At 66.7% G+C, this 111,182-nt stretch carries 117 protein-coding genes and 1 riboswitch (2 of these 118 only partly in view); of the genes, 64 read left to right on the top strand and 53 right to left on the bottom strand.

Features of this window, described 5'->3' with window-relative positions; translation table 11 throughout:
- Positions 1–381, bottom strand: partial view of a translational GTPase TypA gene (gene typA / locus ACIBK2_RS35570; protein ID WP_396973934.1) — the beginning only. It extends 1,518 nt beyond the left edge of the window; 381 of the gene's 1,899 nt are visible here — the first part of the coding sequence; its start codon is at positions 379–381; its stop codon lies beyond the left edge, outside the window.
- A gap of 153 nt (positions 382–534) precedes the next feature.
- Between typA and ACIBK2_RS35565 the strand changes: the two genes are divergently transcribed.
- Both ACIBK2_RS35565 and ACIBK2_RS35560 read left to right on the top strand, forming a co-directional pair.
- Positions 535–711 carry a hypothetical protein gene (locus tag ACIBK2_RS35565; RefSeq protein WP_191093947.1) on the top strand — a complete coding sequence of 59 codons (177 nt, stop codon included), beginning with the start codon at positions 535–537 and terminating at the stop codon, positions 709–711.
- A 96-nt stretch (positions 712–807) separates the two neighbouring features.
- Positions 808–1,104 carry a 4a-hydroxytetrahydrobiopterin dehydratase gene (locus ACIBK2_RS35560; RefSeq protein WP_396973932.1) on the top strand — a complete coding sequence of 99 codons (297 nt, stop codon included), beginning with the start codon at positions 808–810 and terminating at the stop codon, positions 1,102–1,104.
- A 4-nt stretch (positions 1,105–1,108) separates the two neighbouring features.
- On the opposite strand, the gene ACIBK2_RS35555 is transcribed toward ACIBK2_RS35560, so the two are convergent.
- Positions 1,109–2,377 (bottom strand): mannosyltransferase, encoded by a 1,269-nt coding sequence (locus ACIBK2_RS35555; RefSeq protein WP_396973931.1) that lies wholly within the window; start codon positions 2,375–2,377, stop codon positions 1,109–1,111.
- Positions 2,378–2,668: 291 nt separating this feature from the next.
- Here ACIBK2_RS35555 and ACIBK2_RS35550 point away from each other — a divergent pair, with 291 nt between their 5' ends.
- Positions 2,669–3,451: a hypothetical protein gene (locus ACIBK2_RS35550; RefSeq protein WP_396973930.1), complete on the top strand. Its 783-nt coding sequence runs from the start codon at positions 2,669–2,671 to the stop codon at positions 3,449–3,451.
- 198 nt (positions 3,452–3,649) lie between these two features.
- Positions 3,650–4,009 (top strand): hypothetical protein, encoded by a 360-nt coding sequence (locus ACIBK2_RS35545; RefSeq protein ID WP_396973929.1) that lies wholly within the window; start codon positions 3,650–3,652, stop codon positions 4,007–4,009.
- 7 nt (positions 4,010–4,016) lie between these two features.
- On the opposite strand, the gene ACIBK2_RS35540 is transcribed toward ACIBK2_RS35545, so the two are convergent.
- The 3 genes from ACIBK2_RS35540 to ACIBK2_RS35530 all read right to left on the bottom strand — a co-directional run bounded on the left by ACIBK2_RS35540 (position 4,017) and on the right by ACIBK2_RS35530 (position 6,962).
- Positions 4,017–4,724 carry a DUF1906 domain-containing protein gene (locus ACIBK2_RS35540; RefSeq protein WP_396973927.1) on the bottom strand — a complete coding sequence of 236 codons (708 nt, stop codon included), beginning with the start codon at positions 4,722–4,724 and terminating at the stop codon, positions 4,017–4,019.
- Positions 4,725–4,920: 196 nt separating this feature from the next.
- Positions 4,921–6,072 carry a hypothetical protein gene (locus ACIBK2_RS35535; RefSeq protein WP_396973925.1) on the bottom strand — a complete coding sequence of 384 codons (1,152 nt, stop codon included), beginning with the start codon at positions 6,070–6,072 and terminating at the stop codon, positions 4,921–4,923.
- 233 nt (positions 6,073–6,305) lie between these two features.
- On the bottom strand, positions 6,306–6,962 hold the full coding sequence (locus tag ACIBK2_RS35530) for a CHAP domain-containing protein (protein ID WP_396973923.1): 657 nt from the start codon (positions 6,960–6,962) through the stop codon (positions 6,306–6,308).
- A gap of 152 nt (positions 6,963–7,114) precedes the next feature.
- On the opposite strand from ACIBK2_RS35530, the gene ACIBK2_RS35525 reads away from it, so the two are divergent.
- From ACIBK2_RS35525 to ACIBK2_RS35500, 6 genes are all read left to right on the top strand, one after another.
- The gene (locus ACIBK2_RS35525) at positions 7,115–7,366 is read left to right on the top strand and encodes a type II toxin-antitoxin system VapB family antitoxin (protein ID WP_396973921.1); all 252 of its coding nucleotides are present in this window, start codon (positions 7,115–7,117) and stop codon (positions 7,364–7,366) included.
- The gene (locus ACIBK2_RS35520) at positions 7,363–7,755 is read left to right on the top strand and encodes a type II toxin-antitoxin system VapC family toxin (protein WP_396973919.1); all 393 of its coding nucleotides are present in this window, start codon (positions 7,363–7,365) and stop codon (positions 7,753–7,755) included. Before ACIBK2_RS35525 ends, ACIBK2_RS35520 begins: the two co-directional genes overlap by 4 nt.
- Positions 7,756–7,860: 105 nt before the next feature.
- Positions 7,861–8,511, top strand: coding sequence for an ABC transporter permease (locus ACIBK2_RS35515; protein ID WP_396974141.1), 651 nt, complete (start codon positions 7,861–7,863; stop codon positions 8,509–8,511).
- Positions 8,504–9,703 carry an ABC transporter ATP-binding protein gene (locus ACIBK2_RS35510; RefSeq protein ID WP_396973917.1) on the top strand — a complete coding sequence of 400 codons (1,200 nt, stop codon included), beginning with the start codon at positions 8,504–8,506 and terminating at the stop codon, positions 9,701–9,703. Before ACIBK2_RS35515 ends, ACIBK2_RS35510 begins: the two co-directional genes overlap by 8 nt.
- Positions 9,700–10,482 carry an ABC transporter permease gene (locus tag ACIBK2_RS35505; RefSeq protein WP_396973915.1) on the top strand — a complete coding sequence of 261 codons (783 nt, stop codon included), beginning with the start codon at positions 9,700–9,702 and terminating at the stop codon, positions 10,480–10,482. Before ACIBK2_RS35510 ends, ACIBK2_RS35505 begins: the two co-directional genes overlap by 4 nt.
- Complete coding sequence (locus ACIBK2_RS35500) at positions 10,479–11,453, top strand: glycine betaine ABC transporter substrate-binding protein (RefSeq protein ID WP_396973913.1); 975 nt, start codon at positions 10,479–10,481, stop codon at positions 11,451–11,453. The genes ACIBK2_RS35505 and ACIBK2_RS35500 overlap by 4 nt, the downstream gene beginning before the upstream one ends.
- Before the next feature lie 164 nt (positions 11,454–11,617).
- Here the strand turns inward: ACIBK2_RS35500 and ACIBK2_RS35495 are convergent, their stop codons facing one another.
- Positions 11,618–12,265: a TIGR03086 family metal-binding protein gene (locus ACIBK2_RS35495; RefSeq protein WP_396973911.1), complete on the bottom strand. Its 648-nt coding sequence runs from the start codon at positions 12,263–12,265 to the stop codon at positions 11,618–11,620.
- A 92-nt stretch (positions 12,266–12,357) separates the two neighbouring features.
- Here ACIBK2_RS35495 and ACIBK2_RS35490 point away from each other — a divergent pair, with 92 nt between their 5' ends.
- Both ACIBK2_RS35490 and ACIBK2_RS35485 read left to right on the top strand, forming a co-directional pair.
- Positions 12,358–13,380: a helix-turn-helix transcriptional regulator gene (locus tag ACIBK2_RS35490; RefSeq protein WP_396973909.1), complete on the top strand. Its 1,023-nt coding sequence runs from the start codon at positions 12,358–12,360 to the stop codon at positions 13,378–13,380.
- 211 nt (positions 13,381–13,591) lie between these two features.
- Positions 13,592–14,239, top strand: coding sequence for an HD domain-containing protein (locus tag ACIBK2_RS35485; RefSeq protein ID WP_396973908.1), 648 nt, complete (start codon positions 13,592–13,594; stop codon positions 14,237–14,239).
- Between the two features lie 60 nt (positions 14,240–14,299).
- On the opposite strand, the gene ACIBK2_RS35480 is transcribed toward ACIBK2_RS35485, so the two are convergent.
- Complete coding sequence (locus ACIBK2_RS35480) at positions 14,300–15,757, bottom strand: MFS transporter (RefSeq protein WP_396973906.1); 1,458 nt, start codon at positions 15,755–15,757, stop codon at positions 14,300–14,302.
- A 74-nt stretch (positions 15,758–15,831) separates the two neighbouring features.
- On the opposite strand from ACIBK2_RS35480, the gene ACIBK2_RS35475 reads away from it, so the two are divergent.
- On the top strand, positions 15,832–16,314 hold the full coding sequence (locus ACIBK2_RS35475) for a MarR family winged helix-turn-helix transcriptional regulator (protein WP_396973905.1): 483 nt from the start codon (positions 15,832–15,834) through the stop codon (positions 16,312–16,314).
- Here ACIBK2_RS35475 and ACIBK2_RS35470 read toward each other — a convergent pair.
- A complete protein-coding gene (locus tag ACIBK2_RS35470; RefSeq protein WP_396973903.1) occupies positions 16,311–17,303 on the bottom strand; it encodes an Lrp/AsnC family transcriptional regulator in 993 nt (330 codons plus the stop codon). The two genes, ACIBK2_RS35475 and ACIBK2_RS35470, sit on opposite strands and share 4 nt — an antisense overlap.
- Positions 17,304–17,437: 134 nt before the next feature.
- On the opposite strand from ACIBK2_RS35470, the gene ACIBK2_RS35465 reads away from it, so the two are divergent.
- Both ACIBK2_RS35465 and ACIBK2_RS35460 read left to right on the top strand, forming a co-directional pair.
- Positions 17,438–18,298 (top strand): NAD(P)H-binding protein, encoded by an 861-nt coding sequence (locus ACIBK2_RS35465; RefSeq protein ID WP_396973901.1) that lies wholly within the window; start codon positions 17,438–17,440, stop codon positions 18,296–18,298.
- A 46-nt stretch (positions 18,299–18,344) separates the two neighbouring features.
- Complete coding sequence (locus ACIBK2_RS35460) at positions 18,345–18,965, top strand: hypothetical protein (protein ID WP_396973899.1); 621 nt, start codon at positions 18,345–18,347, stop codon at positions 18,963–18,965.
- Between the two features lie 83 nt (positions 18,966–19,048).
- On the opposite strand, the gene ACIBK2_RS35455 is transcribed toward ACIBK2_RS35460, so the two are convergent.
- A complete protein-coding gene (locus ACIBK2_RS35455) occupies positions 19,049–19,471 on the bottom strand; it encodes a PIN domain nuclease (protein WP_396973898.1) in 423 nt (140 codons plus the stop codon).
- Entirely contained in the window at positions 19,468–19,689 is a 222-nt protein-coding gene (locus tag ACIBK2_RS35450; RefSeq protein WP_379280802.1) for a ribbon-helix-helix protein, CopG family, read from the bottom strand. The genes ACIBK2_RS35455 and ACIBK2_RS35450 overlap by 4 nt, the downstream gene beginning before the upstream one ends.
- Before the next feature lie 245 nt (positions 19,690–19,934).
- Here ACIBK2_RS35450 and ACIBK2_RS35445 point away from each other — a divergent pair, with 245 nt between their 5' ends.
- The 4 genes from ACIBK2_RS35445 to ACIBK2_RS35430 all read left to right on the top strand — a co-directional run bounded on the left by ACIBK2_RS35445 (position 19,935) and on the right by ACIBK2_RS35430 (position 23,312).
- A complete protein-coding gene (locus ACIBK2_RS35445) occupies positions 19,935–20,252 on the top strand; it encodes a hypothetical protein (protein WP_396973895.1) in 318 nt (105 codons plus the stop codon).
- 96 nt (positions 20,253–20,348) lie between these two features.
- Positions 20,349–22,208, top strand: coding sequence for a lipase family protein (locus ACIBK2_RS35440; protein ID WP_396973893.1), 1,860 nt, complete (start codon positions 20,349–20,351; stop codon positions 22,206–22,208).
- Positions 22,209–22,260: 52 nt separating this feature from the next.
- Positions 22,261–22,569, top strand: a complete 309-nt coding sequence (locus tag ACIBK2_RS35435; RefSeq protein WP_396973891.1) for a hypothetical protein — start codon at positions 22,261–22,263, stop codon at positions 22,567–22,569.
- Entirely contained in the window at positions 22,566–23,312 is a 747-nt protein-coding gene (locus ACIBK2_RS35430; RefSeq protein WP_396973889.1) for a type II toxin-antitoxin system RelE/ParE family toxin, read from the top strand. The genes ACIBK2_RS35435 and ACIBK2_RS35430 overlap by 4 nt, the downstream gene beginning before the upstream one ends.
- A 38-nt stretch (positions 23,313–23,350) precedes the next feature.
- On the opposite strand, the gene ACIBK2_RS35425 is transcribed toward ACIBK2_RS35430, so the two are convergent.
- The 4 genes from ACIBK2_RS35425 to ACIBK2_RS35410 form a co-directional block, all read right to left on the bottom strand.
- A complete protein-coding gene (locus ACIBK2_RS35425; RefSeq protein WP_396973888.1) occupies positions 23,351–23,935 on the bottom strand; it encodes an NADPH-dependent FMN reductase in 585 nt (194 codons plus the stop codon).
- Positions 23,936–24,014: 79 nt separating this feature from the next.
- Entirely contained in the window at positions 24,015–25,130 is a 1,116-nt protein-coding gene (locus ACIBK2_RS35420) for a hypothetical protein (protein ID WP_396973886.1), read from the bottom strand.
- Between the two features lie 9 nt (positions 25,131–25,139).
- A complete protein-coding gene (locus ACIBK2_RS35415; protein WP_396973884.1) occupies positions 25,140–25,433 on the bottom strand; it encodes a hypothetical protein in 294 nt (97 codons plus the stop codon).
- A gap of 85 nt (positions 25,434–25,518) precedes the next feature.
- Positions 25,519–26,145, bottom strand: a complete 627-nt coding sequence (locus ACIBK2_RS35410) for a hypothetical protein (protein WP_396973882.1) — start codon at positions 26,143–26,145, stop codon at positions 25,519–25,521.
- 156 nt (positions 26,146–26,301) lie between these two features.
- Between ACIBK2_RS35410 and ACIBK2_RS35405 the strand changes: the two genes are divergently transcribed.
- Complete coding sequence (locus ACIBK2_RS35405) at positions 26,302–26,685, top strand: nuclear transport factor 2 family protein (RefSeq protein WP_396973880.1); 384 nt, start codon at positions 26,302–26,304, stop codon at positions 26,683–26,685.
- Here ACIBK2_RS35405 and ACIBK2_RS35400 read toward each other — a convergent pair.
- On the bottom strand, positions 26,682–27,605 hold the full coding sequence (locus ACIBK2_RS35400; RefSeq protein WP_396973878.1) for a MerR family transcriptional regulator: 924 nt from the start codon (positions 27,603–27,605) through the stop codon (positions 26,682–26,684). The genes ACIBK2_RS35405 and ACIBK2_RS35400 overlap by 4 nt on opposite strands.
- Positions 27,606–27,727: 122 nt before the next feature.
- Between ACIBK2_RS35400 and acpM the strand changes: the two genes are divergently transcribed.
- The 5 genes from acpM to ACIBK2_RS35375 all read left to right on the top strand — a co-directional run bounded on the left by acpM (position 27,728) and on the right by ACIBK2_RS35375 (position 31,801).
- Entirely contained in the window at positions 27,728–28,033 is a 306-nt protein-coding gene (gene acpM / locus ACIBK2_RS35395; protein ID WP_396973876.1) for a meromycolate extension acyl carrier protein AcpM, read from the top strand.
- On the top strand, positions 28,030–28,473 hold the full coding sequence (locus tag ACIBK2_RS35390) for an SRPBCC domain-containing protein (protein WP_396973874.1): 444 nt from the start codon (positions 28,030–28,032) through the stop codon (positions 28,471–28,473). Before acpM ends, ACIBK2_RS35390 begins: the two co-directional genes overlap by 4 nt.
- 207 nt (positions 28,474–28,680) lie before the next feature.
- Entirely contained in the window at positions 28,681–29,394 is a 714-nt protein-coding gene (locus ACIBK2_RS35385; RefSeq protein WP_396973872.1) for a TVP38/TMEM64 family protein, read from the top strand.
- A gap of 470 nt (positions 29,395–29,864) precedes the next feature.
- The gene (locus tag ACIBK2_RS35380; RefSeq protein WP_396973870.1) at positions 29,865–31,202 is read left to right on the top strand and encodes an ATP/GTP-binding protein; all 1,338 of its coding nucleotides are present in this window, start codon (positions 29,865–29,867) and stop codon (positions 31,200–31,202) included.
- A gap of 2 nt (positions 31,203–31,204) precedes the next feature.
- A complete protein-coding gene (locus tag ACIBK2_RS35375) occupies positions 31,205–31,801 on the top strand; it encodes an RloB family protein (RefSeq protein ID WP_396973868.1) in 597 nt (198 codons plus the stop codon).
- Positions 31,802–31,821: 20 nt separating this feature from the next.
- On the opposite strand, the gene ychF is transcribed toward ACIBK2_RS35375, so the two are convergent.
- Positions 31,822–32,901, bottom strand: coding sequence for a redox-regulated ATPase YchF (gene ychF / locus ACIBK2_RS35370; protein WP_396973866.1), 1,080 nt, complete (start codon positions 32,899–32,901; stop codon positions 31,822–31,824).
- A 59-nt stretch (positions 32,902–32,960) separates the two neighbouring features.
- Complete coding sequence (locus tag ACIBK2_RS35365; protein ID WP_396973864.1) at positions 32,961–33,884, bottom strand: zinc-binding alcohol dehydrogenase family protein; 924 nt, start codon at positions 33,882–33,884, stop codon at positions 32,961–32,963.
- A gap of 129 nt (positions 33,885–34,013) precedes the next feature.
- Here ACIBK2_RS35365 and ACIBK2_RS35360 point away from each other — a divergent pair, with 129 nt between their 5' ends.
- Both ACIBK2_RS35360 and ACIBK2_RS35355 read left to right on the top strand, forming a co-directional pair.
- Positions 34,014–34,856 carry a helix-turn-helix domain-containing protein gene (locus tag ACIBK2_RS35360; protein WP_396973862.1) on the top strand — a complete coding sequence of 281 codons (843 nt, stop codon included), beginning with the start codon at positions 34,014–34,016 and terminating at the stop codon, positions 34,854–34,856.
- 4 nt (positions 34,857–34,860) lie between these two features.
- On the top strand, positions 34,861–35,283 hold the full coding sequence (locus ACIBK2_RS35355; RefSeq protein WP_396973860.1) for a VOC family protein: 423 nt from the start codon (positions 34,861–34,863) through the stop codon (positions 35,281–35,283).
- A 75-nt stretch (positions 35,284–35,358) separates the two neighbouring features.
- On the opposite strand, the gene ACIBK2_RS35350 is transcribed toward ACIBK2_RS35355, so the two are convergent.
- The 3 genes from ACIBK2_RS35350 to ACIBK2_RS35340 are packed head-to-tail and all read right to left on the bottom strand — an operon-like array spanning position 35,359 to position 38,374.
- Positions 35,359–36,171, bottom strand: a complete 813-nt coding sequence (locus ACIBK2_RS35350; RefSeq protein ID WP_396974139.1) for a carbohydrate ABC transporter permease — start codon at positions 36,169–36,171, stop codon at positions 35,359–35,361.
- A gap of 26 nt (positions 36,172–36,197) precedes the next feature.
- Positions 36,198–37,073, bottom strand: a complete 876-nt coding sequence (locus tag ACIBK2_RS35345; protein ID WP_396974138.1) for a carbohydrate ABC transporter permease — start codon at positions 37,071–37,073, stop codon at positions 36,198–36,200.
- A gap of 17 nt (positions 37,074–37,090) precedes the next feature.
- The gene (locus ACIBK2_RS35340) at positions 37,091–38,374 is read right to left on the bottom strand and encodes an ABC transporter substrate-binding protein (RefSeq protein WP_396973858.1); all 1,284 of its coding nucleotides are present in this window, start codon (positions 38,372–38,374) and stop codon (positions 37,091–37,093) included.
- Positions 38,375–38,762: 388 nt separating this feature from the next.
- Between ACIBK2_RS35340 and ACIBK2_RS35335 the strand changes: the two genes are divergently transcribed.
- The 4 genes from ACIBK2_RS35335 to ACIBK2_RS35320 all read left to right on the top strand — a co-directional run bounded on the left by ACIBK2_RS35335 (position 38,763) and on the right by ACIBK2_RS35320 (position 43,586).
- Positions 38,763–41,057, top strand: coding sequence for a carbon starvation CstA family protein (locus ACIBK2_RS35335; RefSeq protein ID WP_396973856.1), 2,295 nt, complete (start codon positions 38,763–38,765; stop codon positions 41,055–41,057).
- 47 nt (positions 41,058–41,104) lie between these two features.
- Positions 41,105–41,296 carry a YbdD/YjiX family protein gene (locus ACIBK2_RS35330; RefSeq protein ID WP_396974136.1) on the top strand — a complete coding sequence of 64 codons (192 nt, stop codon included), beginning with the start codon at positions 41,105–41,107 and terminating at the stop codon, positions 41,294–41,296.
- 146 nt (positions 41,297–41,442) lie between these two features.
- A complete protein-coding gene (locus tag ACIBK2_RS35325) occupies positions 41,443–43,047 on the top strand; it encodes a DNA-3-methyladenine glycosylase 2 family protein (RefSeq protein ID WP_396973854.1) in 1,605 nt (534 codons plus the stop codon).
- Positions 43,044–43,586, top strand: coding sequence for a methylated-DNA--[protein]-cysteine S-methyltransferase (locus ACIBK2_RS35320; RefSeq protein ID WP_396973852.1), 543 nt, complete (start codon positions 43,044–43,046; stop codon positions 43,584–43,586). The genes ACIBK2_RS35325 and ACIBK2_RS35320 overlap by 4 nt, the downstream gene beginning before the upstream one ends.
- A 107-nt stretch (positions 43,587–43,693) precedes the next feature.
- Here ACIBK2_RS35320 and ACIBK2_RS35315 read toward each other — a convergent pair whose 3' ends face one another.
- Together ACIBK2_RS35315 and ACIBK2_RS35310 are read right to left on the bottom strand one after the other, a co-directional pair.
- Positions 43,694–47,176: an AAA family ATPase gene (locus ACIBK2_RS35315; RefSeq protein WP_396973850.1), complete on the bottom strand. Its 3,483-nt coding sequence runs from the start codon at positions 47,174–47,176 to the stop codon at positions 43,694–43,696.
- Positions 47,177–47,246: 70 nt separating this feature from the next.
- Positions 47,247–48,422, bottom strand: a complete 1,176-nt coding sequence (locus ACIBK2_RS35310; protein WP_396973848.1) for an exonuclease SbcCD subunit D — start codon at positions 48,420–48,422, stop codon at positions 47,247–47,249.
- 415 nt (positions 48,423–48,837) lie between these two features.
- Here ACIBK2_RS35310 and ACIBK2_RS35305 point away from each other — a divergent pair, with 415 nt between their 5' ends.
- Both ACIBK2_RS35305 and ACIBK2_RS35300 read left to right on the top strand, forming a co-directional pair.
- On the top strand, positions 48,838–49,995 hold the full coding sequence (locus ACIBK2_RS35305; protein ID WP_379280833.1) for a DNA recombination protein RmuC: 1,158 nt from the start codon (positions 48,838–48,840) through the stop codon (positions 49,993–49,995).
- Between the two features lie 58 nt (positions 49,996–50,053).
- On the top strand, positions 50,054–50,926 hold the full coding sequence (locus tag ACIBK2_RS35300; RefSeq protein ID WP_396973846.1) for a DUF6542 domain-containing protein: 873 nt from the start codon (positions 50,054–50,056) through the stop codon (positions 50,924–50,926).
- Positions 50,927–52,179: 1,253 nt separating this feature from the next.
- On the opposite strand, the gene ACIBK2_RS35295 is transcribed toward ACIBK2_RS35300, so the two are convergent.
- A complete protein-coding gene (locus tag ACIBK2_RS35295) occupies positions 52,180–53,193 on the bottom strand; it encodes a 4-hydroxy-3-methylbut-2-enyl diphosphate reductase (RefSeq protein ID WP_379280835.1) in 1,014 nt (337 codons plus the stop codon).
- Positions 53,194–53,359: 166 nt separating this feature from the next.
- On the opposite strand from ACIBK2_RS35295, the gene ACIBK2_RS35290 reads away from it, so the two are divergent.
- From ACIBK2_RS35290 to ACIBK2_RS35275, 4 genes are read left to right on the top strand one after another with little or no spacing between them, the layout of a single operon-like run.
- Complete coding sequence (locus ACIBK2_RS35290; protein ID WP_396973844.1) at positions 53,360–54,004, top strand: lipid droplet-associated protein; 645 nt, start codon at positions 53,360–53,362, stop codon at positions 54,002–54,004.
- Positions 54,001–55,356 (top strand): exodeoxyribonuclease VII large subunit, encoded by a 1,356-nt coding sequence (gene xseA / locus ACIBK2_RS35285; RefSeq protein ID WP_396973842.1) that lies wholly within the window; start codon positions 54,001–54,003, stop codon positions 55,354–55,356. Before ACIBK2_RS35290 ends, xseA begins: the two co-directional genes overlap by 4 nt.
- Before the next feature lie 2 nt (positions 55,357–55,358).
- Positions 55,359–55,601: an exodeoxyribonuclease VII small subunit gene (locus ACIBK2_RS35280; protein WP_396973840.1), complete on the top strand. Its 243-nt coding sequence runs from the start codon at positions 55,359–55,361 to the stop codon at positions 55,599–55,601.
- Positions 55,598–55,942 carry a VOC family protein gene (locus ACIBK2_RS35275; RefSeq protein ID WP_396973838.1) on the top strand — a complete coding sequence of 115 codons (345 nt, stop codon included), beginning with the start codon at positions 55,598–55,600 and terminating at the stop codon, positions 55,940–55,942. Before ACIBK2_RS35280 ends, ACIBK2_RS35275 begins: the two co-directional genes overlap by 4 nt.
- Before the next feature lie 4 nt (positions 55,943–55,946).
- Here ACIBK2_RS35275 and ACIBK2_RS35270 read toward each other — a convergent pair whose 3' ends face one another.
- Positions 55,947–56,516: a DUF4245 domain-containing protein gene (locus ACIBK2_RS35270; protein ID WP_396973836.1), complete on the bottom strand. Its 570-nt coding sequence runs from the start codon at positions 56,514–56,516 to the stop codon at positions 55,947–55,949.
- A gap of 129 nt (positions 56,517–56,645) precedes the next feature.
- Here ACIBK2_RS35270 and glpX point away from each other — a divergent pair, with 129 nt between their 5' ends.
- Positions 56,646–57,689: a class II fructose-bisphosphatase gene (gene glpX / locus ACIBK2_RS35265; protein WP_396973834.1), complete on the top strand. Its 1,044-nt coding sequence runs from the start codon at positions 56,646–56,648 to the stop codon at positions 57,687–57,689.
- Between the two features lie 248 nt (positions 57,690–57,937).
- Positions 57,938–59,341: a class II fumarate hydratase gene (locus ACIBK2_RS35260; RefSeq protein WP_396973832.1), complete on the top strand. Its 1,404-nt coding sequence runs from the start codon at positions 57,938–57,940 to the stop codon at positions 59,339–59,341.
- 346 nt (positions 59,342–59,687) lie between these two features.
- Here the strand turns inward: ACIBK2_RS35260 and ACIBK2_RS35255 are convergent, their stop codons facing one another.
- The 4 genes from ACIBK2_RS35255 to ACIBK2_RS35240 form a co-directional block, all read right to left on the bottom strand.
- On the bottom strand, positions 59,688–60,542 hold the full coding sequence (locus ACIBK2_RS35255; protein WP_396973830.1) for an acyl-ACP desaturase: 855 nt from the start codon (positions 60,540–60,542) through the stop codon (positions 59,688–59,690).
- Between the two features lie 98 nt (positions 60,543–60,640).
- Positions 60,641–61,180 (bottom strand): LGFP repeat-containing protein, encoded by a 540-nt coding sequence (locus ACIBK2_RS35250; protein WP_396973828.1) that lies wholly within the window; start codon positions 61,178–61,180, stop codon positions 60,641–60,643.
- Positions 61,181–61,356: 176 nt separating this feature from the next.
- Entirely contained in the window at positions 61,357–62,742 is a 1,386-nt protein-coding gene (locus ACIBK2_RS35245) for a PhoH family protein (protein ID WP_379280845.1), read from the bottom strand.
- A 408-nt stretch (positions 62,743–63,150) separates the two neighbouring features.
- Positions 63,151–64,335 carry a serine hydrolase domain-containing protein gene (locus tag ACIBK2_RS35240; RefSeq protein ID WP_396973826.1) on the bottom strand — a complete coding sequence of 395 codons (1,185 nt, stop codon included), beginning with the start codon at positions 64,333–64,335 and terminating at the stop codon, positions 63,151–63,153.
- 216 nt (positions 64,336–64,551) lie between these two features.
- On the opposite strand from ACIBK2_RS35240, the gene ACIBK2_RS35235 reads away from it, so the two are divergent.
- On the top strand, positions 64,552–64,824 hold the full coding sequence (locus tag ACIBK2_RS35235; protein WP_396973824.1) for a hypothetical protein: 273 nt from the start codon (positions 64,552–64,554) through the stop codon (positions 64,822–64,824).
- Between the two features lie 48 nt (positions 64,825–64,872).
- Here the strand turns inward: ACIBK2_RS35235 and ACIBK2_RS35230 are convergent, their stop codons facing one another.
- Both ACIBK2_RS35230 and ACIBK2_RS35225 read right to left on the bottom strand, forming a co-directional pair.
- Positions 64,873–65,292, bottom strand: coding sequence for a limonene-1,2-epoxide hydrolase family protein (locus ACIBK2_RS35230; RefSeq protein WP_396973822.1), 420 nt, complete (start codon positions 65,290–65,292; stop codon positions 64,873–64,875).
- A gap of 60 nt (positions 65,293–65,352) precedes the next feature.
- Positions 65,353–66,084 carry a TetR/AcrR family transcriptional regulator gene (locus tag ACIBK2_RS35225; protein WP_396973821.1) on the bottom strand — a complete coding sequence of 244 codons (732 nt, stop codon included), beginning with the start codon at positions 66,082–66,084 and terminating at the stop codon, positions 65,353–65,355.
- A gap of 112 nt (positions 66,085–66,196) precedes the next feature.
- On the opposite strand from ACIBK2_RS35225, the gene ACIBK2_RS35220 reads away from it, so the two are divergent.
- The 5 genes from ACIBK2_RS35220 to ACIBK2_RS35200 all read left to right on the top strand — a co-directional run bounded on the left by ACIBK2_RS35220 (position 66,197) and on the right by ACIBK2_RS35200 (position 70,535).
- On the top strand, positions 66,197–67,393 hold the full coding sequence (locus tag ACIBK2_RS35220) for an FAD-dependent monooxygenase (RefSeq protein ID WP_396973819.1): 1,197 nt from the start codon (positions 66,197–66,199) through the stop codon (positions 67,391–67,393).
- Between the two features lie 170 nt (positions 67,394–67,563).
- Positions 67,564–67,953, top strand: coding sequence for a hypothetical protein (locus ACIBK2_RS35215; protein WP_396973817.1), 390 nt, complete (start codon positions 67,564–67,566; stop codon positions 67,951–67,953).
- A 41-nt stretch (positions 67,954–67,994) separates the two neighbouring features.
- Positions 67,995–68,537, top strand: a complete 543-nt coding sequence (locus ACIBK2_RS35210; RefSeq protein ID WP_396973815.1) for a DUF3558 domain-containing protein — start codon at positions 67,995–67,997, stop codon at positions 68,535–68,537.
- 22 nt (positions 68,538–68,559) lie between these two features.
- Positions 68,560–69,795 (top strand): hypothetical protein, encoded by a 1,236-nt coding sequence (locus ACIBK2_RS35205; RefSeq protein WP_396973813.1) that lies wholly within the window; start codon positions 68,560–68,562, stop codon positions 69,793–69,795.
- A complete protein-coding gene (locus ACIBK2_RS35200; protein ID WP_396973811.1) occupies positions 69,792–70,535 on the top strand; it encodes an ESX secretion-associated protein EspG in 744 nt (247 codons plus the stop codon). Before ACIBK2_RS35205 ends, ACIBK2_RS35200 begins: the two co-directional genes overlap by 4 nt.
- Before the next feature lie 8 nt (positions 70,536–70,543).
- Here ACIBK2_RS35200 and ACIBK2_RS35195 read toward each other — a convergent pair whose 3' ends face one another.
- From ACIBK2_RS35195 to ACIBK2_RS35185, 3 genes are all read right to left on the bottom strand, one after another.
- Positions 70,544–71,341 carry an SGNH/GDSL hydrolase family protein gene (locus ACIBK2_RS35195; RefSeq protein ID WP_396973809.1) on the bottom strand — a complete coding sequence of 266 codons (798 nt, stop codon included), beginning with the start codon at positions 71,339–71,341 and terminating at the stop codon, positions 70,544–70,546.
- Between the two features lie 224 nt (positions 71,342–71,565).
- Positions 71,566–72,861: a serine hydroxymethyltransferase gene (glyA, locus tag ACIBK2_RS35190; RefSeq protein ID WP_396973807.1), complete on the bottom strand. Its 1,296-nt coding sequence runs from the start codon at positions 72,859–72,861 to the stop codon at positions 71,566–71,568.
- A gap of 90 nt (positions 72,862–72,951) precedes the next feature.
- A complete protein-coding gene (locus ACIBK2_RS35185) occupies positions 72,952–73,530 on the bottom strand; it encodes a TetR/AcrR family transcriptional regulator (RefSeq protein WP_396973805.1) in 579 nt (192 codons plus the stop codon).
- Positions 73,531–73,769: 239 nt separating this feature from the next.
- Here ACIBK2_RS35185 and ACIBK2_RS35180 point away from each other — a divergent pair, with 239 nt between their 5' ends.
- Positions 73,770–74,228 (top strand): PaaI family thioesterase, encoded by a 459-nt coding sequence (locus tag ACIBK2_RS35180; protein WP_396973803.1) that lies wholly within the window; start codon positions 73,770–73,772, stop codon positions 74,226–74,228.
- 17 nt (positions 74,229–74,245) lie between these two features.
- The gene (locus ACIBK2_RS35175) at positions 74,246–74,695 is read left to right on the top strand and encodes a nitroreductase family deazaflavin-dependent oxidoreductase (RefSeq protein ID WP_396973801.1); all 450 of its coding nucleotides are present in this window, start codon (positions 74,246–74,248) and stop codon (positions 74,693–74,695) included.
- Positions 74,696–74,887: 192 nt separating this feature from the next.
- On the opposite strand, the gene ACIBK2_RS35170 is transcribed toward ACIBK2_RS35175, so the two are convergent.
- Positions 74,888–76,084, bottom strand: coding sequence for a DUF885 domain-containing protein (locus ACIBK2_RS35170; protein ID WP_396973799.1), 1,197 nt, complete (start codon positions 76,082–76,084; stop codon positions 74,888–74,890).
- Between the two features lie 235 nt (positions 76,085–76,319).
- On the opposite strand from ACIBK2_RS35170, the gene coaA reads away from it, so the two are divergent.
- A complete protein-coding gene (gene coaA, locus ACIBK2_RS35165) occupies positions 76,320–77,252 on the top strand; it encodes a type I pantothenate kinase (protein ID WP_379280860.1) in 933 nt (310 codons plus the stop codon).
- A gap of 6 nt (positions 77,253–77,258) precedes the next feature.
- Here the strand turns inward: coaA and ACIBK2_RS35160 are convergent, their stop codons facing one another.
- Both ACIBK2_RS35160 and ACIBK2_RS35155 read right to left on the bottom strand, forming a co-directional pair.
- A complete protein-coding gene (locus ACIBK2_RS35160; protein WP_396973796.1) occupies positions 77,259–77,861 on the bottom strand; it encodes a hypothetical protein in 603 nt (200 codons plus the stop codon).
- A 16-nt stretch (positions 77,862–77,877) separates the two neighbouring features.
- Entirely contained in the window at positions 77,878–78,657 is a 780-nt protein-coding gene (locus ACIBK2_RS35155) for an isoprenyl transferase (protein WP_396973794.1), read from the bottom strand.
- Positions 78,658–78,864: 207 nt separating this feature from the next.
- Between ACIBK2_RS35155 and ACIBK2_RS35150 the strand changes: the two genes are divergently transcribed.
- Together ACIBK2_RS35150 and ACIBK2_RS35145 are read left to right on the top strand one after the other, a co-directional pair.
- Positions 78,865–79,488, top strand: coding sequence for a hemolysin III family protein (locus tag ACIBK2_RS35150; RefSeq protein WP_396974134.1), 624 nt, complete (start codon positions 78,865–78,867; stop codon positions 79,486–79,488).
- A gap of 60 nt (positions 79,489–79,548) precedes the next feature.
- Entirely contained in the window at positions 79,549–81,141 is a 1,593-nt protein-coding gene (locus ACIBK2_RS35145; protein ID WP_396973792.1) for an adenylate/guanylate cyclase domain-containing protein, read from the top strand.
- A 179-nt stretch (positions 81,142–81,320) separates the two neighbouring features.
- Here the strand turns inward: ACIBK2_RS35145 and ACIBK2_RS35140 are convergent, their stop codons facing one another.
- Both ACIBK2_RS35140 and ACIBK2_RS35135 read right to left on the bottom strand, forming a co-directional pair.
- Positions 81,321–83,357, bottom strand: a complete 2,037-nt coding sequence (locus ACIBK2_RS35140; protein WP_396973790.1) for a thioredoxin domain-containing protein — start codon at positions 83,355–83,357, stop codon at positions 81,321–81,323.
- A gap of 335 nt (positions 83,358–83,692) precedes the next feature.
- A complete protein-coding gene (locus tag ACIBK2_RS35135) occupies positions 83,693–84,334 on the bottom strand; it encodes an MBL fold metallo-hydrolase (RefSeq protein ID WP_396973788.1) in 642 nt (213 codons plus the stop codon).
- A gap of 86 nt (positions 84,335–84,420) precedes the next feature.
- On the opposite strand from ACIBK2_RS35135, the gene ACIBK2_RS35130 reads away from it, so the two are divergent.
- Positions 84,421–84,843: a MarR family winged helix-turn-helix transcriptional regulator gene (locus ACIBK2_RS35130; protein WP_396973786.1), complete on the top strand. Its 423-nt coding sequence runs from the start codon at positions 84,421–84,423 to the stop codon at positions 84,841–84,843.
- A gap of 281 nt (positions 84,844–85,124) precedes the next feature.
- On the opposite strand, the gene ACIBK2_RS35125 is transcribed toward ACIBK2_RS35130, so the two are convergent.
- On the bottom strand, positions 85,125–85,610 hold the full coding sequence (locus tag ACIBK2_RS35125; protein ID WP_396973784.1) for a cupin domain-containing protein: 486 nt from the start codon (positions 85,608–85,610) through the stop codon (positions 85,125–85,127).
- Between the two features lie 112 nt (positions 85,611–85,722).
- Positions 85,723–86,661: an MBL fold metallo-hydrolase gene (locus ACIBK2_RS35120; protein WP_396973782.1), complete on the bottom strand. Its 939-nt coding sequence runs from the start codon at positions 86,659–86,661 to the stop codon at positions 85,723–85,725.
- A 122-nt stretch (positions 86,662–86,783) separates the two neighbouring features.
- Between ACIBK2_RS35120 and ACIBK2_RS35115 the strand changes: the two genes are divergently transcribed.
- On the top strand, positions 86,784–87,728 hold the full coding sequence (locus ACIBK2_RS35115) for a LysR substrate-binding domain-containing protein (RefSeq protein ID WP_396974133.1): 945 nt from the start codon (positions 86,784–86,786) through the stop codon (positions 87,726–87,728).
- Between the two features lie 7 nt (positions 87,729–87,735).
- Here ACIBK2_RS35115 and ACIBK2_RS35110 read toward each other — a convergent pair whose 3' ends face one another.
- From ACIBK2_RS35110 to ACIBK2_RS35100, 3 genes are all read right to left on the bottom strand, one after another.
- Complete coding sequence (locus ACIBK2_RS35110; RefSeq protein WP_396973780.1) at positions 87,736–88,647, bottom strand: serine hydrolase; 912 nt, start codon at positions 88,645–88,647, stop codon at positions 87,736–87,738.
- Between the two features lie 156 nt (positions 88,648–88,803).
- Positions 88,804–89,325: an RloB family protein gene (locus ACIBK2_RS35105; protein ID WP_396973778.1), complete on the bottom strand. Its 522-nt coding sequence runs from the start codon at positions 89,323–89,325 to the stop codon at positions 88,804–88,806.
- 94 nt (positions 89,326–89,419) lie between these two features.
- Entirely contained in the window at positions 89,420–90,772 is a 1,353-nt protein-coding gene (locus ACIBK2_RS35100; protein ID WP_396973776.1) for an ATP/GTP-binding protein, read from the bottom strand.
- Between the two features lie 246 nt (positions 90,773–91,018).
- Here ACIBK2_RS35100 and ACIBK2_RS35095 point away from each other — a divergent pair, with 246 nt between their 5' ends.
- Both ACIBK2_RS35095 and ACIBK2_RS35090 read left to right on the top strand, forming a co-directional pair.
- The gene (locus tag ACIBK2_RS35095; RefSeq protein WP_396973774.1) at positions 91,019–91,582 is read left to right on the top strand and encodes a GyrI-like domain-containing protein; all 564 of its coding nucleotides are present in this window, start codon (positions 91,019–91,021) and stop codon (positions 91,580–91,582) included.
- 278 nt (positions 91,583–91,860) lie between these two features.
- Positions 91,861–92,046 (top strand): hypothetical protein, encoded by a 186-nt coding sequence (locus ACIBK2_RS35090; protein ID WP_396973772.1) that lies wholly within the window; start codon positions 91,861–91,863, stop codon positions 92,044–92,046.
- A 6-nt stretch (positions 92,047–92,052) separates the two neighbouring features.
- Here ACIBK2_RS35090 and ACIBK2_RS35085 read toward each other — a convergent pair whose 3' ends face one another.
- The 3 genes from ACIBK2_RS35085 to mca form a co-directional block, all read right to left on the bottom strand.
- The gene (locus tag ACIBK2_RS35085; RefSeq protein ID WP_396973770.1) at positions 92,053–92,631 is read right to left on the bottom strand and encodes a TIGR03086 family metal-binding protein; all 579 of its coding nucleotides are present in this window, start codon (positions 92,629–92,631) and stop codon (positions 92,053–92,055) included.
- 480 nt (positions 92,632–93,111) lie between these two features.
- Complete coding sequence (locus ACIBK2_RS35080) at positions 93,112–93,381, bottom strand: hypothetical protein (RefSeq protein WP_396973768.1); 270 nt, start codon at positions 93,379–93,381, stop codon at positions 93,112–93,114.
- Positions 93,381–94,247: a mycothiol conjugate amidase Mca gene (gene mca / locus ACIBK2_RS35075; RefSeq protein ID WP_396974131.1), complete on the bottom strand. Its 867-nt coding sequence runs from the start codon at positions 94,245–94,247 to the stop codon at positions 93,381–93,383. The genes ACIBK2_RS35080 and mca overlap by 1 nt, the downstream gene beginning before the upstream one ends.
- 119 nt (positions 94,248–94,366) lie before the next feature.
- Between mca and ACIBK2_RS35070 the strand changes: the two genes are divergently transcribed.
- Together ACIBK2_RS35070 and greA are read left to right on the top strand one after the other, a co-directional pair.
- Positions 94,367–94,816, top strand: a complete 450-nt coding sequence (locus ACIBK2_RS35070; RefSeq protein ID WP_379280879.1) for a DUF4307 domain-containing protein — start codon at positions 94,367–94,369, stop codon at positions 94,814–94,816.
- 300 nt (positions 94,817–95,116) lie between these two features.
- Positions 95,117–95,611: a transcription elongation factor GreA gene (greA, locus tag ACIBK2_RS35065; RefSeq protein WP_040738717.1), complete on the top strand. Its 495-nt coding sequence runs from the start codon at positions 95,117–95,119 to the stop codon at positions 95,609–95,611.
- A gap of 104 nt (positions 95,612–95,715) precedes the next feature.
- Here greA and ACIBK2_RS35060 read toward each other — a convergent pair whose 3' ends face one another.
- Positions 95,716–96,858: a cystathionine gamma-synthase gene (locus ACIBK2_RS35060; protein WP_396973765.1), complete on the bottom strand. Its 1,143-nt coding sequence runs from the start codon at positions 96,856–96,858 to the stop codon at positions 95,716–95,718.
- A 184-nt stretch (positions 96,859–97,042) separates the two neighbouring features.
- Between ACIBK2_RS35060 and ACIBK2_RS35055 the strand changes: the two genes are divergently transcribed.
- Together ACIBK2_RS35055 and ACIBK2_RS35050 are read left to right on the top strand one after the other, a co-directional pair.
- Positions 97,043–98,218 carry an acyl-CoA dehydrogenase family protein gene (locus ACIBK2_RS35055; RefSeq protein WP_379280881.1) on the top strand — a complete coding sequence of 392 codons (1,176 nt, stop codon included), beginning with the start codon at positions 97,043–97,045 and terminating at the stop codon, positions 98,216–98,218.
- 216 nt (positions 98,219–98,434) lie between these two features.
- Positions 98,435–98,803: a DUF6401 family natural product biosynthesis protein gene (locus ACIBK2_RS35050; protein ID WP_396973763.1), complete on the top strand. Its 369-nt coding sequence runs from the start codon at positions 98,435–98,437 to the stop codon at positions 98,801–98,803.
- Positions 98,804–98,869: 66 nt separating this feature from the next.
- Here ACIBK2_RS35050 and ACIBK2_RS35045 read toward each other — a convergent pair whose 3' ends face one another.
- Positions 98,870–99,736 carry a hypothetical protein gene (locus ACIBK2_RS35045; protein ID WP_396973761.1) on the bottom strand — a complete coding sequence of 289 codons (867 nt, stop codon included), beginning with the start codon at positions 99,734–99,736 and terminating at the stop codon, positions 98,870–98,872.
- Between the two features lie 406 nt (positions 99,737–100,142).
- Between ACIBK2_RS35045 and ACIBK2_RS35040 the strand changes: the two genes are divergently transcribed.
- On the top strand, positions 100,143–100,601 hold the full coding sequence (locus ACIBK2_RS35040; protein ID WP_396973759.1) for a DUF4254 domain-containing protein: 459 nt from the start codon (positions 100,143–100,145) through the stop codon (positions 100,599–100,601).
- Between the two features lie 92 nt (positions 100,602–100,693).
- On the opposite strand, the gene ACIBK2_RS35035 is transcribed toward ACIBK2_RS35040, so the two are convergent.
- On the bottom strand, positions 100,694–101,827 hold the full coding sequence (locus tag ACIBK2_RS35035) for an AbrB family transcriptional regulator (RefSeq protein WP_396973757.1): 1,134 nt from the start codon (positions 101,825–101,827) through the stop codon (positions 100,694–100,696).
- Positions 101,828–102,083: 256 nt separating this feature from the next.
- A riboswitch (TPP riboswitch) is annotated at positions 102,084–102,199 on the top strand.
- Here ACIBK2_RS35035 and ACIBK2_RS35030 point away from each other — a divergent pair.
- Positions 102,196–103,584 (top strand): purine-cytosine permease family protein, encoded by a 1,389-nt coding sequence (locus ACIBK2_RS35030; RefSeq protein WP_396973755.1) that lies wholly within the window; start codon positions 102,196–102,198, stop codon positions 103,582–103,584. Its footprint overlaps the riboswitch before it by 4 nt.
- 181 nt (positions 103,585–103,765) lie before the next feature.
- On the opposite strand, the gene ACIBK2_RS35025 is transcribed toward ACIBK2_RS35030, so the two are convergent.
- Positions 103,766–105,157, bottom strand: coding sequence for a cystathionine beta-synthase (locus ACIBK2_RS35025; RefSeq protein WP_396973753.1), 1,392 nt, complete (start codon positions 105,155–105,157; stop codon positions 103,766–103,768).
- Between the two features lie 109 nt (positions 105,158–105,266).
- On the opposite strand from ACIBK2_RS35025, the gene ACIBK2_RS35020 reads away from it, so the two are divergent.
- The 4 genes from ACIBK2_RS35020 (at position 105,267) to ACIBK2_RS35005 (ending at position 108,381) form a co-directional block, all read left to right on the top strand.
- Positions 105,267–105,746: a hypothetical protein gene (locus tag ACIBK2_RS35020; protein WP_396973751.1), complete on the top strand. Its 480-nt coding sequence runs from the start codon at positions 105,267–105,269 to the stop codon at positions 105,744–105,746.
- Positions 105,747–105,765: 19 nt separating this feature from the next.
- The gene (locus ACIBK2_RS35015; protein ID WP_396973749.1) at positions 105,766–106,656 is read left to right on the top strand and encodes an SGNH/GDSL hydrolase family protein; all 891 of its coding nucleotides are present in this window, start codon (positions 105,766–105,768) and stop codon (positions 106,654–106,656) included.
- Between the two features lie 40 nt (positions 106,657–106,696).
- Positions 106,697–107,917 carry an acetyl-CoA C-acetyltransferase gene (locus tag ACIBK2_RS35010; protein WP_396973747.1) on the top strand — a complete coding sequence of 407 codons (1,221 nt, stop codon included), beginning with the start codon at positions 106,697–106,699 and terminating at the stop codon, positions 107,915–107,917.
- Positions 107,918–108,060: 143 nt separating this feature from the next.
- Positions 108,061–108,381, top strand: a complete 321-nt coding sequence (locus ACIBK2_RS35005; protein WP_396973745.1) for a DUF1330 domain-containing protein — start codon at positions 108,061–108,063, stop codon at positions 108,379–108,381.
- A gap of 82 nt (positions 108,382–108,463) precedes the next feature.
- On the opposite strand, the gene ACIBK2_RS35000 is transcribed toward ACIBK2_RS35005, so the two are convergent.
- From ACIBK2_RS35000 to ACIBK2_RS34990, 3 genes are all read right to left on the bottom strand, one after another.
- On the bottom strand, positions 108,464–109,318 hold the full coding sequence (locus tag ACIBK2_RS35000) for a Bax inhibitor-1/YccA family protein (RefSeq protein ID WP_396973743.1): 855 nt from the start codon (positions 109,316–109,318) through the stop codon (positions 108,464–108,466).
- 124 nt (positions 109,319–109,442) lie between these two features.
- A complete protein-coding gene (locus ACIBK2_RS34995; protein WP_396973741.1) occupies positions 109,443–110,594 on the bottom strand; it encodes a class I SAM-dependent methyltransferase in 1,152 nt (383 codons plus the stop codon).
- Between the two features lie 118 nt (positions 110,595–110,712).
- A protein-coding gene (locus ACIBK2_RS34990; protein WP_396973739.1) for a hypothetical protein crosses the window boundary here: on the bottom strand, positions 110,713–111,182 show its 3' portion. 136 nt of this gene lie beyond the right edge of the window; the window shows 470 of its 606 coding nt (coding positions 137–606); its start codon lies beyond the right edge, outside the window — the gene reads right to left on this strand; it ends in the stop codon at positions 110,713–110,715.

Below are 111,182 nucleotides of genomic sequence, written 5' to 3'. Positions count from 1 at the left end.
CGACGCGGCGAGTGCCTTACGCAGCACGAACCGGGTCTGCGGCAGCGGGCCCTCGGAGGCGTCCACCAGCAGCACGACGCCGTCGACCATGGAGAGGCCGCGTTCGACCTCACCACCGAAGTCGGCGTGGCCTGGGGTGTCGATCACGTTGATGACGGTGACGGAACCGTCCGCGTGGTGCTTATGCACCGCGGTGTTCTTGGCGAGAATGGTGATGCCCTTCTCGCGCTCCAGGTCACCGGAGTCCATCACCCGATCGACGAGCTCGGCTCGCTCGGCGAAGGCGCCGGACTGGCGGAGCATGGCGTCGACCAGCGTCGTCTTACCGTGGTCGACGTGGGCCACGATGGCAACGTTGCGAAAATCGCGCGCAGACGACACGCTGAATCCTCCTGCTGTTAGGTGTAGGTACCGGCCGACCCCTGCAAACAGGTGGAGAATCGAAACTCACCGGGCATTGCGGCCATATACACCCTACCTGTGTTCGGGTCACCCCTACGCGCCAGGCACGCAACTAAGGGTATGCTAACCGACATGGGCAAGGTCAAGGCTAAGCAGGTTTCGCGTCTGAAACCGAAGAAGAAGTGCTGTCGCAAAAAGACGCGCTGCGTGAAATGCCCTGTGGTCATTATGCGTATGAAGAAGTGTGAAGCCGCAGGCATCTGCGGCAAGGACCTGAAAAAAGCGCTCAAGCAGGCGCGTGCCGCCTGACCTTTTCGACCCGTCGGGCAGCCCGCGAACCGCGCTGCGCCCGACTGATCCGGCAATGACGGACATCACTCTCCGCGGAGGAGTAGAACCGGGGTTATGAGTGCCCCGTTGCTGACCGAAACCGAACTCACCGAGTCACTGACCGACCTGCCGGACTGGACCAGGGACGGCGATGTGCTGTCCCGCACCGTCCAAGCGCCCACCTTCCTCGCGGGCATCGAGCTCGTCCGGCAGGTGGCCGAGGCGGCCGAGGCCGCGAATCATCATCCCGATATCGATATCCGCTGGCGCAAGGTCAGCTTCGCGCTGTCCACCCACGATTCCGGCGGTCTCACCGCGCTCGACATCGAGCTGGCCCGCAAGATCGACCAGCTGGCGGCTCAGCTCGGCTGACCGACTAGGCGGTGCGCGCCTGGCCCTCGGTGGCCACGCGTGCCGTCTGCGTCGGGTCCGATTTCCGGCGCCGACCGAATTTGATCACCCAGACGAAGAACACCAGCGAGCCGATCACGTCCACCGTGCCGAGCCAGGCCAGCACCGCCGGTCGCGGAATGGTCCAGATCGAATCCTGGGCGAACGACAGCACCCACGGGATGCCGATCAACGTATTCACCAGCCAATAGCCCGCGATGATCTTGGCCCCCGGCGCCCGCCGCAGCGGCCCGTAGAGCAACCACAGCACCGTCGGTAGCAGCCAGACCCAGTGGTGCGACCAAGAGATGGGCGAGACGAGCAGCCCGAACAGCTGCACCATGATCAGCGTGCCCATCCGGTCGTCCGGCTCGAGCGCGCGCCAGGCGAAGAAGGCCAGCACCGCCACCACCAGCACCCCGGCCAGCCACCACGGCCCGGATTGCACGTCGTAGCCGAGGATTCGGCTCAGCGCACCGCGCAGCGACTGGTTCCACACCGAGCCGACCGGACCGATCCGGTCGGCGTCGCCGAGCAGGGTGCCGAAGTACCGCCGCGCCTCGTGCGGGGCGATCAGGAAGCTGATCCCGACCGTCGCGCCGAACACCACCGCCGACCACACCGCCACCAGCCAGCGCCGCTGGGCGACGAAGTACAGGCCGCTGATCGCCGGGGTCAGCTTGATCCCGGCGATGACGCCGATCAGCCCGCCGGACAGCCACCAGCGCGAGCTGCGCACCGCGACCATCGCGCCGAGCACCAGGAAGACATTGACCTGGCCGTAGTCGATCGTGGTCCGCACCGGCTCCATCCACATGCCCAGCGCGGTCCAGCCGACGGCCGCGGCCTGCCAACCCGGCTCCCGCACCCGCTCCTCGCCGAGGATCAACTCCAGGGCGATGCGCACCACCACATAGAGCGCGGCGACGGTGGCCAGCAACCAGCCGACGGCGACGGCCGTGAACGGCAGATAGTGCAGCGGGAAGAAAACCAGCGCGGCGAAGGGTGGATAGGTGAACGGCAACGGGAAGTCCGGCGTCTTCTCCGCGTAGGTGAAGTCGTAGAGCTTGTCGGTGAGCAGCGACGCCGATCCGTCCACGTACACGTGGAGGTCGACGACGTTGATCCCGTTCTTGTTCAAGAACATCCAGAGCAGCCTGGCCAGAATGGACAGACCGAGTGCCGAGACAGCCCATCGGAGTTGGCGGTTCAAATCGCAGGCTTTCGACTCGGGTGCGGTGCGTCGGCCCGACACCCGGCGATGCGAGTGTTCGGCGACAAGAACGGACGGCTCCGACTACATTAACCGCAGCGCCGATCCCGGTCGTCGCGCCCTCGTATCCCCAGCTGAATCACTGATAACATTTGCATCACCTTTCACACCAGCAACACCCGTTACGCGATACCGTCTGATAACACTGATCGTCCGCACGACCTGTAGGGCGACGCAGCTGTACACATAGCCGCGATATCCCTAGAGTGACCCCCGAAACGATGGCTTTTCAGCATCGGCCCAGATGTACCCGAGGTAAGGACGGCTAGACCAGTGCTTCGCACCCGAGGATCGCGGATTGCATTGTCGGCACTCGCCATCGCGGCGACTGCCACGCTTGCCGCGCCGACGACAGCAGTCGCGGCGCCCGCGCCCGCGCCTGCGGCGACCCCGAACACCGTGCCGATGGTTCCGGAGGGTGTCCCGATCGACGCCCTGGCCGCCCTGGCCCCCGCCATCGTCGGCTCGATCGCCGGCCCCGCCGATATCGCGGCAGGCCCGCAGTCGGCCATCCTCGACCAGGCCCGCAAACTGCTTGCGACGCTGAACCTGCCGCCGCAGATCAAGTCCACGCTGGAGCGGATCATCACCTTCCTGGACGGCAGCGGTGGCGGTGGCCCCGAGCTGCCGCAGGAGGGCCCGGTCATCGCGCAGTTCCTCTACCCGACCATCGGCAAGGGCTGCATCGGCCCGACCGCCGACTCGATCGGCACCGCGCTCGCGGTCGCGGGCCCGGCCCAGCTGCCGCCGCCCGGACCGAAGGCCGGACAGGCCGGGTTCGTGTTCACCGCGCTCGGCACCAAAGCGCCGACCGAGGTACAGAATCCGCCGATGACGGTGCAGTGGATGAACCTGGACACCCGTCAGGGCGGCCTGCTGCCGCTGACCGACGAGGCCAAGATCAACCCGGGTGGCCCGGCCACCCTGTCCGCGATCGCCGACACCGGTTCCGGCCGGGTCGTCGCGGTCATCTCCGGCTCGCTGACCACCAAGGCCGACGACGCCGACCCGCGCACCTGCTCGTTCCTGCCGACGCTTGGATTCTTCACCGTCTAGCCCGCCTCTCCGAGTATTAAGGCCAGACTGAGGCGGTGGGTACTAGCGTTGGCGGCCGACGGTGAGGTTGTCGGCAGGTTAGCCAGTACCCGGCGAGTTACCCATGTGCTTCTGAAATCTGTTGCTGCGGAATCATCGACATGGGCGCAGCCATGGAATGAAGCATGATGCGGCACTAACTGTGGTAGACCCGTAACCATGGCGACGATCGAACATTCGATACGGCCCGGCCGCTCCATCCGGAGCAGGCACTCGCACCGATCGATACTGTCCTTCCGATCCGAGGGCTCGATCCTGTCCATCGGGTCGGCCTACTCGATCCTCTCGATCGGCAGCGTCGGCTCGGTGTTGTCGATCGGCTCGGTCGGCTCGTTCGGGTCGGCCATCTCGTCGTTCTCGTTCACCAGCCTTGGCTCGGCGTTCTCCGGGCTGTCCCGTTGGTCGCTGTTCTCCTGGCTCGGGGATCACGAAGCACCCGACAGCCGCCCGACCTTACGGGTGGTGCCGGACGAAGAGCCCGACCTGCGCGAAGCGCCGCTGAGCCACTCGCAGACCTAGATTCGGTTCACCACTGCCCGTACTGGGCGGCAAGCGCGTGATTGAGATCAATGCCGATGCCGTCGAGCGAACGCTTGTCGATCTCGAACTGGTGCAGGTGCGCGGCCGGGTGGATGACGCCGTTGGAACCCCAATTGTGTTGCCAGTACCAGGAACCCAGGCCTGCGGCGCTGGCCAACCCGATGGTGGGGGCATTCGCGTACATGCCGGTGTTCTCCTTGCCGAGCACCGACTGCCAGCCGAGCAGGTAGGGCGCGATCATGCTGGCGAACTCGACCGCGGTCGGATTGTCATCGATGGCGGCATAGATCGGCACGTTGTCGGGACCGCCTGCGGCCAGGTGGAGGTCGAGTCCGCGTTGCGCGTGTTTCTTGCCCGCTTCCAGTCCGCCACGCCAGTCCGCGGTCGGTCCCTTGCCGAACTGGTAGCAGGACACGATCTGCAGGTTCGCCTCGTGTAGCTGGTCGACCTCGTTGGCGTGCAGCGGCTTGCCCGCCATCCATTCCGCGCCGGGCCGCCGGTCGGAGACGTACCGGATCACGCCGAGATGCCCGGCGTCCCTGATCGACTCGGCCGAGGGCACGCCGCCCGCGTAATCGATCAAGGTGCCGAAGGCGTCGGCGGCGGCGGGTTTCGCGGACACTGTCAGGCCGATCGCGGCTGCGGCGGCGGCATAGCCGAATAGCTCACGCCGGGACACAGAATTGGAACGCATCGTAGGACTCCTTCGCGCAACCCCGACTATGGATGGCAGCGTGCCCGGCGCACCTTCCCCATACATTCAGCGCGCGCCGGGAGCCTCGAACGTGTACTCATTTCACCATATTCACATGGGAACCGCTAGACCCACGGGACACACCCTTTCACATTGGTCACACGCGTTGACGTGCCAATGCGACTGCGGACCCTGACTAGGCCTTGTCGGAAGTACCCGGAGAGGTGGACGAACCGATGCGGGCGGCCACGTCGATGGTCCGACCGGAACTGTCGGCGAGTTCCTTGCTCACGACACCCGCGACCTGGGCGATTACCTGCTTTTTGATGCCTGCGAGCGCGCCGAGCGTCGCCGCACGCACGCCGTGCGCCTTGAATTCCAGCCGGATGTCGTCCGGGTCGGGCGGGGGAACATCGATGACCACGAGCAACGGGTCGGCGGCGCGCGCGGTCAACACCAGCGGGACCTCGACGTCGGCGCGGTAGCGGTTGGCCTTCAGCACGTCCACGGTGATGTCGAGGCTGACCGGCAGCGTCAGGTCGAAAGATCGTGGCGTGTCGGTCTTGTCGTCCAGTTGCGGTACCCGGACGCTGCCCCGCACGGTGACGGTCGCCGATTTACCCGGCCCGGTCTTCAGCGGGCCGATCTCGATCGGCCGTCCGGCCATCCGCTCGACCACATCGAAAACGCGCTCGCGCGTCACGATCCGCGAGAAGAACCGGTGCCCGAATTCGTCGTAGCCGATCCAGTCGAACTCCGCCTGCTCCCGATGCATGGACTTGGTGCCGTTCACGATGGCCTCGACATCGAAGACGCGGCTGCGACGGGCCTGCGGATCGGCGAGCATGGCGTTCACCCTGGACGCGACCTCGCGTTGCACCAGACCGGCGATCGGGTCGAGCAACATCTCCCCCGCCGCGTCCATCGCCTGGGCACGCAGCACGAAGCTGACGTCACGCTGGGTGATCGGCGGGATATCGATGACGATCAGCAACGGGTCTGCGGTGCGCGCGTGCAGGGTCAGGTCGATTTCGACGCGAGCCTCCAGCCGCAATTTCTTGCCGCCGAGCATCACCTTCAGCGCCAACGACACCGGAACGGTGACCTCGAACGTCACGTGCGGTCCGCTGTGCAGCACCTTGGGCGTGCCGACCTTGCCCTCCGCGACAAAGCCCGCGAGGCCGGCCGGGCCGAGCGAGAACGGGCCGATCGTCATGCCACGTCCGGCCATCCCGGACACCGCGGCCTCGATCCGGTCCTTCGTCACCGCGTGCGTGACGAATCGCTCCCCGAAATCGGCGTAGTCGATCCAGGCGGGATCGCTATTCGGTGCGTCGGTCGACTGCATCAGATGTTCCGGAACCCTCACCGCTCGATGGACACCCGACACGGTACGCGACCAACATTGCCCGGAACTTGCTCGAGTCTGAACCCGAGATCCCCGTCCTGCCGATGAGGGGGAGGCAGGGCGGGGATCGGCGACGGCGCTGCCGGGCGCCGTCACTAACCATCGTAGGGCTAACGCGCGCACCCAACGGACGTGCGCACCCACCAACCACCACCGTTAGCCGTCAATACATCTCACAGTCGGCCGAATCCGACGATTCCCGGCACCTCGGCCAGCGCGAACGTGTGAATGCTCACCTCGCCGAACTCGTTGCCGCCGATGGTCGTCACCACGCCCGCGCCGGACTTCAGCACGATGTTCGTGTGCTGGCCGAACGGGCTGGTGTTGTCGTACATCAGCACGTCACCGGTGCGCGGCTGGTAGCTGCCGACGGGGGCGAAGCGGCCAGCGCCCGCGTAGTACTCCTGCAGCGTGTACACGCCGGGGATCCGCCACGAGCCCGAATTCGGGTTCGCCAGCGGCGCACCCGATTCGCGCAGCACCCAACTCACGAAGTCCGCGCACCACGGTTCGCTCGCTCCCTCGGCGTATTTGGCGCCTGAACCCGGATTGCGGAATTCCCGTGCCGTCACCGCCACCACCTTGGCCTGCGTCGGGTCGAGCGTCGAACTGTCGACCGCGGGAAAGTCGGTGCTGCGCTGCCCGACGATCGCCGCCGGGCTCGAATGGTCTTGCCACCAGCGAACTCCCACCACCCCGGCGGCCGCGAGCGCGAGCACCACCAGTCCCACCGCGAGCCACGGGCCCACGCGCCTGCCCGACCGGCCGTGCCGAGCGCCGTCCGTGCGGTGCCGCGCCTGATGCGACGTTCTGACCTGCGGCTCCGACATCTCTCCCCCGATTTGTTCGTGATCGCGACCGTGTTGGTCCTTGCTGAATTGGACGAACGAACCGCCCGAACGGTTCCCCTCGAAAAACTACTTCCGCCCCCAGATATTCTCGAGGTAGAGTTCCACCATCCCGGTCCAGGAGGGTAGAAACCATGGGCTTGAATATAAAAAATGAGAAGGTGCACGCCTTAGTGCGTGAGGCAGCGGAGCGGACGGGGATGTCCCAAACCAGCGTTGTCGAGGAGGCACTGAAACGCATGTTGAAAGAACTGGACGCCGAGCAGCACACTCGGCTCGAAGATCTCCGGCTGATCGTGGCCGATATTCACACGATCATGAGGGAGTCCGGGCAACCACCGTTGACCACTGACGATCTCTACGATGACGAGGGGCTGCCCGCATGATCGTCGACGCGTCTGCCCTGCTCGCCATCCTCAACGAGGAACCCGAATCCGACTCGTTCACCGAGATTTTGGGATCGACCCACAGCATCGCGATGTCGGTCGTCAACCATTTCGAGGTGTCGATCAAAGTCGACCGGCATCCGAACCCGGTACTCGCCCGGCGCACAGACCAATTGATGGAAAGCGCGCAGATCGAGCTCGTTCCGGTTTCGCTCGAGCAGGCTGCCATCGCCCGAGCCGCGTATCGCGATTTCGGCAAGGGCAGCGGGCACCAGGCCAAGCTCAATCTCGGCGACTGCTTCGCCTACGCACTCGCCACCGTTAGGAAAAAGCCGCTGCTCTACAAGGGCAACGACTTCGTACACACCGATATCAGATCCGCGGTCTGACCTCGGAGCTCGATTCCGGGCGGCGGCGCGCCGCCCGGAATACCGTCCGGGCGAAGCGAATCCGCGCTACCCTCCCAGGACACCGGGCGACGGGGAGGTACGACCCTGGACACGCTGTGGACTTTCGTAGTGCACCGGCGACATCAGCTGCTCATCGACTCTTATCTGCACGTGTCGGCGGTGTTGCAATCGGTGCTGATCGCGACGATCGTCGCGGTGCTGATCGGCATACTGGTGCACCGCAGCCCGCTCGGCTCGTCGATCTCGACGGCCGTCGCCAGTGCCATTCTCACGGTGCCGTCGTTCGCGCTGCTCGGCCTGCTGATTCCGATCCTCGGCCTCGGCGTCGCACCGACGATCACCGCGCTGGTGCTGTATGCGCTGCTGCCGATCCTGCGTAACACGATCATCGGGCTGTCCTCGGTGGATCCCGCGGTGACCGACGCGGCCCGCGGTGTCGGCATGAATCGGCTGCGGGTACTCACCGCCATCGAACTCCCGCTCGCCTGGCCCGCCATCCTGGCCGGCATCCGCGTCAGTACGCAGCTGATCATGGGCATTCTCGCCATCGCCGCGTACGCCAAGGGACCCGGGCTCGGCAACCTCATCTTCTCCGGGCTGGCCCGGCTCGGCAGCCCGAACGCGGTGCCGCAGGCCCTGGTCGGCACGGTGCTGATCGTCGTACTAGCGCTCGTACTGGACGGGATCTACGTCCTCGTCGGACGCTTCACCACCTCGAGGGGAATCCGTGACTGACACCGAAACCCGTTCCGGCGGCATCGAATCGGCGGTGTCCGGCGAGGAGATCGTGCTCGACGCGGTCACCAAACGCTATCCGGGCCAGCGCGATCCGGCTGTCGACGAGGTGTCGATGACCATCCCCGCCGGCGAAATCGTGGTACTCGTCGGGCCTTCCGGCTGCGGCAAGACCACCACCATGCGGATGATCAACCGGCTGATCGAGCCGACCTCGGGCACCATCACCATCGGCGGGCGCGACGCCGCGTCGATGAATCCCGACCAATTGCGGCGCGGGATCGGCTACTCGATCCAGCAGGCCGGCCTGTTCCCGCACATGACGGTCGCCAAGAACGTCGCGACGGTGCCCGGCCTGATCGGCTGGGACCGTAAGAAAGTCGCCGCCCGCACCGACGAGATGCTGGACCTGGTCGGCCTGGACCCCGACACCTATCGCGACCGCTACCCACGCCAGCTGTCCGGTGGCCAGCAACAGCGCGTCGGGGTCGCCCGCGCGCTCGCCGCCGACCCGCCGGTGCTGCTGATGGACGAGCCGTTCGGCGCGGTCGACCCGATCACCCGCGGCCTGCTGCAGGACGAATTGCTGCGACTACAAGGCGAATTGGGCAAAACCATCGTCTTCGTCACGCACGACTTCACCGAGGCGGTCAAGCTCGGCGACCGAATCGCCGTGCTGGGCAACCAGTCCCGCATCCTGCAGTACGACACCCCGGCGGCCATCCTCGCCGATCCCGCGGACGAGACCGTCGCCGGCTTCGTCGGCGCGGACGCCTCGCTCAAGCAGCTCACGCTCACCCGGGTGAGCGATGTCGAAATGCGCCAATGCCCGACCGCCGTCGAGGACGAGCCGGTCGACACGCTGCGGAGCGCGCTGGCCGGGCAGGACTGGCCGTGGGCGCTGGTGCTCGACAAGCAGCGGCGGCGGTTGCGCTGGGTCTCGGCCGACCACCTCGCGCACGCGAAATCATTGCGCGGCATCGGAACACCGATCGGCGAGCCGCTGTCGCTGCGGTCGACGCTGCAGGACGCGCTGGAGGCGTTGCTGGCCGACCAGACGGCGAACGCGGTCGTCACCGGCAAGCGCGGCGAATACGTCGGGCTGATCACCATCGACACGCTGGTTGCGCACCTATCGGCGATGCGCGCCGAACACGGATCCGGCCATCCCGCGGCGGGTGACGCGCCGTGACGGCGGCCATCGGCACACCGCCCGCGACCTCCTCGCTCGCCGCCCAGCGGCGGGCCGAGCGGATCCGGCTGTTCGTCCAGCCGGTGGTCGTGCTGCTGCTCACCGCGGGCGTGCTGGTGTGGGCGTTCGCCAGGGACCTGACCACCACCCAGCAGGCCAGCCTCAACACGCACAACATCGTGACCGTCACCTGGCAGCACATCCTGATCTCGGCGACCGTCGTACTGATCGTCATCGTCATCGCGGTGCCGCTCGGCACGGTGCTCACCCGGCCCGGATATCGCCGTCTGGCACCGCTTTTCGTCGGTATCGCCAATATCGGCGCGGCCGCACCGGCCATCGGCCTGATCGTGCTGTTCTACCTCGCCACCCGCACCACCGGCTTCTGGATCGGTGTCGCGCCGATCGCGTTCTATTCGCTGCTTCCGGTGCTGCGCAACACGATCCTCGGCTACCAGCAGGTTGATCAGACGCTCACCGATGCCGGACGCGGGCAGGGCATGTCGGCGCTAACGGTGTTGCGCCGCATCGAGTTTCCCCTTGCCGTGCCCTACATCCTGGCCGGCCTGCGTACCTCGCTGGTGCTGGCGGTCGGCACCGCGACGCTGTCTTTCCTGGTGAGCGCGGGCGGTCTCGGCATCCTGATCGACACCGGCTACAAGCTGCGCGACAACGTCACCCTCGTTGTCGGCGCCGTGCTCGCGGTCGCACTCGCCCTGCTGGTCGACTGGCTCGGCGCACTCGCCGAGCAGTTCCTCGGGCCGAGGGGGCTGAAATGAACCGGCGGTGGCGCGGTGTGGCACTGGCGGCCGGGGTAATGCTGCTGGCGGCCTGCGGCTTGGAATCCGGTGGCGCGGTACCGCTTCGGGTGGGTCCGGGCAGCATCGGCCCGGTTCCCGAACTCGACGGCGTCCGAATCATCGTGGGGTCCAAGGACTTCACCGAGCAGAACATCCTCGGCTACATCATCGAATTCGCCATGTCAGCAGCAGGCGCGGAGGTGCGGGACCTGACGAACATCCAGGGATCCAACAGCCTTCGCGACGCCCAACTGCATGGTCAGATCGACGTCGCCTACGACTACACCGGTACCGGCTGGGTCAACTACCTCGGCAAAGAGACCCCCGTCCCGGACGAGGTAGAGCAGTTCAACGCCGTCCGCGACGCCGACCTCGCCGCGCACGGGATGGTGTGGGCGGACATGGCGCCGATGAACAACACCTACGCGCTGGTGATGAGCCCCGCCACCGCGCAGGCGACCGGCGTGCGGACGCTGTCGGACTACGCCGCGCTGATCGAGAAGGACCCGGACGCCGCGGCCACCTGCGTCGGCACCGAATTCAATGTGCGCCAAGACGGTTACCCCGGCATGGCCCGCAAATACAACATCGACGTCGGCAAGGTGCACAAGCAGATCGTCCAGGATGCCGTGGTCTATCAGGCCACCGCCGACGCCAAGCAGTGCAAGTTCGGCTCGGTCGCCACCACCGACGGCCGCATCCCGGCGTTGAATCTGGTGCTGCTGCAAGATGATCAGCGCTTCTTCCCGAAATACAATGCGGCAGTGGTGATGCGCAAGTCGTTCGCCGACGCGCATCCGCAGGTCGCCACCATCCTGGCGCCGATCTCGCAGCGACTCACCAACGAGGCCGTCACCGAGCTGAATCGTTTGGTCGACCTCGAAGGCAAAGAGCCCGCCGACGTCGCCCGCGACTGGATGGTCGCCCAGGGGTTCGTCACTGCCCGCTGACAGTTTCGATTGCGGTCCAACAGTTCCGCGGTCGATCACACAGACGCACACCCCTCGATTTCCCGCGCATCGAATCGCACGGAGATCAAGGGGTGTGCCCTGAGATCGACGGGGGGTAAAGGGTTTCCGAGGTGCGCGACACCGGCCACGCACCTCGCCCGGCATCAATCGCGCGGGACTCGACCGAGGTAGTGCAGGAGTTCGGCGACCGCGCTGTCATCGGACTTCCCGTCGACGATCGCCGCGTAGGCACCCCACTGACGCAGCGGCTCAACGATTTCCGCCTCCTCACCACTGCCCGGTGCAGGCTGCGCGGTACGCGCGGCGGTGAGCAGGTATCCAGCCAGTTCTTCGGTCAACGGCGACGCCTGGCCGGTGCCGATCGCGATGTCCCAAGCGTGCACGGCGGCATCCAGTGCGCACATCACCGCGGCCACCGGGGTCGGGAGGGCACCGTGCGGCAGTGGCGTCGGAACAGTCTCGGTGCCGTCGGCGACGGTCGCCCAGGCGGCCGCGGTCTGCTCGATCGCCTCGTCGACCAGCGCCGCCTTCGACCCGTCCACGCTGCCGGACGGCTCAAAGGGGTTGTAAGACGGCCCGGCCCCGATGCCGAGCGCCGCGGCGTAGGCGAGCTGATCGCCCGCCGCGTGCTGAACCACCTGCGTCACAGTCCATTCCGAGCACGGCGTCGGCAGCTCCCACTGATCGTCGCGGACACCGGCGACGACGTTTGCCAGGGCGCGGTAGGACTCGTCGAGGACGTCCCGCCAGACGGGGCTCAGGGTGGCGATGGAGGTGGTAGCGACGTTCATGTCAGGACCTTTCGAGATGGTGTTCCTTGCTTCTGACATCAGCCTATGAGTCCATTAGGCTGATTTCGTTCCTAATTTTCCAGAGGTGAAATGTGACGCCGACCACAGTGCGAGTACTGCGTTTGCTGGCCCTGCTGCAGGACCGCGCGCACACCGGCCGGGAGCTGGCCGAGCGACTGTCGATCACCGACCGCACCCTGCGCAACGACATCCAACGCCTGCGCGAACTCGGCTACCCCGTGCAGGCGCAACGCGGCGCGATCGGCGGCTACCGCCTCGGCCGCGGCACGACGATGCCGCCGCTGCTCCTGGACGACGACGAGGCCGTGGCCGTCGCGGTGGCCGTCGGCCTGGCCGAGGACGGCGCCACCGGCATCGCGGACATCACCGACAACGTCACCCGCGCCCTCGCCAAACTCGACCAGATCCTGCCGAAACGCCTGCAGCGCAAGGTAACCGCGCTACGCGAAGCCACCGCCATCGGACCAGCCACCACCGGATCGCGCGAACCCGACGCCCCGGTCCCCGCCGCGATCCTGACCACGCTCGCGGGCGCCATCCGCGACGGCGCCACCGTGCTGATCGATCAGCCGGACCTGGACCGTGAAGAAGTCGAACCCTACCGACTCATCAATTGGCAGCGCCGGTGGTACCTGGTCGCCTACCACCTCGAAACCCATTCCTGGAGTGCGATTCCCGTCGCCAAGGTCCAGCAGGCGAGCACCGGCACTCGCCGCTTCGCCGCCCGCGCACTCCCCGACGACGACCTGGTCGCCTTCGTCATGCGCCACATCGCCAGCACCGGCTGGCAGGTGCACGCCCGCGTCACCGTCCTCGCCCCCGCCGAAACCGTCATCGCCCGAATCAATCCCGCCGTCGGCGTCGTCGAGGCCGTCGACGCGGACACCTGCGTCCTGCTGACCGGCGCCGACGCACTCGAAACCGTCGCCATCTACCTGAGCATGCTGATGATGGACTTCCGCGTCGACGGCCCGCCGGAGTTGGTCGCCCACATCCGCACCCTCGCCCGCCGCTACACCGAAGCCGTCACACCCGACAACACCAGCGCCGCAACACCTTCGCCGAAATCTGGACGATTGATCACGGGGAACTGATGCTGGGATAACGCGACACCAGTTCCCCCTCGCCGAACAACGACCGGCATAAGCTGCGCCCGTGGCGTCGGTTGCGCGCCCGTCGAAGTTCCCGGCCACGCGTGTACGACTTCTCACGTCGCCGCTCGACGCGGACTCTTCTACGCTCACAGGCACTTCGGTCCAGTTTGCGTGCATCGGCTCTCGAGATCCGATGTGAGAGAGGTCGGGCATGACCAGCGAGACAACGGCGGCACTCGTGCTGCCACAGACGCCCCTTGCGCAGCACGTTCTCGCGCTGACACTGCGAGTGGAGTCACCGGCGGTGGCCAATCACAGCATCCGCAGCTTCCTGTTCGCCAGACTCTTCGCCGAGCACACCACGGCAAAACCCGACGCCGACTACGACACCGATCTCCTGTTCGCCGCCTGCGTGCTGCACGACATCGGCCTCAGCGACGCGGCCAACGGGAACCAGCGGTTCGAGGTAGACGGGGCGGACAAGGCGGCGGAGCTCCTGACCGAGCAGGGTCTCGGGGTTGCCGCCGTCGACTCGGTCTGGGAGGCGATCGCACTGCACACATCGCAGCACATCGCCGATCGCCGCGGCACGCTGTGCCTGCTCACCAGGAACGGGATCGCACTCGACTTCGGCAATGACACGGAGTTCATCAGCGACGAAGTCGGCGCGGCAATCCACGCGCGGTATCCACGACACGCCATGGCCACGTCCCTGACAGACATCATCGTCGAACAGGCGACGGCCCGGCCGGACAAAGCGCCGCCGTTCTCCCCCGCCTTCACGCTGCTGCGCGAGCGCGCGGCCGGGCAGCGGACGCTGCTCGAGCACGCGGCCGACCACGGCCGCTGGGGCAACTGACCTTGGGAACAGCGGAGCCGACCTGAACGAATTCAGGTCGGCTCCAATGTTGTTCAGCGATCAGGCGTGTCCTACCGTCGCCGCCGCGTCGGGCGCCTTGCGCATCGGGATCAGCGCGGTCAGCACGATCGCGACAACGGCGGCCGCCGTGGCGATCAGGAACGTGGTGTGGAATCCGTCGCGCGACGGGAACACGTGCACGCCGAGCTGCATGGTCATGTGCGCGAGCACCACGCTCATCACGGCCGACGAGGTCGACGTACCGACGGAGCGCATCAGCGAGTTCAGCCCGTTCGCGGCGGCCGTCTCGGTGATCGGCACCGCGCCCATGATCAGCGCGGGCATCGCGGCGTAGGCCAGGCCGACACCGGCGGCGACGATCATCGACGCCACCATGATTTCCCAGACGCTGTTCATCAGCACCACGGCGCACAGGTAACCGGCCGCGATCACCGCGGAGCCGAGCGCCAGCGTGATCTTCGGGCCGCGCGCGGCGGACAGCTTCGCCGACACCGGCGAGAGCAGGATCATCACGAATCCGGTTGGCGCCAGCGCCAATCCGGCGTTGACCATGGTCAGGCCGAAGCCGTAGCCGGTCTGCTCCGGCGCCATCAGCAGCTGCGGGAAGGTGAGCGACATGCCGTAGAGCGCGAAACCGACCGCGACGGAGGCGACATTGGTGAACAGCACCCGCGGTCGCGCCGAGACCCGCAGGTCGACCAGCGGCGAACGCTGACGCAGCTCGTAGGCGCCCCAGCCGAGGAACACCACCAGCGACACCGCGAACAGGATCAGCGTCGTCGGGCTGCCCCAACCCCAGTCCGCACCCTTGGTGATCGGAATGAGCAGCGCCAACAGCGCGATCGAAAGACCAACCGCGCCACCGAAATCGAACCGGGCGGGGGTGCGCACCGGCGACTCCGGCACGAAGACGAAAACCAGCGCGGCACAGATGAGGCCGAGGCCGGCCGCGGTCCAGAACAGCATGTGCCAGTCCGCGTTCTGCGCGATGGCCGCAGCGAGCGGCAGGCCCAGAGCGCCGCCGACACCGAGCGTCGCGCTCATGATCGCCATCGCCGAGCCCACCTTTTCGGCGGGCAGTTCGTCGCGCATGATGCTGATGCCCAACGGAATCGCGCCGACCGCGGCACCCTGCAGCGAGCGTCCGACGATCTCGGGAATCAGCGAGGTGAAGGTCGCGCAGACGACCGAACCGGCGACCAGCGAGAGCAGGTTGACGAACAGCACCCGGCGCTTGCCGAACATGTCGCCGAGCCGGCCGCTGATCGGGGTGAACACCGCACCGGCGAGCAGGGTGGCGGTCACCACCCAGGAGGCGTTGGACGCCGAGGTGCTCAGCAGGTCGGGCAGCGTCGGAATGATCGGGATGACCAGCGTCTGCATCAGCGAGACGACGACGCCGACCATACCGAGGGTGGCGATGAGGACGGCCGGCGATGGACGCCTTCGGTCGTCGGTATCAGAGACGGTCGAAGACGCGTCGGCAGCAACAGTCACAAATGTGCACGCTACACACCTTGTGTATCGTGCACAATTGGATATAACGTGACGCACCCGACATAGTGAGGCCCATGTCCGAATTCGGTCCCGCCGACAACGCAGCGCTCACCCGCCTGGTCTACGAGCTGACCCTGCTCGCCAGGCACTTTCCCGCGTCCCTGCTGCGTCGCCCCGGTTTCCAGCTCGACCGCTCGGCCTTCCTCATCCTGACCAGGCTGGAGTACGACAGCGCGCTGAGCCTGCGCGAGCTGTCCGAGACGTTCCAGCTCGACATCTCCACGATCAACCGTCAGGTCGGCGCGATGCTCAAGCAGGGGCTCGTCGACCGCGTCCCCGACCCCGACGGCGGCATCGCGCGCAAGATCCAGGCCACCGTCAAGGGGTTGGATGTGCTGGCCGCCGATCGCCTGCAGAGCCGGGACGGCATCGGCGCGGTGGTCGCCGACTGGGCCGATGCCGATGTCGATCAGTTGAGCAGGTTGATCGCGCGGTTCAATCAGTCGGTCGAGTCCATCGAAGACAATTCGTGGCCGCGGCCGCCTGAGGTGCGCTAGCGGACGCCCTTGGCGGATGTCAGCTCGGAGAGCGTCCGCCCACCCGCCTTTATCGTCGCGAGGACCGGGGCGGTCTCCAGCGTCCGGATCGCGTCGAGCTCGCCGAGGCGGCCGGTGAGGTATCGGTGCAGGGCGGCGGGGTCCTGGCACATCGCCTGGGCGACGAGGTTGGCCGAGCCGGTGGTCGCGACCACGAAGGCGAGTTCGTCGTGCCCCGCCAGTGTGGTGGCGACCGCGTCGAGGTTGGCCGGGGCGACCGACATCCACAGCAGGGCCTGGGTGGTCGCGCCGAAGTGTGCGTCGTCGAATTCGACGTCGAAGAAGAGTGCACCGGTTGCCCGCAGGTCGACCAGCCGCCGGGTTACCGTCGCCGGTGACCATCCGGTCGCCGTGGCGAGTTCGGCGAGGCCGGCTCGGCCGTCCCGGCTCAGCACGCCGAGCAGGGCGGTCTCGGCAGCGGACAGGGTCCGATGTTGCGGCGGACTGTCGGATTCGATCTGAAGTTGTTGCTGCTGAGCGGTATTCAATGCGTTGACATGGCCACGCCATACTCCGGGCCCGCCGTGGTAGGTGTGCAGCACCAGGTGCGCGGACACCCCGGTGACGCTCGAGGTGCGCGGAATGTCGTGCAGTAGTAGCGATCGCGAGGTCTGTGCGCCGAGTGGGACATCGACGATGAGCAGGATCTCGGTGCCGCCGGACATCAGTTTGACCCACGAGGTGTCGGACCTGCGAGCCAGCGAGTTGGCGAGGTGCTGTGCGGCGGCCGTCGTGGTGGTGAGTCGAACCAGCCACTGCGCCTTGCCGATTCCGTGCGTGTCCGGCAATCCGACGACGCGCAGGCCCGCCTCGGCGCGCAGCCGACGGTACCGGCGAGCGATGGTCTGCGTCGAGACACCGAGGACCGCACCGATCTGATTGAACGGCGCCCTGCCATCGATGTGCAGTGCGTGGATCAGACCGCGGTCCACGTCGTCCAGTGTGGTCATTCCTTTCATATCACCACGCTGTGTGGAAGTTTTCTACTATCCGCGCGCGACAGATGGATCGATTGACGGTCCCGGTCGCACTCTGTTCAGGCAGCGGGCGTTCGGCCCGCACCATCGAAAGAGGAAGCGACACCATGATTCTCGTAACCGGAGCCACCGGAACCGTCGGCCGCGCGTTGATCGACCAGCTGCGCACCGCGGGCGAACGGGTTCGCGCAACCAGCCGACAGCCGGCGGACGCACAGCTGCCCGCCGACGTCGAGGTGGTCCGAGCCGACCTCGGCGATCCCTCTCAAATGGCCGCTGCCATGCGCGGCGTCGATCGGGTGTTCCTGTTGTCCACCGGCCCCGCGATTCCCGAGCACGACGCGATCGTTGCCCGGGCGGCCGCCGACGCGGGCGTCGAACGCCTGGTCAAACTGTCGTCGGGCCGCACCGGCGACGACACCGCGACCGATCCCATCCCCACCTGGCACCGCGCGGGCGAACAATCGGTGCGCACATCCGGCGTGCCGTGGACCATCGTGCGCCCGCTCGGGTTCATGTCCAACGCACTGCACTGGGCAGGCACGATCCGTGTGCGCGGAGCCGTATACGCGCCCTATGGCCAGGGGCGCATTGCCGTCATCGATCCGCGCGATATCGCGGCGGTCGCAGCCGTCGCGCTCACCGCCGACGGGCACGACGGTCAGGTGTACACCCTGAGCGGACCGCAGGCGCTGTCCCCGGGCGAGCAGACCGCTGTCCTCGGCGAGGTGCTCGGCCGATCGCTCGAATTCGTCGAAGTCGCACCGGAACAGGCACGTCAGGCCATTGTCGAGCACGGCGTGCCCGCCGAGATGGCGGACGCGATCATGGCGCTGCGGGCCACCGCGCTAGCGGCTTTCACCTCCGTCGTACACGACACCGTCGAACGGCTCACCGGCGCACCGCCGCGCACCTTCCGGCAGTGGGCGATCGACCATGCCGCCGAGTTCCGCTCCGCCGCAGCCTGACTCGGCCCGGACAGCGGCACGGCGGCAACCCCCGTACGATCAGAGGGTGCGGCTGGGTGTGGGGTTGCTGGCCGTGTCCGTCCTCGCGGCCGGATGCGACGCGAGCGAGAACAAGTGGTCCGACTGGACCGTTACGGCGTATTACACCGCCGTCGAGTCCTACCATGACGGACCGCGCGAAACGGTACACGGTTGCATCTACCTCGACTGTGTCGACGACGACGCCCAACTCGGCGACCTACCAAGCGATTTCGTCGATGCGGTGCGTGACGAGGGCACCGGTCGCATTACCAGCGGCAGCAACGCGGGCGCCTACCTGAACTGGTCCTACGACGCCGGCTTCTGGCTCGACTCACAGCCCCGCGACGCCGCAGGCGAAATCCTGCAGCCCTTCCGCAGCGCCGCCGCCGACGGCCTGGCACCCGGCACCCGCCTGCGCCTCACCGACTGCGGCATCATCGACCCCGAAGCCGCCGCCACCTGCGCCAAATTCCAAGCCGCCGAATGGTCCGTCGGCGACGAATTCATCCCGGGCCCCGGCGGCCCACGCCACCTCGACCTCTACATCGGCGAGGAAACCTCCGCGGACTTCGCCGACTCCACCGACTTCCTCCTCTTCGCCGGGGCCGCCATAGAACCGATCAACGACCTGCCTGACGGGGCATAGGGGCACTACTCGCGGTGTCCCGTTCGCTGCACGGAGCACCGGGCCTGAACATGTTCGGGTCGCGACGGCGCTCAGCTCAGCGCCTATTCCGGCGGGTCGAGGCGTAACCGTTCGACCGGCTGGCCCGTGATCTCGGCGACGAGTTCGAAATCCTTGTCGACATGGAGCACAACGAGTTTCGACTGTTCCGCGATGGCCGCGATCAGCAGATCGGGGATCGAGGGTGCGCGGTGGTGGCCTAGGTCGGCGAGGGTTCGGAGCACCTGGACCGACCGGTTCTCGGCAGCCGGAGTCAGGTACTCCACCGGCATGCTCGAGAGGGGTGGGAGGTCGAGCAACTCGGTCAGATCCTTGGCCGATCTGGCCGAGTAGCCCGTCTCCAGCACAGTAACGGTGGAGATTCGCACGAGGCCACGTTCGATGCGGGTGGCCCACAGCTGCGCATCGGGACTTCGACCGAGGCGAACCAACGCGGACTTGTCGATGAGCCAGGGCCGCTCACTCACGACCACGCCTGCCGCATGACCTCCGGGTCGTCGAGGTCTCGCGCTAGGCGGCCGAGCCGATCGAGGTCCGCCGCCGTCACCGGCGCCGCAGCCGACCGGAAGTCTCGGCTGATCCAGCGGCGAAGGAATTCACTGCGCGATACGCCCAGATCTTTTGCGCGCCGATCTATCTCGGCGATCGTCGAGTCGGGCACATCCCGGATCAAGATGTCGGTCATCAAACCCACCTCCTTGATATCAATGATATCAGCAGGAGACAAGCTCGACCAGAGGCTCAGCGCTGTCATATCCACGCCTCGACTCTTGCCCAACACGGCTCCCATGGGAACCCACGCCCGGGCAATTGTGGATAACTCGGGGGTGTTAGGGAACGAGGCCCTAACCAGCGCAACGTGATACGAGGCTTTGGCGGCCGCGGGGGCGGTAGCGCGCTAGGCTCTGCGGCTGGGTCGGACCCGACGTTATGGGAGGCGCTTCGATTCACACGAAACAACACGCATGGTGGGACAACTACCTTGTAGCCCTGCTCGGTCTCGTGCTCGCGGCCGGATTCGCATTCGCCGCTATCACCGCGGCCTCGGGCGGGGCCTATCCGCTGGCGATTGCCCTGGCGGTGCTGGCAGTGCCCTTCGCCGTTCCCACCATCCTGCAAGTGCTCGGCGAATTGCTCATCTACTTGATGATTCCGGTGGCGTTGGTCGGATTCGTACTGTTCCTCCCGGTTCTCGCGGTGAGTCCGGCGGCGCGAAAGTGGGCGCGACGGCGGTGGCGGAACCGCTGAGCGCGAGTCGACGAAGATCACATCGATCGGTTGTTGGCCGTCCGTAGAGTTGTCGGCATCGAGCTTGCTGCGTAAACCTACGGACGGAGGCCCCAGGTGGGCGGTAGCAAGGCGCGGAGCTGGGACATACGTGGAATCGCGTGGTGGTTGCCGGGGCTCGCCGTGATCGTGTCGGGTGTGTTGCTGTACTCCCCCTTGGGCGTCTCGCTGATCGAGGGACGCGTTGTCGTCGCGGTCGCGATGCTGGTGCTCGGCGCGTCGGCCACCGCGCGGTGGTGGTTGGCGCGCAGCGGCGGTTCGTCTGCCGCCGAGCCCGATCAGCTGCCTGATGGTGACAGCTCCGAGTCCACCCGGCTTATGCGCGCTCAGCGGTTGCTTGGTGTCGAGGCCGTGCTCGCCACCGCGTTCGGCGTGCTCGGTATCGCCGCGCTGACCATGTCGGTGTCCACCTCGCTGCTGTGGGTCGGGGCGTGCTGGATCGGCGTCGGCATCTGCGGCTTGTCGGCCGGGGCGCGACGCGATGATGTGCTCGTCGCGTCCGCAGCACTCGCGGGCTGGCAGGTGCTCGCCGGCGTGATTCTCGCGACGTTCCCCTTTCGCACCGGCCTGGATTTCACCGCGTGGACGGTCATCACCCTCTTGATCACCGGGGTGGCGATGGTGGTCCGCGGTCTCCGGCTGACTGCTCCGTTGCCCCGCGCGAGCACCCTGCGCTGGTGGCGTCCGGCCGCGGTCACCGTGCAGTTGATCGTGCTCGCGGTGACAGTAGGCTGGTACGGGACAATCGTCACCCAGACCGCCCGGCAGGACGCGGAACAAACCCGACTGGCCGCCTTCTACGAAGTGCCACAAGGTATTCCACCCCAACCGCCGGGCACCGTGATCCGTTCTTCGCCGATGTCACTGCCCGGCGTGCACGGCCACGGCCAGCGCATTCTGTACTGGTCTCAGGACCGCAACGGGACCCCCGCGGTGTCGTCCGGCATGGTCTGGACGCCACTCACCGAGGGCACCAACCGACCGATCCTGAACTTCGCCCACGGCACCGTCAGCCTCGGTGCCGAATGCGCGCCGAGCAGGCAATCCGGCATCGCCGCGACCATGCCCTGGCTCAACGACGCCCTCGACCGCGGCTGGGTGGTCGCCGCCAGCGACTACGCGGGCGCCGCAGGCACCGGCGACGGAGAGCACTATCTCGTCGCCACCGACCAAGGCCGCGACACCGTGAACGCCGCCCGCGCCGCCCGCAACCTGCCCGGCACCGGCGCGGGCACCGACATGCTGATCTACGGCATCTCCCAGGGCGGTCTCATCTCTCTGGCCGCCGCCGCGCTGACCCCCACCTACGCGCCAGAACTCCACCTCGTTGCCGACGCTGCCACCGCCCCCGCCTCCGACATCGCGGGCATCCTGCACGAACGCCCACCCCAACTCCTCAACGGCTGGGCCGTCACCCCCTTCCTCACCACCCAGTACGCCAAGGCCTATTCCCAACTCGACCCCAATGCCCTGCTCACCCCGCAAGCCGCCGCCCGTAACGAGGAAATGGCCGGAGCCGGTTGCGCCGCAATACCTTTCGCCGCCCTGTTCGCCCGGATCACCGCCGTCCCAGGCATGGGCGACTACTTCAAGGGTGATCCCCTCGCCGATCCAGCATGGCGCCAAGCCTTCGAGGAAAACCGCGCCCCCGACCTGCCACCCGGCCTCCCCGTCTATCTGGCCCAAGGCCTAGAGGACAAACTCGTCCCGCCGAAATTCACTGCGGCCCTGGTCAACCGCTACTGCACCGCGGGCACCCCCGTAACAACCCAGTGGAACCCCAACGTCGGCCACGACAACCAAAACGACCAAGCCGTCGCCCCCCGCGTCATCGAATGGTTCGCCGACCACCTCACCAACACCCCCACCCCCAACAACTGCGGCGACCCCCTCCCCACCACCCTGACCGGCAACTAGCGGCCCGATTCAGAGCGTTGCATATCTAGCTATTTCTAGCTAGATATGCACAATGACTTCTGTTCGAGTGCCCATTGCCATCGCATCCCGCAAGGGCGTGTCCGGGTTGGTCGCTGCGAGCGAAGAGCAGCGCGTCGTGCTGACCAGCCATGGCCGAGCGGTGGCCGTCGTCGATTCGGCTGAGCGAATCGACGAGGACATGCGCAAGATTCGCGAAGCCAAACTCGCAATCCTCGATGCCGCCGCCGATCTCGCCGCGCAGCGGACGCGGAAGTTCGATCTCGCCGCCGTGTGCGTCCGGCTGGGCGTCGACGAGTCCAGGGTGCGTGCGCTGGCGGCCGAACGAGTCGCGAATCGGTGAGGAAGGGCGAATCGTTCCCCGGTTGCCAGGCGGAGATCGAGTTCTCCGATGCGTTCGTCGAGTATCTCGAGGATCTGCCGCCCGCCGAGTGCGAATCCGTCCTCGTGGATCTGCTTGCGCTGCGCGGTAATCCAGCAGGCAGCCATCCACTGAGCAACCGCGGCAGCGGAGATCGGCTGGCCGGCTGGAACACCCTCGGCGTACTCGGCAAGCAGCATCGCGTCATATTCTCGAGCAGGATCGTCGACGACGTCGGCATCATCGAGGTGCTCTGCGCGGGTCCCCGCCGGGCCGACGCCGCCTATGACATGGCGAATGCGTTGATCCACAGCGGACGGCTCACGCTCGACGAGGCCACCGAACTGTGGCAGGCACTGGTTCTGCTCGATGTGCTGGCCGAAGACATCGGCCTCGACGGGTGGGACTATCGGCCGGAACCCGCGCCGGCCGGTCTCATCCGTACCGTCGTCGCCGCCGGGTTGCTCGACGAGACCATCGCCAGGGTGATGTCGAAGGACGAGATCAATGCGGCGATGTCGCAAGGCTGGGGCGCGGACGGACCCGATCCCGAGGCCGCACTACGCGCCGCGTTGGCACGCGCCCGGGCCGGAGTGGACGCGGGCGACCTGAACCGTATCGTCACCGACCGGGGCGAACCACGGTGTGGCGTAGCGCTTCCCCGGGCAGGCGCCACCTGCATCCGCCGCAAGGATCACCCAGGGCCGCACCGCGCCACTCCCTGACTACGTCGCGCTGGCCAATTGTGTTGCTGGGCTTGATATCAGGCGACGTATGGGCGTTCGGCGCGGGCTGAGCGGAGCGCGGAACCCCACCAGACGAGTTGGTCGAGTAGTTGGTCGGCGGCGGTTTCGGGGGCTGAGGGGTTCGTGAGTTTGCCTGTCGGGTCGAAGAGTTGGGCGGCGCTGTGGAAGCTGACGGTGTCGCGGACGGTGACGGCGTGTAGTTCGGCGAAGACGTGGCGGAGGTGCTCCACGGCGCGCAAGCCGCCGGAAACGCCTCCGTAAGAGACGAATCCGATCGGTTTGGCCTGCCACTGGGTGAAGTGCCAGTCGATCGCGCTCTTGAGTGGGGCCGGATAGCTGTGGTTGTACTCGGGTGTCACTACGACGAAACCGTCGGCTGCGGTCAGTCGGGCACCGACGGATCGCAGTGCTCGCGCGCCATCGGGTTCCGGTTCGTTCGACAGGTGGGCGGGCAGTTGGTCTTCCGCCAGATCGATGAGATCGACCGCGATATCAGCCCGCTTTTCGGCGTGTTCGACGAACCAGTTGGCGACCGTGGGACCGAACCGTCCCGCCCGGGTGCTTCCCATGATCACGGCGACCTTGACCGGATTCTCCGTCATGACAATTCCTTTCGACGCTGGCTACTTACGCGGGTAAGCGTCGAACATCAACAAAGGTTGATGTCAAGTCGCCGGTGATCTACTCGGCCGACCCACTCCCGGGGACCCAGCCACGGCCTACTCCGAAGGGGGTACCGCCGAGTCGGCCACGCTCGATCTCGATGGCGGGGCGCTTGCGATAGTCGGCCTCGAGAATGGGCTCGACATCTCGGTTCTCGTGGACCGCCAGGCACGGCGCGACGAACGCGCAGGCCGAGCAGTGCGCCGGTGTGGGACTCGGGTAGACGTGGAGATCAGGGTGGACCATGTCCAGTATCTCTTCGGCCAATTGTGCACCGGCCATGTGGATCTCGGCGTTGTTGCGCCTGATTACGGTGCGGCGTAGTCCATTACCTTCGATGTGACTGATCCGGTCGGTGGTCTCCGCCGGTCGGCCCTTCACGTAGATGCGCCGGGGCGACGAGACGCCGCGGCCACCACCGCTGGGCTCATGCTGGGGTATGCCACCGCGCCGACGTTCGGGCAGCCGCTGGTTTCGCGGCGAACCCTCGGTGCTCCGCGGCGAGAGCTCGTTGTAGATCGTGCCCGCGACCTCCATACCGTCGTAGAAACGTCCCCACGCCCAGCAGGCCGCCACCGAATCCTCTTCCAGTACAAGCTGTTCCATTGTCGGGAACGGCTCATCGAGCACCCGGTGGCGAACGACCCAGTAGCGGTCGTACTCATCGATGGCCAGTAGGTCGATCCGCCCCGTGTAGTGGATTCCGCCACCGCCGGGGCCGACCAGCCCATGCTCGGGATCGGCCGGGTCGGGCACGATCGCGTCGAAGTCGGTCTCCACCCGGATCGGCGAGAAGCGGTCGACGGTTGGCGCCCAGGAGAAATAGCGCTCCAGCAGCAGGTGGGCGCGATCGAGGGTGGCCTGCCAGTCCGGCGGGTCGGCGCCGAGCGCTTCGCGTTGCCGACCGAGCGCGTTGTCCAGCGCCTTGGTTACCAGCGGCAAGACGATGGCCGCATCCCAATCCCACATGCCGGGGAAGTAGTAGACGGCGAGGGCGTCGCGCAGCGCCCGATCGAGGTCATAGGTGGTTCGCCGCACCGGACTCAGGCAGCGACGCGCGGTCGCGGCGAAATCCCACTGTCGACGGCACCGCTTGAATGCGGCGCGATCGGCGGCACTGACCAGGTATTCCACCGCCCGGCCTCAATGCGTCCGGGGCCAGGGCTCGTCGAGCGGCCATCGGCAGCGGTCCGCGCCGCTGCCGATCATCGACTCCATCTCGGCCAGTAGGTCATCCAGCATTTCGCGGGCGGTCTCACGATCGCCGACCGCATGCTGCCAGCAGTAGTAGATCCACGTGTCGGCCGCGCCCGGCGAACACTCGCCCCCGCCGTACCATCCGTAGGAATCGCCCCGGCGCTCGACATAGACCAGGTCGCCCGGCTGCGGGTCGGCAGTCAGGATGGCGTCGAGCAGCTGTTCGCGGTCCACGGCCACCTCGGAAGGTTTGTCCGGCGCTTTGAATTTTACGCCGCCGGACACTCCTATCCGCTGCCAGAGACCTTGAACCCGAGCAAGCCCCCTACTTTGCCGGAGTGGTGACCGACGGCGCGGGCGGGGACGTGGTCGCCGCAGACGACGTCACGGTCGGCTGCACCGTAGGCGATGCGGTGACCGTCGGCTGCACCGAAGGCGATGCGGTGACCGTCGGCCGAATCGGCTCGGGACACTTGTGGTTCCACTCACCGAGGGTGTTGATCTCGGCAGGCGTGCGTGGATCACCCGTGTAGTCGAACCGCTCCGTGCAGATCACACCGCAGTTGTCATTGCAGTTGTCGGTACCGCCCGGCCGCGGCGCGTTGGGATCACCACAGAAGATCACGCCACAGTTGTCAGTACCGCCGGGCGGCGGTGTCACACCGCAGTTCTCATTACAGTTGTCGGTACCACCAGGCACCTGTGCCGCAGGCTGTCCCGCGTCGCCGACGCCAGGCCGCGACCCATCCTGACGTTGCGGCCCACCCGGATTGCCCTGCGCCGGAATCGAACTCGTCGGCACCACCGTCTTCGTCGCGATAACCGAAGTCCCGGTCACCGAACTCGGCAGCGGCGTACGGGATTCGGATTCCTTCGTCCCGCACGCCACCACTAATACCAGCGTCACCGCGGCCAGCAGCACGCCCAAGACCACACGCAGCCGTCTACTCATCATTACCCTCATCTCCTCCAGCTGCCGAAGCAGCACCCCGAACCGAAGCTAAAAGTACACGGCAACCGAAACTTTCGGACAAATGCCCCATGTCGAATACCGGCGCAGCGAGGCCGACCGAGTAGCCTGCGGCGTGCAGCCAAAGAAAGGTTCGCCATGCCTGACGACGACGACGTGCGAGTCGCTCTGCAACGCCACTGGGCGGCATCCGACGCCAACGACTTCGTGACCGAACACGAAATCTACCGAGCTGATGCGATTCTCGAATATCCGCAATCAGGCGAGCGCATCCGTGGTCGGCACAACATTCAGGCCTCGCGGGAAGCCCAGCCGAACGCGAAACGCTTCACCGTGCGACGCATACTCGGCGGCGGCGACCTGTGGATCAGCGAACTCGTCCTCACCTACGATGAGCAACCGTTCTACGTCGTGAGCATCATGGAATTCGAAGGTGCGGAAGTAGTCCGCGAGACCCAGTACTTCGGCGATCCCTTCGCCCCTGGCCCATCTCGCGCGCAGTGGGTCGAACGAATGGATTAGGGCCGCTGTGGTGATGCGATGGAGCCTGCCAGCGCGCTGTACAGCCAGTTATGCGCGGTCCCCGCAGTGATGCGAGGTCCGAGGAGCTGCCCGCTCAGCGCCCAGTAGCGATGAATCCGTTGATCGGTGTCGGTGGCACCGATCAACAATTGCTCGCGGAAACGCGGCGAATCACGTTCCCCGCGCGCGCTGGCATGGACGTTGACGAATCGATCGAGTTCGTTGCCGTCGTGCGGGCGCACGCCTGCCGAGACAAGGGCCACTACATCCACCATCAGGTTACCCATGTGGAGGTACATTCCTTGACGGTTGCGGATCAGCTCTGGCCGGGTCCGCCAGAGTTGCTGTCGCACAACACTGTTCATTTCGGGGTCGGCAACAAGAGTAGCCAGCTCGGCAAACGCGACAACCTCGTCGATGGACGGATCAGCAGGCGGCTCCGGAACATTCCAGCACACCCAGCCGTCCACCCAGCGCCGAGGAACGGGTGCGAGGATGCGCCGCCAGAACCGTGCGAGGCAATCGTGTATCGCATCACCGTCCTGCGCGGCGGCCAGCAACGCGAGTCGCTCAGCTCGCTGCGTCGGGGCAGCCGTCTCGACTGCTCGCAGCGATGCCCGCCGCCATGCCAATGACCTGAATTCGAGGTCGAGTCGCGCACTTTCGGCGGCGATGGCCTCGGCCATGGACCGCTTGCCGCGCAGCACCTCGGTAATCGAGTCCAGCCCGAGACCGAGCGCGCGCAACCGCCGGACCAGCAGTAAGCGTTCGGTGGCGCTATCGGCGTCGAACATCCGATGCCCGCCCGCGCTGCGCCGGGATTCCACAATGCCTTCGTCGCAATAGAACCGGACCGTGCGCACCGCAAGCCCGGTGCGGTGCGCCAACTCCCCGATGCTCACCAGTATGTCGTCTGTCACAACCTATTGAACCTCCACCCGGGTGGAGATTTTAGCGTACTGGCACTGCAGCTCGGCGGCACCGGGGAACCGGCCGGACGCAGTACCGCAGATATGTGATCGCATCGAGGAGAGGGTGATTCGTGGCTACCACGCAGGAAGAAATCGTCGCAGGCATCGCGGAGATCGTCGAGGAAGTAACCGGTATCGAGGCAGCCGAGGTGCTGCCGGAGAAATCCTTCGTCGACGATCTGGACATCGATTCGCTGTCGCTGGTGGAGATCGCCGTGCAACTCGAGGACAAATACGAGGTCAAAATCCCCGACGAGGATATGGCGAGCCTGCGAACTGTCGGCGACGCGGTCGCCTACGTCCAGAAGATGGAGGCCGAGCAGCCACAACTCGCCGCGGAGTTGGAGGCGAAATTCAAGGAAGGTCAGGGGAATTGATCGCTGACGCACGGCTGAATCCCGCCGCGGTCGAGCTCGGCAACTTCTTCCCGGAGCCACCCGATACCGTATGGCGCGCGTTGACCGAACCGGACCTACTGGAGCGGTGGCTCCTTCGCCCGACCGGATTCGCCGCCTCGGTCGGAACCCACTTCCGATTCGCCATCCCCACCGCACCGATCGATGAGGTCGCCTGCGAAGTACTTGCGGCCCGGCCGTACGAACAGCTGACCTACAGCTGGGCCCATCCGCAGGCCGAGCACCCCGCCCGATGGATTGTCGACTGGACGATGCGCCCCCAGGGCCGTGGCACCCGACTTCTGTTGACACAGACAGGCTTTGACATCGAAGATCGCCGACAGAAGATGGTCCGCAACGCCACGGAACGAAGCTGGAAGCGTTCCGTTCTGCCGAGACTCGGTGAGGTGATCCACCACTAGAAGTCTGGAGTTGGTTGGGTCGCCAGTACGCCGCAGTCGGCCCGACCATCTAGGACTGCGGCGCAGCGCGCACGCCCGAGGCCGCCAACTCCTCGGCGCCGACCTGTCAGGCTCGCTGCCGCTTGATCAAGGGGCCTCGATAGCGGGCCGGCCAGAGTTGGGCTCGATTCGCGACCATAGCCAGCGTGCGGCAGGGTTGGACGCACCATGACCGACTACGACGACGATTCTTCGCAGACCAGCCGGTGGCGACACGGCGCGCGCCTCGCGCTGTGCATCGCATTCCTACTCGGGATGTTCTATCTCGTTGCCGTCGTACGGGTTATCGACATCAACGGCGTGCGCGACATGATCGCCGAGACCGGTCCGGCCGCACCGTTCGTCTACGCAGCGGTGTCGGCCCTGCTCGGCGCCATCCTTGTTCCTGGCCCGATTCTGGCGGCTGGGAGCGGCCTGCTTTTCGGACCACTGGTCGGGACATTCGTGACATTGGGTGCGACCGTTGGCACCGCAACAGTCTCCGGCTTCCTCGGACGCCGATCAGGCCGCGAGAGTGCGCGCGCCCTTATCGGCGCCGAACGCGCAGATCGCCTCGACGCCCAGATCGAACGCCGCGGCCTCTGGGCCGTAGTCGCCCAACGCTTCGTCCCCGGCGCCCCAGACGCCCTGTCGTCCTACCTCTTCGGCGCCCTCGGCGTCCCTCTATGGCAAATGGCCACTGGCGCCTTCATCGGCTCAGCCCCCCGAGCCTTCGTCTACACCGCCCTAGGCGCCTCCATCGGCGACCTCTCCGCCCCCCTCGCCTACACCGCAATCACAGTCTGGTGCATCACCGCGATAATCGGCGCCTTCGCCGCCCACCGCACCTACCGCACCTGGCGCCGCCACGGTGAAAAAATCGATCCAGCGGCGAAACCCTAAACATTGAAGCGGAATTCGACTACGTTCCGTGCTCGAACACGTGCACTTCCCCCTCGTCCGCGCCGCAAGCTTCCAGTGCGTCGGGCCTGTTCCCAAACTCGTGGAGTACGAGCCGCTCGGCCGGATAGTGGGCCGTCACATGCGTTCAGTCGGTCGCGATGTTCAATCAAATTGAACATCGCGACCGATTGAACACGCGGTGCGGCCTACACGTTGAAGCGGAATTCGACCTCGTTCCGGAACAGAACAACATCTTGTCGCCGATCGCCCGCGGGGCCCCTCCCCACGCTGTACTCACACGGCAGTACCAGCGCGACAGCAGATGGACTCAGGACATGTGGTTACTCCCGTAGACGATGGCCAGGACTATCTGGTGCCACAGATAGACAGATAGACGAATCAGCTATTGGCCTCAAGATATACTCGAAAAACGTAAAAATCGAGGTGCTCCGGCTGCTAGAGTTGCCAAGATGATCCTGCTTAGCTTCACTGTGCGCAACCACAAGAGCATCCGGGATGAGATTACGGTCGATCTCGCGCGCCCGTCGTTGCGGACTCTCCAGCCGCGGGACGGCGACTGGGGCGCTGTGACATACCCGATTGCGGGGATCTTCGGCGGTAACGCGACTGGCAAGTCCGCTGTGCTGGATGCGCTCCGGTACACGTTCACAGCGATCCGTCTGTCCGCCACAACTTGGCAGGCATCGAAGTCAATGCCCCGGGCGCCGTTCCGGCTCGACGGAACGGCGCGCACCTCATCGAGCACCTATGAGCTCGATTTCGTCCACGATGGACGTCGACATCAGTACGGCTTCGAGGTGGACCACGACGGGATCAAACGCGAGTGGCTGCGCGACGTACCCAACTTGCGGTGGCGCACGCTGATGGATCGCGACCGGGAAGCCGGCACGTTGACGTTCCACAAGAGCCTGCGCACGAAGATCGAGGTGACTGGGCGCGAGCTAGTGCTCAGCCGGGCATTATTGCTGCACGACTCACCCCTGCACCCCGTGACTGATGATCTGATCTCCGGCTTCGACTGCGTCCTGGTCAAGGACTCCCATCGCGAGGTGCGCCTGTCGAACATCGCGGACTCGCTGGCAGAGGGGACCATCACCTTCGCCGACCTCGAGGCGCTGCTCCAGGTCGCCGACATCGGCGTCGTGAAGGTCAGCATCGAGGAGACCAAAATCCCCGAGAACATACGCCGAGTACTCAGCCGACTCCGGCTCGAGCTGCGCGAAGAGGACGACAAGCCCAGCGACGCTGCCGTCGACAATGACGACGAAGAGTTCAGCGAGCTGGACGACGACCAGCTCGCCCAGGTGGTGCGGTATCTGGTCTTCACCCACCGTGGCACTGCCGACGAATGCCCCGAGTTCTCCATCCAAGACGAAAGCGACGGGACGGTCGCCTGGCTCGCCATTGCGGTGCCGGCACTGGAGGCGCTGCGAAAGGGGGGGCTCCTCCTCATCGACGAGATCGACGCGAGCCTGCATCCCCATCTCCTCGAGGTCCTGTTGGGGACGTTCGCGAATCCTCTGGTCAACAACCGGCAGGCGCAGCTCATCTTCACGAGCCACGAGTCCTACGTCCTCTCACCGCTTAGTGAGGTGAAGTTGGAGCCCGAACAGGTCTGGCTTACGGACAAGACCTATGCGGGCGTCACCGAGCTGACCTGCCTAGCCGACTTCCCGAAGCACCCAGACGCGAATGTGGCGCGACGCTATCTCACCGGCCGGTACGGCGGGACCCCGCGGCTTTCGCCGAGCACGCTGGCAGCACTCGTTGGCTCACAGGTGCGCTGAGGATGACGGCACGTAGGCAGAGCGGGCGTACCAACAGGCCCAGGAGACAGCCCGCCCGGCGCATCCTCGTGGTTACCGAGGGAAAACTGACGGAACCCCAGTACGTCGAAGGCTTGAATAGCTATCTGCGTAGCAGGGGTACGACTGCTGTCGTGAGATCAGTCCCCGTCGGCAAGGACCCGATGAAGGTGGTCCGGAAGGGCATCGAGATTCGCGACAAGGCGGCAAGCGATGAGAAGGACTACGACGTCTGCGTCTGCCTGGTCGATGTCGACCAGCACGACGCGTTGCCAGCTGCCTGCCAGCTTGCCGCACGCGAGTCGATCCTGCTGCTCGTCTCGAACCTCAAGTTCGAGGCTTGGCTGCGGTGGCACGTGGAAGACAAGCACTCTGCGCTAAGCACCTCGCAGCTTGACGACCTCACTGCGAAGCTCGGACTGGTCACGAACAAGATGCTCGCACCGACTTTCCCGTTCCACGCCGTGCACAGGGCATGTGAGATCGCACACCGAGTGGACCCCGACCTGGAGGCCGGAAGAATAGGCCCCGATCCCTCCTCGGCGATGCCGATCCTCGTGGATCTCATGCTTGGGCGATGAGACTTGTTGAGACGGGACTACTAAACGTTGAAGCGGAATTCGACTACGTCGCCGTCGGCCATGACGTAGTCCTTGCCTTCCATGCGGACCTTGCCTGCGGCTTTGGCGGCGGCCATGGAGCCGTGTTCGACGAGGTCGTCGAAGGCTACGATTTCGGCTTTGATGAAGCCGCGTTCGAAGTCGGTGTGGATTACGCCTGCGGCTTTGGGGGCAGTGTCGCCCTGGTGGATGGTCCAGGCGCGGGATTCTTTGGGGCCTGCGGTGAGGTAGGTCTGCAGGCCGAGGGTGTGGAAGCCGGTGCGGGCCAGGGCGTTCAGGCCGGGTTCGGTTTGGCCGATGGATTCGAGGAGTTCGAGGGCGGACTCGTCGTCGAGTTCGAGGAGTTCGGCTTCGACCTTGGCGTCGAGGAAGACGGCGTCCGCGGGGGCGACGGCGGCCTTCAGTTCGGCGACCTTCGCGTCATCGGTGAGGACGGACTCGTCGGCGTTGAAGACGTAGAGGAAGGGCTTGGTGGTGAGCAGCGAAAGTTCTTTGAGCAGTTCGCCGTCCAGCTTGGTGCGCGCCGAGTAGAGCGTCTGGCCGCTGTCGAGGACCGCGTTGGCGGCGACGGCCGCGTCGAGCAGGGGCTTGCGGTCCTTCTTGATCCTGGCTTCTTTTTCCAGCCGCGGGATCGCCTTCTCCAGGGTCTGCATGTCGGCGATGATCAGCTCGGTCTCGATCACCTCGATGTCGGCGAGCGGGTCGACGCGACCGTCGACGTGCACCACGTCATCGTCGGCGAAGACACGGACCACCTGGCAGATGGCGTCGGCTTCGCGAATGTTGGCGAGGAACTTGTTGCCGAGACCGGCACCCTCGGACGCGCCCTTGACGATGCCTGCGATGTCCACGAAGGACACCACGGCGGGCAGGATCTTCGCCGAACCGAAGATCTCGGCGAGCTTGTTCAACCGCGGATCGGGCAGCGGCACCACGCCGACATTCGGCTCGATGGTCGCGAACGGATAGTTCGCGGCCAGCACGTCGTTCTTGGTCAGCGCGTTGAAAAGCGTCGACTTTCCGACGTTGGGCAGGCCGACGATTCCGAGGGTGAGACTCACGAGTTCGAGAGTCTACGCGGCAGGCGCGGGCCTCCGACCCGCGCCTGCCCTACCGGTGATCAGGGGATAAGCACAACCTTGCCCAGATTGCCCCGGTCCTCGATCACCGCATGCGCCTCGGCGGCGGCGTCGAGCGCGAATTCCGCGTGCACCGCGGGCCGAAGCTGATCGGACACCACGTACTGCCACAGCTCCTGCCGCCACTGGTCGAGCAGCTCCGGCTGCCCCTTCGCGATGCGAGCCATCTGGAACCCGATCACCGACTTGGCGCCGACGAGCAGGTCGTAAGCCTGGATGGTGCCGCCACCGGAGCTGTAATAGACGAGCCGTCCACCAGGAGCGACCGCAGCGATGGCGGGCCCGAGCAACTCGCCACCCACCGCGTCCAGCGCGTAGTCGACGGGCTCACCCCACGACTCCTGCCCGTACTCGATAACCTCGTCGGCACCGAGCCCACGCACGAACTCCGCCTTGTCCAGATCCGAGACGGCACCGACCACCCGCGCCGCCCCGCGCACGCGCGCAAGCTGCACCGCGAGATGCCCGACACCACTGGCTGCCGCGGTGATCAGCGCCGACTCACCTGCACGAGGGTTCGCCGCATCGAGCGCACCCAACGCGACCAACCCACTGCGCACCAGCGCGACCGCGTCCACGGCCGACGCACCGTCGGGAATCGGCGACGCCATCGCCACCGAGAGCAGCGCGTACTCGGCGTATCCGTGCCCGAACACCAGCCCGGTCACCCGATACCCCGGCGCATATCCGGTGACGCCGTCACCGACCGCGACCACCTCGCCCGCGACCTCACCACTCAGCGGCATCGGCTCGCGCTGCTCGCGGACCTTCCGCACCATGGGCAGGGTCACCCCGATCGCCTCGACCCGAACCAGGAGTTCCCCGGGCCCCGGCGTCGGCACCTCCGCCGACACGACCTCGAGCACCTCAGGACCACCGCTGCGCTCGTATTGGACCCGCCGCATCACACCTCCAGAAATCGTTAGAAGAGGACACGGTAACCAGACCTCGCGGTGTGCTCATACCCGTTTTCGCCCCGAGTGCGCCATCTCACCGCGCTTGCGGTCGCCGGCGTGCGGCGTAGCGTGACCTGCATGGAGCCGATCACCGAGGTGGTGACAGCGCAGCCGGCGCCCATGCTCACGCCGTTCATCGATCATTACCTCGGCTACCGCATGACGGGGTATCCGCCGGGGTTGCATCGCGGCCTGCCGTCGGCCCATATGACGTTCATCATCAGCATCGGTCCGACCATCGACGTTGTCGCGCAGACGGATCCGAGTCAGTCGCCGCAGGACTACCGCTGTTCGGTGAGCGGCCTGCAGGCGAGCACGGCGATGATCTCGCACGACGGTCATCAAGAGGGCATCTCGGTCGCGCTGACGCCGCTCGGCAGCCGCGCCCTGTTCGGGGTGCCGGCCGCCGCACTGTGGGACACATCGGTGGAGTTCGCCGATGTGGTCGGCCCGATCGGGCACGAGCTGTGGGAGCGGCTGCAGGGGCCGCGCGGCTGGCCGGAACGCTTCGCCACCGTCGATCGAATCCTCACCCGGATGGCCTATCCAGATCGCGTGGTCGCGCCCGAATTGACCTGGGCTTGGCGTGCCGTCGTCGGCTCCGGCGGGACGCTGTCGGTCGGCTCGCTGGTCGAGGAAATCGGTTGGAGCAGACAGCATCTCGCGCGCCGGTTCAGCATCGAATTCGGCCTGAGCCCGAAACTCGCGGCGCGGATCACCCGCTTCGAACGGGCGCGGCGGATGCTCGAACGCACCCCGTCGTTCATCACCATCGCGCAGGTGGCGGCCAGCTGCGGCTACTACGACCAGGCCCATCTGAATCGCGATTTCGCCGAGCTGGCCGGAACCAGCCCGACGATCTGGCTGGGCGAGGAGATTCCATCCGTCCAAGACACCGACCGGTCTGCCGGGCGACGCTGAGGGCATGACGAATCCAACACCGACCGATGTCAGCACCCGCACCGCCGTCTGGCCCACGCTGACTTTCCGCGACGCCAAAGCCATGTCCGCTTTCCTCGTCGAGGCCTTCGGCTTCGAGGAGACCGCGATGTACACCCGCGAGGGCGACCCGTCCATCGTCGAGCACGCCGAGCTGCGCTGGCCGCTCGGCGGTGGCGTGATGTTCGGCTCCGCGTGCAAGGACGAAAGCGTGTTCGGCAAGCGCGTCCCCGGCAACGACTCGACCTACGTCGTCTGCGACGACCCGGACGCCCTGTTGGCGCGTGCTACCGCCGCCGGTGCCGAGGTGCTGCGCGGCCTGCGCGACGAAGACTATGGCTCACGCGGATTCACCGTCCGTGACCCCGAGGGCAACCTCTGGAGCTTCGGCACCTACTGGGGCGAATAACCCAGCGCCCGAGGAGCATTGCGTAACTTCACGTGGGGTCTACGGCCCGGCGGCATCGAACGCCGTTGGGCCGTTTCACCGGCCCCCGAGACCGGACATGGCCATGCCACGGATGAACGCCCGCTGGGCGAGTCCGTACACCACGAGCAACGGCAACAGAATGACCATCGAGGCAGCCATGAGAATCGGCCACTGGGTGTAATACTGCCCCTGCAGGCGCACCAATCCCAGTGTGACGGTAGCGATCTCGTTACGTTGGATCATCACCAGCGGCCACAGGAAGTCGTTCCAGACGGTGATCCAGGTGAGCACGCCGAGCACCATCAGGGCGGGGCGGGTGTGCGGCAGCAGAACTCGCCAGTAGACCTGCCAGGTGGAGCAGCCGTCGAGGATCGCGGCCTCCTCCAATTCCATTGGCAGCGTGAAGAAGAACTGGCGCATCAGATAGGTGCCGAAGGCGCTGCCGAACAGGCCGGGCACGATCATCGCCCACGGCGTATCCACCCAGCCGAAGGCACGCATCAACAGGAACTGCGGAATCACCGTGACGGTCAGCGGCACCATGAGCGTGCCGAGGTAGGCGACGAACAACACTTCGCGACCACGAAACCGCAAGCGCGCGAACGCGTACCCGGCCAGCGAGCAGAAGAACAGCTGCCCGGCGGTAACACACACCGCGTACACCGCGGTGTTGAGCAGCATCCGCCCGAGCGGCAGCAGCTCGAACACCTTGCCGTAGTTGGACCACTGCGGGCTCGCCGGAAGCAGGTTCCCCTCCGCGATCTCGCCGTCCCGCTTCAACGACCCGGACAACGCCCACAGAATCGGCGCCAACGCGCACCACGCGATGCCGATCAACACCGCGTAGATCCCTATCCCGTGCAGCATCCGGCGCACGATCACCCGCTCCGCCTTCACAGGTCAACGGCCTCCCGCCGCGCAAACCGCAACTGCAGCAGCGTGAGCACCAGCAGAATCGCGAAGATCACCCACGCCAGTGCCGACGCGTACCCGACCTCGTAGAACCCGAAGGCGTTCTGGAACAACATGATCCCCAGCAGATAGGTCCCCGTCTCCGGTCCCCCATTACTTCCGGTGAGCGCGTACACCTGATCGAACGCCTGCATCGAGTTGATGACGGTGATCACGAACACGAACGACAGCGGCCCACGGATCAACGGCACAGTGATCGCCGAAAACCGCCGCAGCGCACCGGCTCCGTCGATCTTCGCCGCCTCGTAGAGCGGCTCCGGCACCCCCTGCATCGCGGCCAGCAGAATGACAGTCGCGAACGGCACGCTCTTCCAGACCGTGACGATGCTCAGCGAGACCAACGCCAAGTTCGGATCGGTCAACCACGGCACCGGCCCCAACCCGACCGCGCCGAGCCCGATATCGAGCATCCCGTCCTCGGTGAAGATGAACCGCCACACCACCGCCATCGCCACCGTGGAAGCAACGAGCGGCAGAAACGCCAACGTCCGAAAGAACCCGATACCGGCCAACTTCCGGTTCAGCGCCGCCGCGATCCCCAACCCGATCAGCACCGTCGGCACCAGCGTGAGCACGGTGAACACCGCACTGTTGCGTAACGCGATGAGAAACAACGGATCCGCCCCGAACAACCGCCGATAGTTGGCCAGCCCGACGAACCGCATCGGCCGGAACAGGTCCCACGCGTGAAAACTCAGATACAACGAAAACCCCAGCGGAAACAACAGAAACACCGCCACCGCCGCCACATTCGGCGCGACGAACAGCCACCCCGCCCGCTCCCGCTTCCGCGCCAACCCCGTACGTGTGCCACTCACGGCGACTCCAGCAGCGCGTCGAGATCGGCGGTGAATTGACCGTCCAGCGAGGCGGCAGTGGCGGCACCGCGCAGGACGCGGTTGGCACCGCGTTCCAGCAACGCGGAGACCTTGCCCCAGGCGGGTGTTATCGGCAGCGGGCGGGAGTTGTCCGGGCCCTCGGTGAACACCGCGAGATTGCGTGTTTCGCGGTGCGCGGCAGCGAAACCAGGCGAGCTCATCGCGGATTTCAGCACCGGAACGAACAACCCGGAGGCGGCAATGATCGCCTGCCCCACCGGCCCGGTCGCGAATTTGACGAATTCCCAAGCCTGTTCAACCCGCGGACTACCCGCCGCGATGGATAACCCCGTACTGCCGACATCGGTGATCGCACCGGGACCGCCGTGCGGCCCGACCGGCAACACCGTGACATCGATCGAAAGGCCGTCCTGCCCGGCGAATTCGGAGTACAGCCAGTGCCCACCGAGCACCATCCCCGCCCGCCCTGCCCGGAACAGGTCCGCCGCCGAAATCGACAGCTGGTCGGCGACTTTCGGCGCCACCCGATGCCGCACCGCGAGATCGGCGTAGAACTGGAACCCCTCGGCGAACCGTGGATCACCGAGATTGGCCTTGGTCGGCGCCACCGACGGGCTGAACCACTCCGCGCCGTTGTTCATGCCGAAGCAGGCGGCCGAGTAGTACGGCACCCAGGCATCGGCGAAGCCCCACTGCTTGTTCTTCGTGAGTGTGCGCGCGACATCCAGGAATTCGTCGAACGACCAGGCATCACGCCACCGGGCGGGCGGCGTCAGCCCGGCCGCCGCGAACAACTCCCGGTTGTAATAGAGGAACACCCCGGACCACTGCTCAGGCAACGCGTACTGCCCACCGGCATAGGTGAAGGTGTCGTACAGCGCCGGGTAACTGTCCCGGCGCAACATCTCCGCGTACTCGGGCTCCCGATCGAGCAGCGTGCGCAGATCGAGCAGCACGCCACGCTCGGCGAGCCCGGAGTAGAGCAGCTCCCAGGCCATGATGACGTCGGGACATCTACCGCCCGCACAGTAGGTGAGCAGCTGCTGCTGCGGATCCGGGCCGGACATGATGGTGCGAATCCTGATGTCCGGGTGCCGCTTCTGGAACTCGTCGATGATCGTCAACCGCACCCGGGCTTCCTCCGGCCTGGCCTGGAAGAAGAAGGTCAACGCGTCGTCGGCGGCCCCGCAGCCGGTCGCGGCCAGTAGCGGCGCGGCCAGCGCCGAGCCGAGCAGGGTGCGACGACGAATCGGTGACACGAGCTCCTCCACGACGGCCTGCGGATGGATACGCGAACCCCGGGATGAGAAACGGCGATGTGTAGGACCGATCGGCGCATGCCCGAGCCAGCATGGCAGCATACGGATGGCAACATCGCCGGGCGAGGGGAACACGCCCACTCGAACCGGCGAACACCGGCGACCGTGAACAACGGCCGACCGGCCGGCTGACGCCCCCGCGGGCCACCCGTACCCGCGCGCGCAGACGGATCGAGCCCCGCTCGTAGGAAGACACAGTACGAGTCCTCGCGGCGATCTCGATTCGTATCGCAATGTTCAGACTTCACTAAGTCCGGCTCATGCGCGCCTCGGTTCAGCTACGTTGACATCGTTTCAGCAAGCTCGATTTCACGGGAGAGTAGTTCGCATGGCGACCATCGAATACCTCCGGACAGATCCCGACCTACCTCCCGTGGGTGTCGTGGACCGTTCGCCTATTACCCCAGTCAAGAAGGGCATTTTCGCCGCGATCGCCGTGGTGGGTGCGATCGCCTGGGCCGTCCTGGCCATCTCCCGCGGCGAGTCGGTCAACGCGGTATGGATCGTGGTCGCGGCCGTGGCCACCTACGTGCTGGCCTACCAGTTCTATTCCAGGCTCATCGAATACAAGATCGTCAAACCGCGCGACGACCAGGCCACGCCCGCCGAGATCCTGGAAAACGGCAAGGACTACATGCCGATGGACCGGCGGGTGCTGTTCGGGCACCACTTCGCCGCCATCGCGGGCGCGGGCCCGCTGGTCGGCCCCGTCCTCGCCGCGCAGATGGGTTATCTGCCCGGCACCATCTGGATCGTGATCGGCGTCGTCTTCGCCGGCGCGGTGCAGGACTACCTGGTGCTGTGGGCCTCGACCCGCCGCCGCGGCCGCAGCCTCGGGCAGATGGCTCGCGACGAGCTCGGCGCGGTCGGTGGCGTCGCCGCGATCATCGCCGTGCTGGTGATCATGATGATCCTGCTCGCGGTGCTCGGCATCGTCGTGGTGAACGCGCTGGCCGCGACGCCCGGCAAGGACGGCACGCTGCAGGGCGGCAGCCCGTGGGGCGTGTTCTCCATCTCGATGACCATCCCGATCGCCCTGTTCATGGGCGTTTACCTGCGCTTCTTCCGGCCGGGCAAGGTCGGCGAGGTCTCCATCATCGGGTTCGCGCTGCTGCTGCTCGCCATCATCTCCGGCAACTGGGTCGCCGGATCCGGTTGGGGCCAGGACCTGTTCACGCTGTCGGGCACCACCATCGCGTGGTGCCTCATCGGCTACGGCTTCATCGCCTCGGTGCTGCCGGTGTGGCTGTTGCTCGCGCCGCGCGACTACCTGTCGACCTTCATGAAGATCGGCACCATCGTCCTGCTGGCGGTCGGTGTCCTGATCACCATGCCGGTGCTGAAGGCGCCCGCCGTGTCCGACTTCGCCAGTTCCGGTAAGGGCCCGGCGTTCGCGGGCAGCCTGTTCCCGTTCCTGTTCATCACCATCGCCTGCGGCGCACTGTCCGGATTCCACTCGCTGGTCTCCTCGGGCACCACGCCGAAGCTGCTGGAGAAGCAGTCGCAGGCCAGGATGATCGGCTACGCGGGCATGCTGATGGAGTCGTTCGTCGCGGTCATGGCGATCATCACCGCGAGCATCATCGACCAGCACCTGTACTTCGCGATGAACGCGAGCGCGGGCCTGACCGGTGGCACCGCGGAGAAGGCGGCCGCCTACACCAACAGCCTTGGCCTGAGCGGTAATCCGATCACCCCCGCGGAGCTGACCCAGGCGGCCAAGGACGTCGGCGAGACCAGCATCGTCTCGCGGACCGGTGGCGCGCCGACGCTCGCCGTCGGCATGTCCGAGGTGCTGCACCGGTTCCTCGGCGGCAGCGGCCTCAAGTCGTTCTGGTACCACTTCGCGATCATGTTCGAGGCGCTGTTCATCCTCACCACGATCGACGCCGGTACCCGTGTCGCACGCTTCATGCTGTCGGACTCGCTGGGCAACCTCGGCGGCCCGGCCAAGAAGTTCAAAGATCCGTCCTGGCGGCCCGGTGCCTGGCTCTGCTCTGCGATCGTGGTCGCGGCCTGGGGCTCGGTGCTGCTGATGGGTGTCACCGATCCGCTCGGCGGCATCTACACGCTGTATCCGCTGTTCGGCATCTCCAACCAGTTGCTCGCCGCGATCGCGCTGACCGTGGTGCTGACCATCGTGATCAAGAAGGGCCTGCTCCAGTGGGCCTGGATTCCGGCAATCCCGCTGATCTGGGATCTGACGGTGACGATGACGGCGTCCTGGCAGAAGATCTTCTCGGCCGACCCGAACATCGGCTACTGGAAGCAGCACAGCAACTATGTCGCCGCGGTCGACGCGGGGAAGATCTTGGCGCCCGCCAAGACCGCCGCCGATATGGACAAGGTCGTGCGCAACACCTTTATCCAGGGCAGTCTGTCGATCATCTTCGCGGTGCTGGTGTTGATCGTGGCGATAGTCGGCTTGATCGTCTGTGTGCGGGCTTGGCGCGCGGGCGGCGGACCGGACAGTGAATCGCCGGACGAACCGTCGAAGATCTTCGCGCCGACGTCCTTCTTCGCGACCGCCGAGGAAAAGGAGGTGCAACAGGAATGGGACGCCTTGATCGCCGCCGGGAAGGTCCGAGCGCCGGGCGCCGCGCAGGTGAAGGCGACGCAATGACCGTGCACGTCGCCCCGCACGGCAGTCGATCGGCTGCCGTGCGGGGGCTGCGTGCCGCTCGAAGTGGTTGTGCGGCAGCGATTTGGTGGTTCAGCTCGATCCTCGGCGGGCAGGACTATCGGCGCTACGTCGACCATCTGGCGCGCAACCATCCCGGCTGCGCGGTGCCGACGGAACGCGAGTACTGGCGGACCCGGCACGCGGACGCGGACAACAACCCGGCAAATCGCTGCTGCTGAGGCACGGCGGAGCGGCGCGATGAGGGCGCCGCTCCGCCCGCCGAGGTAGGGCTGATCTGCGGGTTCGCGATTCCACATAGCGCGAACCAGGGGTGATGGCAGATTTCCGCTAGCGGCGGCTGGCCGCAGCTGACATTGTGGTTGGCGTGACGATCACGGCGTTGGATTTCGAGCGGTGCTACCGGGCGGTTTCTACCAGGGATTCCCGCTTCGACGGGCAGTTCTTCACCGCAGTGCGTACCACCGGAATCTATTGTCGCCCTTCGTGTCCGGCGATCACGCCGAAACGGGTCAACGTGTCGTTCCTGCCGACCGCGGCGGCGGCACAGCAGGCGGGCTACCGCGCCTGCCGCCGATGCCTGCCGGACGCGGCCCCCGGATCGCCGCTCTGGAACACCCGCGCCGACCTGGCCGCGCGCGCGATGCGGCTGATCGGTGACGGCGTGATCGAACGCGGCGGCGTCCCCGCGCTGGCCGCCACGCTCGGCTATTCGCAACGGCAGCTGACCCGCGTGCTCACCACCGAACTCGGGGCGGGCCCGCTGGCGCTGGCCCGCGCGCACCGGGCGCATACCGCCCGACTATTGATCCAGACCACGGCAATGCCCATGTCGGACATCGCTTTCGCGGCCGGATTCGCCAGCATCCGCCAGTTCAACGACACGGTGCGCGAGGTGTTCGCGGTCAGCCCGACCACCATGCGGACCGAGGCGAACCGGGCGAAGTCCACCTCGAACGCACGCCAGGTACCCGCCGTCAACGGCACGCTGAGCCTGCGGCTGCCCTACCGCGAGCCGCTGGATCGGGCCTGGCTGGAGTGGTTCCTCTCCTCGCATGTGGCCCCCGGCATGGAACTATGGGAGAACCGCGCCTACACCCGGAATCTGCGCACGCCGCACGGCCACGCGACGACCAGGCTCAGCTTCCAGCGCGACCACGTGCGGGCCGAGCTGGCCCTGCACGACATGCGCGACCTGGCGCCGACCGTCGCGCGGCTGCGGCACCTGCTCGACCTGGACGCCGACCCGATCGGCATCGACGAGGCGCTGGGTGTCGCCCCGGGACAGCAGGTTTCGACACCTGAACTGACCGACCCGGACACCACTCGACTGCCGGACGCGGGCGCCGGATCACCACCGGACGCCGAACTCGACCCCAGCGACGGGCGCCAACCGGTCTTCTCCCCCGGCATTCGGGTCCCCGGCTGCCTGGACGGGCCGGAACTGTTGCTGCGCACCATGATCGGGCAGCAGATCTCGGTGTCGGCGGCGACGACGCACACGGCACGGCTGGTCGAGGCGCTCGGTGATCGGGTCGACGGGCCGATCCCCCTGTTGTTCCCCACCCCGGCGGTGATCGCCGAGCGCGGTGCCGAGGTGCTCACCGGTCCGACGCGACGGATCCGCTCGATCATCGGCGCGGCCGAGGCATTGGCGAGTGGCGAACTGGCGTTGCATCAAGGCCGTACCGCCGCTGACCTGCGTCGCGACCTGCTGGCCTTGGACGGGGTCGGCCCGTGGACGGCCGATTACGTGACGATGCGCCTGCTCGCCGACCCGGACGTGTTGCTGAACACCGATCTGGTGGTTCGTCAGGGGGCCGCGGTGCTCGGCGTCGACCTCTCCGACACCGCGCGTTGGGCGCCGTGGCGCTCCTATCTGTCCATGCACCTCTGGAAGGCGGCGCTGACCGATCGCGCCGCTCGAGCCAAGACCAAGTCCGCCACATCGAAAGCGAGCACCGAAGCATGAACGCCACCACCGTTGTTCGCCCGACGAGGCGCCAGATCGGTATCACCACTGCGGATTTCGCGACCGTCGAGACGCCGATCGGACCGTTCACCGCGGTGGTCGACGCCGACGGGGCCGTGCTGGCCGCCGGTTGGACCGCCGACGTGGACGACCTGCACCCCGTGATCCACCCGACGTTGCGTCCGGCCGAACTGCGACAACGGGATTCGCTCGGTGAGCTCACCCGGATCATCACCGCCTATCACGACGGTGATCTGACCGCGATCGACGACGTCCCGGTCCGTCAGCAGTCCGGCGAATTCCTCATGCACGCTTGGGAAGTCCTGCGCAAGGTCCCGGCGGGCGCACCGATCACCTACACCGAGTACGCCGCCATCTCCGGTCGCCCCGACGCCACCCGCGCCGCGGCCAACGCGTGCGCGCGCAATGCGGCGGCGCTGTTCGTGCCGTGCCACCGCATTTACCGCATCGGTGGGGCGCTCGGCGGTTTCCGTTGGGGGCTGCCGATCAAGCGCTGGTTGCTCGATCACGAGGCCTGATCGTTGTGCGACGACCGAAGCCGGGTCGTCGCACAGGTTCTCAGAGCAGCGGGGCGGCGCGATCGATATAGCGGGCGCGTTCGGCGGCGGCGAATTCAACCCGCCGATCAGGCGACGGTGGCCTCGAGGTGGGAGCCGGTGCGGCCGCGGCGGACGTGCAGGCGGCTGGGGATGCGCTGACGCATTTCGTCGACGTGGCTGACGACGCCGACCACGCGGCCGCCCGCGCGGAGTTCGTCGAGGACGCCCATCACCGCGTCGAGGGTGTCGGCGTCGAGGCCGCCGAAGCCCTCGTCGATGAAGAGGGTGTCGAGCACGATGCCACCGGATTCGGCGGCGACGGTGTCGGCCAGGCCGAGTGCCAAAGACAGGGAGGCCATGAAGGTTTCGCCACCGGAGAGGGTTTTGGCGGGGCGGATCGCGCCGGTGTAGTCGTCGCGGATGTCCAGACCGAGACCGCCGCGGCGACCGCGTGGACCCGCCTTGTCGGAGTGCACGAATTCGTAACGGCCACCAGACATTCGGCGCAGGCGTAGCGAACCGGCTTGGGCGACTTCTTCCAGGCGGGCGGCGAGAACGTAAGAGCGCAGCGACATCCGGCGGTTGTTCTCGCCGCGGCCTGCCACCACCTCGGCGAGGCCGGCGAGTTCGTCGTGGGTGCGTTGCAGTGGGGCGATGCGATCCACCGCCGCCCAGAGTTGGCCGCCCAGGTCTTCCAGCAGGCCGACCCGCCTGGTCGCCTCGGCGTGCACGGCGACGGCGGTGTTCAGCTGTGTTTGTGCGGCGGCGACGGCGGACTCGAGCTCGGTCAGGTCGCCGGGTTCGGTTGATGCGGCCGCTTGGATTTCCGGTTCTGCGAGAACGGCTTCCGCATGTGCGCGGGCGCGGTCTGCGTTGGTGAGTTCGGCTTCGATCTCTGCCTGGCGTTGTGCGGTGCGGCTCGCCGCAGTGACCACGCGCGCATAGGCGGTGAGCCTCGCAACAACGTCCTGGGGTGCCTCGACTACGGCTGCGCGCGGCGCGGGTTCCGTCGCCGAGTCGTTGGCGGGCGCCGTGGCCGGATCGCTCGATTCAGCGTTTGCTGCACCCGCGGCGTCGTGCGCCACCTGTGCACCGGCCGTCGCTGCCTCGGTTCGCTGACGGCCGACTTCGTGCTCGGGTACGAAACCTGCGGCGCGGGCAAGGTTTTCGACGCGGTCGGCGATGACGGCTACCTGTTCGCGGGCCGCTGCCGCGTCGGCGCGGGCCTCCCGGAGGGTGGTGGCGTCGGCGACGAGGGCGGTGAGGCGGGCGTAGCGGCGGTCGATGGTTTCGTCCGCGCCCGCAGCGGCGCGGAGGCGGTCGTTGAGCTCGGTGAGGCGGATGGTCGCGGTGGCGACGTTCGCGGCGACAGTGCTTCGGCGCGAATCGGATTCGCGGAGTTCGTCGTGCAGGCGGGCCTCGTCGGTGCGCAGGCGGGTGAGTTCGGCGGTCAGGCCGTCGGCGAGAGCCGCCAATTCGGCGGTGTCTTCGTAGCGGTCGGTGGCGGTGCGCAGGGCGGCGGCCAGTTCGACGCGGTCGGCGTCGCCACCGCGGGCGGTGAGCGCCTCGATCTCGCGTTCCAGGGTGGTGATTCGGGCCAGCACGCGGTCCCGCGCGTCCTCGGCAGCGCGTTCGGCCGTCACCGCGGCCTCTTCGGCGTCCTTGGAGACGGCAGTGGCGGTCGGGCGGGCTGGTGCTGGGTGGTCGGCCGAACCGCACACCGTGCACGGCTGGCCGTCGCTCAGCCCATCGGCGAGTTCGGCGGCCATACCTGCCAGCCTGCGCTCGCGCAGATCGAGGACACGCTCCTTGGCGTCGTTGTGCGCCGCACGGGCCGTCTCGAACTCGACGCGGGCATGGTCCAAACCTGTTTTGCGGGAAGCGAGTTCGACCGCGGCTGCGGCAGCGGTCTGTAGCCGCTCACATTCGGCCGTCAGGGTCGGCAGCGTGGCGGCCGCGTTCGTCGCCTCGCGCAGGCGAGCCTCGAGGGTGGCGAGCGATCCTGGGAGTTGTTCACGCAGCCGGGTCAGCTTGGTCACCTGGGTGTTGAGCGCCGCATCTTCGTCCCGCAGCCCAGCCAACTCTCGGGTGAGACGGGTGGCTGCCGTAGCGTCCGCCCGTACCTCGTCCAGTCCTCCGATCTGCGCGCTCCAACGCCTGATCGCGGCATCGATGTCCGCGTCGTCTCTGATAACCGCTTGGTCGGCGAAGCGGGTCCCCCTTTCAGCCGCCCCCATCCGATTGCGCTCGGCACCAGAATGATCCGCACGTATCGGACGCACACCCCGCTGCTCAGCGTCCGGGTGTGAGGCGGAAGTTCCCTCGGCAGCGCGGGTCGCTCCGTTTCCGGCCGTCCTGGCGCGATCCGACTCGGTACCAAGGCGATTCGCATGCAGCGGTCGGACACCCGGCTGCTCGGCGTCGGCACTATCCGCTACTCCGCCACTTGGCGCTGGATCAACGCTGTCTGTGTCCGCGCGGTCTATCCAGACCAGTTCGACACCGCCGAGGTCGGCACCGGCGGGCTCGAGCAGGCGTGCGGCCAATTGGCGGCTGGCGGTGAGGGTTTCGGTGTCTTTGCGGCGCATCTGCATGACCGCGTCGCGGGCCTCATCGATGGCGGCGGCGACCGGCTCGGCGCGGCAGGCCAATGCGAGTTCGGCCTGTAGGGCGGTGCGCTGGTCCGCGGAGGCGGCGTAGTCGTCGAGTTGCTTGCGGGCGGCCGACATGCGGCGGCGTAGCTCGTGCAGGCGGCGTTGCTCCTCGGCGAGCGTGCGCACGCGGCCCGAGTCCTGTTGGCAGCGTTCGGCTTCCGTTGCCGCGGCGGTCAGGTCGGTGCGCGCGGTGGCGAGCAGTTCCTGTGACCAGCCGACGGCTTCCAGCGGGCCGAGGGTTTCGGCCGCGCCGGCCCCGGCCGCGACGCCGACCTGTGCGATCAGGCGGTCGATGCCTTGCTTGCGGGAGTCGAGGTCGGCGGTGGAGGCGCGGCGCTTGTCCGCGAGCCACTGCTCGGCGCTGCCGAATCGTTCGGTGTCGAAAAGCTTTTCGAGCAGCTTCTCGCGATCTTCGTTGTCCGCCCGCAGGAATCGCGCGAAGTCGCCCTGCGGCAGCAGCACCACCTGGAAGAACTGGTCGGCGCTCATGCCGAGCAGCCGGATGATCTCGTCGCCGATATCGGGTATCCGGGAGAGGTTTTCGCCGCGCCCGTCCAGCCAGGCCAGCGTCGCCTTGGCGGGGTCGGTGCGCATGCCGGTGCCGCGCAGCTTCGGGCGTTCGAATTCGGGGATGCGGGTCAGTCGCACCCGTCGTCCGCCGAGGGTGGCCTCCAGGATCACCTGCGGCGGAGTCTGTTCCGGCGCGTGATCGGAGTGCAGGCGCTTGCTCTCGCCGCGCGCGCCGGGGACCCGGCCGTAGAGCGCGAAGGCGATCGCGTCGAGCACGGTGGTCTTGCCTGCGCCGGTCTGCCCGTGCAGCAGGAAGAGCCCGTCGGCGCCGAGCGCGTCGAAGTCGACGACCGTGGTTTCGGCGAACGGGCCGAAGGCGGTCATCTCCAGCTTGTGCAGCCTCATGCAGCCGCACCGTCCATCGTCGCGTGGCCACGACCGCTCGGCAGCACGGGGCGTTGCGCGCGGCGCGCCCTCACGCCGAGAGTTCCGCTGCCGAGTCGGCCGTCAGCGCATGATCAGGTTCCGCGACGGCGGCGGCGAGTGCCCGCTCCAGCCAAGCCATTTCGCCCTCGCTGGGCACACCGCGGACGTCGGTGAGGAAGCTCTGCGCTACTTCGGTATCGCGGCGGCCGTGCACCCGCTCACGGTAGCGCAGCTCCGGGTTGCCCTCCGGCCGCACCCACTCGACGTGCACCGCGTGCGGGAACCGCTCGCGCAGCTTGCGCATCGCGTCGACCGGGCGGGTCGAGTCGGTGAGCACCGCGGAAACGTAGTGCTCCTCGGCAGGCGCGTGGCTCTCCTCGGTGAGCAGCTCGTCGAGGGTTCCGGTGAGCTTGGTCAGCCCGCGCACCAGGGGCAGGTCGCGGCGCTCGACCGAGTGCAGTCCGGCGGCGTCGAGCTCGATGAGCCACACCGCCTTGCGGTGCGAACTCTCCGCGAATGAATACGGCAGTGGTGAGCCGCAATAGCGCACGGACTCCGACAGTGTCTGCGGGGAATGCAGGTGGCCGAGGGCGACATAGTCGATGCCATCGAAGGCCGACATCGGCACCGTCTCCACGCCGCCGACCGAGATCGAGCGTTCCGAACCGGTCGCCTCGCCGCCGACGACGAAGGCGTGCGCGAGCACCACCGTGCGGGTGCCGTCCCGCTGCGCGATGTCGGCGCGGATCCGGCGCATGGCGGCGTCGAGGATGTCGGCATGCGAACGCGCCTGCGGCACACCGAGTTCCGCGCGGGTGATGTCCGGCTCCAGGTACGGGATGCCGTAGAACGCCACCGGACCGTGCTCGTCGTCGAGCAGAACCGGTCGGTCGGCCTCGGCGACGGTGGTGCGCAGATACAGCCCGCCCGCCGCCGCGAAGCTCGCGCCCGCACCGAGTCGCGCGGGCGAATCGTGGTTGCCCGAGGTGGCGACGATGCGGGCGCCTGCCGCGCGGATGGCCTCGAAGCCGCGGTTGCACACGGCGATCGCGTCGGCACTCGGAATGGACCGGTCGTACACGTCGCCGGGCAGTACCACCACCTCGACCGACTCCTCGGCCACCAGCTCGGCGATCGCGGCCAGCGAACGAGCCTGGTCGGCAAGCAGATCGACGCCGTGGAAGGTGCGCCCGATGTGCCAGTCCGAGGTGTGCAGCATCCGCATCCGCGAAACCGTAGGCCACCGCACCGACACAATTCAATTGCCGAGGCCCTCGTGTCGGATAGCCGTACTTTCGTGCGGCGTGTCAGCGGTGATTCGTACGACACTCCGATGGCTATCCCTCGGCGTCACGCGACACACGCGCACACTGTGCGGCCGGTCCGCATTCGTTCGGTTGTCCGGCTCATTGTCCAACCGCGAGTGTGGTTTTCGACGCCGCACCGCGCCGCACGCCATCCCGTCTGGGGCCCGATCGATGGCTGCTGAGCGACGCGGGTCACGAATTCGGTTGCCGCGTCATGACCGACCGCGTCGTGTCACGGCGTATGTACGGCTTGACCACCATGTTTGCCGACACGGCGCTGCGTAATTGCCGACCCGCGCGTTCTTGTCGGTGGGTTACGGCACTATCGGCGCTATGACCGCACCGATGCTCGTCGCACTGATGCTGGTGTTCGCCGCCGGGGTAGGGCTCGGCTGGCTCGGCCATGCCGCGCGCGCCGGGCAGCGGGCCGTGCAGGCAGAGGCGAGACTCGCGGCGGCCACCGACAACGAGCACCTGTTGCGGCAGTCACTCACCGCGGCGAACGAGGATGCGGCGCGCAGGCATTCGCATGCGATCGGCGCGATGGTCGACCCGCTGCGCGATGCGGTCGGCGCGCTGAACCAGCACATCCAACAGGTCGAGCACCATCGGATCAACGCGTATTCGAGCCTGCGTGAGCAGGTCGCGGGGATGCAGCGCACCTCGCTGCAGCTCACCAGCCAGACCAGTCAGCTGGTCGCCGCGCTGCGGGCGCCGCAGGTGCGCGGGCGGTGGGGCGAGATCCAGCTGGAGCGGGTGGTCGAGCTGGCCGGGATGACCAGGCATGTCGACTTCGACACCCAGGTGACCCGCGCGGCCCGCGGCGACGGTGACGGTGACCGCACCGGCAACGTCCGCCCCGACCTGGTGGTGAATCTGTCCGGCGGCAGGCACATCGTGGTCGACGCCAAGGTGCCGTTCAGCGCCTATCTCGACGCGAGCATGGTCGACGATCCGGACATGCGGGCCGAGCATCTGACCAGGCACGCGAAACACCTGCGCGGGCACATCGACCAGCTGGCGGACAAGGCGTACTGGGCCGCGTTCGATCCGGCACCGGAATTCGTGGTGCTGTTCGTGCCCGGCGATCCGTTCCTGGACGCCGCGCTGACCACGGACTCGGGGTTGCTGGAGTACGCGTTCGGCCGGAACGTGATCCTCGCGACGCCGACCACGCTGATCGCGCTGTTGCGCACAGTCGCGTTCGGCTGGCGGCAGGAGGCGCTGTCCCGGGACATGGCCACCGTTCAACAATTAGGCAAGGAGTTGTACGCCCGGCTCGGCATGACGGGCAGGCATCTGGACCGGCTCGGCGCGCAACTCGGCAAGGCCGTCGACGCCTTCAACTACACGGTGGCCTCGGTGGAATCGCGGGTCATGGTCACCGCGCGCAAACTGCATGACCTGGAGATAGCGGAACAGGAGGTGCCGGCAATCCAGCGGGTTGATTCGTGGCCACGCGCGGTGGGCTTCGCCGACGCCGACGATTAGCCGGGACAACCGCCGTGCCATAACGCCGTCCGAGGCGGCGAAGGTTAGTGTTCATAATGTGGCTGCTTCCCAACGTGTGCGAACCCGGGTGCCCGCGCCGCAACGCTCGATACTGCCGACGGTCCCGGGTCTCCCGGTGGGCGCGGCGGTCCTGATCGCGGTTGCCTGCACGTTTCTGGGTTTCTTGATCGATGCGAACGGCGACAGTACCGACCTGACCGGTACCTTCGCCGCGCTATACGTCGTCGGTTGTGTCGCAGCCGTACTCACCGTCCGCTATCGCGGCCTGTTCACCACCATGGTGCTGCCGCCGTTGCTGCTGTTCATCGCCGTTCCGCTGGCCTACAAGCAGCTGACCGGCGTCGCGATGACCTCGATCACCGAGATCCTGCTGAAGCTGGCGGTCCCGCTGGTCGAGCGGTTCCCCACCATGTTCCTGGCCACCGCGCTGGTCCTGCTGATCGGCGGCGCGCGCATCGCGCTGCAGCGCCGCAGCGACGCCGCGGGCGGCGCGACCGAGTCCAAGCGCAGCGAAAGCTGGGGCCGACCCGGCACCAAGCGCCCGCGCACCGGCCGGGCCGGTACCGCCGGTCTCGCCGACTCGGCCCGGCGCCGCACCCGCCGCCCCAAGGACGACGCGGACGATCTGGACCCCGTCGAAGACGCCCCTCGACCGTCCCGCCGGGCCGCGCCGCCGGTGGCCGACGCCCCGCCGCGAGTCGCCGGCTCCGCCCGCCCCCGCGAGGGCCGCCCGGCCCCACGGACCGGCGCCCGCCCCGCCGCGGCAGCCCCGCGCGCGGACGCGGAACCGCCCCGCGGCAATCCCCCGCGCCGTCGCGGCGAAATGCCACCGCCGCACCCCCAGCCCAATGTCCGCTACCGCGAACGCGATTCGAGCCGCACCGACCGCCGCAGGCCGGAAAACCTGTAGCTCCCAGCACCCGCTACGCAGTCCCGCGCACGAGTTGTCCTGACGCGCACGAAATCACTAGCTATTCCGTCCGCACGACACCAAACTCTGCACGGCAGCCATATCAGCTACGCGGCAGTCGTCCGACGCTCGCTGCGCCGCGAAGCGCTGAACGCGCGTGCAGCACGCTGTGCGCGTCATCGAGTCGAGTCATATGGTCGCTAGCTGATCTTCAACAGCGACCTTTTGACTCGACTCGATGACGCCAACGACCACTCGACTCGATCTCCCAAGCCTCTTTGAACCGGACCACAGCCAGTCCTCACGCTGGAACCCACACGTTGCCCATAAGAAGCTGCGGAAGAGAAGGCCGGGTACCCCACCTGACGTGCCCAGCACTACTCCGGTCATCCGACGGACTTGTCGAAAACCTCAGGGACAGTGGACCATCGGAGGTCTCTGCGTGCACAGATCCGGATCAGTACACGCAGAGATCCCCCGTAAAGGTGCACTTACCCGGGCAAGAGCTTCTAAGGACTCTCCAGTCGTGAACAGCCCAATGAGCTGAAGGCAGGTCACAGGTTTTCCTGTGAGTAGTGCTGGGCGCGTCGTGTGCCGTTCCCGGCTTAAGGCGCATGTCAGGCGCGCGCTGTCGCGTTCTGCAGGTGGTCATCTGGCTGTGGTGGCGTTTCGAGCATTTTCAAGATCAACAGAGTCGAATGGTTGCCGTACAAGATCGTTGAGCGACCATATGACTCTGCTCGATGCCCGCCACGGGTGGCGTACGTGGGTTGGCCACAGATCCGCACCCTGACTCGGGATACGCACTCGGAATAGGGCCCTAAAGCCAGTGCGTATCCCGAGTTAGAGTGCGGATTCTGCTGGCTGCGGGGCTAGTTGGAATCCACACACTTTGGGTCAGCCGCACACCCCGTGTACTGGGTGTGCGGGTTACACAAAGGGGGGCGGTTGAAGAAGAGGTGTGTACCGCTGGGGCGCGGTAGCTCCGAAGGGTGGTCGCGAGATCCTGTACGCACTGCGCTGCGCACAGGATCTCGTGGCGCGTATGAAATCGCTAGCTGATTCGTGCGCGGGACGACAAACCATGCGCGGCGGTCTCGGACGAGCGCCCTCGGCGTGCAACGTGTCCGGAACGGCGCGTACAAGATCGTGCGGCGCGCGCGAAACTGCTGGGTGGTTCGTGCGCGGGGTGCCGAACGGTGCGCGGCAGCCGCTGACTCGGACCTGCTGCGGCCGGACGGGCAGCGGCGGACTTACCGCGCGCGGGTGGTGCGGAGTTCTCGGGGCAGCGCGAAGACGAGGGTTTCGTTGGCCGTGGTGACCGGCTGGACGTCGGCGTAGCCGTGCTCCTCCAGCATGTCCAGCACGCCGCGAACCAGGATCTCCGGGACCGAGGCGCCGGAGGTGATGCCGATGGTGCGGACGTCGGTGAGCCAGGCGGGGTCCACCTCGCGGGCGTAGTCGACCAGGTAGGAGGCCTTGGCACCGGCGTTGAGCGCGACCTCGACCAGGCGCACCGAGTTCGACGAGTTGCGCGAGCCGACGACGATCACCAGATCGCATTCGGGCGCCATCGCCTTGACCGCGACCTGACGGTTCTGGGTGGCATAGCAGATGTCGTCGCTGGGCGGATCCTGCAGCGCGGGGAAACGCTCGCGCAGCCGCTGCACGGTCTCCATCGTCTCGTCGACGCTGAGCGTGGTTTGTGAGAGCCAAATCACCTTCGACTCGTCGCGCACGGTGACCTTGTCCACCGAGGCCGGGCCGTCCACCAGCTGCACGTGGTCGGGCGCCTCGCCCGCCGTGCCCTCGACCTCCTCGTGGCCCTCGTGGCCGATCAGCAGGATGTCGTAGTCGTCGCGGGCGAACCGCTTCGCCTCCTGGTGCACCTTGGTGACCAGCGGGCAGGTCGCGTCGATGGTGTGCAGATTGCGCGCGGCGGCGGAGGTGTGCACGGCCGGTGAAACACCGTGCGCGGAGAACACGACCACCGAGCCCTCGGGCACCTCGTCGGTCTCGTCGACGAAGATGACGCCCTGCTCACGCAGTGTTTCCACGACGTGGCGGTTGTGCACGATCTCCTTGCGCACGTAGATCGGCGCGCCGTGCTTTTCCAGCGTCTTCTCCACGGTTTCCACCGCTCGGTCCACGCCGGCGCAGTACCCACGCGGCTCCGCGAGCAGCACCCGCTTGCCGCCGACGGTATCGGCGGTTCCGGCACCCGACGAGCGGGCGATTCCGACGTTCAAGGGTATGGCCGTGGACATGCCGACAGCTTACGTGCGTGCACCGACTCCGCGCCGTCCGGGCATTGCGCCCGCGAACTGTCCGCGCGGCGGCGAGGCGCGCTCCGCGCATGCCGTTCTATGCGCCAGAATCACTCCCGTGAGCCCCGACCTTTGCATAGCACACCATTTCGGGCAGTCTAGGACCATGTTTCGACCACCGTTCCTGGCCCGGGTAGCCGCCGGGGCCGCCGTATACGCCATTGAGGAAACTCGTCGGCTACCCACGGCCGCAATGAATTTGCCGATCACCGCCATCAGTCAGATGCTGCAGACGACGATGCACGTCCAGCAGTTCGTGACCAGCCTCGCACTCAAGGGCGACGCGGTTTTCGAACGATTGGGCAACGCTCCGGAAGAACAGCCGGAGTGGGCCACCTTCGACGAGGACCTCGACAGCGAGCAAACCCCGCACAGCGCGACGGCGCGCACCAGCCGTTTCGATCTGTACGCCACCGAAGAACCCGAATCGCCCTTCACCGCCCGGGAAACCCCGCCCGAGCGCAACGGCCACGCGGTCGAGTTCGTCGCCGACCCGGAAACCGCTGCGCCGGAACCGGAACCAGAGCTGGAGATCGTCCGTGCGGAGGAACCCGCGCCTGCGATCGATGCGCCGGAAGTAGCCACCCGCTACGACTACGCGAATATGACCCTGGCTCAGCTGCGCGCCCGCCTGCGGATGCTGACCATCGAAGACCTCGCCGCGCTGCTGGATTACGAGCAGCAGACCCTGGCCAGGGCGCCGTTCGTGACCATGCTGACGAATCGGATCGCCACCGTGCGGGCCCAGTGACCGAACCCCGGACACCACCGCCGACGGTTGGCCGGGACACCCCCGGCCAACCCGAGCGTACCGACCAACCGCAGGCCCAGGGCGCTGCCGCGCCGGCGAATTCCGCCGAGCAGCCCTATCCGGTCCGCTCCGTCGCGATCAAGGTCGCGCAGTGGATCGATCGGCTCGGCAGCATCTGGGTCGAGGGTCAGATCACCCAGATCAATCTGCGGCCGGGCACTCGCACCGCGTTCCTGGTGCTGCGCGATACGTCCGCGGACATGTCGCTGTCGGTGACCTGTGACCCGGATCTGATCCGCAAGTCCCCGATCCCGTTGCAGGAGGGCAGCAGGGTCGTGGTCTACGGCAAGCTGTCGTTCTTCACCGGCCGGGGCACCTTGTCCTTGCGTGTCATCGAGATTCGCCCCGTCGGCATCGGCGAGCTGCTCGCCAGGATCGAGCGGCTCAAGGCGCTGCTGGCCGCCGAGGGCCTCTTCGATCCTCGGCTCAAGCGGCCGATCCCATTCCTGCCCAAGACCGTCGGCCTGATCACCGGCCGGGCCAGCGCCGCCGAGCGCGACGTGCTGACCGTGGCCAGAAATCGTTGGCCCGCAGTGCGTTTCGAGATCCGCAATACCGCGGTGCAGGGACCGACCGCGGTGTCGCAGATGCTGGAGGCGCTGGCCCAGCTCGACCGCGACCCGGCCGTCGACGTGATCGTGCTCGCCCGCGGCGGCGGCAGCGTCGAGGATCTGCTGCCGTTCTCCGACGAGGCGCTGTGCCGCGCCATCGTCGCCGCGACCACCCCGATCGTGAGCGCGATCGGCCACGAGCCGGACAACCCGCTCAGCGATCTGGTCGCCGACCTGCGCGCCGCCACCCCCACCGACGCCGCCAAACGCGTTGTCCCCGACGCCGCCGCGGAATTGGCCGGTGTGCGCGATATGCGCGCCCGCTCCGCCGCCGCGTTGCGCGGCTGGGTCGACCGGGAAACCCGCGCGCTGACCCAGCTGCGTTCGCGGCCCGTGCTCGCCGACCCGCTGCGCGAAATCGACCGGCGCCGTGAGGAAATCGAGCGCCTGCGCGCGTCGGCCCTGCGCACCGCCGAGCAGTTCATCCGCACCGAGGCCACCGCGACCAGGCACCTGCGCGAGAAACTGACCGCGGTGGGCCCGGCCGCCACCCTGTCCCGTGGCTACGCTGTCGTGCAGCGCGTCGCGGGCACCGAGCGGCATGTGGTGCGCACGATCGAGGACGCACCCGCGGGCAGCCAGCTGCGCATCAGGGTCGCCGACGGCGCGGTCACCGCGGCCGCGCTCGGCACCAAGGCACTTGGCGCACGATCCGAAGACACCGAAACAAGGAGGAGCTGATCTTGGCCGAGCCCGGTACCGAGACCGAACTGGCCGAGATCGCCACCTTCGGCTACGAGCGCGCCCGCGACGAACTGGTCAATGTCGTGAAGATGCTCGAGCAGGGCGGCCTCGATCTGGACGAGTCACTTGCCCTGTGGGAGCGTGGTGAGGCGCTGGCCAACCGCTGCGAGGAACACCTGGCCGGTGCCAGAAAGCGCGTCGAGGACGCACTGTCACGCACCGACCTCGAGGACGACAAATGACGATCCGCCGGGCCACGCCGGACATCCACACCACCGACATCGAGCGCAGCCGCGACTTCTACAAGGCGCTCGGCTTCGAAGAGGCGATGGATCTCGGCTGGGTCGTCACCATGGTCTCCCCGACCAACCCCACCGCCCAGGTGCTGCTCGTCGGCCCAGGCGCGGAAAAACTACAGCCGAACATGAGCGTCGAGGTCGACGACGTGGACGCCGTGCACGCGGCGATGACCGCCGCGGACGCCGACATCGTCTATCCGCTGACCGACGAGGAGTGGGGCGTGCGCCGCTTCTTCGTCCGCGATCCCAGCGGCACCATCGTCAACGTGGTCAGCCACCGCTGAAGAGTCAGGGCTTGCTGATCGGTTGCGCCGCGGTGATCGCCTGGGCCAGCGTGACGAACGAATCGCGCTGTCCGGCACCGGTGATGAGCACGCGCGACTGGCCGAGGTCGGCGACCCAGGCCGATTCCGAACCGGGCTCGCTGTAGACGATCCACTTCTGGTCGCCGATCTGCTCGGTGCCGCTGGCGTAGCGGGAGCCGAGGACGAAGCGCGACATCGATTCCTCGGTCGCGTTGCTCTGGCTGAAGCGCATGTAGGAGCCGTGGCCAGTGATATAGCCGACAGTGCTGATCGGTCCGCCGCCGGTGCCGCTGATGTTCTCGCGGCTGCCGGAGTTGGGGGTCCAGTCACTGGGGACGGCCGGGTTCCGAATGGGGAACGGCAGGCTGCGCGCGTCCGAAGTCAGCGCCGCCTTCACGTCGAAGTGCGGAATCTGTCCCTGCGTCGGACCCTTTGCGGCAAAGCTGCATTGGCTCGCGAGGCCTGCGAAAACCACGGCGATCAACACGAGCGGGATCAACGACCAGAACAGATCCCGGTAGTCGTTCATGATGCGCGGCTTTTGTGGGGACACGCACTCAGTATCCACTCGAGTGTCGGGTGCTCGAGCTCGCACCCCGCCCCGGCGAGCAGGGTGTACGCCCGTCTCAGTTCGAGTGAGACAATCGTCCGGTACGTACCGACGCACAGGAGGCACCCCGCAATGACGGCATCTTCCCCGACACCGAGCCGCCGCGAGGCGCCGGACCGCAACCTCGCGCTAGAGCTGGTCCGCGTCACCGAGGCCGGTGCGATGGCCGCTGGCCGGTGGGTCGGCCGCGGCGACAAGGAGGGGGGCGACGGCGCCGCCGTCGACGCGATGCGGCAGCTGGTGAACTCGGTGTCCATGCGTGGCGTCGTCGTCATCGGCGAGGGCGAGAAGGACGAAGCGCCCATGCTGTTCAACGGCGAGCTGGTCGGTGACGGCACCGGCCCCGAGGTCGATTTCGCGGTGGACCCGGTCGACGGCACCACGCTGATGTCGAAAGGCTCGCCCGGCGCCATCGCGGTGCTCGCGGTCGCCCAGCGTGGCGCCATGTTCGACCCGTCCGCGGTGTTCTACATGAGCAAGATCGCGGTCGGCCCGGACGCCGCCGACGTGATCGATATCTCCGTGCCGATCGGCGAGAACATCCGCCGGGTCGCCAAGGCCAAGAGCCTGTCGAAGTCGGATCTGACCGTCTGCATCCTGGACCGTCCCCGGCACGCGGGACTGATCCAGGAGGTCAGGGACGCGGGCGCGCGCATCCGGCTGATCTCCGACGGCGATGTCGCGGGCGCCATCGCCGCGGCCCGCCCCGATTCCGGCACCGACATCCTGGTCGGCGTCGGCGGCACCCCCGAGGGCATCATCGCCGCCGCGGCGATGCGCTGTATGGGTGGCGAACTGCAGGGCATGCTCGCCCCCACCGACGACGACGAGCGGCAGAAGGCGATCGACGCGGGCCACGACCTGGACCGCGTGCTCACCACCGAGGACCTGGTGGCCGGCGACAACGTCTTCTTCTGCGCGACCGGCGTCACCGACGGCGATCTGCTCCGCGGCGTCCGCTACTACGGCGGCGGCGCGTCCACCCAGTCGATCGTGATGCGCTCCAAGTCCGGCACGGTCCGGATGATCGACGCCTACCACCGCCTGACCAAGCTGCGCGAGTACTCCTCGGTCGATTTCATCGGCGACGAGCACGCCGTTCCCCCTCTCCCCTGATCCGACCGAAGGCGCCCTTCACTCGGCCAGACCGACCGACGGACCCCCTTCGGTCGGGTTGTCGGTCCGACCGAAGGGCGCCTTCGTTGGGGCGGACGGGGTGAGGGGGACCTTCGGTCGGCTGGGACTGAAGCCGAAAGACGCGCGGGCGCTTGCTTGCGCGTCTTTCTTATTCCGCGGGTGGCGTGTGCGAATCACTACAGGCGTGGCAGCCCCACGGCACCTTGGTGCGGCATAGGGTCGAAACCATGACGGAGGAGACGCAGTTTCGGATAGAGCACGACACGATGGGAGAGGTCAAGGTCCCGGTGGACGCGCTCTGGCGGGCGCAGACCCAGCGTGCCGTGGAGAACTTCCCGATCAGCGGACGCGGCCTGGAGCGCGCGCAGATCCGCGCGCTCGGCCTGCTGAAAGCCGCCTGCGCCAAGGTGAATCGGGATCTCGGCCTGCTCGACCCGGCCAAGGCCGACGCCATCATCGCCGCGGCGAACGAGATCGCCGAGGGCAAGCACGACGCGCAGTTCCCGATCGATGTGTTCCAGACCGGCTCGGGCACCAGCTCGAACATGAACGCCAACGAGGTGATCGCCTCGATCGCCAAGGCGAACGGCGTTGCGGTGCACCCGAACGACGACGTGAACATGTCGCAGTCGTCCAACGACACCTTCCCCACCGCCGTGCATCTGGCCGCCACCGAGGCGGTCATCACCGACCTGGTGCCCGCGCTGGACCACCTGCGGCTGGCCCTGCAGGACAAGTCGACCGAGTGGCGGACCGTGGTCAAGTCGGGCCGCACCCATCTGATGGACGCGGTGCCGGTGACGCTCGGTCAGGAGTTCGGCGGCTACACCCGGCAGATCGCCGCGAGCATCGACCGCCTGATGGCGACGCTGCCGCGCCTCGGTGAGCTGCCCATCGGCGGCACCGCCGTAGGTACCGGTCTGAACGCACCCGACGGTTTCGGTGGGAAGGTCGTCGCGGAACTGGTCCGCTCGACCGGTCTCGATGCACTGCGCGAGGCGGAGGATCACTTCGAGGCACAGGCGGCGCGGGACGGGCTGGTAGAGGCGTCGGGCGCGGTGCGTACCGTCGCGGTGAGCCTCACCAAGATCGCCAACGACATTCGCTGGATGGGCTCGGGGCCGCTGACCGGTCTCGGCGAGCTCCAGCTGCCCGATCTACAGCCCGGTAGTTCGATCATGCCCGGCAAGGTCAATCCGGTGCTGCCCGAGGCGGTTACGCAGGTCGCGGCGCAGGTGATCGGTAATGACGCCGCGGTCGCGTTCGGCGGCGCGAACGGCGCCTTCGAACTGAATGTCTATATCCCGGTGATGGCGCGCAATCTGCTCGAGTCGATTCGCCTGCTGGCCAATGTCTCTCGATTGTTCGCCGACAGGTGTGTGCGGGGGCTGGTCGCCAATGTCGATCATCTGCGTACGTTGGCGGAATCGTCGCCGTCCATTGTGACGCCGTTGAATTCGGCAATCGGCTATGAGGAAGCGGCTGCTGTCGCCAAGGAAGCGTTGAAGCAGAAGAAGACAATTCGCCAGACGGTTATCGATCGCGGTCTGCTCGATGAAAAGCTCACCGAGGCAGAACTCGACCGGCGGCTGGATGTGCTGTCGATGGCGAAGGTCAAAGACGCTGAGTAGCAATTAGTTTCGACGCTGCGTCGGGCGTCACGTTGCACACCCTCATGGTCCAACGTGACGCCCGAACGAGCGTGTGCGCGGGTATGTCAGCCGAAGTCGACGTACCCGCGCTGGGCATCACAAAAAGATGCCGAGTGCCGCGAGGAACGCAGACGCGCCGACGCCGACTAGTGCGACGAGGCCGGCAACAATTGCAGCGATCATGATTCTTTCCTTTCTTGCTTCCGCACATTGCGGATGTACTCAGCTAATCGCGAGCAATACCGCGTGTGTTTCATCACACTTTCGCGGCGCAAGAAAGAAAATCCGGTCGGCGCGGTAAAACCACGCGCCGACCGGGAGTAATTCAGCGCAGATGCGCGAGTTCTTCGCGGGCCTTTTCGCCCTCTTCACCCAGATCGGTCCGCGTGAAGACGTTCCACCGCTGCAACAGCGGCTTGAACACCAGCTCGTCCTGCTTGGCCGGATCGTAGATCCCGGCCTCGGCGAGCACGTCGTCGCTGTTGCGCCCGTCGGCCAGCGTCACCGAGGGCACCACGAAGCCGGCCACCTGGTCGGCGATGGCACGCATCGCCTGATCGGGCGCCACGTTCAGGCCCGCCTCGACCAACTCGGCGAAGACAACTGCCTGCAGTTCGTCGTCGACCGCGATGCGCTCGGCGATCGCGGTGACCATCGGGCTCTCGCCCAGCGCGGCGGTGTTGCGATGCCGGATCGCGGCGGCGAGCTCCTCGAACGCGCAGGCGGCCAGCACGTCGAGCAGGTGCATGCCGGGGCGACGGAAGCCGGTAGTCATGTTGTCCATCCGCATCCGTTCCAGCGCGACCGGGTCCACCGCCCTGGTCGTCATGAGGAAGTTGCGGATCAGGATCTCGTGGCGGTTCTCCTCGGCGGTCCACCGGCCGACCCAGCGCCACCACGCGCCGGTGCGCAGGTACTTGCCGAGCTCGCGGTGATACGAAGGCAGGTTGTCCGCGATCAGTACGCTGACGGTCAGCGCGGTCTTGGCGACCTCGCTGAGCTCGGACTGCTCCGGCGCCCAATCGGTCCCGCTGAGGAACGCGAAGTTGCGGCCGTCGTCCCACGGCACGAAGTCGTGCGGCTGCCATCCGTCGGCGGCGTCGATGTGACGGCGCAGAATGGATTCCACGTCCAGCGCGAGGGATTCGAGCAACTCGCGATCGGTCAAGAGAGTTTGCACCTAGACAACCTAGCGGTTGAGCCCGTGATCCGGGGATTTTTGGAATGAGACTGGACGGGCGTCCGGGACCGGCCGAGCCGTCCCGGACGCCGCACCGACTACTGCTTCGGGGTAACGGTCGTCTTGCCGTCGACCCAGGTGATGGTGCCGCCGGAGAAGTCGCTCTCCTTGCCGCCCGCGATGTCCTTCTCGTCGCTGGTCGGGTAGCCGAGCTTGCCCATGGCGCCGCCGTTGTCTTCCCACGCCTTGCGGATCTCGCCCCAGACGATGTGCGCCTCGCCGTCCTTGGCCTTGTACACCGTGCCGCCGACGAAGTCCTGGTACCTGCCCTCCTCGGGGCCGGACTCCTGCGCCTCCAGCGGAGCGCCCAGCGCGCCGGCCGGACCGCCGGACTGCACGTACTTGTCGAAAATCGCACCGGAGACCGTGAGGTCACCGCGCTGCGTGGCGATCTTGGTCTCCTCCGCGGCACCCGAGGCGTGCTCCTCGCCGTGCTGCATCGCGGCCGCGGTGGTGGTGATCGAAGCCGCCGCGTTGTTGTCGTTCTTGTCGTCGTCCTTGCTGCAGCCGGCGACGATCAGGCCTGCTGCGGCGAGCAGGGCGGTGTATCCAGCCGTTCGTCGAGCGAAGTGGTGCATTTCCATCCTCTCGAAAGTGGCTACCGAGGACGTCGCCGACTCCGGTGACGCCGCTGGCAGCCTAGGCCGATGTTCAGCAATGACCCGGCGAATCCACCAGGGACACGCCGGGTCATACCGAACAGCTATCGCAGGGATATTACCCGGCGACTGTGAGCGGAAACACACCACCCAACTCAGGCGTTGGGGCCGTACTCCTCCAGCATCTCGGTCACGAGCGCCGCGATCGGCGAGCGCTCACTGCGGGTCAGCGTGATGTGAGCAAACAACGGGTGACCCTTGAGCTTCTCGATCACCGCGGCCACACCGTCGTGCCTGCCGACGCGCAGGTTGTCCCGCTGGGCCACGTCGTGGGTGAGCACCACGCGCGACCCGGTACCAAGCCGGCTCAGCACCGTGAGCAGCACGTTGCGTTCCAGCGACTGGGCCTCGTCGACGATCACGAACGAGTCGTGCAGCGACCGACCGCGAATGTGGGTGAGCGGCAACACCTCCAGCATGTCGCGGGCGAGCACCTCCTCCATCACCTCGCGGCTGGCCAGCCCGTCGAGCGTGTCGAAGACCGCCTGGGCCCACGGACCCATTTTCTCGCTCTCACTACCGGGCAGGTAGCCGAGCTCCTGGCCGCCGACCGCGTAGAGCGGCCGGAAGACCACCACCTTTCGCTGAGTTCGCCGCTCCAGCACCGCCTCAAGGCCCGCGGTCAACGCGAGCGCGGATTTGCCGGTGCCCGCCCGGCCGCCGAGCGAGACGATGCCGATGCTCTCGTCCAGCAGCAGATCCAACGCGATGCGCTGCTCGGCGGAGCGGCCGTGCAGGCCGAACGCCTCGCGTTCGCGCACCAGCTGCACCCGCTTGTCCGGCGTGACCCGGCCGAGCGCGCTGGAGCTACTGCCCAACAACCGGATTCCGGTGTGGCAGGGCAGTTCCCGGGCATCGTCGATATCGAGGATGGAGTCCGAGTAGAGCTGGTCGATCTGCGCAGTGCTGACGTCGAGTTCCACCATTCCGGACCAGCCGGAAGTAACGACGTCCTGTGCGTGGTATTCGTCGGCTTGCAAGCCCACCGCACTCGCTTTGACCCGTAGCGGAATGTCCTTGGACACCAGCACCACCTGGCGGCCCTCGGCCGCGAGATTCAGTGCACAGGCCAGGATTCGGGAATCATTGGTGTCGGTGCGGAATCCGACCGGAAGGACCGCGGGATCGGTGTGGTTCAGTTCCACCTGCAGCGTTCCACCCTCGGTGCCGATCGGCACCTGCTGATCCAGCCTGCCGTGCTGCAGGCGAAGATCGTCCAGGTTGCGCAGGGCTTCCCGCGCGAACCAGCCCAGTTCATGGTGATGCCGTTTGCCTTCGAGTTCGCTGATGACGACCAGCGGTAGCACCACGTCGTGTTCGCCGAACCGAGTGAAAGCCCACGGATCGGACAAAAGGACCGAAGTGTCGATGACAAAAGTATCGGCCGGGGAATGCGAGGGGTGTGCCCCCTTCGCGGCGGTTCCGCCTTTCGCGGAACGGGATTGCGCCGAGGGAGCGGGAACGGAGCGTGAAGCAGTCACGGTGGGCTCCTCTTTGTCCGCGCGGCACCCGCACGAACGATCTCGCTGGACCGGTCCGTCCTGATGGGACCTGACGTTGCCGTCAGATGCCACGAGGGCCGGGTGCCGGCCCCCTCGTACTGATCAACTCAGTCACGGTCAGGACCTCCCGTACGAGCCACACCGCCGCGGCCCGCACCATCGACGCTACCGCCGAACTACGGTTCCCCGCTCCCGCACAGGTAGGCGTGTCCGTGAATTTGTCGTTAACCCAGATACCAACCCGCGCTGGTACCCCGCACCGCCGGTGTTCAAACCGGCTGGTGAGCGGTAACACCGCGCCCCCACGGCACCTTCGGGCCCTCGGCCGAGCCCAGCGGATCTGCGGAGCGCCGCCGGCCAAGTGACCAGCATCATTACCGCATAACTCTAGGTAAGTGCTTCCTGTAGCGCCGCGGTCCAGGGGACCCATCGTGGGTCAGGGGCCGCGGTGTTGTCTCCGGTCATGTTGGTGCAGGTGTAGCCGACCGCGACGCCGGATTCGGGGTGGGCGAAGGCGATTCGGCCGCCGGTGCCGACGTTGCCGAAGGAGCCCGCGCCGAGCATGGGCCGGGTGACGCTGGGGACCTCGTAGGTGTAGGCGAAGGTGTGCGTCGTCGGTATGACGTGCAGCGGCGGTGGGCTGCTCAGGTCGAGGGTCTGGGGTTGCCGCGCCCTGTCGACCGTCGCCGAGGACAGCAGTCGGATGCCGTCGACTTCGCCGATGGTCGCGGCGAACATCCGGGCCAGCGAGCGGGCGTTGCCGATGCCGTTGCCCGAGGGCACTTCGGCCGCGTGGCCTTCGCGGGTGTTGAGCATCTCGATCCCCTCGTCCTTGGTCGCGAGGGTCGCCAAGCTTGCTCTGACGAGTCGCGCTTCGACGTCGATCCCCAGCTGGGTCAGCACGGCGCGGACTTGGTCGGCGGTGGGTCCGGTCTGACGGGTGAACTGCGGCACGACGCGATGTTCCTCGCGTTCGGGCAGCCCGATCCACAGGTCGAGACCGAGCGGCCCGGCGACCTCCGCGGCGAGGAAGTCGCCGACGCTCTTACCGGTCACGCGCCTGATCAGCTCGCCGGCCAGGTAGCCAAGCGTGAGGGAGTGGTAGTAGAACGCGGTCCCCGGCTGCCACAGAGGAGTCATGGATTCGAGGGCCGCCACGCAGGTCGGCCAATCGGTCAACTGCGTTGGGCCGATGCCGTATTCAGGGTCGAAGCTGGATAGCCCGGCTCGGTGCGACAGCACCTCGGCGACGGTGATCGTGGCTTTGCCGTTGGCCGCGAACTCGGGCCAGTAGTCGCGAACCGGTGCGTCGAGGTCGAGTTGCCCGCGTTCGACGAGCATGTGCACGCAGGTTGCGGTCAGGCCCTTCGATACCGACATGAGCACTACCAATGACGTTGCGTCCCAAGGCTTACCGGATATCGGATCCTGCCCGGTCCAGAGGTCGACGACAGGGCGGCCGTGCCGATAAACGCACAGTTGTGCAGCGCCTTCGTCGTTGGCCTGCGCGATCTCGAATGCGGCTCGGACAGCCTCGAATCCGGTGTCGACCGTTCCCTGCACTACCGTCACGACGCCTCCTGAAACAGCGGCGAACCTCCGGTTCGCCCGTCATCCCGATCGCATTGATCGACTGTCCGCATGCATTGGTGGCCGCCTCTTCCGCAGAGCCGGACGAGCCGAAGCTTAGACCGCGACTGACCCATGAACGTTTCAGCCTGGGCCGGGTCCGGGTCGAGAGGCCCGGCCTGTCGCGGGTGGCCGACGGGGCCGGTTAGAGTCGCTGGCATGGCCGGTAATGAGGACCTGGAGAAGCTGTCGTCCAAGGAACTGCACGATCGCGCGGTGAAGCTGGCCGTGCGACACGGGGACGTGAAGTTCCTGTGGCGGTTGCTCACCTCGATTCCGGCCGCGGAGGCTGCCGCGGGCAACCTCGGCGAGAGCGAGGCGGACATCAAGTACGTGCTGCCGATGCTGGACGACTACATCCATGCGGGTGACGGTGCGATCGCCGAGGTGCTGCGGCCGTTCTATCTGGAGTACCTGACCGAGCACAGCTGATCGCCGACGCAGCGTCCTCGACTCGGGATCGAGGCCGTCGCGGCGGGGTCAGCCGCGCGGCAGTGCGGCACGGAACAGCCCGGCGGCCGTGCCGCGCAGGAAGTTCTCCCAGCTGAAGTGGTCGTGCCACAGGATGATTCGGCCGTCGCGCAATTCGAAGGTGCCGGTCACCCAGAACGCGATCCGCACCGGGCCGAAGCGCAGGATGTCCGTGCGGTCGGTGAGCACGATGTCGCCGTCGGCGGCGATGTGGTGCATTTCCACCTCGAAGCCGAGCGCGTTCCGGTCCAGGCCGAGCAGTACCTTGCGCGCCAAGCCGCCGCCGAGGTCGGGCAGCGAGGTGTTCTTCCAGACCACGTCCGGGTGCAGTAAGTCCAACGCGTCCGAGACGGGGCCGTGTTCGAGCGCGGCGAAGAACTCCCGCACCGTGCTGATCGCGTCCTGCTGAAGTGCTACGTCCTGGGCCATGATTCGACGATAGCCATTACCCGGCGTTACGGCTATCTTGCGAACGCCGAACGGGACGGCTCACTTGACGGCTCGGTCGGCGATCAGGACGGCCAAACCGTCGAGAACGCGTTCGATACCGAAGTTCAGGGCATCGTTCGAGCCGCCCACGTCGGGCGTGGCGGCCTCCTCGGCGAAGGCGGCGGCCACGGCCGGATAGCGATCGCCCGCCTCGGCCATCATCTCCGCGAACTGTTCGGCGAGCTGCCCGGTCGGGTCGTCGCCCAGGGATTGCGTCTGCTGAGCCAGGCTGCGGACGTGACCGTGCACCAAGACGATGGTGTCGAGTCGCTCCGAGCCGGTTAAGCCGGTGCCGTCGAGCGCGACCAGCGCGCTCTCCGTCCACCCCATCTCATTGGGGCCGAACGGGCGCGCACCGATCGTGAGTTCGATGATCCACGGACGGGCTCGATATCGCTGGTAAATCGACTCGGACCACAGCCGCAGCCCGGCCCGCCAGCCTTCATCTGCCGAATCACCTTGCATCGCAGCGGTATCCGGCGGCGGACCCATCGCCGAGTCGAGCATCAGCGCCATCAGTTGCTCTTTGCCCGGCACGTACCGATACAGCGACATCTTCGTGAAGCCGAGCTTGTCCGCCAGCCGCTGCATCGACAGGTTCGCCAGCCCTTCGGCGTCGACGAGCGCGATCGCCTCGGCCACGATCCCCTCCAGCGAAAGGGCAGGCTTTGGCCCGCGCTTGGGCCGCTGCTGGGTGCCCCACAGCAGCTGAACGGTGGTCGGTGTCGGCATAACCAAATCCTTCCGAAGAACGGCTTGACTTGAAACTGTGTCTACCATACTCTAATTCGTGTCCACCGGAAACAGATTCCGATAGACGCAGATTCAGGCCACAGGAGTCATCATGCGTAACAAGACAGTCCTCATCTCCGGCGCCAGCATCGCGGGCCCCGCCCTCGCCTACTGGCTGGACCGCTACGGCTTCGACGTCACCGTCATCGAGCGCGCCTCAGGCCTGCGCCCGGGCGGCCAGGCGATCGACTTCAAGGGCAAGACCCACTTCACCGTCCTGGAGCGGATGGGCATCCTGGCAGACATCAAGGAACGCCGGACCGGCACCACCGACACCGTCTTCGTCGACGAGAACGGCAAGCGGCTGGCCGTCATGTCCGGCGACTTCACCGGCGGCGATGTGGAGATCCTGCGCGGCGACCTGGCCGAGATCATGTACAAGCGCACCGCGGAACACTGCGAATACCTGTTCGGCGATTCGATCAGCGCGCTCACCGAGCTGTCCGACGGCGTGTACGTCGAGTTCGAGCACGGCCCGGCGCGCACCTTCGACCTGGTCTTCGGCGCCGACGGCATCCACTCCCGGGTGCGCAAGCTGACCTTCGGACCGGAAAAGGACTTCGTCAAGTACCTGGGCCACTACTACTGCGTCGCCGGCGCGAGCCCGTGGAGCAAGGACGCCACCGGACCGCGTGCGCGCGTCACCGCCTACGGTCACAACGCGCCCGGCAAGCTCGCGATCAGCGGCGGGTCGAAGGCACAGCAGTTGTACATGTTCATGTCGCCCGAGCTCGACTACTCCCGCGACGACACCGTCGCTCAGCGACGAATCGTCGAACAGGTCTACGCCGACGTGCACTGGGACGTTCCCCGAATGCTCAGCGAGATGGCCGATTTCAACGACTTCTACCTCGACTCGATCAGCCAGGTGCGGATGCACGGCACCTTCACCAAGGGACGGGTCGCGCTGGTCGGCGACTCGGCGTACGGAAACACCTTGGCGGGCTTCGGCACTGGGCTCGCGGTGGTCGGCGCGTACGTCATCGCGGGGGAACTCGCCGTCGCGGACGGTGACTACACCGTGGCGTTCGCTCGCTACAACGAGATCATGAAGGGCTACGCCAAGATCATGGGAAACAGCAACGCTGGAAGGTTCCTCGCACCGAAGACCGCGTACGGCATCAAGATGCGCAACTGGTTCTTCGGATCGCGGATGTTCAGCCTGATGGCGAAGTACGCGGACAAGGCCGCCAACGACATCGACCTGCAGGACTACCCGACCATGGTCGGCGCGACCGAGATCAACTGAAACCGTTGGCCGCGCTGCGGTTTCGACCCCGCGCACTGGTTCGAGGCCGTCCAGTATGCGGGGTTGATCCGCCGATGTGCTCGCACCGGAGAATCCACTGTGTTTCGATGGAACCGAACCGGGGTGGGGCGCGTCTATAGGGTCAGAGGCACTCATGAAAGGGGACGGTGATGGCGGTGGACAGCCCGTTTCCCGGGTACATCGAGGATGCGAAGTCCGGGGCGTTGACGGTGCGGATGGATCCGCAGGGCTTCGTCGATATCGACAAGGCGTGCGAGGAGCTGATCAATCAGCTGACCGGCGTCCGGGCCGACGCTCGTGAGCTGGGTGAGAAGACCTCCTGGGGGCTCGGCGAGGACAAGCCGCGCCTGACGTCTGCCGTCGAACTCGTACAACTGTTCCGGGAGAAGGCATTCGGTGGACCCAACAACGCCTACGACACCCTGAGCGACTACATCAAGGTGGCCGAGGACATCCGGGCGATGTTCAAGACCATCTGCGAGGGCTATCAACGCACCGATACCGAATTCGCGGCGAAGTTGCGGGAGATCAGCGTATGAGCTTCATCCAGCGCGGAAGCCGTTCGCCACGAATCTGTTTCGTGGCCACGGCGGTCCTGGCTGCCCTGCTGACCGGATGCGGTGACGAGACGAAGCCCGCTGGTACACCGACCCTTCCGAGTTCGGCCGCGCCGTCCGTCACCAAGACGACAGGATCCGATCCGCAAACGGCCTTCGATCCCTGCACCGCGCTGACACCGCAGTTCGTCAGCGAGCACCAATGGAACGCGTTGCCACCCGCACCGAAACAAAACAGCGCAGCCGGTATCAGCTGGAAGGGCTGCCGCTACGTCGCCAAGGCCGGTTACGGCTTCACCATCGAAACCACCAACGGAACCCTCGACCAGGTTCGCGAGAAGTTCCCTGCGGCCGTGGACATCTCGATCGGCGACCGAAAGGCGTTGCGTTATGAGGCCAGGCCGGACGTACCCGGTGGGTGCACGATCAATGTCGAGATGAAGAGCGGTTCGCTCTACCTCCTCGTCGACGACCCGGACGGCAAGCACCCACGCCACCTGTCGCCCTGCGACAACGCCACCGAAATCGCCCAAGTAGTCGCACCATTGCTGCCCGCGGGCAGCTGAACAACCCCACGGGGGAGCGATCATGAAACAAACCGATGGCCGTGCGATCACCAATCCCGAGAACGCGCAAAGCTTTACCCACGCCGAGATCAAGCAGGCGGCCGACGGGATGAATCCGGACGGGCTGGACAGCGCGTTCGACGCCTGGTCGAAGATCGCGACGGCGGTGACCGATGCCGGGCACCAGTTCGAGACCGCCATCAAGCAGGCGGTCGAACAGCATTGGGAGGGTGCGGCGGCGGACAGCGCGGTGCGCGGCATCCGCGACTACGCGACCCAGGTCGGTGAGTTCGGTACGACGCTGAACGCGCAGAGCACGCCGTTGTCACAGGCCGCGAGCGCGGCGGCGAAGTTCAAGATGTCGGTGCCCGACGTGGTGGACACCTCGACCAATCCACGCGGCCCCGAGCTACGCAACTCCAACGAGGAGCAAGCTCGCGACGAGATGACCACGCAGTACATCCAGCCGTACGGCACCACCGCCCCCGCCATTCCGACGCTGCCGCCGCCGATCAGCCCGATCGTCGTGCCGACGCCAAGCGGCGACAGCAGTATCGACCCCGGCACGAACCCGGTCCCAGGCAAGACTCCCGACGGCAACGGCCCTCGCACCGACGACAACAGTTCCGCCACCGAGGATTCCGGCAAGCAGGCACCGACCGACCAGACCGACAAGTCGGCGGACACCGGTAAACCCGACACCGAGGCAAAGCCGGAAGACACTGCTGCGCAGTCCGTCTCGCCGGATCAGAACAACGCATCGACCACCCCCGCCGCGACGACAACGGCGGCGACCACCCCGAAGTCGCCGACCACCACCCCGACCATCTCGGCCAACCCGATCACGACCGGAATCCCCACTACGCCACTGCCATCGGCACCGGCGACCGTCACCTCCGCTTCATACAACGGCACACCCAGCAGGTCGGGCACACCGAGCACCGGCGACCGCCCGAGCACCTCGACGTCCCCGCACACCTCGGCGAGCCCGAACAGCGAAGCACGCCCCGGCACCTCCCGACCGCCGCTGCCCGCCACCACACCGGGCGCCGCCGGACCGCAACCCGCCGCCGTCCCTGGACGAACCGGCGCACCGGGCACCTCGGGTTATCCCGGCATGTTTCCGCACGGCGCCCGAAGCCAGGGCGAGGACGACGGCGAACACAAGTCCCCCGGTTTCCTGCGCACCGCGGAGCACGCCAAGGAACTCCTGGGTGAGGTGGAAAAGACTGTGCCGCCGGTGATCGGTGAAAAGTGACGGCACAGTGGTCTCTGTCGGCGGAGCAGTTCGCGGCGGCATGGTTCGGCACCGGCCTCGATCGACTGCCCTTTCCGTTCCGCTTCACCAGTCGCTTCCCCGGTCTGCGCGAATATCAGACCTACCAGCGGGAATTCCGCGACGAGCTGGCCCGCCCCGAGCGCGTCCCGCTGGCGCGCGCCATCACCGTGCTCGCCCGACCCGATTGGCGCATCGAACTTTTCGGCCACGACAATACCCGCGACGGCATCGAGATGCGGGCGATCGGCTGCGCGACCCGCGGCGGTGCGGGCGTGATCGCCGAGCAGACGCCCGCCCCCACCGGCGGCCGAGTCCAACTGCGCCGCTGCCGGGTCGACCAACTCGCGACCGAACTGGTGCGACTGCTGCCGGACACCGCGGCGGGCACCACGGGCGAAAAGTCCTTCCTGCTGGACGATCTCAACGATGACCGCCCCGACCTGTTCGGCAGTGCCCCCGCCAGCGAGGTCAAGGATCGCTACCGCCGCTTCTGGCGCCAATCCTGCGGCACCCGCGGCATCGCCGCCGTCCTGCTCGGCCCGCGCAACGCCGAACCGCTGCGCACCGGCCGCCTGCGCTGGATCGACGCCGCCGACGGCCGCTACTACGAGGTCCCCGCCAACCGCGCCCTGATGATCCGGCCGGGCACCAGTGCCGACATCACCCGCTACCTCGACGAGGCGATCGCCCGTGCCAGGGCCAGGATGGATTCGGTATGAACCGCCGATCAGGTGTTCGCGCGGATCGCTTCGATGAGCAGCTGCGCCTCGTGCTGATGGCCAACGGCGTTGGCGTGCAACGGTTGTGCGGGCGAGGCCGGGAAGAGGCCTTCGGCCCAGCGATCGTCCTCCGGCGCGCAAGCATCGTGGCCGACGCTGGCCGGGTAGACGTCGACGAAGGTCGCGCCGTGGGCCGCGGCCTGGGTGACCAGCACCGCGTTGACGGCTTCGACGCCTGCGTAGATCTGGTCGGCCTGCGTCGGTAGCAGCGGCACCGCCGGGAAGCAGCCGCCCGCGCGCACCCGCTCGATCTTGCCCATCACGAAGATCCTGGCCTGCGGTGCGCGGGCGCGAATATCGTCGAGCAGCCCGGCCAGTTTCGACACCAGCGCGGTGGCGGTCCAGCCGTCGTCGGCGTAGTCGTTGATGCCGAAATCCACCGAGACGATCGTCGCGTCCGCGGTCACCGCGTCAATCTGCGGAGGGTTCGCGCCGCCGAACGGCAGTGCCTGCGCCGCATACATATTCGCGATTTTCGCGCCGGAACACGCAGGGTCACGCAGGGTCAGTCCGAGCGCTTCGGCGGTCAGATGGGCGTAATTGTGGTTGGAACGAAAGCAGCCCAGCGGGTAGATCTGCTCCGGGATGAAAGGTCCCGCCGCGCTCGACTCCCCCACCGACACATAGACACCCGACGGTTGCGCGGCCGCCGACGCACCCGCCACCCCTGCGGCGAGCACCACCAGCGTGCAGACCACCCGGACCACCCGCCTGCCGACCACCAGGTTGCCTCCGCGTCGAGTCACCTACCTGAGCACTGCACAACTTCAGACTGCGCTCCCCCGCCGTCAGACGAGGGTGATCCGCGCAAACACTAGCGGGATCGCACTCGCCTGATCTGCGGCGACACGGCTCGGCGACCACATCGGTGTCTGCATCCAGGTGCATAGATGGTGTCCACAAACGACTCGAGCTCGCGTATCCGGTGATTCACCGGATACGCGAGCCCGTCGAACGTCTTCGCGGCGACTCAGCCCAGCAGGCGCCAGTCCTCCAGGCCCTCGTAGAGCGGAACGCTCTGCGCCAGCTTGGTGACGCGGCCACGCAGCGTGTCGACATCGGAGGTGCCCGCGAGCGCGGTGGCGATGATGTCGGCGACCTCGGTGAACTCGGTGTCGCCGAAGCCACGGGTGGCCAGCGCGGCGGTGCCGATGCGCAGGCCCGAGGTGACCATCGGCGGGCGCGGGTCGAACGGAACGGCGTTGCGGTTCACCGTGATTCCGATCTCGTGCAGCAGATCCTCGCCCTGCTGGCCGTCGAGCTCGGAGTTGCGCAGGTCGACGAGCACCAGATGCACGTCGGTGCCGCCGGTGAGCACGCTGACGCCCTTGCCCTTGACGTCGGCCGCGGTCAGGCGCTCGGCCAGGATCTTGGCACCGGACAGCGTGCGCTCCTGCCGGTCCTTGAACTCACCGCCCGCAGCGATCTTGAAGGCGACGGCCTTGGCGGCGATGGCGTGCATGAGCGGTCCGCCCTGCTGGCCCGGGAACACCGCGCTGTTGAGCTTCTTGGCGAACTCCTGCTTGGCCAGGATCAGGCCGGAGCGCGGACCGCCGAGGGTCTTGTGCACGGTGGAGGACACCACGTCGGCGTGCGGCACCGGCGAGGGGTGCAGGCCGGCCGCGACCAGACCGGCGAAGTGCGCCATGTCCACCCACAGGTAGGCGCCCACCTCGTCGGCGATCGAGCGGAACGCGGCGAAGTCCTGCTGGCGCGGGTAGGCCGACCAGCCCGCCACGATCACCTTCGGACGAGCCTCGAGCGCGATGGTGCGCACCTCGTCCATGTCGATGCGGTGGTCTTCCTTGCTGACGCCGTAGAAGTGCGTCTCGTACAGCTTGCCGGAGAAGTTCAGCCGCATGCCGTGGGTCAGGTGACCGCCGTGCGCGAGGTCGAGGCCGAGCAGCTTGTCGCCGGGGTTCATCAGCGCCATCAGCACCGCGGCGTTCGCCTGCGCGCCGGAATGCGGCTGCACGTTGGCGAATTCGGCGCCGAAGAGTTCCTTGGCGCGGTCGCGGGCGAGGGTCTCGACGACGTCGACGTGCTCGCAGCCACCGTAGTAGCGCCGGCCCGGGTAGCCCTCGGCGTACTTGTTGGTGAGCACGCTGCCCTGCGCCTGCAGCACCGCGCGCGGCACGAAGTTCTCCGAGGCGATCATCTCGAGGGTGTCGCGCTCGCGGGCGAGTTCACCCGCCATCGCGGCGGCGAGCTCCGGATCGAGCTCACCGAGAGACTGAGTATTGACCGAGGCCGTCGTCTGCGTCACCGCCACAGTCTATGGGCCCGCATTGTGCTCTTCAGCATGGGGTTCCAGGCCACCGCGGGGCCATCCGCCAGGCAACGCGCGTGCGGGTTGTTAGCTGTCGGCGGCAGGTGGGAGGTATTGGTCGAGCAGCACCGAGAGGTGTTTTTGCGCGTCGGCCAATGGCTGACTGGATTTCATGGCGCGCGACTGCACGATCGCGCCCTCCAGCGCGCTGATCACGAAGCTGGCGAAGGATTCCGCCGCCGCGGCGGGCAGGCCCGCGTCGGCGAACCCGATACCGAGTCTCGCGTGCCAGTCGGCGAATACCGCACCGGCCGAGGCCTGCACGTCGGGCTCGGATTCGGCGAGCGCGGCGCCGACGATCGGACAGCCGGTGCGGAACGAGCTCGTGTCCAGTGCGGTGATCCACCAGCCGAACAGTGCGTCGAACCACTGTTGCGGCGGACGCGCGGCGGTGACCTTCTCGATCACGGTCGCGAGCCGGGCGCCTGCCACGGTGGTGGCCGTCGCGACGAGCTCGCTCTTGCCGGACGGGAAGTGCTGATACAGCGAATTGCGGGACGCCTTGCCGCGGTCGAGCAATGCGGTCAGACCCGCGCCTGCCACGCCTTGCTCGCGGACCAGTTCGATCGCGCTCTCGATCAGCCGAGCGCGTGGGCCTGTGGTCATCGGGCACCCCCTGTCCGGTCGACGTTCCCGGTACCCGTCGGACGGTCGAGCACTGGATCAGTGTGACTTAAGCCACCCAGCAGCGGTCGATCGGAGATTCCGCCCGTTGTCGGCGGCGTCGGCGCGGCACGCAGGTCTCGCACGTGGACCCTCTCCTCCCGCACTGTTGCATGAACCGATCGGTCCATGCTCCAATCATGGCAGATGTGGACCGATCGGTTCACCGAAAGGACGGATTCATGTCGGAGACCACGATCGATCTCGCGCAGCTGACGGGCCTGGAGATGCTCCGCCTCGGCATGACCATGAAGGACCGCCCGCCGTTCATCGGCGATCTGCTCGGCATGGAGGTGGACCTGATCGAGCAGGGCAAGGTGGTGTTCACGCTGCGGACCCGTCCCGATTTCGCCAACCCGCTCGGCAGCACGCACGGCGGCATCTGCGCCACCCTGCTCGACTCGGTGATGGGCTGCGCGGTGCACTCCACCCTCGACGCGGGCGTCGGCTACTCCACCCTGGAACTGAAGGTCAACTACATCCGCTCGGTGCCCATCAACGGCCAGAAGCTCACCGCCACCGGCACCACCATCCATGTCGGCCGCACCACCGCGACCGCCGAGGGCCGCGTCGTCGACGAACAGGGCAGGCTGGTCGCGCACGCCACCACCACCTGCGTCATCCTGCGCGGAAACCGCTGAGACGCAAGGAGTTCGCCATGAGCGCACGCAGCACCAGCGCCGCGGTCCGCAAATTCCGCCGCGAACGCCTCATCGGCCGCTACCTGGCCAACCCCGCCGTCGGCCTGCTCGACCGCATCGGCATCCGCTCGGCCCTGCTCGCCGAACTGGAGACCACCGGCGCGAAAACCGGCCAGCCGCGCCGTGTTCCGGTCACCGTCTCGGTGGATGACCAAGGCGCCTGGCTCATTTCACAACACGGCCGCCGCTCCGGCTGGGCGCGCAATATCGTCGCCGACCCGAAAGTCCGCCTGCGCCAAGGCAAACGCTGGTTCACCGGCACCGCCGCCTTCGTCCCCGACGACGACGTGGTCGCCCGCGCCCGCAGCTTCGCCAAGGGCCGCGTCCCCGAATCCGCCGCGGAATGGACCATGAAAGCGCTGGAGAGCGACCCGATCTCGGTCCGCATCACCTTCACCACCACCTGACTCCCCCTGTTACTCGGGGCACCGTGATTCGGGGCCCGGCCAGACGTAACGAGACACCCGATTCCGCCGGTTCAACAGATGGCCGGCACGAACCGGAGGGGATCGCGCCGTACGACACCGCGGCGCCATCGCCCTCGGGCATTCGCACCCGCCGCCACTGCCCGGCGGCGGGTGCGAATCCGTGTCACGAGGTCAGTTGCGGCGCAGGGCGCCTGGGGTCAGCGGTTCGTCCAGTAATCGGCGGAAGCGGTCGGCGCGGTCGTCCGCAGCGGTGGCACGATCCAGCCAACCGCCGAGCAGGCGGTAGCCCTCCACGTAGGTGGAGATGTAGGCGCGCCAGAGCGGGGAAGATAGGAAGCGCAGGGTTTGGCGGGCGCGTTCGGGGGTGGCGAGGCTCCAGGTCTGCAGGAATTCGGCGACCTCGTCCTCGGGGCGATGCTGGTCGTGTAGCAGCAGGGCCGCGTCCTGGCGGACGCTGAGCAGCTTGGCCGAGGCGGTCGAAAGTCGTTCTGCCCGTTCGCCGTCGAAGCGCAGGCCGAGATCGGCGTAGATCTCCTGGGCCCATTTGCCCCAGCCGGGGCCGACGATGGCGTGCAGGGCCAGGTCCGCGAGGCCCTCGGCCATCAGGCATTGCGGAGTGTTCACGACGAAGAGGGTTTGTTCGGCCTGACCGGTCGCGACCAGTCCGGCCTCCTTGCGGCAGTGCTCGGTGTGATGACCGGGGTAGGACTCGTGCGCGATCAGCGACGGCAGGTGCGTCATGTGTTGTTTGAGGTCGGAGTTGATCGCGACACGGGACTGATAGTTGCCGAGGTAGTAGTTGAAGCCGGACCAGGGCTTGTCGCCGACCACCTCGTAGGTGACGTGCTCGTGATCGGGCAGCGGATAGCGGTCGCGGACCAGTTCACGCAAGGCGCTGGAGAAGGCTTCGACGCAGGCGGCCAATCGCTCCGGCGGGATCTCGTCGGCCTTGCGGTGCGCGGCCACTCGTTCGGCCAGCGGGCCCGCACCGGCGAGGACCTCGTCCATCTGCCGGTGCGCGTCGCGGTAGTCCTCGACCTCACCCAGGGCGATGTCCACGTCGAAGTAGGCACGTACCTCGTCGACGAACCCGATGTCGTCACCGGCGAACTTGCGACCGGAGCACTCCAGCGCACGCAGGTGCACGTCGAGGAATTCGGTGCGCGCCACCGTCAGCCCCGCGTCGGGCAATTCGGCACGCAGTTCGGCCGCCCGGCGGGCCAGCTGCCGCGGCTCCGGCGCGGGGGCGTTCGCGACCGCACGGCGCAAGGCCGGATCACCGGTATACGCGTCGACGAACCCGTCTTCGAGCCGGTCGAATGCCAGGCCGAGCCGCAGGTACTCGGTCACCAGTGGATGCGCTGCCATCCGATCGACTTTAGCGGCTCACCAGCAGCCAGGACGCGGCACAATCACGCGACGCCACCCTGCGTTCGCCCGGTGAAAAGCGCTCGGCATCGACCGAGTCACCCCGGTATCGGTACCCCGCTTTTTCCACGCCGTTGACGCAGAGCAGAATTCGGCTATGCGGCGAGAGTTAGACCGAATCACACGGAGCCGGCACGGTATGTGTACGCGTTTGCCGAACTGGAGCGTCGGGTAAGTGGGACGAATGAGCGAGCCCAGTCCGTATGTGGAATTCGACCGGAAACAGTGGCGCACACTGCGTAAGTCGACTCCCCTGGTGCTCACCGAGGAAGAACTGAGGGGCCTGCGCGGTCTCGGCGAACAGATCGACCTCGAAGAAGTCGCGGAGGTCTATCTGCCACTCGCTCGTCTCATCCATCTGCAGGTGGCCGCGCGCCAGCGGCTGTTCGCCGCGACCGCGACCTTCCTCGGCGAGACGCACCCCGATCGGCAGGTGCCGTTCGTGATCGGCGTCGCGGGCAGCGTCGCGGTCGGCAAATCCACCACCGCCCGCGTGCTGCAGGCGCTGCTCGCCCGATGGGACCACCATCCGAGGGTGGACCTGGTCACCACCGACGGATTCCTCTATCCCACCGCCGAACTCACCCGTCGCGGCATCATGCACCGCAAGGGCTTCCCGGAGAGCTACGACCGCCGCAAGCTGCTGCGATTCGTCACCGAGGTGAAATCGGGCGCGGCCGAGGTGTGCGCGCCCGTGTACTCGCACATCTCCTACGACATCGTGCCGGACAAGTTCCACTGCGTGCACCAGCCCGACATCCTGATCGTCGAGGGCCTGAACGTGCTGCAGACCGGGCCGCGGCTGATGGTCTCGGACCTGTTCGACTTCTCCATCTACGTGGACGCCCGCATCGAAGACATCGAGAACTGGTACGTGCAAAGGTTTCTCGCGCTGCGCGAGACCGCCTTCGCGAACCCGAACGCGCATTTCCACCACTACTCCGGATTCACCGACGAGCAGGCGACCCATGCCGCGTCCGAGATCTGGAACAACACCAACCGCCCGAATCTGGTGGAGAACATTCTGCCGACCCGGCCCCGCGCCACCCTCGTGTTACGCAAGGACGCCGACCACAGCATCAATAGACTGCGACTGCGTAAATTGTGATCCCGCTTACAATTTCCAAGCTTCGTCGAGGCGTTTCGCCACATTGATATCGCGGGCCGCGGCAATGTGCGGTTTGTCGATCTCCTTGGCGATATAGCGGGCGACGAAACGCCGGATCTCCTGATCAACACTGGCGAGGATGCGCAACAGGTTCCCGCGAATGGTGTCGGTGGCGACGTTGATCCGGACGTCGCTCGACCGCGGCGTCGCGATGTCGATCACCACGCGCAGCGGCTCGGCGGCCCGCACGACCAGGTGCAGATGGATGTGCCCGTCCACCTCGAAGCGGTGCCGGTCCAGCGCGAGGTCGATGAGCATGTCGACGCTCAGCGGGATCTTCAGCGCGAACGAGATCACGTCGTCGACATCGCGGCGCACCACGGCCTGACCGAGCTGCACGTGCGCGCTCGCCTTCGCCAACCGGCCCGGCCCGACGCCGATCGGACCGAAATCGAAGGCGGCGCCGGTCAACTGGTCGAACGCGCCGAGGATGCGCTCCTCGGTGGCGGCGTACTCGAAGAACCGGCGACCGAAGTCTTCGTAGCTGATGTAGGGCGCCGTAGCCGATGTGGCTCGGTGTCCGTCGGAGCGGCTGTCCAGGTCACTCATGACCCACCGCCGGACCTCAGATGCCGAAGCGCCGATGCCGTGCCGCGAAGTCGCGCAGCGCCCGCAGGAAGTCCACGCGCCGGAATTCCGGCCAGTATGCCTCGGTGAACCATATCTCCGAGTATGCGCTCTGCCACAGCAGGAAACCGGAGAGTCGCTGTTCCCCGGAGGTGCGGATGACCAGGTCCGGGTCGGGCTGACCGGAGGTGTAGAGGTGCTGGCCGATGGCGTTCACGGTGATCGACTGCACGAGATCCTCGCCGGTCTCCCCCGCCGCGATCTCCTGGCGGACGAGCGAGCGCACCGCGTCGGTGATCTCCTGCCTGCCGCCGTAACCGACGGCCACGTTGACGTGCACGCCGCTGTTTCCCTCGGTCCGCTCGGCGGCGGTACGCAGGCGCTTGGCGATCAGCTCGGGGAATCCGTCGAGCGTGCCGACGATCCGCACGCTCCAATTCTGTTCGGGGTCCGACAGTTCTTCGACGACGTCGGTGATCACCTCGAACAGCGTCTCCAGCTCGTCGGGATCGCGCTGCAGGTTCTCGGTGGAGAGCAGATAGACGGTGACCATCTCGATGCCCTCGGCCTGACACCAGCCGACCAGCTCGGCGATCTTCACCGCGCCGACCCGATGGCCGTGGCTCACGTCGGTGAAACCGTTCTCGCGCGCCCACCGCCGATTACCATCGCACATCACCGCGACGTGGCGGGGATGTTGTTTGCCGGCCAGCTGCTTCATGAGCCGGGCCTCGTAGATGCGATACGGCAAACCCCGCACCTGAACCGGAAGCTCCACGCGGCCACCCTACGCCTCAGCGGCGGGATCCTGGCAGCGACCGGGTCTCCCGGTACAGTGGCGGGAGACCGTAACTTACGGTTCCGTAGGTTACCGGTGAGTTCAACCAGGAGGTAGCTCGTGTCCGAATCGGTCGGCGGCACCGACACCGGAGTGGTCGACGGCTCGGGGACGGAGTCCCTGGTCGAGGCACTCGGTAAACCCCGGATGCGCGGCTGGATCCACACCTGGGCGGTCGGCATCGCGGCCGTCGCCGCCATCGTGCTCGTCGCCAAGGCGACCACCATCTCGGCCACCGCGGGCTGGTCCACCGCCGTCTACGGGCTGACGGTGTGCGGCCTGTTCGGCATCAGTGCGGTCTATCACCGGGTGACCTGGCCCACCGCGCAGGCGCGCATCCGGATGAAGCGGGCGGATCACTCGATGATCTTCCTGTTCATCGCGGGCAGTTACACGCCGTTCGCCCTGCTCGGCCTCCCCGGCCGCACCGGGCAGACGCTGCTGATCGTGGTGTGGGCGGGCGCGCTGGCCGGTGTCGCGCTGAAACTGTTGTGGCCCACCGCTCCCCGCTGGGTCGGCGTGCCGCTCTACCTGCTGCTCGGCTGGGCCATCGTGCCGGTCGCCGGGCAGCTGAACAGTCAGATCGGCATCGCGCCGCTGATCCTGCTGCTGGTCGGCGGGCTGTTCTACAGCGGCGGCGCCATCCTCTACGCCACCAAGTGGCCCAACCCGTGGCCGACCGTCTTCGGCCATCACGAGTTCTTCCACGCCGCGACGGTGCTCGCCGCGCTGACCCACTATGTCGCGGTCTGGCTCGTCGTCCTCCGATGACCAGCGCGAACGGCTAAGCTGCTCGTTCGTGTTCCTAGTCACTGCCGTTCGTGGCGTCGCATGATCGCCCGGCTGGTCATCTGGGCACTCAAGGCCCGCGCCGGTCTCGCGGCGGTGGTGATCACCGCCAATCTCAGCGGTCTGGCCGTCATCATCATGGAGCTGTGGCTCAGCGGGTCGCTGAGCAGGCTCGGTCCCGACTGGCTCCGGCATGTCGCGCTGGCAGGCATCTATCCCACGCTCGGCTTCCTGGCCGGGGTCGCGCTCGCGATCCGGGACCGGTCGTACCATTTCGGCTGGCTCGATCAGGGACGCAAACCGACCGAGGAGGAAGCGCGGCAGCTGCTTCGCCTGCCGATCACCATCACCACCCGCGCGCTCGCGGTGTGGATCACCGGCGTCATCGTCGCCACCCTGTCGCTCATCCGGCTGACCCCGGACAACGATCCGGCGGTGATCGCGGCACTGTTCACCTTCGGCGGGATCGAATCGGTGGGGCTGACCTTCCTCATCGTCGATCGGCTCATCCGGCCGACCATTCCGATCGTGGCCGCGGTGCTCGGGCCGACCATGCACTGGAGTTCCTCGGTGCTGGTCCGGGTCGTGGTGAGCTGGGCGGTCGCGGCGGCGTTGCCGATGCTGATGCTGATCGTGGTGCTCGGCAATCCGGTGGCCGATCCGGCCGATCGCGTGCGCACCGCCATCTATCTTTCGGTGGTCGGTCTCGGCGTCGGCGCGTTGGCGACGGCGTTCCTGGCCCGCGCGGTGGCCACGCCGATGCGCACGTTGCGGCTGGCCCTGGATCGCATCACCAAGGGCGATCTCGACGTGCGCGTCCCGGTGGGCAGCACCAGCGAGATCGGGCGGTTGGAGAACTCGGTCAACGAGCTGGTCGCGAATCTGCGTGAGCGCCAACGGATGCGGGATGTATTCGGCAGGCACGTCGGCGCCGAGGTGGCCGAGCGCGCGCTGGCCGGTGGGCTGGACCTGACCGGCGATGTGCGGGTGGTGACGGCGCTGTTCGTCGACGTGACCGGCTCGGTCGAACTGTCCACCGGGCTGCCGCCGGAGGAGTTCGTGGCCAAGCTCAACCGGCTGCTCGCGACCGTCGTCGCCGCGACCGAGGAGAACAACGGGCTGGTCAACAAGTTCGAGGGCGACGCGGCGCTGTGTATTTTCGGCGCGCCGATCGCCTTGCGCGACAACGCGACTCCCGCATTGCGCGCGGCACGGCGGATCCGGGACGAAGTGGTCGCGGCGGGCGAACTCGACATCGGCATCGGCGTCGCGCACGGCCTGGTCTTCGCGGGCGATATCGGCTCGGACACGCGGCTGGAGTACACCGTCATCGGCGACGCCGTCAACGAGGCCGCCCGCCTCACCACCGAGGCGAAAGAGGTGCCGCGCCGAATCCTGGTGAGCGGTTCCGCCATCGAGGACGCCGCGCCGCACGAACGTGCGAAATGGACGCTCTACGAGACGATTCTGCTGCGCGGGATGAAGCAGCCGACGGCCTGTTGGACCGACCTCGACCCAGCCGCCGACCTGAGCGCGAATGGTGCACAGACCACCGCGCCGAGCGGCACCGCAGATCCGGCGACCGATCGCAGCGCGGTGGTCGAAGTTCGCACCGCCGCAACGGAAACCGACTGAGATATCCGCGCCACGGCAGCCGTCGCTACCGCGAGCTCGCGGACGTACTGCGGCACGCTGGGCGGTCAGGCTTGCCACTCAGCAGCGCCTACGTTCACGCGGTCGGCCCGTAGCTCGGTCACGGCGAGCCATCCGACAAACCCGTGGCACAGCAGGCGGTCGGCTCGCCGCGCAGGCGCCTATGTCCGTTCCAGGGACGCACGCAGTTCAGCCGCTGTCGCTACGGGGAGGTCGCAGACCGTGCCGCGGCAGACGTAGGCGGCGGGCTCGCCGCCCAGCAGCGGGCGGTCGGTCAGCAAGGGTGCCGAATTCGGTAGGCCCGCAAGGATTACCGTGCCACCGGGGGCGGTGGCACGGGCCGTGATAAGCAGTTCGCTTGGCTCGCTGGGTGTTTCGGTGGCGATGGCGACCTGGAGGGGGCCGCGGAGAGCCGCCTCGGCGACCGTCAGCCACTGACCCGCGGAGCGCGGGGCGCGAGCCAGGACGACCGCGCCGCGCTGCAAGGTCTGTTCGGCCAGCGAGAAGTAGGGAATGGCGCGGTCGGGATCGCTGGTGGCGGCCGCGGTGAGCAGCGCTTCGGCGAGGGCGGACGCGCCCGCCGGGGTGGCACCGTCGACCGGATCGCGGGGACGGGTGACCAGCGTTTCGGAATCGTCGGCGGTGTCGTACCAGCTGCCGGGGATACCCGGATCGGCGAAGTGCTGGATTGCCTTGTCCAGCAACCGTTGTGCCTCGTCGAGCCAGTTGAGCTCACCGGTGGCCTGATGCAGGGCGAGCAGGCCGGTGACGAGCCAGGCGTAGTCCTCGAGCACACCGGGCGACGCTCCCGCGGTGCCGTTCAGTGAGGCGCGACGCACGCGGCCGTCGATCACGTGCTCGGACAACAGGAATCGCGCGCAGCGGACCGCGGCGGCTACCCAGTCGTGCTCACCAAGCGCGGCACCCGCCTCCGCCAACGCCGTGATCGCCATACCGTTCCACGCGGTGACCACCTTGTCGTCGCGGTCCGGTTGCGGGCGGCCGTCACGCGCCTTGCGCAGAGCAGCGGTGACGCGTTCGAGCCGATCGATGTCGGCAGGTGCGGGATCGGCGTATCGGGTGAGCACCGAGGTGCCCTGCTCGAAGTTCCCATCGGTTGTGACCCCGAAAAACTCTGCAGCCCAGGCACCGTCGATCGGTCCGAGTTCGCCGACCAGCTCGGCGGGCGTCCAGACGTAGGTCGCGCCCTCTACTCCAGGCTGGCCAGGTTCGAGATGTGTGTCGGCGTCGAGGGCGGAAGCAAATCCGCCTTGCTCGGTACCCAGATCTTCGAGCAGGAACTGAACGGTCTCGCGAGTAACCCTGTGTGCCAACGACTCCGGCGATCGCCGCGCCAAATGCCCATACGCCCGCAGCAATTGGGCATTGTCGTACAGCATCTTCTCGAAATGCGGTATCACCCAAGCCGGATCAACGGAGTAGCGCGCGAATCCGCCACGCAACTGGTCGTAGATGCCGCCACGCGCCATCGCCTCGGCCGTACGATTCACCGCCTCGAACACCGCCTGATCACCGCTGCGCTCCCAACTACGCAGCAGCCCCTCCAACAGCGCCGACGGCGGAAACTTCGGCGCCCCACCGAATCCCGCATGCTTCGGATCCTCGTCACGCAACACCGCCGCGACCGCATGATCGAGCAACTCGGCGGTGATCGCGAGGTCGGAGTCGGGCAGCCCCGCCGCCTGCGCCTGCAACGCCTCGGTCACCTGCGCCGACGCCTTGTGCACCTCATCACGCCGCTGCTGCCAGGTCTCGGTGATCGCGGTGAGCAACTGCGTGAACGACGGCATCCCACCCCGCGCCACCTTCGGGTAGTACGTCCCGCAGTAGAACGGCTCCCCCTCCGGCGTAAGGAAGCACGTCATCGGCCACCCACCCTGCCCCGTCATCGCAACGGTCGCATTCATATACACCGCATCCAGATCAGGCCGCTCCTCCCGATCCACCTTGATACAAACGAAGTTCTCGTTCATCAACTCCGCAGTCGCCACATCCTCGAACGACTCATGCGCCATCACATGACACCAATGACAAGACGCATACCCCACCGACAACAAGATCGGCACATCCCGCTCCCGCGCCTCCCCCAACGCCCGCCCATCCCACTCCTGCCAGTGCACCGGATTGTCCGCATGCTGCCGCAGGTACGGAGAGGTAGCGTTCCCGAGCCGATTCATCCCTCAACCGTCTCACAATCCTCGGTGCAGGGTTCTGGCCGGTGACAGGAACCCTGGGGACCGAGTCCTGCACACCATGGTCTCCGTCCACCTGGCGACTTCGGGCCGTCACCTCATGCCACAAACCAGTAGATTGCCATGTATTCGCTCCGGAAATCGACTGCACGTCACCGCAGTTCCCCTACCTGATGCGTGACGAGAACGCCATCGCCCAACCTCCGGACACACTGAGCCAGTGAGGGTCCGTGAAGATGGCAAATCTGTGACTATCTTGCCGGCAGATTTCCGATTAGAGCCCCACATGCGCGAACGCCCTGACTCGTTTGCGGGCGATCTCAGGCTATTTCGGCGGATGCGCCGGCGGGGATCCGGCGGTAGGGGGTGCCGATGCCGGGGCCGTTGTCGCCGAGGAGTCCGGCGACCATCGTGGTGCCTGTGTCGTTGAGTGCGCCGTCGTGGATGGCGAGAGCTTGGCGTGGGGCTACTTCCCGCACATAGTCGATCAGCTGGCCAGTGGTCGACCATGGCCCGTGCACGGGGAGCAGCAGGGTGTCGACGGGGACGTCCGGGACGGTGAGGGCGTCGCCGGGGTGGAACAGGGCGTCGTCGATCAAGAATCCGATGTTGCCGACGCGCGGGAGGTCGGGGTGGATGACCGCGTGCCAGGTGCCGTACACCTTCACCTCGAAGCCGGCCGCGGTGAAGATCTCGCCCGCGCCGACGGCGGTGACGCGCGCGCCCAGGCCGTCCAGTTTCCGGGCGACGGAGGTGTTGGTCCAGATTCGGAGGGCCGGATTCTGCTCTGCGGCTTTGCGAAGCGTCTCCTCGGCGAAGTGGTCGAAATGTTCGTGGGTGACCAGGACCGCATCGGCGCCCGTCAACGCCTGCGGATCGGTGAGACCGCCTGGGTCGACTACCAGACGCCGGCCGTCGATCTCGACACGGACGCAGGCATGACCGAACTTGGTGAGCTGCATGAGGCTCCTCAGACTCCGAAATAATACAACCAAACTGTACAACTAGATTGTACAACTAGGGTGCGCCATTCGGATAAGGTCGAGTGGTGAACGACGCACTGGCCGAAGAGTTACGGCACGCGATCGGTGATCTGGTGCGCGCCGCGCGGGTCGCGGACACCATGTCGGCCGGCGAGGCCGCCATCCTCGGCTATCTCGACCGCGACGGCCCGCACACCACCGCCGAACTGGCGCACCGGCGCAACGTGACGCACCAGTCGGCCGCCAAGACCGTCAAGGACCTCGTCGGCGCCAACCTGGTGCGCACCGAACCTCATCCCGACGACGGCCGCAAGCACCTGCTCTACATCACCGACACCGGCCGTGCCCGCCTGCGGCGCGAACGCACCCAGCGCGCCACCTCACTCGACAGCGCCATCAGCGACACGCTCACCCCGGACGAGCAGCAACAACTGCGGGACTGTGTGCGGTTGCTGACCCGCATCACCGCTCATATGAACGGACGCTGACCGCGATGGGGTCACGGCTTCACCACCGGGGCCGACCACGAACGACTTCACCGAGGGACTAAAGGGAAGCCGTCATCCTGGGGTGGACGGCGCTTCCGGCGAATCACCACCAGCGCAGGACGATCCCGGCGCCACACCCGGCCGACTTGTGCGCCACCCAAGACACAAAGCCGCGAGTTCAGGACTGGGAAGTTGGCGCGGATGATGTTGTGGGGGCCGCAGTTTCGCTTGATCTCGCGCAACACGGGAGTGCCCCCATGCATGCCGCCGCGGCGCACCCGTCAGTTCCAGTCGGACCAGACCGGTGGCGGGCCGACGATGGTGACCCCGTAGGTGCCGAGCAGTTCCACCTGCTTGCCGTGATCTCGGTCCTCGGCCGCGCCGACGCCCTTGAAGTAGCCTTCGATCACACCCGGTGTACTGCCGACCAGCACCTCACTCTCCTCGGTGATGGTCTGAAAGGTATGCGGAATATTGCGTGGACCGTAGACGAAAGCGCCGGGACCAGCCTCGGAGACGGCGCATTCCGTCAGGGAGTAGCCACCGATCCAGAACCGGACCTGCCCGGACAGGATGACCCAGAATTCGTCTTCTCTGGTGTGGAAATGCAGCGGCGGTGCGCCCGCTGGGAAAACCTTGGCCCGCATGACGGATAGCGCACTCGCGGTCTCTTGCTCCGACAGCACCTGCTCGAAACCGCCGTCGTAGTAACGAACTTGCGGCTGCGTCCACGGTGCCCGAACGCCCACCGGGCCTGCGTAAACCATTGTCATGTCCTCTCTGCACGGGTGGGACCGCCGTATCGCCCCTATATCAAGGAAACCGCAGCCGCCGTCAGCAACGGATCACTGTCCGATCACCGTCGATCGCGCCCTGGCCTCAGGGCGTGAAGGTCTGCAAGTGGTCGACGGTGACGAACTTGCTGGTCGGGCTGGCCTGGGCCACCGCCTTGCGCAGCGATTCGAGGCCACCCCAGTCTCGCGCGGGTTCGGCGAGCGGATAGTCGAAATCGTCCCAATGCGTAGGGATTACGTAACGTGGGTTGCCGGTGACGCGTAGCAACCGCGCGACGTAGTCGTAGATCTTGCCGCCGCCCGCGGGCAACAGCAGCACGTCCGGGTGCAGACCGGCGAGTTCCGACTCGATGTAGTTCGAGCCACCGAAGTTCAACACGCTCACCCCGCCACCGCTCACCTCGTAGGCCAGCGTGCCACCCTCGACCAGATCGCGAATCACCTTGGGCTCCGGCAACTTTCCCGCGCCTAGACCAGGTCTGGTACCGGCGAACGCCACCTCGGCCCTGGCACCGGAGGCCGAATGCAACGAGCGCAGTACGCGAATGGTGTAGCCGTCGAAGCGGAGATACTCACCGCCGGTGGCGATCGAGAGCTGGTCCTCCGGTGCGCCGAGCGCGGCCAGCAGATTGAGATGGGTCTCGGTGCCGAGCACCGTGGCACCGGTCTTCTTCGCCAGGTACGGCACGTCGGTGAGGTGGTCGTAGTGACCGTGGGTGACCAGGATGTGATCGGCGCGCAGTTCCCCGCTGTCCACGTAGTGGTCGATGAGCGCCGTATCGACGGCGATCGGGGTGTTCGGGTCGGCGCCCGCATCGGTATAGGTACCGGTATGGAACCTGGTCAGCCACGGGTCGATCAGCACCGTCTTGCCGCCGGGCAACCGGATCTCCCAGCCGTTGTTGCCCCACCAGCGCAGGGTTACGCCACCGGGTGCCGGAGCCGGGCTGTTGGCCGCCGGACTCGCGGATTCCGTTCCGCCACATGCCACTACACCGGCCAGCACCGCAGCGCCCGTGGTCACACCGAAGAATTTTCGTCGTCCGAAACCTGTCATGCGGGCACCGAAACATACGTTCGCCGCCGCTGTCCAAGACCGGCCGACCTGCTCGGCGATATCGAAAACGATATCGTCGCAGCGTGGACATGCTGCGTCAGCTGCGGTATTTCGTTGCCGTCGCCGAAGAACTTCATTTCGGCCGGGCCGCCGAGCGCCTCGGCATCGCCCAGCCGCCGTTGAGTCAACGCATCCGCAAGCTCGAAACCGACCTCGGCGCCCGGCTGTTCGACCGGGACAGCCGCCGGGTCGAGCTCACCGAGGCGGGCCAGATCCTGCTCGCCGAGTCCCGCGACCTACTCGCTCGCTGGGAGCGCACGACCTCGCTGGTCGGCAAGGCGCATCGGGGCGAGATGGACGCGTTGCGCGTCGGTGTGCCGCCCGAACTGGCCGGGCGGGTACTCGCCGCGATCCTCACCGCGTTCGAAAGTCGCGAGGTACGAGTAGATTTGCAGGAGCTGACCACCGCCGAGCAGGTTCGCCTGCTCGCCGACCGTCAGCTGGACGCCGGGCTGCTGCAGCATCCGGTCGACGTGGTCGGCCTCGAACTCGGTCCGGCCGTGGACACTCCCGTCGGCGTGGTGCTGCCCCGCGATTCACCACTGGCCGTGCGTTCTTCGCTCACCCTCGCCGATCTGGCCGGACTCGGTCTGGTGATCTTCCCACGGGCGGCCGCCCCCGGACTCTACGACGCGACGCTACGCACCTGCTGGGAACATGGCTTCAAACCGACGCGGGTACAGCACGCCCGCAATCCCGAATTCGTGCTCGGCATGGTGCTTTCCGGCCGCGGCGTCGCCTTCGATCAGGGCATGGTGGCGCAGAAGGAACCGAGGGTCGTCTGGCGGCCGCTATCGGAAGGCACGCTGAGCTGGCGGCTCTCACTCGCCTGGCCCGCGGCGGCACCGCATCCGCTGGCGCCCGAACTGGCCGAGCTGATCGCCCGAGTTGTGCAGGGCGACGGCACATCTCGGCCCGCAGATGTTCAAGCCGCGCCGCAACGACCGTGGAATGTGGTGTACGGCAGGCCGTGAGCGACCGTCAGCGAGCGAGCCGAAGCGGTAGCGCACCATCTGCGGCGGACGAGGTACAGCCGTGAGCGATGCTGCCGATCGCATGCGCGGCGACGGCGCCAATGGCGCGATCCACCTCGGGTAGCCGCTGGTCGAGGGTGCCCACCCTGGTGAATACCGCTACGGCATAACGACTTCCGTCCGGATACTCGAGCACGCCGATCTCGTTTCGCACTCCGGGCAGAGTGCCGGTCTTGGCCCACACCTGCACCTCCGGCGGAAACGCACCGGCGAGCCGATGCCAATTCACTTGCTGGCGCATGAGATCGCGCACCCACCGACACGCCTCGGCGGGACCCGCCCGATCCTGACCGATGAGCGTGAGCAGGCGGGTCATCTCCCGTGGCGTGCTCGCAGTGGTCCGGTGCGGATCCAGGGCACGGGTGCCGAGGATCTCCGCAGCGGTGAGCGCCGGGAACCGCACGGCGAACTCGGCAGCGTCGCGCGCGCCGATGTCCTCGGCCATGCTCTGCACGATGTTTCGCGGTGCGCCGACGATCCGAGTGCCCGCTAGCCCGAGCTCACGCATCAGCGAACGCACATTCTCGATGCCGACCCGGTCGAACAGCAGATCGGCGGCGGTGTTGTCGCTCAACGTGAGCGCGAAGAACGCGGCATCCCGCAGGCTCAGGTCGACATCATCGTGACACCCCGCCGTACCGACCCCGCCGAGCCGATCCGCACCGCCCGCACGCACCCGGTCGGCCGGATCCACCTGCCCCGCCGCCACCTGCCTGGCGAACTCCAGCACCAGCGGCACCTTCACCACCGACGCGAGCACCACCGGCTCGTCCGCACCCGCCCCAGCCTCCGCACCACAGTCGAAACACCGAGCATGCACCCAGCCCTGCACCCCGACATCCCGAAAGATCTCCTGCACAACTCCCCAACCTGCCACATCGCCCAGTCCCGGCGATGGTCCATTCGGTCGCGCGGTGTTGTCTGTCGAGTCGCTGAAACACTCGTGCTACCGCCCACTCATCCGAATGGCTCTAGATCGAAGTCACCTATCCCGGCACGCTTCTGCGACCTACGCTCAGCAGCTATCTGCTCCTGGCACATCACGTAACACATCGATCAACATCCACAACAGGCTCGAGGGGTTCTGGTCCGGTGCACCGTTGTTTGCTCGCGCTCGGTCCGCTGCGTCCTGGACGAAAGGTGCGAAGTCCCCGAATGAGAGCTTCTCCTTCTCATATGTAGGCAGATACTTCCGCAACCTCTGCTGAGCCGCGTCGCCGTCCTCGAGGTACTTTCGACAATCCGCGAAGTGCAGCACCAACCATGCCTCGAAACACGGGTTGGAGATCAGCAGTGGGATACCTACGCCCTGAGCGATCTTCAGTGCACTGTCTACATCGAAGTCGTCTCTGTCGGCAACCGCATATGCTCGATCGAATCCGATCCGGCAACGGGTCTGCGCAGTCTTCCGGACCAGCTCACTCGGTCCGCCGTTGATGAACTGGACCTTTTTCTTTTTGATACGCGCGCTGACCCATGGTTCCTGCACGACTGCCTGAAGGTACGTTTTCTCGGTCTTCGCGCCATTTGTCGTCACCAATATAGAGATAGCTGACTCCCGGACAGCGATTGCCCGATCAAGCGACGTTGTGCGCCCTTGACCCACGCGGACAGGTCGCCGAGGTTGCTGATTACTCTGCCGCGCTGCCATCGGCCCCTCCCCTGCCCCGCATCGCCTGGGCGACCAGGTCCGAGGAAATATCCGGTACCGCTCCGTAACTACCGTTCAAGTACCGCCGCTCGCGATTCTCCCCGTTCTTTCGCGGCTTGAACTCGGACAGCGAGTACAGCAACGATCTGCCGTCATCGCCCTTCTCCGTGAACCATATCTCGTCCCTTTTCAATACCTCTTCACCGTCCAGATGTCCGAGCAGAGCAGCATCATGGCTTGTGAAAATCAACTGCGCGCCATGCGGATTGGTCAAGGGCGACCGGAACAGCTCTACCGATGTCGCAGACAGCAAAGGGTGCAGGCTGACGTCGATCTCGTCGACTAACAGCAGACCGCCGCGGTCGAGTACGTCGATCGCGTCCACGCCGAGTTCTAGAAGTTGGCGCGTACCTCGCGACTCATCATCGAATTCCATCAGGACATCACCGTCCGCCCCCTTGTGCTGGAAAAGCAGTCGATCGCGAGTGGCGGCGCGGATAGCCTGAGCCTTTTGATGTTCGCCTGCCTCGGTCAGTTCCTGGACCAATCGCCTCGCATCAGGGTCGCCGGGGGCCAGTTCGATACCGGCAATACCAAAATCGGCAACTCGCAGCAAACCCGCAAGCCTGTCGCGCAACCTGTCATCATGAAATGTACCCGGACGTCCGGGCGGCAGCATAAGACCAGAAGACCCTCGGCGCATCCGTATTGCGCGAAACCACCGATACGCGTCGTGCAGCGGGTCAGGTAGCCGATTCTCGTCAGTTCCTCCACCCCGTCGAACACGCAGCTTGAACCGTGCCGCAGTAGACAAATAGAGCGCGGTTGGCGCGGTAAATCCAGCGATATCTCTCAGATCACTGTGACTGCGATACTCTGGCCCCCACTCGAAGTCATCGCCGGTGCGCGCAAAGATCAATTGCTCCCGACCAGACTTATGGTAACGGTCGGTCCGAGGATAGTAGTAGAGCCATTCTTCAAGAACTTCGTTGTTGTCGACAGTGAAGCCGTAAGCGTGATGCTCACCGCCGAGTAACAAGTCCACAACATAGCGCGAGGGCTCCAGCTGTGCAGCATGCACCAGCTGAAAGGGGTTGCGTCGCAACCCTTGCCCTGGCTCCACGTCGCGATCAGACCCCAGCACGAAACGCCGCATGAAATCGAGTGCGTCGAGCACGTTCGACTTCCCGGAAGCGTTCCCACCGAAGACGCCGACAACCGGAACTGGGCGAACCTCTGCGTCCGGATAGTCACCGGGGAACGCCGGCATGAGGTTCAACTGTTGCTCATCCCGGAACGAACGATGATTCGCGAAACGGAAACTTTGCAACATCCCCAGTCACCTCACCCTTACCTCGTCGGCTCAACCCTATCTACGACTTTTTCTCGCACAACACCGCCAGAAGAACCATGATACAAGTCACATCGCATCTCGGGTAGCAACCCATGCCCCCAGTTCAGGGGTTGACGCAGATGCACAGACCACATCGCTAACGCGCGCGGCAAGGTGACCAGCAGCACCGGGCAGCCGATCCGAGGAGCTTGACTCTCCCGGCGCTGGAGAGTCCAGGCTGGCGGGATGAAGCTCGACCTGGCCAAGACCGACAAGCACTACTACCAAGCACCCACCGAACCGACGCTGCGCACCTTCGGCGAGTACGGGTACGTGACGGTCACCGGTTCAGGAGCTCCAGAAGGCGCGGAGTACCTCGAGGGCGTCGAGACGCTCTACCGAACCGCGTACGGCGCCAAGAAGATCGCCAAGGTCGCCGGGCACGATTTCGTCGTGCCGAAGCTGGAGGGTCTGTGGTGGGTGGAGTCCGACGAACCACCGCTGACGGTGCCTCGCACGGAATGGCATTGGCGGCTGATGATCCGCATGCCGGAGGTCGTGACCGCGGACATGGTGCGCGGGGCAACCTTCGAGCGGCTCAGCGAAGGTGACGCCGTCCAGGTGCTGCACGTGGGTCCGTATGCGACCGAACCGGAGACCCTGGCCAAGATGGACGCGTTCATGAGCGCCGAGGGGCTCGCGATGAACGGCCGCCATCACGAGATCTATCTCTCCGACCCACGCCGGGTGCCGGCCGCGCAGGCCAAGACCATCCTGCGCCACCCGGTCCGCCGCATCGCCGAAAAATAGGATGCGCCGGTCGAATTCGACCGGATACAGTTCGCAACGCGCCCGGTGCGCGGACAACGGTCGATTCGACCGAATCGGCGGATCCGATAGCTCGACCGATAGAGCTGCCTACCGTCGGCTCGAATATGGGTGAGCCGACGGTGATAAACCGCGAACTCCGGTGCGCATACACACGCACCCACGGTGCGGCACACGTTTTCTTCGCGTGTCCGAAATACGGTGGGTGCCTAGGAAATCGGGTCGATATACCTGCAGCTGAACGAAAGGGCAGAATTGCCATGCGCAAATTCTCCATCGCACGCCGGAATGCCGACGCAGCCCGAGATATCACTGCGACGACGTCCTCGGTGCATGCCGAGCAGCACGCATTGCACCGCAACCACGGTGGCCGTCTCGGCTACCAGCAGATCGCCGACCGCGAACTGTTGCTGCTCGCCGCCTCGACCGTGGTGCGGATCCGTTAGCCCGCGCTACGGCGTGCGCGCGAGCACTTCCCGGCCGACGTAGCCGAGCAGCCGACGATGAGCGGGCTCCCCTTCTTCGACAAAGACTTCCGCGTCGAAGACACCGGGGGTCCGGAACTGGTCGATGCCACCCCTGGCCTGCATGGTGGCGAGAAGTTCGCCACACAGCTCATCGTCGGCCAGCTCGGGCCTGCCGATGGCGACCGCGAGGTCGACGCCGTGCACAACCAGTTCGGTGAGGTGCACAAGGGCCGCCGCCGGTGCGGGCAGCGCGCCGAACGAAACGTACACGGTGTTGTCCAGCGCGTCGGGCCGGTGCCAGGCCGCCCGATCCACCTCCGCCGCCGCCGCGTACGCCCCCTGCGGATCGCCGCCGAGCCAATCGGATTCATGATCGGCACCCGAATCCGTGCCGCTCAGCGCGGCCGCGAAGAAGTGCATGTTGCCCACCATATGGTTCAACACGGTGCGCACATCCCACTCCCGGCAAGGCGTCGGCGCCGCCATGGAGCTCTCGTCCAAGGCGGCGACGATCAGGCTCGTCGCATCGAGTGCACGGTCGATCTGTCCGATCACGTTCTCCATGAGCTTCCTTCGGTCGAGCGGTCTGGCTGAATTGGTAACACAGGCGGGCGACATATGGAGGCCGTTGCGAAAGCTGATCGCGGCGAATTAGGTTGCCAGCAGTGTGCTTCTCGGTGGCCGGCGGATTAAGCCGATGCGCGAGCCGAATACATCTCGCTACAGTGTGCAATGCGCTCGGTGCGCACGCAACGCCCATCTCACAACGTTTGAAAACCGTTGTGCTGGCAGCGTTGTGACCGTAGACCGCACTATGCAGGCGTGTGAAGCTGACAACCACTTCCGATTAAGCTCCACCCGTACTCATTTCGTTATCCACTTCAGGTGTCGTTTAAACCTGTTACCGCCGATTGAAATTCGGACAGACCGCACACGCCACCATTGCCGGTTCAACCAGCCGATTTCCGCGACGGCCGCAAACGATTCGACGCCACGTTCCACCAGATGGTGTCGCGCGGCGTCGAATTCGTCACTGTGCAGCAGTCAGGTCTTTTCGGCCCGTCCGTCCGACTCCGCCTCTTCGGACCGGCCGGTGATGCCGCGCTCGGTCCCCTCGTCGGCCTCCTGGTCCGGTTCCGGATGTTCCGGCTCGAAGGTCGCGGGCAGCTTCTTGAGGTGCTTGTTCATCGAACGCACCAGCAGCACCGTGCCCGCGAGCAGGACCAGGATGATGACCAGGCCGAACGGGGACGCCTTGCCGAACTCCGGCCCGGTCGGCGTGCCGCCGGGCGCCTGGGCGAGCAGAACCAGCATCACCGCTGCTCGTCTTCGATGCCTGCGAACAGATCGGTCTCCGGCAGCGCCGTCTTGACCCTGGTCTTGGCCAGTTCGAACTCCTCGGTCGGCCAGAGCCGCTGCTGCAGCTCCAGCGGAATGGCGAAGAACGCGCCATTCGGGTCGATCTGGGTCGCGTGCGCGCGCAGGGCGTCGTCACGCTGCGGGAAGTACTTGGCGCAGTCGATCTGCGTGGTCACCCTGGAGAACACGTCGCCGCGCTCCGGCACGTACTTGCGCATCCGGTCCAGCCACTCCTGCAGCGGGAACGGTTCGCCGATCCGCTCGTACTCCTCGGCGAAGACCTCCATCCGCCGGGCGGTGAAGCCGTGGTCGTAGTACAGCTTCAGCGGCGTCCACGGTTCGCCCGCGTCGGGGAACTGTTCGGGGTCGCCCGCCGCCTCGTAGGCGGCGACCGACACCTCGTGGCAGCGGATGTGATCCGGGTGCGGGTAGCCACCCAGCTCGTCGTAGGTCGTCATCACGTGCGGCCTGAACTCGCGGACCACCCGGACGAGCGCCTCGGTGGCCTCCTCCAACGGCACCACCGCGAAGCTGCCCTCGGGCAGCGGCGGCAGCGGATCGCCCTCCGGCAGACCGGAATCGACGAAGCCGAGCCAGTGCTGGCGCACGCCGAGCGCACGCGCCGCGGCGGCCATCTCCTCGCGCCGGATCTCGTTGATCCGGTCCAGGACACCGGGGGTGTCCATCGCGGGGTTCAGGATGCTGCCACGTTCGCCACCGGTCAGCGTGACGACGAGGACATCGTGTCCTTCGTCGGCGTACCGGGCGGTCGTCGCAGCACCCTTGCTCGATTCGTCGTCGGGGTGGGCATGCACCGCCATGAGGCGAAGGCCACTCACGTCTCGTTCACCATCGCTCTCGCTCGCGGGTGTCGGGTCTTCGTTCCCTATAGTTCCATTCGACCGACATTTGTTCCGACTTACCCCCCGGGAGCGACCTTGTGACCGATCGAAGCGACGCCCCGGTGCCGGCGACGAGCAGTAGGCCAACCGACCGGTACGGAACAAAGCCCCCCGTCGACCGTCGTTGGCTGCCGCTGGTCCTCGGCGTGGTCGTGGTGCTGCTCGGGTGCGGCGTCGCCTTCATCGGGTACCAGAAGTACGGCCCGAAGGACATCGAGTCCGAGCAGCTCGGCTACACCGTCGTCGACGACGCGACCATGACGATCCGGATCAAGGTCACCCGCAAGGACCCTGGACAGGCTGCGGTATGTTTCGTCCGCGCAATGGCGCGCGACAGTGTCGAGGTAGGTCGCCGCGAGGTGCTGATCGAGCCGTCTACCAGCGGCACGATCGAGCAGACCACCACGGTCAAGACCTCGTCTCGACCGGCGTCGAGCAGTATCTACGGCTGTAGTGGGCAGGTTCCCAGCTATCTTCGAGCAGGGTGATTTGCCTCTTTTGCCGTACCATTTCTCCTCGAAATTAACTCCGACCTGCACGTTTGTGATTCATGCTAAAATGGCCTGATACACGGTTCCGGGGTTCGGAGCCGTGTTTGCTGCATTGGCGGCCAGCGCTATCTGTTCCGGAATATGAGCTTTGCCCGGAACCAGGGTCTGTCGGGGTTCGATGAACTTCCCAGGATCGCTCTAGCCGTCGACTGGTGCGTGCCCGCCCCACGGGTGGGTACTGCGGCAGTTATCAGGGAATCCCGGCCTGCCGGGAACAACTACTAGGGAGTGATCGAGATGACTGAGACGCAAGTGACTTGGCTGACCCCGGAGTCGCACGACAGGCTCAAGGGCGAACTCGATGCGCTCATTGCCAATCGTCCCGTTATCGCTGCCGAGATCAACGAACGCCGTGAAGAGGGCGACCTCAAGGAGAACGGCGGATACCACGCCGCGCGCGAGGAGCAGGGCCAGCAGGAGGCGCGCATCCGCCAGCTGCAGGAGCTGCTGAACAACGCCAAGGTCGGTGTCGCGCCGACCAAGTCCGGCGTCGCACTCCCCGGCTCGGTCGTCAAGGTCTACTACGACGGCGACGAGTCCGACACCGAGACCTTCCTCATCGCGACCCGCGAGGAGGGCCTGAACGACTCCAAGCTGGAGACCTACTCGCCGGCGTCCCCGCTCGGCGGCGCGCTGATCGACGCCAAGGTCGGCGACACCCGCGAGTACACGCTGCCCAACGGCAAGACGATGAAGGTCACCCTGGTCAGCGCGGAGCCGTACCACAGCTGATACTTCCGGCCGTGGTCTCCCGCGACCCGGCCGACCTGTTCCCCTGAGACACGAACGGCCGCACCCGTTTCCGAGGTGCGGCCGTTTCGTCATCTCCGCGGTTCCTAGCCGAGCGCCTGCTCGATATCGGCGAGCAGGTCGGCGGCGTCCTCGATGCCGACCGACAGCCGCACCAGATCGGCGGGCACCTCCAGCACCGAGCCCTCGGTGGACGCGTGCGTCATCGCGGCCGGGTGCTCGATCAGCGATTCCACCCCGCCCAGCGACTCGGCGAGGGTGAATACCTTGGTGCGCGAGCAGAAGTCGCGGGCCGCGTCCGGGCCGCCGTGCAGGCGCACCGAGATCATGCCGCCGAACCGGCGCATCTGCTTGGCCGCGACCGCGTGGCCCGGGTGCTCCGGCAGGCCGGGGTAGATCACCTGGGAGATGGCCGGATGCCTGGTGAGGAATTCGGCCAGGGTCTCCGCGTTGTCGCAGTGCCGATCCATCCGCACGGCAAGGGTTTTGGTGCCGCGCAGGGTGAGGAAGGCGTCGAACGGGCCGGGCACCGCGCCCGCGCCGTTCTGCAGGAAGGCGAACGCCGCGTCGAGTTCGGGATCGTTGGTGATCAGCGCGCCGCCGACCACGTCGGAGTGGCCGCCGAGGTACTTGGTGGTCGAGTGCGTGACGATGTCGGCGCCGAGCAGCAGCGGCTGCTGCAGGTACGGGGTGGCGAAGGTGTTGTCCACCACCAGCTTCGCGCCCGCGCCGTGCGCGATGTCGGCGAGCGCCGGGATGTCGCCGATGCTCAGCAGCGGGTTGGTCGGCGTCTCGACCCACACCAGCTTGGTGTTCGGCCGGATCGCCGCGCGCATCTCGTCCACGTCGAACACGTGCGCGGGCGAATGCTCGATGCCCCACTGGCTGAACACCTTGTCGATCAGCCGGAAGGTGCCGCCGTACGCGTCGTCCGGGATGACGATGTGGTCACCGGGACGCAGCACGGCACGAATCGCACAGTCGGTGGCCGCCATGCCCGACGCGAACGCCCGGCCGTAGGTGCCGGATTCGAGCGCGGCGAGGTTCGCTTCCAGCGCGGACCTGGTCGGGTTTCCGGTGCGGGCATACTCGAAACCGCCACGGAGACCGCCGACTCCGTCCTGGGCGAATGTCGAACTCGCATAGATGGGCACGTTCACCGCGCCGGTCTGCGGGTCGGGATCGAATCCTGCGTGGACGGCTCTAGTGGAGAACCCCAGCTCACTCATCACCCCAGCCTAATCAGGGGCGATTTCCGGGCAACCCCCCGGTAGTACCAGATGGATACTCTGCGGACGATCCCGCCCCCGCTCCGACGTAGTTACGCAGCTAGGGCGGTTACGCCGGAAAAATTATGATGAGTACCTCCGAAGACCCCGATATCACCGGCGCTCCCCCAATTACGCTTAGTGCATGGTGACTGTGGAAGAACTGTTCGCGATCGACTCCCTGCTGTCCGACGATGAGCGCGAGATCCGCGATGCCGTCGCGACCTTCGCGAATCAACGCTTGCGACCGCACATCGCGGACTGGTTCGAGGAGGGCACCTTCCCGGCTCGCGAGATCGCGCCGCAGCTGGGCGAGGTCGGGCTGCTCGGCATGCATCTCGAAGGTTACGGCTGCGCGGGCATGTCGGCGACGATGTACGGCCTGGCCTGCCAGGAGTTGGAGGCCGTCGATTCCGGCGTGCGCAGCATGGTGTCGGTGCAGGGCTCGCTGGCGATGACCGCGATCCACAAGTACGGCTCGGAGGAGCAGAAGCAGCAGTGGCTGCCGGAGATGGCGGCCGGCCGCGCGCTCGGCTGCTTCGGACTCACCGAACCCGATTTCGGCTCCAACCCCGGCGGCATGCGGACCAGGGCCAAGCGCGACGGCACCGACTGGGTGCTCAACGGCTCGAAGATGTGGATCACCAACGGCTCGGTGGCCGATATCGCGGTGGTCTGGGCGCAGACCGAGGACGAGGGCAGGCAGGTGATCCGCGGCTTCCTGGTGCCCGCCGGGACGCCCGGATTCAGCGCGCGTGAAATGCATCGCAAGCTGTCGCTGCGCGCCTCGGTGACCGCCGAACTGGACTTCGACGATGTCCGGCTGCCCGCCGATGCCGTGCTGCCGGAGTCGCGCGGGCTCGCCTCGCCGCTGGCCTGTTTGAGCGAGGCGCGGTTCGGCATCATCTTCGGGGCGCTCGGCGCGGCCCGCGACTGCCTGGCCTCGACCATCGAATACGCGCGCACCCGCGAGGTGTTCGACAAGCCGCTGGCCGGGTATCAGCTCACCCAGGCGAAGCTGGCGAACATGGCCCTGGAGTTCGGCAAGGGGCAGCTACTCGCCCTGCACCTCGGCCGGTTGAAGGATCGCGGCACGGTGACTCCCGAGCAGGTGAGCGCGGGCAAGTTGAACAGCACCAGGGAGGCCATCGCGATCGCCCGCGAATGCCGCACCATCCTCGGCGCCAACGGCATCACGCTGGACTATCCGGTGCTGCGCCATGCCAACAACCTGGAGTCGGTGCTCACCTATGAGGGCACGGCGGAGGTGCATCAGCTGGTGCTCGGCCGCGCGTTGACCGACGCCAACGCGTTCCGGTAGCGAGCGGGCATCGGGCGAATCAGTTCCCGGTCATCGAAAGTCCGAGCGATCGACCTATAAATACCGAACGGTCGCATTTATCGACCGTGGCCGGGAAACTGGTTCGCCGGCAATGATTTTCGTGCGGCAAGTTTGCTGGAACGCACTTATCCGGCAAAACAGACTGGGTCAAGCGTCACAGTTTTATAAAGACTCGCCGATTGCTAGCATAGGAACATGTTTTTGCTGGGCCCCGCGTTGCTCGAAGTGTCGGCGCGCAAGATATTGACCCGCCTGCACAAGACGCACGGGGTACCGGCGCTCGCCGCGGCGGCGGAACTGCCCGCGCTGTCGGCGGCGCTGGATCAGCACGCCGCGGCCGTGCGCGACATCCTCGAGCTCGGCGTCGAGGGCGCCGCGCGGGTACCGATGAGCGTGCTGCTCGCGGGTTACGCCCGTGGCCTCCTCGACCAGGTACGCGAGGCCGCCGCCGAGCACGGGATGACCGGCGCGGCACCGAGCGATCTCGGCAGCTGGGCGAACGCCGACTGGGTCCAGTTGCGCCTGGCGAGCGTGTGCCTGCATCCGTCGCAGCAGTTCGCCTGATCAACCCCTGACATAGCGCGTCCGCCGTAGGCCAGAGCCCACGGCGGACGCGTTCGTCGTTCGGGCCTAGCGCCGCTCGCCCGGATCGCGGTAGCCCATGTACTCGCCGGACTGCTCGTACGACCCGCCGCCCTGCATCGCGCCCTGATCCCACTGCTGCGCGTGCTGGCCGCGCGAGGCCTGCTGATCCATCCACAGCTGCTCGCGCGACGCGTCCTCACGGCCACGCGAATACGCCTCCGCATGCCCCTTGACCGCGGGCATCTCCTCTTCCAGCCCGCTCAGCCAGTTCTCCCAGCGCTGCTGCATCGGCCGCACCATGCCGCCGCCGACGCCGACCACCAGGACACCGCCGATGGTGGCGAGCACGGTGATCAGGATCGGCATGGTGACCGACGTGGCCACTCCGATCTGGTTCAGCGCGGCGACGATGCCGACGCCCCAGATGAACACCGCGGCGACCCGGCCGATCATCGCGCCGTAGGACAGGCCGCCGAGCATGTTGCCGACCAGGTCACGCACCGCGGAGGCGATCGCACCCGCGATCACCACGATGATGATCGCGACCGCGGCCTTCGGCAGCCACGAGACGATGCCGTCGAGCAGATCACTCACCGGGTTCGGGCCGAACACACCGAAACCGAGCTGCAGGGCGATCAACAGGATTGCGTAGTAGGCGAGCTTCGCCAGCAGGTCCGAGGCGTCGTAGCGGCTGCGCGACATCATCTGCTTGAGGCCGCCGCGCTCGACAAGACGGTCGAAGCCGAGCCGGTCGAGCACCTTGTTCACGATCGTCGAAACGATCTTCGCGACGATCCAGCCGATGAGCAAGATGACGATGAATCCGGCCAGCTTGGGGACGAACGTGGCCACCGAACTCCACGCGTCCGAGAACCCCTTCTGGAAATCGATAGCCAAACTGGAGGTGTACATGCCCGTCCCTTCGCTATCCGATTAAGCCAGGGCGGTTTGCCGAGGCTGCTTCAACGCCGGTTATACCCCGGCCACATAACTCGAACCTTCCGTTTGCAGATAATTTGCCACATTGCGGCTTTCGGCGCGACCGCTCGCTCGATCGGGGACCGGAGGCCGTACTCTCGACTCCGGCCACCCCCGACTGGTCGGTCTTCCTCACAATCCGTCCCACACGATGAGGAGAAGATTGTTACGACCTGTCATCACGGTGCCATCTCGATGTCACCGACACGCCGAGGTAAAGGGCGCACTCTTATCTCGGATTCGGCATCAGGGCAATGCCTCCCGCCTGACGTCACCCGGAGGTGCACGATGAAGACCTTGTCAGCCGCTGACACGAATCACCAGCCGCCGGGAGCCCGCGATGTTCGTGCGTGATCGCGCGCTGCCCGCCACCGGAGGCACCGCTCGGTCGCTGCCGGATCAACGCGAACTGGTCGCCGCCTTCGGCAGCCGCGACGGCGATCCGAACGCCGAGCATCCGCTGATCGGCTGGGCCCGCAGACTGGCCATCCTGCATCGGCAGCGCCGCGGCAATCCGCTCGCGGCCGCCGGAATAGATTGCCGCCGCGCCGAATTGGTCGCGGCCATCGATACCTGGGTGGCCACCCAGCTTCCGCGCCGCAGTTGCACCGAGCACCTACGCACCGGATCACTAGGCGCCACGGTCGACCGCATGGCCGCGGCCCACGCGCACGCGAGCCATCTGCTGCACACCGCCGAGAAAGTGTCCGATGTCCGGGTGCACGCGGCGTGGTATCGGCTCGCCTCGCTGGCGGACGAGTGGACGGATCTCATTGTGGGTGCGGTGCGAAAGGCCTAGTGGCGCAGGGGTGTCCGGGCTGAACGGACAATCTTCCCTTCGAACGAGGAGAACGGCAGGCAACGGGCCGGATAGTGTCCGCGCAGGCCGGGTCAGACCGCTAGTTCGGGTTCTCGCATCGACACTTGCCGCGCCGAGAACCAGCGCATCCCCTTGGCCAGCAACGGCAGCATCAGCACCATCAGCAGCAGGCGCATGCTCTGCACGCAGGTGATCAGCGGCAGGTTGGCGTCCATCGACTCGGCGGTGGCCAGCACGGCGTTGATACCGCCGGGCGTGGTGGCCAGGTAGATATCGGACAGCTCGAGGTCGACGAAGGTGGCGACCGCGAAGGCCAGGCCGGCCACGATGGCGGACAGCGCGACGATGGTGACCGTCATGCCGGGGATCATCCGTGCCATCTCGCGGACGACGGTTCGGGTGAAGCGGGTGCCGACCTCGAAGCCGATGAGCACGAACAGCAGATCCTTGAACAGGTTCGTCGGCGCGTACCCATGGCTGACGCCGAGCGCGGTGAGCACCGCGGTCATCAGCATCGGCCCGATCAGCGCGGGGCTCGGCAGGTTGAGCCACTTGCCGACCTTGGTGCCGACGACGCACAGCATGACCGCGATGGACAACCCGGCGACCTGATCACCGCGGCCGACGATCATCCAGAACGGCAGATCAGGATTGGTGACCGAGGCGCCGAGCGTCGCGTGTCCGGTGCTCAGGCTGTCGCCGCTGTTACTCAGCAGTGCGCCGAGGGCGGGTGCGCTCACCGCGACCAGCGCGACCCGCAGGTACTGCATGAACGCCACCTGGCGGGGATCGGCGTCCATATCGTCGGCCACTGCCACCACCGCCGCGGAACCGCCCGCCAGCAGGCCGAGCGTCGCGGTCGGCAATTCCACGTGGGCGAAGCGGGCGAACACCACCGCGACCAGCAGGCTGATCAGCAGCGTCGCCACCGTCACCGCGAGCACCGGGATCAGTGCCAATCCGATGCTGGACAGCAGCGAGATCTCCAGATAACTGCCCATCAACACACCGAGCATGGACTGCACACCGCAGGACAATTGCCGAGGCATCGGTGCGGGCAACTTTCCGGCCAACGCCAGGGCACCGCCGACGACGATCGCGAGGATCATCTGCGGTGCGGGAAAATGCACTCGATCGAGTAACTCCGCCCCGGCAAGCACCGAGGCCAGCAGAGCTACCCAACCGATCACTTGCCTCCGAGTCATACCTAGTAATCCTTGCCCCTGCTAATGAACAAACAGTAACGACTCCGTTATCAGGGTTAACAGACGGTGTGATCCCGGCCGCATGGAGACAATTACCTGTTCAGAGCGGACATTTCCTAAGTCACGCAAGTCTTCGCACTCTACTTGATCTCCACGGTAGCAACTCGAGCGAACCCGCAGCTCACAGCTGTTCGCCCGGTCAGACCGTGCGGATCGCACCGACCGACAAGCCGCCGCGTGTACTATTCGCCCGAACCACCCCCACCGCGGGAGCTCGGGCAAGGCCGGGCTGAGAGGGCGAACCCCAGCGCTTCGCCGACCGCATGAACCTGTCCGGGTAATGCCGGCGTAGGAAGAGCGTTTCGGGCATGTCTTCATCGACCCTGCACAACTCCGAACGGCACGAGGCCCCCTTCACCCTCGACGAGCCCGCCCCGAAGGTGCTGTCCTTCTGGGACCAGAGCGCATTCTGGGCAAACCTGGGTGTCAGCCTCATCGCCTTCTCCGGCGCGTACACCGTGCTGGCACCGAATTCCGACGGCGCACCGCAGATCTCTATCTCCGCGGGCATCCTCGCGATGATCGTCGGCACCGTCGTCGGCGGTCTGATGCTCGGCTTGGCGGCCGTGCCGGGCGCGAAGACCGGCAAGCCGGCGATGGTGCTGTTGCGCGGCCTGTTCGGCGCGAAACTCAGTTATCTGCCAACGGTTTTGAACATCGCCCAGCTGATCGGCTGGGGCACCTTCGAGTTGATCGTCATCGGTGATGCCGCCGACGAACTGTTCGGTGGCGGTCCGCACTGGCTCTACGTGGTGGCGGCCGGTGTGCTCACCACGGTCCTGACCATCTGGCCGCTCGGCTCGGTGCGGATGCTGCGCCGGTTCGTCACGGTCGGCGTGGTGATCGCGCTGATCTGGTTCTACATCCAGTTCTTCCGCACCGGTCTGCCGGACCTGTCGGCAAACCCCGGCCCGCACGGCAGCGGCCCGTTCGGCGCGGACTGGAACCTCTTCTGGATCGCCACCGACGCGGCGCTCGCGGTGTCGATCTCCTGGGTGCCGGTCGCCGCCGACTACACCCGGCATTCGCGCAGCACCGGCACGGCGTTCGGCGCGGCCAGCGGGGCGTATGCGATCACGCAGATCGTGGCCTACACCCTCGGCTTGTTCGCGCTGGCCCGCGCCACCGGCGACGGCCAGTACTCGCCGTTCCTGCAGGTCAGCCTCGGCGGACTGTTCTTCTTCGTCTTCGTCCTGCGCGAGGCCGACCAGTCGTTCGCCAACGTGTACTCCACCGCCGTCTCGATCCAGAACCTCGCACCGCGCATCGACCGGCGCATCCTGTCGATCGGCCTCGGCCTGCTGATCACCCTGCTCGCGCTACAGCTGAACATGGCCAATTACTTCGGCTTCCTCGGCCTGATCGGTTCGGTGTTCGTGCCGCTGCTCGGCGTGCTCGTCGCCGACTTCTTCCTGCGCGCGAAAGGCGAGTGGAACACCGCCGACGACGCCCCGCCGCGCTGGGGCATGATCGTCGCCTGGCTGGCCGGACTCTCCGTCTACCAACTCATCAATCCGGGCGACGCCGGTGTGTGGACCGACTTCTGGGTGAACATCCAGGAGAAGCTGCACTTCACCAAGCAGGCATGGATGAGCGCATCGCTGCTCTCATTCCTCGCCGCCCTGCTGGTCGCATGGGCCGTCGGCCGAGTCTCAACATTGCGGCAAGATCGCGTCACCAGCGACAACCCGGCCTAACCGCCTCGATCAGTCGGGGTCCGAGTACCGGACCCCGACTGACGTTTCACGACAACAGATCTCGTGAGCACATGGGTAACTCGCCGGGGACGGGCTGCCCCTGCCACTACCTCACCGCCGGCCGCCGACGTCAATGCCGCGCACCTAGGTCTGGCCTGAATACGCGGAGAGGCGGATGAGCTCAGTGGCCGAGCGTGCCAACGCTCAGGAAACCGAGCAGATCATGCCTGGTGATGACGCCGACGGGCTTGCCCTCCTCGACGACCATCAGCGCGTCGGTGTCCGACAGCGCCTTGGTCGCGGCGGAGATCGGTTCGCCCGCGCCGATCAGCGGGAACGACGGGCTCATGTGCTTGCCGACCGGATCGGTCAGATGCGCACGGCCTTCGAATACCGCCGAGAGCAGATCGCGTTCCGAGACGCTGCCCGCGACCTCGCCTGCCATCACCGGCGGCTCCGCGCCGACCACCGGCATCTGCGAAACCCCGTATTCGCGCAGGATTTCGATGGCGTCGCGCAGCGTCTCCGACGGATGGGTGTGCACCAGGTCGGGCAGTTCGCCGGACTTGCCGCGCAACACATCCCCGACCAACGGCTCGACGGTGCTGCCGTCGAGGCGCTCGCGCAGGAACCCGTAGGAGCTCATCCACTGGTCGTTGAAGATCTTCGACAGGTAGCCGCGGCCGCCGTCGGGCAGCAGCACCACCACGACCGCGTCCGGGTCCCGCTTGGCGACCTCGATGGCCGCGACGACGGCCATGCCGCAGGAGCCGCCGACCAGCAGCCCTTCCTCGCGGGCCAGGCGCCGGGTCATGTCGAACGAGTCCGCGTCGGAGACCGCGATGATCTCGTCCGGGATCGCCGGGTCGTAGGCGGACGGCCAGAAGTCCTCGCCGACACCCTCGACCAGGTACGGCCGTCCGGTGCCGCCGGAGTACACCGAGCCCTCCGGATCGGCGCCGATGATCTTGACCTTGCCGCCGGACACCTCCTTGAGGTAGCGGCCGACGCCGGTGATGGTGCCGCCGGTGCCGACGCCCGCGATGAAGTGGGTGACCTTGCCCTCGGTGTCGCGCCAGATCTCCGGACCGGTCGTCTCGTAGTGGCTGTCCGGGCCGCCGGGGTTGGAGTACTGGTCCGGCTTCCACGCACCGTCGATCTCGCCGACCAGACGGTTGGAGACGCTGTAGTAACTGGCCGGGTCCTCCGGCGCGACGGCGGTCGGGCACACGACAACCTCGGCGCCGTACGCGCGCAACACATTGCGCTTGTCCTCGCTGACCTTGTCCGGGCAGACGAACACGCAGTGGTAGCCGCGCTGCTGCGCGACCAGCGCGAGGCCGACACCGGTATTGCCCGAGGTGGGTTCGACGATGGTGCCGCCGGGCTTCAACTGCCCGGACTTCTCGGCGGCGTCGATCATCTTCACCGCGATCCGGTCCTTGGAGCTACCACCCGGATTCAGATATTCGATCTTGGCCGCTACCAGTCCGGTATTCGGGCCTACAACAGAGTTCAACCGGACCAGCGGCGTATTGCCGATGAGGTCCACGACATGGTCGGCGATGCGCATGCGCCCCATAGTTCCAGATGGACCCGGTGTGAGTTGGCGCACGCCACGCGCAAGGCCGTCCGGCCTGACAAACCGGGAATCGGGCAAACACCCATTTAGGATCCGAACCATGGAGCAGCCGAACATCGCCAGGGCCGGCGTTGTGCTGGCCGGCGCGGCACTGGCCGCGCTGGTCGGACCGGGCGCGCAGGCGAACGCAGTCACCATCGAATTCCCGCAGGTGCTCACCATGGCGCACGGTGGCCTGTGTGGGACGACCGTGCGTACCTGGGCCGACGTCAGCCCAGCGTGGCCGGGCCGGGCCATCATCAATATGCGCGCGCTCCCGGTCGTCGGCATCGGTGACGGCGACTATCCGCTGGCCCCGCTGTGCGAGGTGCACACCATGGTGGATTGGCGCAACACCACCACCGGCGCGGTGGGCCGGTACGAGGACACGATCGTCACCGGCCTCTACGGCAGCGTCCAGTACGCGCTGTTCCAGGACACCGGCCCGGGCCATGTCGAGGTCACCGTCACCACCGACGCGGCGAGCATTCCGGCGCGCGGTTGGTTCGACGTTCCCGCTCCTGCTGCCCCGCCTGCATAAAGTCGGTACATTTTCTTTTGTGAGCGCACCACGCATCGGCTGGCGTACGGCTGCGGTGACCGGTGCCGCAACAGTCCTGGCCGGTTCCGGAACCGGCGCCGCATGGTGGGCGACCTCTCGACTGTTGATGGCGCAGGCCGGCGCGGCGCGTGGCGTCATCGGCCGCGACACCTCGAAACCCCCGGAAGCCGACGGTATCTACACGGCGGGCTGCCTGCTGCCGGAACGCTGGCGCAGCGGCAAGCACGCGGATCTGCACCTGATGGTCTTCGGCGATTCCACCGCGGCCGGTGTCGGCTGCCTGGTCGCCGATGAAGTGCCCGGCGTGCGCCTGGCCCGTGGCCTCGCCCTCGCCACGGACCAGCGAATCCGATTGAGCACCAAGGCGATTTCCGGCGCCACCTCCAAGGGGTTGTCGGGCCAGGTGGACGCGATGTTCGTGGCCGGTCCACCGCCGGACGCCGCGATCATCCTCATCGGCGCCAACGACATCACCAAGAAGCACTCGGTCCGCGCCTCCGCCCGCAGGCTGGCCGCCGCGGTCGCCCGACTGCGGATGGCCGACAGCGTGGTGGTGGTCGGCACCTGCCCGAATCTCGGCACGGTGACCGCGATTCCGCAGCCGCTGCGCACGGTGGTGCACAACTGGAGCGTCCGGCTGGCCCGCGCCCAAACGGTGGCCACCAGCGTCGCGGGCGGGCGCCCGGTGCCGATGGGTTATCTGCTCGCGCCGGAATTCCGGGCCCAGCCCGAACTCCTGTTCTCCGCCGACGGTTTCCATCCCTCGGCGGCCGGTTACGAACTCGCCGCAGCGCAACTTCTTCCGGTCCTGCTCGAGGCGCTGGACGAGACGACCCCCGGTTCCCGTTCACCGGGGCGCGACGTAGATTCGATAGGAACCCGCGAGTAACAACAGCGGTTCGCACGTTCCTTCCGACAAAGGAGTCCTCATGCCTGAGGCTGTCATCGTCTCGACCGCCCGCTCCCCCATCGGCCGGGCGGCCAAGGGATCGCTGGTCGACATGCGGCCCGACGACCTGACCACCCAGATCGTCCGCGCGGCGCTCGACAAGGTGCCCGCCCTGGACCCCGCCCAGATCGATGACCTGATCCTCGGCTGCGGTTCCCCCGGTGGCGAGTCCGGCTTCAACCTGGGCCGGATCGTCGCGGTCCAGCTCGGCTACGACTTCGTGCCCGGCACCACCGTGCACCGCTACTGCGCGTCGTCGCTGCAGTCCACCCGGATGGCCTTCCACGCCATCAAGGCCGGCGAGGGTCACGCGTTCATCTCCGCGGGCGTCGAGACGGTGTCCCGGTACAAGAACGGTTCCGCCGACAGCTGGCCGAACACCCAGAACGAGCTCTTCGCCGAGGCGCAGGCGCGCACCGCGAAGACCGCCGAGGGCGGCGCGGGCATCTGGCACGACCCGCGCGAGGACGGCCTGATCCCCGACGCCTACATCGCGATGGGCCAGACCGCGGAGAACGTCGCGGGCTTCACCGGCATCACCCGCGAGGAGCAGGACCGCTGGGGCGTCCGGTCGCAGAACCGGGCCGAGGAAGCGATCAAGAACGGCTTCTTCGAGCGCGAGATCACCCCGGTCACGCTGCCCGACGGCTCCGTCGTGTCCAAGGACGACGGCCCGCGCGCCGGCGTCACCTACGAGGCGGTCAGCAAGCTGAAGCCGGTGTTCCGCCCGGACGGCACCGTCACCGCGGGCAACTGCTGTCCGCTCAACGACGGCGCCGCCGCGCTCGTCATCATGAGCGACACCAAGGCCAAGGAACTCGGCCTGACCCCGCTGGCCCGCATCGTGTCCACCGGCGTCTCCGGCCTGTCCCCCGAGATCATGGGCCTCGGCCCGATCGAGGCGTGCAAGCGCGCACTCGCGTTGGCGGGCAAGTCGATCGACGATATCGACCTGGTCGAGATCAACGAGGCGTTCGCGGTGCAGGTGCTCGGCTCGGCCCGCGAGCTGAAGATCGACGAGGACAAGCTGAACGTCTCCGGCGGTGCCATCGCGCTGGGCCACCCGTTCGGTATGACCGGTGCGCGCATCACCACCACGCTGATCAACAACCTGCAGACCTACGACAAGCAGTTCGGTCTGGAGACCATGTGCGTCGGCGGCGGCCAGGGCATGGCGATGGTCATCGAGCGCCTGAGCTGAGATAGGTAATCCGTAAAGGGCGGTCACCGGTTTCCGGTGGCCGCCCTTTCTCGTCGGTGGCTTTACCTGTCAGGTAATCGCTTTCGCTACCTGGAACGTCAAAGATCAAGAGTGTCAACGCCACAACAGCTCAGGAGTCCGCAATGCCCGCCTACGCGATCGCCCACCTGCACGACGTCGACGTCAATGCCGAGATCGTCGAGTACCTCCAGCGGATCGACGCGACGCTGGCGCCGTTCGGTGGGAAGTTCCTCGTACACGGCGGCAAGCAGACCGTGCTGGAGGGTCCGGCCAACGGCAATGTCATTGTGCTCGAATTCCCGGACTACGAAGCGGCACAGGGCTGGTACGACTCGCCTGAATACCGCGAGATCCTCCCGCTGCGCACCGACAACTCGGTCGGCGTCGCGGTGCTGGCCGAGCATTGCGGCGATGATCACGTGGCGACCGATGTGCTGGGCTGATTCGGCCCGAAACACAACGGGTGGTTACCGGAAACTCCGGCAACCACCCGTTTGTCAGTTCAGCGGTCTACCACCGCTGCCCTTAATCGTTGTTGAAGTAGCTCAGCAGTTGCAGGATCTCGACGTACAACCACACCAGAGTTACGGTCAGGCCCAGGGCGACACCCCAAGCCGCCTTCTCCGGCGCCTGGGCGCGGATCAGCTGGTCCGCGGTGTCGAAGTCGAGCAGGAAGTTGAACGCGGCGAGGCCGATGGCGAAGAGGCTGAAGATGATCGCCAGCGTGCCACCCGAGCGCAGACCGAGTCCGTCCTGCGTGAAGATGCTCGCGACGGCGTTACCGAGCGCCAGGACGACCAGACCGAAGGTCGCACCCACAACCATCCGGGTCAGCCGGGGCGTGACCCTGATCGCGCCGGTCTTGTAGACAACAAGCATCCCGAAGAAGACACCGAAGGTACCCAGTACCGCCTGGCCGATGAGCCCACCGACAGCGACACCACCGACCTTGAAGGTGAGTGCGAACGAGAGCGCGCCGACGCACAAACCCTGGAGCGCGGCGTAGGACAGCACCAAGACAGGGTTGTCCATCTTGCGCGCGAAGACCGCCACCAGCACCAGCACGAATCCAGCGATACCGGCCAGCATGAACAGCGACGCGGGCACCACGCTCGCCGCGACCAGCGCGTAGGAGGCGATCGCGGACAGTGTCAGCACACCCAGTGTGATGGCCGTCTTGGTCACCACGTCGTCGATGGTCATCGCGCGGGTGTCCGTCGGCTGCTGGTACGGCTGCGGCTGCTGGTACTGCTGCCCGTACTGGTTGCCGTACTGCTGTCCCATCTGGCCCGCACCGGTCACGCCGGAACCGAAGTTGGCGTAGCCACTGCCCTCTTGCCTCGGCAAATTTCTAAATACCGGATTGCTGGTGCTACGCACTTGCGTCCCTTTCTGGTCGATGCCGCCGTTCGTCGAGCTCTCGCTCGAGAACCAACTGCTAGGTCCAACGTTTGCTGCGCGGCACGAGTTCCCAGGGAACTTGCCGACGCGGACAATTCGGACTCTACCGCTGTTGCGCGTCGTGCAGGCCACGCACGGACCGAGTGACCGTGAACTTGCGGTTGCGCCCGACCACGTCGGTGCGGCCGACCATGCGCTCGATCACACCGCGATAATTGAGATGGGAGTTGAAGACCGTCCACAGCTCACCGCCTGGCCGCAGCACCCGGCCGGTCTCGGCGAACATCTTGATCGCCGAGCCGGTGTGCACGGCGGCACCGACATGGAAGGGCGGATTGCACAGCACCAAGTCGGCGCTGTTGTCGGCGGCCGAGGACATCGCGTCGTCGCGCACCACCGTCACCCGCTCGGCGACACCGTTGACGGCCACCGTCGCCCGGGCCGAGGCCACCGCGGCCGCCGACTGATCGGTGCCGAGCACCCGGAGCGCGGGCCGCGCCTTGGCCAGCGCGACGGCCAGTATCCCGGTGCCGCAGCCGAGGTCTATGGCTTCGCGCGCATCGGGTTTCATCCACTTCAGGTGGTCCAGCAGGAACCGGGTGCCGATATCCAGCCTGGCACCGGAGAACGCGGCGCCGTGCGCGACCACGTCGATGCCGAGATCGTCGAGCCGGTCCTGCACCGGGAACGGCGGCTCGCCGACCGGTTTCGGCCCGCTGACCAGCAGGGTGCGCGACTTCTGCCGGCCACGGCTGGCCCGGACCTCGGAAAACGACTGGGCCAGAACGTCGTTCATCGACTTCGTCAGATACTTGTCCCGGCCGCCCGCGAACACCACCACCTCGGGATCGGCGTAGCGGGCGATGGCGTCGGCGACCTCGATCAGCCCGGCCAGCGCCCGCGGCAGCCGCAGCAGCACCACCCGGACGTCGGCGAGCAGCTCGCGGCCGAGCGGATACGCCGTGTAGCGATCGGCGTACCCGAGCGCGCGGGCATTGTTGGCCAGGGCGAGTTCGCCGGTCAGCAGATCCTGATACACGCGGACGTTGCGCAGGTCGTGCGCGGCGACCGCGCCGATGGTCAGCGCACCGTACGCATCGCCTAGGACAGCTATCTTTCCGCTACCGGAACTGGCGAGCGCTTCATCGGCGACATCGAGGATCAGCCGATCGGCGGCATCCACGGCGTAGAGGTTTAACGCCTCTACATCTGGATACCGCCGCAGCCGGCTCAGTACGTCCTCGATATCTGCCACCCCTCAAGTGTGCTAGATCGTTGCCCTAGGTTCACACCGGCCCCGGCAAACCCACTCCAGCAAACCGTGCAGTCTCTTGTACGCTAGTCGAAAGTGATAGCAACACAACATATTACGGTCAGTTGACCCCCGCCTTGCCGCCGGTGGGGGTCACCGCGTGCCAGACCCCACCGACACCTTGCCCGAGCAGGTCACCCGCCTTCAGGTCCTTGGCGAAGAAGTAGACCGGCCAGCCGGCGATGGTGATTTGGCATGCGCCGTCAGCACGTTCGACGAAGCCGATGAGTTGCGGGTCGATACCCCCGGCGTACACGGCCTGGCCACGTTGCACGACCAACGGCGGCCACGTCGCGGCGCAATTGCCCGCGCAATTCGACTTCGGCGGCTTCGCGGTGTCGTTGTCGAATCGGTACAGCGCGCGGTCGGTGGCCGTAACGTACTGTCCGACAGCGCTATTGTCCGCGATGGCGAGCTGAACGGCATTCGTGCCGGTCGGCGCCGTTCCGCTGTAGATCTTCAGCCAGTCCTGCGTCTTGGCGGGCGCCTGGTTCTGCGGCGCGCCCGCCGGAGCCGTGGCCGAGGTCGACA

The organism is Nocardia sp. NPDC050175 (genome assembly GCF_044459885.1).
Taxonomy (GTDB): domain Bacteria; phylum Actinomycetota; class Actinomycetes; order Mycobacteriales; family Mycobacteriaceae; genus Nocardia.
The sequence above is the reverse complement of the archived record's forward strand: the minus strand, read 5'-3'. Positions and strand labels throughout refer to the sequence as shown.

What these genes read in the sequence shown, in the direction of transcription:
- ACIBK2_RS35565 (WP_191093947.1), top strand. Translation starts at nt 535, where the DNA reads ATGGGCAAGGTCAAGGCTAAGCAGGTTTCGCGTCTGAAACCGAAGAAG.
- ACIBK2_RS35560 (WP_396973932.1), top strand. Translation starts at nt 808, where the DNA reads ATGAGTGCCCCGTTGCTGACCGAAACCGAACTCACCGAGTCACTGACC.
- ACIBK2_RS35545 (WP_396973929.1), top strand. Translation starts at nt 3,650, where the DNA reads ATGGCGACGATCGAACATTCGATACGGCCCGGCCGCTCCATCCGGAGC.
- ACIBK2_RS35540 (WP_396973927.1), bottom strand. Translation starts at nt 4,724, where the DNA reads ATGCGTTCCAATTCTGTGTCCCGGCGTGAGCTATTCGGCTATGCCGCC.
- ACIBK2_RS35535 (WP_396973925.1), bottom strand. Translation starts at nt 6,072, where the DNA reads ATGCAGTCGACCGACGCACCGAATAGCGATCCCGCCTGGATCGACTAC.
- ACIBK2_RS35530 (WP_396973923.1), bottom strand. Translation starts at nt 6,962, where the DNA reads ATGTCGGAGCCGCAGGTCAGAACGTCGCATCAGGCGCGGCACCGCACG.
- ACIBK2_RS35525 (WP_396973921.1), top strand. Translation starts at nt 7,115, where the DNA reads ATGGGCTTGAATATAAAAAATGAGAAGGTGCACGCCTTAGTGCGTGAG.
- ACIBK2_RS35520 (WP_396973919.1), top strand. Translation starts at nt 7,363, where the DNA reads ATGATCGTCGACGCGTCTGCCCTGCTCGCCATCCTCAACGAGGAACCC.
- ACIBK2_RS35500 (WP_396973913.1), top strand. Translation starts at nt 10,479, where the DNA reads ATGAACCGGCGGTGGCGCGGTGTGGCACTGGCGGCCGGGGTAATGCTG.
- ACIBK2_RS35495 (WP_396973911.1), bottom strand. Translation starts at nt 12,265, where the DNA reads ATGAACGTCGCTACCACCTCCATCGCCACCCTGAGCCCCGTCTGGCGG.
- ACIBK2_RS35485 (WP_396973908.1), top strand. Translation starts at nt 13,592, where the DNA reads ATGACCAGCGAGACAACGGCGGCACTCGTGCTGCCACAGACGCCCCTT.
- ACIBK2_RS35475 (WP_396973905.1), top strand. Translation starts at nt 15,832, where the DNA reads ATGTCCGAATTCGGTCCCGCCGACAACGCAGCGCTCACCCGCCTGGTC.
- ACIBK2_RS35470 (WP_396973903.1), bottom strand. Translation starts at nt 17,303, where the DNA reads ATGACCACACTGGACGACGTGGACCGCGGTCTGATCCACGCACTGCAC.
- ACIBK2_RS35465 (WP_396973901.1), top strand. Translation starts at nt 17,438, where the DNA reads ATGATTCTCGTAACCGGAGCCACCGGAACCGTCGGCCGCGCGTTGATC.
- ACIBK2_RS35450 (WP_379280802.1), bottom strand. Translation starts at nt 19,689, where the DNA reads ATGACCGACATCTTGATCCGGGATGTGCCCGACTCGACGATCGCCGAG.
- ACIBK2_RS35445 (WP_396973895.1), top strand. Translation starts at nt 19,935, where the DNA reads ATGGGAGGCGCTTCGATTCACACGAAACAACACGCATGGTGGGACAAC.
- ACIBK2_RS35435 (WP_396973891.1), top strand. Translation starts at nt 22,261, where the DNA reads ATGACTTCTGTTCGAGTGCCCATTGCCATCGCATCCCGCAAGGGCGTG.
- ACIBK2_RS35425 (WP_396973888.1), bottom strand. Translation starts at nt 23,935, where the DNA reads ATGACGGAGAATCCGGTCAAGGTCGCCGTGATCATGGGAAGCACCCGG.
- ACIBK2_RS35410 (WP_396973882.1), bottom strand. Translation starts at nt 26,145, where the DNA reads ATGAGTAGACGGCTGCGTGTGGTCTTGGGCGTGCTGCTGGCCGCGGTG.
- ACIBK2_RS35405 (WP_396973880.1), top strand. Translation starts at nt 26,302, where the DNA reads ATGCCTGACGACGACGACGTGCGAGTCGCTCTGCAACGCCACTGGGCG.
- ACIBK2_RS35385 (WP_396973872.1), top strand. Translation starts at nt 28,681, where the DNA reads ATGACCGACTACGACGACGATTCTTCGCAGACCAGCCGGTGGCGACAC.
- ACIBK2_RS35380 (WP_396973870.1), top strand. Translation starts at nt 29,865, where the DNA reads ATGATCCTGCTTAGCTTCACTGTGCGCAACCACAAGAGCATCCGGGAT.
- ACIBK2_RS35375 (WP_396973868.1), top strand. Translation starts at nt 31,205, where the DNA reads ATGACGGCACGTAGGCAGAGCGGGCGTACCAACAGGCCCAGGAGACAG.
- ACIBK2_RS35365 (WP_396973864.1), bottom strand. Translation starts at nt 33,884, where the DNA reads ATGCGGCGGGTCCAATACGAGCGCAGCGGTGGTCCTGAGGTGCTCGAG.
- ACIBK2_RS35360 (WP_396973862.1), top strand. Translation starts at nt 34,014, where the DNA reads ATGGAGCCGATCACCGAGGTGGTGACAGCGCAGCCGGCGCCCATGCTC.
- ACIBK2_RS35355 (WP_396973860.1), top strand. Translation starts at nt 34,861, where the DNA reads ATGACGAATCCAACACCGACCGATGTCAGCACCCGCACCGCCGTCTGG.
- ACIBK2_RS35350 (WP_396974139.1), bottom strand. Translation starts at nt 36,171, where the DNA reads ATGCTGCACGGGATAGGGATCTACGCGGTGTTGATCGGCATCGCGTGG.
- ACIBK2_RS35335 (WP_396973856.1), top strand. Translation starts at nt 38,763, where the DNA reads ATGGCGACCATCGAATACCTCCGGACAGATCCCGACCTACCTCCCGTG.
- ACIBK2_RS35320 (WP_396973852.1), top strand. Translation starts at nt 43,044, where the DNA reads ATGAACGCCACCACCGTTGTTCGCCCGACGAGGCGCCAGATCGGTATC.
- ACIBK2_RS35315 (WP_396973850.1), bottom strand. Translation starts at nt 47,176, where the DNA reads ATGAGGCTGCACAAGCTGGAGATGACCGCCTTCGGCCCGTTCGCCGAA.
- ACIBK2_RS35310 (WP_396973848.1), bottom strand. Translation starts at nt 48,422, where the DNA reads ATGCGGATGCTGCACACCTCGGACTGGCACATCGGGCGCACCTTCCAC.
- ACIBK2_RS35305 (WP_379280833.1), top strand. Translation starts at nt 48,838, where the DNA reads ATGACCGCACCGATGCTCGTCGCACTGATGCTGGTGTTCGCCGCCGGG.
- ACIBK2_RS35295 (WP_379280835.1), bottom strand. Translation starts at nt 53,193, where the DNA reads ATGTCCACGGCCATACCCTTGAACGTCGGAATCGCCCGCTCGTCGGGT.
- ACIBK2_RS35290 (WP_396973844.1), top strand. Translation starts at nt 53,360, where the DNA reads ATGTTTCGACCACCGTTCCTGGCCCGGGTAGCCGCCGGGGCCGCCGTA.
- ACIBK2_RS35275 (WP_396973838.1), top strand. Translation starts at nt 55,598, where the DNA reads ATGACGATCCGCCGGGCCACGCCGGACATCCACACCACCGACATCGAG.
- glpX (WP_396973834.1), top strand. Translation starts at nt 56,646, where the DNA reads ATGACGGCATCTTCCCCGACACCGAGCCGCCGCGAGGCGCCGGACCGC.
- ACIBK2_RS35260 (WP_396973832.1), top strand. Translation starts at nt 57,938, where the DNA reads ATGACGGAGGAGACGCAGTTTCGGATAGAGCACGACACGATGGGAGAG.
- ACIBK2_RS35250 (WP_396973828.1), bottom strand. Translation starts at nt 61,180, where the DNA reads ATGCACCACTTCGCTCGACGAACGGCTGGATACACCGCCCTGCTCGCC.
- ACIBK2_RS35235 (WP_396973824.1), top strand. Translation starts at nt 64,552, where the DNA reads ATGGCCGGTAATGAGGACCTGGAGAAGCTGTCGTCCAAGGAACTGCAC.
- ACIBK2_RS35230 (WP_396973822.1), bottom strand. Translation starts at nt 65,292, where the DNA reads ATGGCCCAGGACGTAGCACTTCAGCAGGACGCGATCAGCACGGTGCGG.
- ACIBK2_RS35225 (WP_396973821.1), bottom strand. Translation starts at nt 66,084, where the DNA reads ATGCCGACACCGACCACCGTTCAGCTGCTGTGGGGCACCCAGCAGCGG.
- ACIBK2_RS35220 (WP_396973819.1), top strand. Translation starts at nt 66,197, where the DNA reads ATGCGTAACAAGACAGTCCTCATCTCCGGCGCCAGCATCGCGGGCCCC.
- ACIBK2_RS35215 (WP_396973817.1), top strand. Translation starts at nt 67,564, where the DNA reads ATGGCGGTGGACAGCCCGTTTCCCGGGTACATCGAGGATGCGAAGTCC.
- ACIBK2_RS35205 (WP_396973813.1), top strand. Translation starts at nt 68,560, where the DNA reads ATGAAACAAACCGATGGCCGTGCGATCACCAATCCCGAGAACGCGCAA.
- ACIBK2_RS35185 (WP_396973805.1), bottom strand. Translation starts at nt 73,530, where the DNA reads ATGACCACAGGCCCACGCGCTCGGCTGATCGAGAGCGCGATCGAACTG.
- ACIBK2_RS35180 (WP_396973803.1), top strand. Translation starts at nt 73,770, where the DNA reads ATGTCGGAGACCACGATCGATCTCGCGCAGCTGACGGGCCTGGAGATG.
- ACIBK2_RS35175 (WP_396973801.1), top strand. Translation starts at nt 74,246, where the DNA reads ATGAGCGCACGCAGCACCAGCGCCGCGGTCCGCAAATTCCGCCGCGAA.
- ACIBK2_RS35170 (WP_396973799.1), bottom strand. Translation starts at nt 76,084, where the DNA reads ATGGCAGCGCATCCACTGGTGACCGAGTACCTGCGGCTCGGCCTGGCA.
- ACIBK2_RS35160 (WP_396973796.1), bottom strand. Translation starts at nt 77,861, where the DNA reads ATGAGTGACCTGGACAGCCGCTCCGACGGACACCGAGCCACATCGGCT.
- ACIBK2_RS35150 (WP_396974134.1), top strand. Translation starts at nt 78,865, where the DNA reads ATGCGCGGCTGGATCCACACCTGGGCGGTCGGCATCGCGGCCGTCGCC.
- ACIBK2_RS35145 (WP_396973792.1), top strand. Translation starts at nt 79,549, where the DNA reads ATGATCGCCCGGCTGGTCATCTGGGCACTCAAGGCCCGCGCCGGTCTC.
- ACIBK2_RS35140 (WP_396973790.1), bottom strand. Translation starts at nt 83,357, where the DNA reads ATGAATCGGCTCGGGAACGCTACCTCTCCGTACCTGCGGCAGCATGCG.
- ACIBK2_RS35135 (WP_396973788.1), bottom strand. Translation starts at nt 84,334, where the DNA reads ATGCAGCTCACCAAGTTCGGTCATGCCTGCGTCCGTGTCGAGATCGAC.
- ACIBK2_RS35125 (WP_396973784.1), bottom strand. Translation starts at nt 85,610, where the DNA reads ATGGTTTACGCAGGCCCGGTGGGCGTTCGGGCACCGTGGACGCAGCCG.
- ACIBK2_RS35115 (WP_396974133.1), top strand. Translation starts at nt 86,784, where the DNA reads ATGCTGCGTCAGCTGCGGTATTTCGTTGCCGTCGCCGAAGAACTTCAT.
- ACIBK2_RS35100 (WP_396973776.1), bottom strand. Translation starts at nt 90,772, where the DNA reads ATGTTGCAAAGTTTCCGTTTCGCGAATCATCGTTCGTTCCGGGATGAG.
- ACIBK2_RS35095 (WP_396973774.1), top strand. Translation starts at nt 91,019, where the DNA reads ATGAAGCTCGACCTGGCCAAGACCGACAAGCACTACTACCAAGCACCC.
- ACIBK2_RS35090 (WP_396973772.1), top strand. Translation starts at nt 91,861, where the DNA reads ATGCGCAAATTCTCCATCGCACGCCGGAATGCCGACGCAGCCCGAGAT.
- ACIBK2_RS35085 (WP_396973770.1), bottom strand. Translation starts at nt 92,631, where the DNA reads ATGGAGAACGTGATCGGACAGATCGACCGTGCACTCGATGCGACGAGC.
- ACIBK2_RS35080 (WP_396973768.1), bottom strand. Translation starts at nt 93,381, where the DNA reads ATGCTGGTTCTGCTCGCCCAGGCGCCCGGCGGCACGCCGACCGGGCCG.
- mca (WP_396974131.1), bottom strand. Translation starts at nt 94,247, where the DNA reads ATGGCGGTGCATGCCCACCCCGACGACGAATCGAGCAAGGGTGCTGCG.
- greA (WP_040738717.1), top strand. Translation starts at nt 95,117, where the DNA reads ATGACTGAGACGCAAGTGACTTGGCTGACCCCGGAGTCGCACGACAGG.
- ACIBK2_RS35060 (WP_396973765.1), bottom strand. Translation starts at nt 96,858, where the DNA reads ATGAGTGAGCTGGGGTTCTCCACTAGAGCCGTCCACGCAGGATTCGAT.
- ACIBK2_RS35055 (WP_379280881.1), top strand. Translation starts at nt 97,043, where the DNA reads ATGGTGACTGTGGAAGAACTGTTCGCGATCGACTCCCTGCTGTCCGAC.
- ACIBK2_RS35050 (WP_396973763.1), top strand. Translation starts at nt 98,435, where the DNA reads ATGTTTTTGCTGGGCCCCGCGTTGCTCGAAGTGTCGGCGCGCAAGATA.
- ACIBK2_RS35045 (WP_396973761.1), bottom strand. Translation starts at nt 99,736, where the DNA reads ATGTACACCTCCAGTTTGGCTATCGATTTCCAGAAGGGGTTCTCGGAC.
- ACIBK2_RS35040 (WP_396973759.1), top strand. Translation starts at nt 100,143, where the DNA reads ATGTTCGTGCGTGATCGCGCGCTGCCCGCCACCGGAGGCACCGCTCGG.
- ACIBK2_RS35035 (WP_396973757.1), bottom strand. Translation starts at nt 101,827, where the DNA reads ATGACTCGGAGGCAAGTGATCGGTTGGGTAGCTCTGCTGGCCTCGGTG.
- ACIBK2_RS35030 (WP_396973755.1), top strand. Translation starts at nt 102,196, where the DNA reads ATGTCTTCATCGACCCTGCACAACTCCGAACGGCACGAGGCCCCCTTC.
- ACIBK2_RS35025 (WP_396973753.1), bottom strand. Translation starts at nt 105,157, where the DNA reads ATGCGCATCGCCGACCATGTCGTGGACCTCATCGGCAATACGCCGCTG.
- ACIBK2_RS35020 (WP_396973751.1), top strand. Translation starts at nt 105,267, where the DNA reads ATGGAGCAGCCGAACATCGCCAGGGCCGGCGTTGTGCTGGCCGGCGCG.
- ACIBK2_RS35010 (WP_396973747.1), top strand. Translation starts at nt 106,697, where the DNA reads ATGCCTGAGGCTGTCATCGTCTCGACCGCCCGCTCCCCCATCGGCCGG.
- ACIBK2_RS35005 (WP_396973745.1), top strand. Translation starts at nt 108,061, where the DNA reads ATGCCCGCCTACGCGATCGCCCACCTGCACGACGTCGACGTCAATGCC.